Origin of the sequence: Aeromonas sp. 30P (genome assembly GCF_051919805.1) — a bacterium.
Taxonomy (GTDB): domain Bacteria; phylum Pseudomonadota; class Gammaproteobacteria; order Enterobacterales; family Aeromonadaceae; genus Aeromonas; species Aeromonas veronii.
In genome coordinates this window covers 4,207,501-4,321,709 of record NZ_JBQBEA010000001.1, presented here as the reverse complement: position 1 = coordinate 4,321,709, position 114,209 = coordinate 4,207,501, and the positions used below count along the sequence as shown (strand labels likewise).

Below are 114,209 nucleotides of genomic sequence, written 5' to 3'. Positions count from 1 at the left end.
TGCGTGGTGGACATCGGTGGCGGTACCATGGACATGTCGCTGTTTACCGGCGGTGCCCTGCGCCACACCAAGGTGATCCCGTACGCTGGCAGCACTGTGACCAGCGACATCGCCTACGCCTTCGGCACGCCGCCGCTCGACGCGGAAGCGATCAAGGTGCGCTACGGTTGCGCCCTCGGTCGTCTGGTCAGCAAGGAAGACAATATTGAAGTACCCAGTGTCGGCGGTCGCCCGGCGCGCAGCCTGCAACGGCAGACACTGGCTGAAGTGATTGAGCCCCGTTACACCGAGTTGCTCTCCATGGTGAATGATGAGCTGGTGCGGGTACAAAGCGAGTTGAAAGCGCAGGGGGTCAAGCATCAGCTGGCAGCCGGTGTGGTCTTGACCGGCGGCGCTGCCCAGATTGAAGGCATTGTGGAGTGTGCAGAGCAGATCTTCCAGAGCCAGGTCCGGGTGGGAGAGCCCATGAACATACGTGGTTTGAGTGATTACGTGCAGGCACCGGTGTACTCGACTGCGGTCGGGTTGCTGCAATATGGCCGCACCCATCAAGCCACAGGTAGCAACAAAGAATATGCCGCCAAGGCAAGCGTCGGTGGCCTGGTCAAACGGGTTAGCAACTGGCTGCGTGGCGAGTTCTAAGAATTTTGCTGAGTCAGGCAAATAAAGCGGAGAGACAACATGTTTGAATTTATGGATAGCCACACTGACGAAGCCGTCATTAAAGTGATCGGTGTAGGTGGCGGCGGCGGTAACGCTGTCGAGCACATGGTTCGTCAAAATATTGAGGGTGTTGAGTTCATTACCGTCAACACCGACGCCCAGGCACTGCGTAACTCCAGCGCCAACACTACCCTGCAGATCGGCGGTGGCATCACCAAGGGTCTGGGTGCCGGAGCCAATCCGGAAGTGGGTCGTGATGCGGCCATGGAAGATCGCGAAGCGCTGCGTGAGCTGCTGACCGGTTCCGACATGGTGTTCATCGCCGCTGGTATGGGTGGTGGTACCGGTACCGGTGCTGCGCCGATCGTGGCTGAAGTGGCCCGCGAGATGGGCATCCTGACCGTTGCTGTGGTGACCAAGCCGTTCTCCTTTGAAGGGAAGAAGCGGATGGGCTTTGCCGCCCACGGTATCGAAGAGCTCTCCAAGAACGTCGACTCCCTGATCACCATCCCCAACGACAAGTTGCTGAAGGTGCTGGGTCGCGGTATCTCCCTGCTGGATGCCTTCAAGGCGGCCAACGATGTACTGCTTGGCGCGGTACAGGGCATTGCTGAGCTGATCACCCGTCCGGGCTTGATCAACGTCGACTTCGCGGACGTGCGTACCGTAATGCGCGAAATGGGTACCGCCATGATGGGTACCGGTTCCGCCTCTGGTGATGACCGTGCTGAAGAAGCGGCCGAGAAAGCCATCTCCAGCCCGCTGCTGGAAGACGTGGATCTGGCTGGTGCCCGTGGCATCCTGGTCAACATCACCGCCGGTATGGACATGACCATCGAAGAGTTCGAAACCGTGGGTAACGCGGTCAAGGCCTTCGCTTCCGAGAACGCCACTGTAGTTGTGGGTACCGTAATCGATCCGGAAATGCACGACGAACTGCGTGTGACCGTGGTTGCTACCGGTATCGGTGCCGAGCGCAAGCCGGACATCACTTTGGTCAAGAGCAGCCAGGTGCAAGAGCGCCCGGTGCGTCAGCCGCTGGTCAGCGACATGATGCAAGGCCGCGTGATGGACGAAGCCCCGGCCAAGGTGGTCAACGCCGAGCCGCAAGCTCGTCGTGAACCGGATTACCTGGATATTCCGGCGTTCCTGCGCAAGCAAGCTGACTAAGCCTCTTATGGCTCTCGTTTGTTTGTTGTTCAAGGAATGTGCTAAGATGGCCTGCCAACGACCATCTGGTCCGGATTTTAAGCTGTTTAGGGTACACCCATGATTAGACAAAGAACCTTGAAAACGAGTGTACAGGCGACTGGTGTCGGCCTGCATTCGGGCCGGAAAGTCACCATGACGTTCCGTCCGGCGCCTGTGAACACAGGGATCGTTTACTTGCGTACCGACCTGAATCCTGTGGTGGAGCTGCCAGCCAATGCCGATCAGGTGCGCGATACCGTGCTCTGTACCGCTCTGGTCAACGAAGCCGGTGTCCGTGTCTCTACCATTGAGCACCTCTCTGCCGCGCTGGCCGGGATGGGGATCGACAACCTCTACGTTGAGGTTGACGCACCCGAGATCCCGGTAATGGACGGTAGTGCGCATCCCTTTATCTACCTGCTGCAGGAAGTCGGGATCCGTGAGCAGAATGCTGCCAAGCAGTTTGTGCGGATCAAGAAGAGCATCCGGGTTGAAGACGGCGACAAGTGGGCGGAATTCCACCCCTATCGCAACGGCTTCAAGATGGATCTTGAGATCGATTTCCAGCATCCGGTCTTTGAAGGGCGCAATCAGCGTTGCGTACTGGATTTCTCCGGTGCCTCCTTCGTGAAAGAGATCAGCCGTGCCCGTACCTTCGGGTTCATGCGCGATATCGAGTACCTGCGTTCCCAGAACCTGGCGCTGGGCGGAAGCCTGGAAAACGCCGTGGTACTGGACGACTATCGGGTGCTGAACGAAGACGGTTTGCGTTATGAGGACGAGTTCGTCAAGCACAAGATGCTGGACGCGATCGGTGACCTCTATATGTGTAACCGCAGCATCATCGGTGAGTTCCGTGCCTACAAGACCGGACATGCCCTGAACAACAAGCTGCTGCGTGCCTTGCTGGCCGAGCAGGAGGCTTGGGAACTGGTGACCTTCGAGGGTGAGGGCGACAAAGCGCCTATCACTTACTACGATAACGGTCTGGTTCTGGCCTGATAGCTGTGCAACGGAACGTCGGTCCTCTCTCCGCACCGACGTTCCGTCATTTGTTTACTCCATCCTTTAATACCGATTATCTCCCGGTTTTATTTCCCGTGCAGGCTCCTGGCCGCACCTGACCGAGCAGACTGATTTCTATGAGCATTACCCTGATCCTCCACGGCAAGCAGCGACGCAAGTTGCACCTGCCCAAACAACGTCTGGCCTGGGTCGGCGGTATTCTCTTCTCCCTGTTGGCCCTTGGTGGTGGTTGGCTCTGGCAGAGCTGGCACCAGAAAATGGAGGCGCTGGAAGTGGCGCTTGCCGTTGCCGAGCAACAGTCCGTTGACCAGAGTGGCGACGAAGCCCGTGAACAGTTGGCGATGCTGGCAGCTCAGGTGGGCACCATGCAGGGCCAGCTTGGCCGTCTCAATGCCCTCGGCGAACGATTGACCGAGCAGGCCGATCTCGATCCCGACGAGTTCAATTTCAAAGAGCTGCCCCCCATGGGCGGCCCTTCTTATGATGAAGAGCTGGAAGTGAGCCTCAACGAGCTGCAAGCCTCGATGAAGCACCTCAGCCAGCAGCTCAGCAGCCGTGAAGAGCAGCTGTCGGTACTTGAATCTTTCATCATGAATCACCATATCACCGATGCCGGTTTTATTTCCGGCACGCCAGTCAAACAGGAGCGAGTTTGGGTCTCGTCCGGGTTTGGTGGACGGGTCGATCCGTTCAACGGGCGTGCCAAGATGCACAAAGGGGTCGATTTCCGTGGCAAACCCGGAACCCCGATTCTGGCCACCGGGCCCGGCATTGTCAGCTGGGCGGGCCGTCATCCGGAATTTGGCAATATGGTGGAGATTAATCACGGCAATGGCCTGGTCACCCGCTATGCCCACAACTCCAAGTTGCTGGTCGAGGTGGGCACCCTGGTTGATCAGGGTCAGAAGATTGCCTTGATGGGACGCACCGGTCGCGCGACCGGGGTCCATCTGCATTACGAAGTGTTGAAAGATGGTCGTCAGGTCAACCCCGCACGCTTTCTCAGTGCCAGACGGGGTTAGGTTTTTTTCTTCAGGTTCCAGTGACGGAACGCTTTTATAACCAGAAATAGTTGGTACCCATGATTAGCACACTGCTTACCAAGATTATCGGCAGCCGGAACGACAGAACGCTCAAGGCTTTGCGCAAAATTGTAAAACAGATCAATGCCATGGAGCCGCAGTTCGAGGCTCTGTCCGATGCCGAGTTGCAGGCCAAAACGGCCGAGTATCGTCAGCGTATCGAGCAGGGTGAGACCCTGGAGCAGTTGCTGCCGGAAGCGTTCGCGACCGTGCGTGAAGCCTCCAAGCGGGTGTTCGGCATGCGTCACTTCGACGTGCAGCTGATCGGCGGCATGGTGCTGAACTCCAACCGTATCGCGGAAATGAAGACTGGTGAAGGTAAGACTCTTACTGCGACTCTGCCAGCTTACCTGAACGCACTAAGTGGCCGTGGTGTGCACGTGGTAACGGTGAACGACTATCTGGCCAAGCGTGATGCGGAGGCGAACCGCCCGCTGTTCGCCTTCCTCGGCATGACCGTCGATTGCAACGTGCCTGGTATGGATGCGTCCCAGAAGCGTGACGCCTACGCCGCCGACATCACCTACGGTACCAACAACGAATTCGGTTTTGACTACCTGCGCGACAACATGGCGTTCTCGCCGGAGCAGCGCGTACAGCGTCCGCTCAACTACGCGCTGGTGGATGAGGTGGACTCGGTGCTTATCGATGAAGCCCGTACTCCGCTCATCATCTCCGGCCCGGCTGAAGACAGCTCAGAGCTCTATATCCGCGTCAACAAGCTGATCCCGCTGCTGGTCAAGCAGGACAAGGAAGACACCGAAGAGTACACCGGCGACGGTCACTACACGGTGGACGAGAAGAACCGTCAGGCCCTGCTGACCGAAAACGGTCAGATCTTCGTGGAAGAGCTGCTCAAGAAAGAGGGGCTGCTGGATGAGAACGACTCTCTGTTCTCCGCCTCCAACATTAGCCTGCTGCACCACGTCAATGCCGGTCTGCGTGCTCACACCCTGTTCGAGCGCAACGTGGACTACATCGTCCAGAAAGACGAGATCGTCATCGTCGACGAGCACACCGGCCGTACCATGCCGGGTCGTCGCTGGTCCGATGGCCTGCATCAGGCCGTTGAAGCGAAGGAAGGGGTGAAGATCCAGAACGAGAACCAGACGCTGGCATCCATCACCTTCCAGAACTACTTCCGCCTCTACAACAAGCTGGCGGGGATGACAGGTACTGCAGATACAGAAGCCTTTGAATTCCAGCAGATTTATGGCCTGGATACCGTGGTTATCCCGACCAACAAGCCGATGGTGCGCAAGGACATGGGCGATCTGGTCTACCTGACAGCCAATGAGAAGTATGCCGCCATCATCGAAGATATCCGTCAGTGCGTGGCCAAGGGCCAGCCTGTACTGGTTGGTACCGTCTCTATCGAGAACTCCGAGCTGCTCTCCGGCATCCTGACCAAGGAGAAGATCCCGCACAAGGTGCTGAACGCCAAGTTCCACGCCATGGAAGCGGAGATCGTCGCCCAGGCCGGTCAGACTGGCGCGGTCACCATCGCGACCAACATGGCCGGTCGTGGTACCGACATCGTGTTGGGCGGCAACTGGCAGGCAGAGATTGCCAAGCTGGAGAACCCGACCAGCGAGCAGATTGCCGAGCTGAAAGCCGCCTGGCAGGTGCGTCACGATGCGGTGCTGGCCGCCGGTGGTCTGCACATTATCGGTACCGAGCGTCACGAGTCCCGCCGTATCGATAACCAGCTGCGCGGCCGTTCCGGTCGTCAGGGTGACCCGGGCTCATCCCGTTTCTACCTCTCCATGGAAGATACCCTGATGCGGATCTTCGCCTCCGATCGCGTGACCGGCATGATGAAGAAGCTGGGCATGGAAGAGGGCGAAGCCATCGAGCACCCATGGGTCACCAAGGCGATCGAAAATGCCCAGCGCAAGGTGGAAGGTCGCAACTTCGACATCCGCAAGAGCTTGCTGGAGTTTGATGACGTTGCCAACGACCAGCGCAAGGTGGTCTACGAGCAGCGCAACGAGCTGCTGGATACCAACGACATCTCCGAGACCATCCACGTTATCCGTGACGATGTCTACGGCGCGGTGATCGACGAGTACATCCCGCCCCAGTCTCTGGAGGAGATGTGGGATGTGCCGGGTCTGGAAGCACGCCTGAAGGCCGACTTCGCGCTGGATCTGCCGCTGCAGCAGTGGCTGGCGGAAGATGACAAGCTGTACGAAGAGAAGCTGCGCGAGCGCATTCTGGACGAAGCCACCAAGCTCTATGCCCACAAGGAAGAGCTGGTCGGCAAAGAGGTGCTGCGCAACTTCGAGAAAGCGGTGATGTTGCAAACTCTGGATGGCCTCTGGAAAGAGCATCTGGCGGCCATGGATCACCTGCGTCAGGGCATCCATCTGCGCGGCTACGCCCAGAAGAACCCCAAGCAGGAGTACAAGCGCGAATCCTTTGATCTGTTCACCCAGATGCTGGAAACTCTCAAGCGCGACGTGGTCAGCATCCTGAGCCGTGTTCAGGTGCAGGAGCGCGATGTGGAAGCGATGGAAGAGCAGCAGCGCCAGCAGGCGGAAGCCGCTCCCCGTACCTATACCCACGCCGCTGCCGAAAGCCAGCTGGCCGATGAACAGGCCGCAGGCGAAGAGGGCCACACCACCTTCGTGCGCGACGAGCAGAAGGTTGGTCGCAACGATCCCTGCCCGTGCGGCTCCGGCAAGAAGTACAAGCACTGTCACGGTCAGTTGACCTGATCGACGCTATGCCATAACAGGCGGGCCAAGTGCCCGCCTTGTTATTGGTGGCAACAAGCGAACAGAGGTAATTGATGGAACAGAAAAAACGGATCTGGGTGGCGGTTGGCGTCATCGAGAATGAACGGGGCGATATCTTCATCGCCAGACGCTCCTCCGATCGCCATCAGGGGGATCGCTGGGAGTTTCCCGGTGGCAAGGTGGAGTCCGGTGAGGATCTGCTGACTGCGCTGGATCGGGAGCTGTGGGAAGAGATCGGCATCCGGGTATTGGATTGTGCCCCCTTCATGGAACTGCAGTACGACTACCCCGAGAAGCAGGTATTGCTGGATATCTGGAAGGTGACCCGTTTCAGCGGCGAGCCGTTCGGCAAGGAGGGGCAGGAGTGTCTGTGGGTGCCGGTGGCCGAGCTGCACAACTACCACTTCCCCGATGCCAATGGCCCGATTGTAGCGCGGCTACAGGGTCTGCTGGCGTGAGCCGGTAGCAATCAACAAGCATCAAAAAAGGGCCAATCGGCCCTTTTTCATATTGCAGAGGTGAGTGACCGGAGGCTTATAGCCACTGGTCACCCTCTTCCGGCTCCGGCAGCAGATCCGGGTTGATCTCCCCCGGGATCCGCTTCTCTTCATCGGCCCACTCGCCGAGATCGATCAGCTGGCAGCGCTTGCTGCAGAAGGGGCGGAACGGACTCTGCGGGCCCCACTCCACTTCGCTCTGACAGGTCGGACACTTTACCTTGGTGACCATAAGCCCTCCTTAGCAGCAGGCGAGCTGGAATGGCACGTCGCCAATCGGCTGTTCTGCGGTGGGCAGAAAGCGCAGGGCGAAGCGGTTCTTGTGGCCGCTCAGGGTCGGGTAGCAGAACAGATTGCCCGGCAGCTTGATGCGGATCAGCTCGGCGCTCTCGGCGGTATCCTGGAAGAAACCGTTGCTGGCAACCTGCTCGCTGAAGCTGCCTGATTCACGCCACAGGCGCAGCAGCAGAGTGATGGCATTCATCAGCAGGTTGATATCGCTCAGCCAGCCCTGCATCTGCTGGTGACGGGTGATGGCCGGGGTACCGAGCCAGTGGTGCAGCTGGGGCACGTCGAAGGCACACAGGCCACCCGGGATGGAGAAACGCTGTCGGATGGAGCCGAGCAGACGATCCTCTTTCAGGCGGGCACCCGGGCGTGGCGAGTTGAGCAGGTTGCGGGAGAGCTGGCTGCTCTCTTGCTGCATCAGTTTGATCTGCTCCAGATCGACATCGGGCAGGCTGGCCCAGTGGCTCAGACGCTGGCCGAGACGCTCCAGATCCTTGATGAGGTCGGCGCGCAGGTCACCACGCTCCAGCAACTCTTGCAGATCGAACAGCCCCTTGAAGAAGGCGATATGTGCCCAGGATTGTTCACTCTCCAGATTGTCGCGGATCTGGGAAAACAGGGACTCCAGACGAAGATAGGTCCGGCTTTTTTCATTGAGGGGGAAATCGTAAATCATGCCTAATCCTGGCCAGCCATAAACCGGCCTAGTGTACTCACACTTGGCGGCCTTGTTGAGAGGCAATTGCCAGATATGTCTCGTGCAGCGCCAAAATCCGCGTTTTAATCGCCATTTCGCTGCCATTGTGGTTTTCGATGACATCATCCGCCGCGGCGAGGCGCTCTGTCCGGCTCGCCTGGGCGGCGATGATGGCCTTGGCCTGCTCGGCCGATACCCCATCCCGGCGGCAGGTGCGCTCAATCTGGGTGGCTTCGTCCACATCGATCACCAGCACCCGGTCGGCGAGGCCGGTGAGTTTGTTCTCCACCAGCAGCGGCACCACCAGCAGGCAATAAGGAGAACTGGCTGCGGCACACTGGCGCAGCATTTCACTGCGAATAAGCGGGTGAAGCAGGGCATTGAGCCACTCCTTGGCCTGCGGGTCGCTGAAGACCCGCTCACGCAGGGCACGACGGTCGAGTTGACCGCTCGGAGCAATCACATCAGGGCCAAAATGGTCGGCGATGGCAGCAAGGGCCGGGGTGCCCGGCTCGACCACTTCACGGGCGATCACATCGGCATCCACCACCTCGATACCCAGTGCGGCAAACTGATTGGCGATAGTGGTCTTGCCGCTGCCGATACCACCTGTGATAGCAACTACATACATGGGGGCCTCTTGCTCAAAGCAGGGTAGAGAGATACCAGCGGGTGATGGTATCGCCCCATAGCAGGGCGATCCAGCCCGCGATGGCGAGGTAGGGGCCGAAGGGGATGGGCTTGCCCTGATGATGTTTGTGCAAGGCGATCAGGCTGATGCCGATCACGGCGCCGACCAGGGATGAGAGCAGTAAAATAATGGGCAGCGCCTGCCAACCGAGCCAGGCGCCCAGAGCTGCTAGCAGCTTGAAGTCGCCATAGCCCATCCCCTCCTTGCCAGTGAGCAACTTGAAAGCCCAGTAAAGGCTCCAGAGCACCAGATAGCCCGCCATGACACCGATCACGGCATCCGCCAGCGGCACGAAGCCGCCTGCCAGGTTGAACAGCAGCCCGCCCCACAGCAGTGGCAGGGTGAGCTGGTCGGGCAGCAACATCTTGTCGAGATCGATGAAGGTGAGGGCGACCAGCACCCAGGTCAGCAGTAGGGCAGCCAGTGTGCCCCAGCCCGGTGTTATGACCATGGCTACGGCCACCGATAGCAGGGCGGTCAGCAGCTCTACCAGCGGATAGCGGGCCGAGATGGGGGCCTGGCAGTCGCGGCAACGCCCTTTGAGCCAGAGCCAGCTCAGCAGCGGGATGTTCTCCAGCGCAGTGATGGCGTGGCCACAGTGAGGGCATGCGGATCGCGGCACCATCAGGTTGTAGCGCTCTGGCGCAGTGGCCTCCTCATCAGGGGCGAAGTAGCTGCGATACTCGACCTGCCACTCCCGCTCCAGCATGATGGGCAAGCGGTGGATGACAACGTTAAGGAAGCTGCCGATCATCAGGGAGAAAAGAAAAACCAGCGAAAAATAGAGCCAGGGCAAGCTGTGAGCCAGCTCGAGAAGAAGTGTCATAACCAACCGTCAGTTATTGAATTGGGGGGTGGGCATGGCGGTGGTGCCATGCCCTGATAAATCAGCCTACCACGTCGCCAAGCTTGAAGATGGGCAGGTACATGGCGATAACCATGCCGCCGACCAGCACCCCGAGCACCACCATGATGAGGGGTTCCAGCAGGCTGGTGAGGCCATCGACCAGATCATCCACCTCCTGCTCGAAGATGGTGGCGACCTTGGAGAGCATATCATCGATGGCGCCGGACTCCTCACCGATCATCACCATCTGGATCACCATGTCGGGGAAGAGATCGACGGTGCGCATCGCCACGTTGATCTGCATACCGGCCACCACCTCGTTGCGGATCGCCATGACCGCGGTGCGATAGACATAGTTACCAGAGGCCCCAGCCGCCGAAATCAGCGCATCTACCAGCGGGATACCGGCGGAGAAGGTGGTCGACAGGGTGCGGGCAAAGCGAGCCATGGCCGCCTTGTGCAGGATCATCCCGACCACCGGAATGGTCAGGACGAACTTGTCGGTATTGTCTTTCACCTTCTGGGAGGCCCGCCAGGCCCGCACGTAAAGGAAGATACCAAGGGCGGTGCCACCAAAGAAGACATACCACCAGTTCTGCATAAAGCGGGAGATGCCGATAACAAACTGGGTGAACACCGGCAGCTCGGCGCCGAAGCTCTTGAAGATATCCTCGAACTGCGGAATGACGAACAGCAGCAGGATTGAGGTGACCACGATGGCGACCAGAATGACCATGGTGGGGTAGAACATCGCCTTCTTGATCTTCGACTTGAGCGCTTCCGACTTTTCCCGGTAAGTGGCGATACGGTCGTAGATGGTCTCCAGTGCCCCGGATTGCTCACCGGCTTCCACCAGATCGCAGTAGAGATCGTCAAAGTAGAGGGGATGGCGGCGCAGCGCTTCCGACATGGGGGTGCCGGTCTCCACATCGGCGGCAATCTGCCCCATCAGCTCGCGCATCGAGGCTTTCTCGTGACTGCGGGCGATGATCTGCAGGCTCTGCACTAGCGGTACGCCGGCGGAGAGCATGGTAGTTATTTGGCGGGAGACGATGGCGATATCCATCGGTTTGATCTTGGCGCCGCCCTTGGAGAAGAGCCCTTGGGATTTTTTGGCCACCTTGGTGACGTTGACCCCCTGCTTGCGCAGTTCGGTCTTGACGCTGTTGATGCTGTCGGCCTGTAGCTCGCCGGAGACCTTCTGCCCCTTGCGGTTTACCCCGTGCCAGCGGAAGGCGAAGACTTTCTTGGGGGCATTGTTCTTTTTCGTTAGGGTTGCCATCTTTGCATCCTGCAATAGGGTTGGTTGTCAGAGCCGGGCTCTGCGTGTCACCAACCTGGTCAAGGTGCCCGACTGGCTTGATGCCTGCGGGGTACTGATAGGGGGGGCCTTCTTGGCGCCAGCCCGGTCACTTGAATATCTGATTACTCTGTCGTTCGGACTATCATCCGTTCCGTGTTCGTGAACGACGAATTCGCTCTGCCAGCCAAACCGTCGGGTCGTTCCGTCATACGGATCAGTTGGTGGTGACCCTGTTGACCTCGGCCAGACTGGTGACCCCGAGCCGGGCCTTCTCCAGCCCCGAGGTGCGCAGGGTGCGCATCCCCTCCTTCTGCGCGATAGCGGCGATTTGCAGGGAGTTTGCCCCCTGCATAATCAATTTGGCGATGTTCTCCGACATCAGCATGATTTCGTATATGCCGACTCGCCCCTTGTAGCCGCCGGAACACTCCTTGCAACCGACCGGTTTGAACAGTCGCAGTCCGGCAGCCAGCTGCTGCGGAGTAAAGCCCAGCTCCAGCAGTTCTGCTTCCGGCACAACTTCCGGTGCCTTGCAGTGGTCGCACAGTTTACGGGCCAGCCGCTGGGCCATGATCAGGGTCACCGAGGAGGCGATGTTGAAAGCCGGAACCCCCATGTTCATCATCCGGGTCAGGGTCTCGGCGGCGGAGTTGGTATGCAGGGTGGAGAGCACCAGGTGGCCGGTCTGTGCTGCCTTGATGGCGATTTCGGCAGTTTCCAGATCGCGAATTTCCCCCACCATCACCACATCCGGGTCTTGCCGCAAGAAGGAGCGCAGGGCGCTGGCAAAGGTGAGCCCCGCCTTGGGATTGACCTGCACCTGATTGACGCCGGGCAGGTTGATCTCCACCGGATCTTCAGCGGTGGAGATGTTTACCTCGGTGGTGTTGAGAATATTGAGGCCGGTATAGAGCGAGACTGTTTTGCCCGAGCCGGTGGGGCCGGTCACCAGGATCATCCCCTGTGGTTTGGAGAGGGCGCGCAGGTACTGCGCCTTCTGTCGGTCATCAAAGCCGAGTTGCTCGATATTGAGGCGTGCCGCCGAGGAGTCGAGCAGACGGATAACGATCTTCTCCCCCCACATGGTGGGCAGGGTATTAACCCGCATATCCATCGACTTGTTGCGCGACAACTTCAACTTGATGCGGCCATCCTGTGGCAGCCGCCGCTCGGCAATATCGAGACGTGCCATGACCTTGAGGCGGGCGGAGAAGCGGTTGGAGAGGTTGACCGGCGGTGTGGCGATTTCATGCAGAATGCCATCGATACGAAAGCGCACCCGATACTTGAACTCATAAGGCTCGAAGTGCAGGTCTGAGGCGCCGCGCTTGATGGCATCCATCAGGATCTTGTTGATGTACTTGACGATGGGAGCATCGTCATCGGCGGTATTAACGCTTTCGTCGAGGCGGCTGTTATCGTCGGAAACCTCGAGATCCGAAATTTCGGATTCATCGATATCCTCCATGCCGAGGGCGTCATTTTCGCTCTCCAGCAGCTTGCCGATGGCGGCGGTGAGCTTGTTCTCCTCCACCAGCAGCGCTTCGGTATGAAGGCCGAAGCTGAAGCCAAAGTCCTCCAACGCCGAGACATTGGTCGGATCCGACATGGCGATATAGAGGGTGTGGCCCTGGGTGTAGATGGGCAGGACGTGGTGTTTCTCAATCAGCTTCTGATTGAGGTACTTCTGCGGGATCTCGGCCAAATCGAAGGCGGCAAGATCCAGCAGAGGTACCCCATACTCCAGCTCGCAAAAGTCAGCGAGCGCCTTGCTGTCGAGGATCTCGTTCTCTATCAGAAATGTCACAAAGGGTTTGCGCTGGGCCTTGGCCTGGCTCAGATAGCGCTGGGAGTCCTCTTCACTGATCAGTGAAGAGGCGGCCAGGCTCAACGCCAGGCCGCTATTGGGGCTCGAGGTCATTAATTACAGAGAGTGGTTGGGGAGCAGGTTGCAGTCCATGTCACGGCTCCATTCGCAGAACTAGCGGCCAGCTGATATGCTCCAGATGGATTTGTCATTGTGCTGGTGATAGTTAGGCTTGTTGCTGTGCTTGATGCCCCTGTGATTGTTAGACTAACGCCTGTGGGTGCTGCTGCGCTGGCAAGTAAGGCTGGGCATCCAAATGCGCCAGTGGTTTGGAAACAGACTTCGGCTTCAGTCTTGAGCCCACCAGCAGCGGACACTGCCTGCGTGAAACGAGCCTTATTTGTGTAGTTTTGATAAGCCGGCAGCGCCACCGCGGCCAGAATGGCGACGATCGCGACCACGATCATCAGTTCAATAAGGGTAAAACCCGATTGTTTCTTCATTTCGCTCTTCATTGAAAATATCCTTTTATCCTTGGTTCCTGGGAAGTGTCGGTAGAAAATCGTCCGAACGTCAGTATCTTATCCGAGCTGTCAGGGGTGGCAACAGAGATTGCTGCCTTTGTTAACCACTTTCATGTCATTTACCAAAAACTTGATGCGAGTCATAAAATAAGTGGCTTCTTATGACTCTTTGTTACGGGTGAAAGCGGGTCCGTCATTACACTCCTTTGCTGAGGGATCCTGCATAAAGAAAAGGCGCCCGTGGCGCCTTTTGCAAGTTGTTTGTCCGGTTAGGTCGAGTAATTGCTCAGGCCAGCGGGGTGAATCTCACTGCTGGATAAAGCGCATGGAGAGATCGAGCGCCCGTACATGCTTGGTGAGCGCCCCGACCGAGATAAAATCGACACCGGTGGCGGCAAACTCGGCCAGGGTATCCAGCGTCACATTGCCGGAGACTTCCAGCTTGGCGCGGCCCTGATTGATGGCGACCGCTTCCCGCATCATGGCAACATCGAAGTTGTCGAGCATCACGATATCGGCGTTGGCCGCCAGCGCCTGTTCCAGCTCTGCCAGTGATTCCACTTCCACCTCCACCGGTTTGCCCGGATTGAGATGACGAGCCTCATTAATCGCCTCGGCAATGCCGCCGCAGGCGAGGATATGGTTCTCCTTGATGAGGTAAGCGTCGTAGAGGCCGATGCGGTGATTCTTGCCGCCGCCGCAGGTAACCGCGTACTTCTGGGCAGTGCGCAGCCCGGGGATGGTCTTGCGGGTGTCGAGCAAGCGGCAGTCGGTGCCTTCCAGTTCAGCCACATAGCGAGCAGTGAGGGTGGCGACGCCGGAGAGGGTCTGGACAAAGTTCAGGGCATTGCGCTCGCCGGTCAGCAGCAGGCGGGCAGGGCCATGGAGGCGGAACAGCTCCTGATTGGGGGAGAGCACTTCGCCATCCTGCACCAGCCACTCCACCTTCACTTCGCCACCGAGCTGGGCCTTCAGTTGCAGGAAGACTTCATCCACCCAGGGCTGGCCGCAGAACACTCCGGCCTCACGGGTGATGACCCGGGCGCTGGCCATCCGATCGGCCGGGATCAGCTGTGCGGTGATATCGGCGCTGGTGTCCGGTTGGTCTAGCGTGGTGAGGGCATCGCCCAGATCTTCGAGTAGTGCGGCGCGCACGGCGCGGCTGACATCCTGTTGAAACATGCCTTATTCCTGCAAGGGTCTGAGCAGCAGTTGCCGCTCTTTTTGAACCAGCTCCAGCCGACCGAGGGCGTTCATGCCAACCAGCACTTCGTCACCGTCTGCCGCCGGATTGATAAAGATGGCCAGATCGTACAAGGTCAATGGCCCCATCGCCAGCGTTTCGATGGTGCCGTTGCCGACCCGGATCTGCCCCGCGGCGGTATTGACCTGGCTGCTGCCATGAGCGATCAGGCCGAGCCGCTCGGCAACCTGCTGCGGGATGGTGATACGGGTGGCGCCGGTATCGAGCAGCAGTTGCACCGGCTGGCCGTTGATGGCACCCTCCAGACGATAGTGGCCGCTCTGGTCGGCTCGCAGCAACAGCTCGCCGCTGGCGGTGACGCTTGGTTGGTTGCGGGAGTGAAAATAGAGGGTCAGCAGGCCCATCAAAGAGAGCCAGGCCAGTAACCACATCCAGCGTGCCGTGTGCTGCATACCCCATCCATATCGAGCGGAAGATGACTCAGCCTAACATACCATTTCCCGTTGATTCAGTGAGTTGGTGCCGGGTTGCCTATCGCGTATCTTCGTTTTTTCGCCATTTATCAGCCAACTCGAGTAGCCGATGACTCAACTCGCTTCGCAACCTTGTTTCTCTATCGATGCCGCTGGCTGGTGCCAGCAGGCGCGCCGGGTGCCTTCTCCCCATCACAACGAACGGGCCGCGCCGGATGATATCTCCCTGCTGGTGGTGCATGGCATCAGCCTGCCGCCTGGGGAGTTTGGCGGTCCCTTTATCGACGATCTCTTTATGGGACGACTTGACCCGGAGGCTCACCCCTATTTTGCCGGTATCCATCAGCTGCGGGTCTCGGCTCATTGCCTGATCCGCCGTGATGGCGAGCTGGTGCAGTATGTGCCGTTCGGCGAGCGCGCCTGGCATGCGGGAGTATCGAGCTGGCAGGGGAGGGAGGCGTGCAATGACTTCTCCATCGGCATCGAACTGGAAGGGACTGACGAAATCCCCTACACCGAGGCTCAATACCGGGCATTGGCAGTGCTCACCCGAGCTATCTCGGAGCGCTATCCGGCCATCACCCACGAAAAAATTGTTGGCCATTGCGATATCGCACCAGGGCGCAAGACGGATCCCGGAGCCAGTTTCCAGTGGGATTACTACCGGCAATTACTAAACAGCTAAAGTAAATATTCAAATTTAGTTTGGATTTTAAAATCAATGGCTTGCCTATCTGGCAGGCCATTTTTGTCTCTGGTTGCGCAAATGTTATTTGTGAGCGTGGTCAAGAATATTGGTCAGACCATTTTCTATGAGCTAAATCATGTTTCCCCTGCTTTACCCCTTAAGTGGTGGGGTTGATTCTTGACTCAGATCATCTTTTGAGTGGACTTTTCAAAAGGCCTCTGCTAATTTTCGCCCCATCCATAAAATTGGTAATACCAATTTAACAAAGTAGCCTCATGCCCTATCGCAAGATTACGCAACCCAAGTTGGCCGACTCCATTGTCGCCGAGCTGGAACAGATGATTCTGGAAGGCAGCCTGCAGCCGGGGCAGAAATTGCCTCCCGAGCGGGAACTCGCCATCCAGTTTCAGGTATCGCGCCCCTCCTTGCGCGAAGCCATCCAGCGACTGGAAGCGCGCGGATTGCTTTATCGCCGTCAGGGCGGCGGCACTTATGTGCAGAATGCCCTGAGCAAGGGGATCGCCGATCCTCTGTTCGAACTGCTCAGTACCCACCCGGAAGCCCAGTATGACCTGCTGGAGTTTCGCCACGCGCTGGAAGGCATCTGTGCCTACTACGCGGCCTTGCGGGGAACCGGGTCTGATTTCGAGCGTATTCGTCAGGTGCAAACCACCATCGAAGAGGCGGGCCAGCTGGGCTCGCTGGTGGCCGAATCGGCAGCCGTGACCCAGTTCTATCTGGCGGTGGCCGAGGCGTCCCACAACGTGGTGCTGCTGCACCTGCTGCGGGCCATGAGCCCGATGCTCGAACAGAACATTCTGCAGAATAACGAGATTTTGAATCGCCGCCCGGGAGTGGTAGCCAAGATACGTCGCCATCGCGCGAATCTGATCGAGGCTATTCTTTCGGGGGCTCCGGAGCGGGCCAGAACAGCTTGTCATGAGCATCTGGCCTTTATCGAGGACACCTTGTTGGATATGCAGAGGGAAGACAGCCGGATCCAGCGATCCATGCGTCGGATCCGTCAGCAGGAAAACTAATCCCACAAGGCTTTATTGTCGAATGCTTGCGCCCTTCGCCGTGCAATGCCGTGCAATCACAACAACATAGGAACCAGCCATGTCTGATATCCTGAAGAACGATGTGGACCCGATAGAAACGCTGGAGTGGCTTGCCTCTCTGGAATCCCTGCTGCGTGAAGAGGGTCCGCAACGCGCTCAGTTCATCCTTGAACAGTTGGCCGAGAAAGCCCGCGTAAGCGGTGTGGACGTGGCTGCCAAGGCAAATCGCGATTACATCAACACCATCCCGTCCAGCGACGAGCCGGACTACCCGGGTGACTTGGAGATGGAACGCCGCATTCGCGCCATCATCCGCTGGAACGCCATGATGATCGTGCTGCGCGCGTCCAAGAAAGACCTGGACCTGGGTGGTCACATGTCTTCCTTCGCTTCTTCTGCGACCATCTATGATGTCTGCTTCAACCACTTCTTCCGTGCTCGCAACGAGAAGGATGGTGGCGATCTGGTTTACTTCCAGGGTCACATCTCCCCGGGTATCTATGCTCGCGCCTTTGCCGAAGGTCGTCTGACCGAAGAGCAGCTGGACAACTTCCGTCAGGAAGTGGACGGTAAGGGTATCCCTTCCTATCCGCACCCGAAACTGATGCCGGACTTCTGGCAGTTCCCGACCGTCTCCATGGGTCTGGGCCCCATCGCCGCCATCTATCAGGCTCGCTTCCTGAAGTACCTGACCGACCGTGGTATCAAGGATTGCTCCGAGCAGACCGTTTACGCCTTCCTGGGTGACGGCGAGATGGACGAGCCGGAAGCCAAAGGTGCCCTGACCGTTGCCGTGCGTGAAAAGCTCGACAACCTGGTGTTTGTGGTCAACTGCAACCTGCAGCGTCTGGATGGTCCGGTTGTCGGTAACGGCAAGGTTATCAACGAGCTGGAAGGCCTGTTCGCTGGCGCCGGTTGGGATGTCACCAAGGTTATCTGGGGTCGCAAGTGGGATGAGCTGCTGAAGAAAGACACTTCCGGCAAGCTGATCCAGCTGATGAACGAGACCGTGGACGGTGACTACCAGACCATGAAGTCCCGCGACGGTGGCTACATCCGCGAGCACTTCTTCAACCGTTATCCGGAAACTGCCGCGCTGGTCAAAGACATGACCGACGAGGAGATCTTCGCTCTGAACCGCGGTGGTCACGATCCTCGCAAACTGTTCGCCGCGTTCAACAAGGCGACCCAGACCAAGGGCAATCCGACCGTTATTCTGGCCAAGACCATCAAGGGTTACGGCATGGGTGAAGCGGCCGAAGGCAAGAACATCGCTCACCAGGTCAAGAAGATGGAGCTGGACTCCGTGCGTCACCTGCGTGACCGCTTCAACCTGCCGGTGGCCGACGAGCAACTGGCCGATCTGCCGTACCTGAAGATCGAAGCCGGTTCTGCCGAGCACAAATACCTGCACGACCGTCGCACCGCCCTGAAAGGCTATGTGCCGACCCGTCTGCGCGAAAGCACCACCAAGCTGGAAATCCCGGCACTGGATGCCTTCGGTCCGCTGCTGGGTGAGCAGGCGCGCGAAATCTCCACCACCATGGCGTTCGTGCGTTCCCTGAACGTGATGCTGAAAGACAAGTCCATCGGCAAGCGCATCGTCCCGATCCTCGCTGACGAAGCCCGTACCTTCGGTATGGAAGGTCTGTTCCGCCAGATCGGTATCTACAGCCCGCACGGTCAGCAGTACACCCCGCAAGACCGCGACATCGTCTCCTACTACAAGGAAGACAAGCAGGGTCAGGTTCTGCAAGACGGTATCAACGAGCTGGGCGCCATGTCCTCCTGGCTGGCTGCTGCGACCTCTTACAGCACCAACGACTGCCCGATGATCCCGTTCTACATCTACTACTCCATGTTCGGCTTCCAGCGGATCGGCGACATGGCGTGGGCAGCCGGTGACCAGCAAGCCCGTGGCTTCCTGCTGGGTGCAACCTCCGGTCGTACTACCCTGAACGGCGAAGGTCTGCAGCACGAAGATGGTCACAGCCACATCCTGGCGAACACCATCCCGAACTGCATCTCCTACGACCCGTCCTACGCCTATGAAGTGGCGGTGATCGTACAGGACGGCCTGCGCCGCATGTACGGTGAGAACCCGGAGAACGTGTTCTACTACATCACCACCCTGAACGAGAACTATGCCATGCCGGCCATGCCGGAAGGCGCCGAGGAAGGCATCCGCAAGGGTATCTACAAGCTGGAATCCGTCGCCGGTGCCAAGGCGAAAGTTCAGCTGCTGGGTTGTGGTTCCATCCTGGGTCACGTGCGCAAGGCTGCCCAGATCCTGGCCAGCGAGTACGGCATCGGTTCCGATGTGTTCAGCGTCACCTCCTTCAACGAGCTGGCTCGTGACGGTCAGGACGCGGATCGCTGGAACATGCTGCACCCGACCTCTGAAGCGCGTGTTCCCTACATCGCTCAGGTACTGGGTTCCGAAGCCACCATCGCTGCGACCGACTACATGAAGTCCTTCGCCGATCAGGTTCGCGCCTTTGTTCCGACCGAGAACTACCGCGTGCTGGGTACCGACGGTTACGGCCGTTCCGACAGCCGTGCCAACCTGCGTCGTCACTTCGAAGTGAACGAGTTCTACGTGGTGGTTGCTGCTCTGACCGAACTGGCCAAGCGCGGCGAGGTAGACAAGCAGGTTGTGGCCGACGCCATCGCCAAGTACGGCATCGATGCCGACAAGGTCAACCCGCTGTACGCGTAAGTGGATCAAGGGTCGCGCCGTCATACGGCGCGACCCTGCCAGGATTTAAAACGGTTAACGCGAGATGTGCGTGGCGGCATCAGCCAGCCACGCGGATCGACGCAAGAGGATAAAGCACAATGTCCAAACAGATTATGGTGCCGGATATCGGCGCCGATGAGGTTGAAGTCACCGAGATCATGGTGGCCGTGGGTGACAAGGTCGAGCTGGACCAGTCCATCATCGCGGTAGAAGGCGACAAGGCCTCCATGGAAGTACCGGCTCCATCTGCCGGTATCGTTAAAGAGATCCTGATCAAGGTGGGCGACAAGGTTGCCACCGGTTCCCAGATCATGATCTTCGAAGCCGAAGGCGCTGCCGCCCGCCCCTGCTGAAGTGGTTGCACCGGTTGCTGCTGCTCCGGCCGCCGCACCTGCCGCTGCCGTGCGCAAAGATGTGCACGTGCCGGACATCGGTGACGACGAAGTGGACGTGACTGAAATCATGGTTGCCGTCGGCGACATGGTAGAAGCTGACCAGTCCATCATTGCCGTGGAAGGTGACAAGGCCTCCATGGAAGTACCGGCTCCGTTCGCAGGTCGCGTGGTCGAGATCAAGGTTGCCGCTGGCGCCAAGGTCTCTACCGGTTCTCTGGTGATGGTATTTGAAGTGGCTGGCGCTGCGCCTGCTGCCGTTGCTGCTCCGGCTCAAGCTGCCGCGCCCGTGGCTGCTGCCCCGGTTGCCGCCGCTGCCAAAGAGGTCAACGTACCGGATATCGGTGGCGACGAAGTGGAAGTCACCGAGATCATGGTTGCCGTAGGTGACAAGGTTGAAGCCGACCAGTCCCTGATCGCCGTGGAAGGTGACAAGGCCTCCATGGAAGTGCCTGCGCCGTTCGCCGGTGTGGTCAAAGAGATCAAGGTGAAGGCGGGTGACAAGGTCTCCACCGGTTCCCTGATCATGGTCTTCGAAGTGGCTGGCGCAGCTCCTGCCGCCGCGCCGGTTGCTCAAGCTGCCGCACCGGTCGCCGCTGCCCCTGTTGCCGCAGCTCCGGCTCCGGTTGCCCAGGCGGCTGCCGCTGCGACTGATTTTGTTGCCAATGATGCTTATGTACACGCCTCTCCGGCGGTACGCCGTCTGGCACGCGAGTTCGGTGTCAACCTGGCCAAGGTGAAAGCCTCCGGTCGCAAGGGCCGCATCGTCAAAGAAGACGTGCAAGCCTACGTGAAGGATGCCATCAAGCGTGCCGAGTCCGCTCCTGCCTCTGCTGGCGTAGCCGGTGGTAACGGTCTGGGCGTACTGCCGTGGCCGAAGGTAGACTTCAGCAAGTTCGGTGATGTGGAAGAGGTCGAGCTGACCCGCATCCAGAAGATCTCCGGTCCGAACCTGCACCGTAACTGGGTCATGATCCCTCATGTCACCCAGTTCGACGAAGCCGATACCACCGAGCTGGAAGCGTTCCGCAAAGAGCAGAATGCGATGCTCGAGAAGCAGAAGGCAGACGTGAAGATCACCCCGCTGGTGTTCATCCTGAAAGCCGCCGCCAAGGCGCTGGAAGCTCACCCGCGCTTCTGCAGCTCCCTGTCCGAAGATGGCAGCAAGCTGATCATGAAGAAGTACATCCACATCGGTGTGGCGGTAGATACCCCCAACGGTCTGGTTGTGCCCGTGGTGCGCGATGTTAACAAGAAGGGCATCATGGAGCTGTCTCGCGATCTGGCCGAGATCTCCAAGAAGGCCCGTGCCGGCAAGCTGACCGCTGCCGACATACAGGGCGGTTGCTTCACCATCTCTAGCCTGGGTGGCATCGGCGGTACCAGCTTTACCCCGATCGTCAACGCGCCGGAAGTGGCCATCCTCGGTGTTTCCAAGTCCGAGATGAAGCCGAAGTGGAACGGCAAAGAGTTCGTGCCGCGCCTGATGCTGCCGCTGGCTCTGAGCTACGACCACCGCGTGATCGATGGTGCCGATGGGGCTCGCTTCATCACCACCATGAACGGCGTGCTGTCCGACATTCGTCGACTGGTCCTGTAAGTGAGAGGGCGGGCCCAGAGCCTGCCCTTTTTACTTCTCATTTCATTAACATGATCGTAAACTTGCCCCGTTTTTTTCACGGCTGCAGCCACCCGTTTCGGTATAAGACTGCGCTGTCCGGGGATATAAGAACGACAAAGAGGTCATGATGAGTAAAGAAATCAAAACCCAGGTCGTAGTACTGGGTGCTGGCCCTGCCGGTTATTCCGCTGCTTTCCGTGCAGCCGATCTGGGTCTGGATACCATTATCGTCGAGCGTTACTCCACCCTGGGTGGCGTCTGCCTGAACGTGGGCTGCATCCCCTCCAAGGCGCTGCTGCACGTTGCCAAAGTGATTGAAGAAGCCAAGGCGCTGGCCGAGCACGGCATTGTCTTCGGTGCCCCGCAGACCGACATCGACAAGATCCGTCTGTGGAAAGAGAAGGTTATCAACCAGCTGACCGGCGGTCTGGCTGGCATGGCCAAGATGCGTAAAGTTCAGGTTGTGAACGGTTTTGGCAAGTTCACCGGCCCGAACACCATCGAAGTTGAAGGCGCCGATGGCAAGACCACCGTGACCTTCGACAACGCCATCATCGCGGCCGGTTCCCGTCCGGTGAAGCTGCCGTTCATTCCGCACGACGATCCCCGCGTATGGGACTCTACCGATGCGCTGGAGCTGAAAACCGTTCCTGGCAAACTGCTGGTTATCGGTGGCGGCATCATCGGTCTGGAGATGGGTACCGTTTACTCCTCTCTGGGTTCCGAGATCGACGTGGTGGAATTTGCCGACCAGCTGGTTCCGGCTGCCGACAAAGATATCGTCAAGATCTACACCAAGCGCGTTGCCAAGAAGTTCAACATCATGCTGGAGACCAAGGTCACCGCAGTTGAAGCCCGTGAAGACGGCCTGTACGTCTCCTACGAAGGCAAGCACGCGCCGGCCGAGCCGGTTCGCTACGACAACGTGCTGGTTGCCGTAGGCCGTGTGCCGAACGGCAAGATGCTGGATGCCGAGAAGGCTGGCGTTGCCGTCAACGAGCGCGGTTTCATCGAGGTGGACAAGCAGCTGCGTACCAACGTGGCCCACATCCACGCCATCGGTGACATCGTTGGTCAGCCGATGCTGGCGCACAAAGGTGTTCACGAAGGTCACGTTGCCGCCGAAGTGATCGCAGGCAAGAAGCACTACTTCGACCCGAAAGTGATCCCGTCCATCGCCTACACCGAGCCAGAGATGGCATGGGTTGGTCTGACCGAGAAGGAAGCCAAGCAACAGGGCCTGAACTTCGAAGTCGCCACCTTCCCGTGGGCTGCTTCCGGCCGCGCCATTGCGTCCGACTGCTCCGACGGTATGACCAAGCTGATCTTCGACAAGGAGAGCGGCCGCGTCATCGGTGGTGCCATCGTGGGTACCAACGGTGGTGAACTGCTGGGTGAAATCGGTCTGGCCATCGAGATGGGTGCTGACGCCGAAGATATCGCGCTGACCATCCACGCTCACCCGACTCTGCACGAGTCCGTGGGTCTGGCTGCCGAAGTGTTCGAAGGCTCCATCACCGATCTACCGAACGCCAAGGCCAAGAAGAAAAAGTAATTTTCTTCCCCGCTTGTCTAAAAAGCCGCTCGAATGAGCGGCTTTTTGTTTTCTCCTTGCTGCCCCGACTTCGACAAAGCCCAATATGCTAAAGATAGGTTTTGGCACTGACGAGAGAGGCACGATGCTAGAAGCACCCATTCCACCCGATGAGGCATTGCGGTTGGAGACCCTGCGGCGGCTATCTTTGCTGGATTCCGAGGCCGAGGAGCGGTTTGACCGGCTGACCCGCATGGCCCGACGGGTGTTCAATGTCCCCATCGCGCTGGTGAGTCTGGTGGATGAAGATCGCCAGTGGTTCAAATCCTGTATCGGACTGGAGGTCCGCGAGACCGCGCGTGACATTTCGTTCTGTGGCCACGCCATCATGGGCAATGAGACCTTTATCGTGCCGGATGCTTCGCAGGATCCCCGCTTTGCCGACAATCCGCTGGTGGTAGGCGGGCCCGGCATCCGCTTCTATGCCGGACAGCCACTGCGGATCGCCAACGGCTGCAAACTGGGGACACTCTGCATCATCGATACGGTGCCGCGGGAATTGAGCGATGAGGATGTGGGGCTGCTCAAGGATCTGGCGGCGATGGTGGTGCGGGAGCTTGAAGCGGTGCAGCTGGCCACCATTGATGAGTTGACCCTGATCTCCAATCGGCGCGGGTTCGTGATGCTGGCGGAGAAGAGCCTCTCGCTGGCCGGCCGCTTGCAGATGCCACTGGCGCTGCTCTATCTGGATCTCAATGGCTTCAAGGGGATCAACGATCGGTGGGGACATGCAGAAGGGGATCGGGCCCTGATCGCCTTTGCCACTCTGCTCAAGCAGGCTTTTCGGGGCGCAGACGTGTTTGCCCGCATGGGCGGCGATGAGTTCGCCGTCCTGCTGCCCAATGTGGTAGAGGTGCAGGCGCAACTGGCCTATGAGCGTTTCAATGCCATGTTGGCCGAGCACAATCAGCACAGTGGTTGCGGTTATGCGCTGACCTGCAGCACCGGGATTGTCTGCTATGACGGGCACGGCTGTGTCTCCCTGGCCGAGCTGCTCACCCGCGCGGATGAGCTGATGTATCAACGCAAACGGGATGGCAAGGGCTGACTGCTATGCCGGATTAGTCGCCACCAAAACAACAGAGAGCGCCACGGCGCTCTCTGTTGTTGATGGCTTAGGTCAACCAAGGTCGGGGTCAGAGCCGGAAGTTGCCAACCAGCTTGTCCAGCTGACCGGAGAGCTGCTGCAGGCTGCGGCTGGACTCGGTCAGCTGGTGGGCTATATCGGCGGTCTCCATGGTGAGCTGGTTGATATCTTCCACGTTGCGGTTGATCTCACCGACCACGCTCGACTGCTCCTCGGTGGCGGTGGCGACCTGGATATTCATGTCGTTGATCTGGGTGATGTGGGCGGTGATCTGGCCGAGGGCGGCGTTGGCCTCATCGGCCTGGCTCACCACCTCCAGACTCTGGTTGCGCCCCTGCGCCATGGCGCTGACGGCGCGGGCACTCTGCTCCTGCAAGCGGTTGATCATCCCCTGGATCTCGGCGGTCGAGGCGGCGGAGCGGTTGGCGAGGTTACGCACTTCATCTGCCACCACGGCGAAACCGCGACCCTGTTCACCGGCGCGAGCGGCCTCGATAGCAGCGTTCAATGCCAGCAGGTTGGTCTGCTCCGAGATGCTGCGGATGGTTTCGAGGATGCTGCCGATGGAGTCGGTCTGGCTCGCCAGCGATTCGATAACCCCTGCCACCTGCTCAATCTCGCCGGAGAGGTCGACGATGCCGTGGCGCGCCTGCGCTACCACTACTGCCCCTGCATCGGCCTGATCGTTGGCCTGTCTGGCTACTTCGGCTGCCAGAGAAGAGTTACCGGCGATCTCGCTCACCGTGGCCCCCATTTCGTGGATGGCGGTGGCCACCTGCACAGTACGGTCACGCTGGGCAGTACAGTTGTGCTGGGTCAGCTGCGCCTTGTTGGCCACCTCGTTGGCGGTGGCCGCGAGCTGGCGGGAGTTCTCTGCCACCTGCTCGATGGAGCCGTGGATCTTGGCGACGAAGTTGTTGAAGCCGGTGGCGACCTGACTCAGCTCGTCGCGTCCTTCCACTTTCAGGCGCTGGGTAAGATCCCCATCGCCGCTGCCCAGCTCCTTGAACAGGCGGGCCAGTTCGTTGAGCGGGCGGCTGACCGAGCCTGCCAGCAGCATCCCCATCAGCCCCATGGCCAGCGCAATCACCAGCGAGATCATCAGGATCTCGTTGCGGGTCTGATCCAGCTCGGCATAGATCTCGGCTTCTGGCACCTGGGCCACCAGATACCAGTCGAGCAGCGGGATATAGCTGCTGGCCAGTACCATGGGCTCGCCATTGACTTCGGCGTTGATGACGGCAAAGGGGCGTTTGGCCAGCAGGCTGCCGGTATCTCCGCTGGCAATGTTGCCAAGCGTGTCACGCTCGATGCGGTTGGCCTCGGGGTGCAGCTTCACCTTGCCGCTGCCATCGACCATAAAGACGATGCCGCTCTCTTCCAGCCGGAAGTTGGAGACCATGGTCACCATGGTGTCGAGGGATTTGGCAAAGCCGGCCAGCCCGCGCCCGTTGAGCTGCTGGAAGTTGACGAACAGCTTCACCTCGCCGTTGCTCTCGCGGAAGATGCTGAGGGTCATCTCCTTCTGGCTCTTGGTGTAGTCATAGAACCAGGCGTCTTGCGTGGGGGTCAGGTTGCGCAGAAAGCCATCCTGGTTGTAGTAGGCTGCACTCTGGCGATCGGCGAAGGAGGCGGTCACCAGACCATACTGGTTGGCCACATCCTTGAGCTGGTTGATGAGGATCGGCTCCTGCTCTTTGGGCATGCCCCGATCCACCCAGTCGAGGATGAAGCGGTCGGTGGCCAGTTGGCGGGCGGCCTGGGCGATGCCGTGGAGATCCTGTTCAATCTCCTTGCTGATCCGCTGGGTCAGGTTGGGGAGCTCCTGCTCGAACATCCGGTTTTCGATCAGTTGCTGGGCCGAGCGTTGGCTGAAGTAGCCTACCAGCAGGCAGGAGACGACCACGGCCAGGGTGACCGTGGCCAGTATTTTCTGTTTAAGAGTGAGGGTTGCCAGCATAAAGGTGCTCAAAAGGTTGAGATTGACGACGCTCATATTAGCGGCAGCGCGGCGCTACCCATGAGGCTTGCAGCCCTTTATTTGCGGATTACGTTTGCGCTCACAGGGGCGGCGGCGTGCCCCTTCGCCATGCAGCACAGGCGGGATGCGGATTGACGGTTGCGCTAACTGCCGGGCCCCTTATAGTAGAGGCCATCCTTGGTGACTGACCCTCTGAATAATATGGAAAATATGATGCGCAGCTTAGGTGCGGGATGGACCCGTCTGCTTTTGGTGATGCTGGCGGCCTGCCCGCTGCTGGCTGTGGCGGCACAGGGGGATCGCCCGAAAATTGCGGTGGTGCTCAGCGGCGGCGGCGCCAAGGGGTCGGCCCATATCGGCATCCTCAAGGTGCTGGAGCAGAAACGGATTCCGGTCGACATCATAGTCGGCACCAGCATGGGCTCTTATGTGGCGGGGATGTATGCCATGGGGCTCAGTGCCGAGGAGGTGGAGCGCACCACCTTGGCCATCGACTGGAACAAGGGGTATCAGGACAAGGTTGGCCGCGACGAGCTGTCGTTGCGCAAAAAGCAGCAGAACGAGCAGTACCAACTGCGCACCGACATAGGGGTGAATGGCGACACCACCCAGCTGCCGGACGGTTTCTTCCAAGGCCAATCCATGGCCAGCCTGCTGCGGGGGGCCACCTCAACCTGCCGGTGCAGGAGAGCTTCGATGATCTCCCCATTCCCTACCGCGCCATGGCGACCGACATGGAGACGGTCACCCCCTTTGTGCTGGATCACGGCAGCCTTGCCAAGGCGATGCAGGCCTCAATGTCCATTCCCGGCGCCCTCAAGCCGGTGGAGTGGGAGGGGCACATCCTGGCGGACGGCGGCAGCGTCAACAACATGCCGGTGGATGTCGCCAAGGCGATGGGGGCCGATGTGGTGATCGCGGTGGATATCGGTGCCAAGCTGCGTACCCGGGAGTCCCTCAAGTCAGGGTTGGCGATGATCGACCAGCTCACCACCTACATGACCCAGGTGGGCACCGACAAGCAGAAGGCGCTGATGGGGCCCAGGGATATACTGATCGCCCCCGAGTTTGGCGATATGGGGATCGCCGACTTTGCCCGGATGCCGGAGGGGATCAAGATCGGTGAGACGGCGGCTGATAAGGTGTCGCTGCAACTCGATAAACTGTCGCTCACCAAGGCGCAGTACAACGCCTATCGCAACCAGAAGCTGAGCCGCCGTGCCGAGCGTAGCGGTCAGCCCGCCTACTTCATCGACAAGGTGGAGATCATCAACAAGTCGCGCCTCTCCGACGAGACGGTGCGCGCCATGCTGAAAGTGCGGCCTGACAAGGTGCAGACCAACGAGAGTCTGGAAGCGGGCATTCGCCGCCTCTATGCCCTTGAGTCGTTTGATCGCATCACCTACGAGGTGGAGGAGCGTGATGGTGAGAACGTGCTGCTGGTGGATGCCAGCGAGAAGAACTGGGGGCCGGGCTACCTCAACTTCCAGTTCGGTTTCACCGATGACTTCGAGAACACCTCCAACTACAACGTCGGCATGTCCTATACCCTCACCAACGTCAACGAGTGGGGTGCCGAGTGGCTGACCGAGGCGTCGCTGGGTACGGCCAAACATATCAAGACCGACTTCTATACCCCGCTCGAACCCTCCCAGACCTTCTATGGTGAGGCGAGTCTGGCCTATGACCAGACCCTGCGCCGCCTGTTTTTCCCCAATCCGGATCCCGAGATGGTTTCGATAAGCTATCTCGACTCCGAATACTCCTTCTTCAGCGGTGATCTGGCGGTGGGCTGGAACCGCCAGCCCTGGAGCCGGTTGTCGATGGGGCTGGAGGGACAACTGGGCACGATTGATGTGAAGAACTTCAAGGGGCTGGAGATGGATGCCACGGCGTGGGGCCCCTATGTCCGCTTTGAACACGACAATCTGGATAGCCTCTATTTCCCCTATCAGGGGATGAAATGGGACATGAAACTGGGCCACTCCCACGTCAGTGTGGATGGACTCGAGTCGGCAGATGGCCGCAGTGAAGGCTGGAATTATCAGCTCTCGATGATCAAGCCCTGGTCATGGGACAGGCACAGCCTCAACCTGATCCTCGAAGGGGGTGGCTCGGGCAGTGAAGAGGTGGTGCCACTGCATATTCAGGATCTGGGCGGGCTGTTCCGCCTCTCCGGTTTCCAGCGCTACCAGCTGAGCGGTCGCTACAGCCTGTTTGGTGGCCTGCGTTACATCTATCGGGTGGCAGACAATGACTTTGGTGCCCTCAAGATGCCGCTCTATCTGGGTGGATCTCTGGAGCAGGGCGGGGTCTGGAACAAGGGTGAGGATATCAGTCTGGAGAGCTCCTTCACCGCCGGTTCGCTTTATGTCGGGGTGGAGAGCTTCCTCGGCCCCGTGTTCCTCGGCTACGGCATGGCGGAGGGGGGCAATGACGTCTTCTATCTGCAATTGGGCAGTACGTTCGAATAATGCTGAAATGATGCCAATTTGTTAACTCTGGTTGATGGCGTTCAATTAATTTTCAAAAAATACCAGTCTGTTTAATTGGTTACGATTTTGTGGTGAATAAGTAAACAGGGTTTGGATTTTAATTAGTCGTTAAAACTTATATAGTGGGGAGCACCCTACGGGGTGTCCCGCAAGGACGATCGCCGCGAGCGTGGGCGAACCCCAAAAAAAGACCAAAGAGGAATTAGTCGTGCTTGAAACATACCGTAAACACGTCGCAGAACGTGCCGCCGAGGGCGTGGTTGCCAAACCTCTGGATGCAGAGCAGGTCGCCGCCCTGGTTGAGCTGCTCAAGAACCCGCCCGCTGGCGAAGAAGACTTTCTGAAAGAGCTGTTGTCCTCCCGTATTCCCCCCGGTGTTGATGAAGCGGCCTATGTCAAAGCCGGTTTCCTCACCGCCGTCGCCAAGGGCGAAGCCCACTCTCCCATCCTGACTGCCGCCGAAGCTGTCGAGCTGCTGGGCACTATGCAGGGTGGTTACAACATTCAACCGCTGATCGACCTGCTGGATCATGCCACTCTGGCGCCGCTTGCCGCCAAGGGGCTCTCCCACACCCTGCTGATGTTTGACTCCTTCCACGACGTGGAAGAGAAGGCTAAGGCGGGCAATGTCCACGCCAAACAGGTGATGCAGTCCTGGGCTGATGCCGAGTGGTTCCTCTCCCGCCCGGAGCTGGCCGAGAAGATCACTGTCACCGTGTTCAAGGTGACCGGCGAAACCAACACCGACGACCTCTCTCCGGCACCGGACGCCTGGTCCCGCCCGGACATTCCGCTGCACGCGCTGGCGATGCTGAAAAACGCCCGTCCCGGCATTACCCCGGACAAGGATGGCGCCGTCGGCCCCATCAAGACCATCGATGCCCTGAAAGAGAAAGGCTTCCCGCTGGCCTATGTGGGTGACGTGGTCGGTACCGGTTCTTCCCGTAAATCCGCCACCAACTCGGTGCTCTGGTTTATGGGCGACGACATTCCGTTCGTGCCGAATAAGCGCGCTGGCGGTGTCTGTCTGGGTGGCAAGATTGCCCCGATCTTCTTCAACACCATGGAAGATGCCGGCGCTCTGCCCATCGAAGTGGACGTCTCCAAGCTGGAAATGGGTGACGTCATCGACATCTACCCGTTTGCCGGCAAGATCTGCAAGCACGGCACCGAGCAGGTGCTGGCGCAGTTTGAACTGAAAACCGACGTGCTGATCGACGAAGTGCGCGCTGGTGGCCGTATTCCGCTGATCATCGGTCGCGGCCTGACCGACAAGGCCCGCGAAGCGCTGGGTCTGCCGTTCTCCACCGTATTCCGTCGCCCGCAGCCGGTGGCCGATACCGGTAAAGGCTTCACCCTGGCCCAGAAGATGGTGGGCAAGGCGTGCGGCGTGAAGGGCATTCGCCCGGGCACTTACTGCGAGCCCAAGATGACCACGGTCGGCTCTCAGGACACCACGGGCCCGATGACCCGCGACGAGCTCAAAGATCTGGCCTGTCTCGGCTTCTCCGCCGATCTGACCATGCAGTCCTTCTGCCACACCGCGGCCTATCCGAAGCCCATCGACGTACAGACCCACCACACCCTGCCGGACTTCATCATGAACCGCGGTGGTGTGAGCTTGCGTCCGGGTGACGGCGTCATCCACTCCTGGCTGAACCGCATGCTGCTGCCGGATACCGTGGGTACCGGTGGTGACTCCCACACCCGTTTCCCCATCGGCATCTCCTTCCCGGCGGGCTCCGGTCTGGTGGCCTTCGCCGCCGCCACTGGCGTGATGCCGCTGGACATGCCGGAGTCCGTGCTGGTGCGCTTCAAGGGCGAGCTGCAACCGGGCATCACCCTGCGTGATCTGGTCCATGCCATCCCCTACGCCGCCATCCAGAAGGGGTTGCTGACCGTCGAGAAAGCGGGCAAGAAGAACATCTTCTCCGGCCGCATCCTCGAGATCGAAGGTCTGCCGACCCTGAAAGTGGAGCAAGCCTTCGAGCTGGCGGACGCCAGCGCCGAGCGTTCCGCTGCCGGTTGCACCATCAAGCTGGATAAAGAGCCGATCATCGAGTATCTGAAGTCCAACATCGTGATGCTGAAATGGATGCTCTCCGAAGGCTACGGCGACGTACGTACCATCACCCGTCGCATCAAGGGGATGGAAGAGTGGCTGGCCAACCCGACCCTGATGGAAGCGGACAAGGATGCCGAGTACGCCGAAATCATCGAGATCGATCTGGCCACCATCAAGGAGCCGATCCTCTGTGCGCCGAACGATCCGGATGATGCCCGTCTGCTGAGCGACGTGGCTGGCGACAAGATCGACGAGGTGTTCATCGGTTCGTGCATGACCAACATCGGTCACTTCCGTGCCGCCGGCAAACTGCTCGAGAAGTATCAGGGCGAGCTGCCTACCCGCATGTGGATCGCGCCGCCCACCAAGATGGACAAGGATCAGCTGACCGAAGAGGGCTACTACGGCATCTTTGGTCGCGTCGGTGCCCGCATCGAGATCCCTGGCTGCTCCCTGTGCATGGGTAACCAGGCGCGGGTAGCGGAAGGGGCCTCCGTGGTCTCCACCTCAACCCGTAACTTCCCGAACCGTTTGGGTAAAGGTGCCAACGTCTATCTGGCCTCTGCTGAGCTGGCCGCCGTTGCCGCCATCCTCGGCAAGATCCCGACCGTGGCGGAGTACCTGCAGTACGCCAAGGCGCTCGATGCCACTGCGGCAGATACTTACCGCTACCTCAACTTCAACGAGATCGCCTCTTACACCAAGAAGGCCGATGCGGTGATCCTGCAGCAAGCCGTTTAACGGAGTTCTTGCGCGATTTGCGCGATAAGAAGCCAATAATGCCGCGTATTTACGCGGCATTATTTATTTGTGTGTTATTCACCGTCTTTTTTGAAGATTGTTTGCACGATCCTTGCTAGAGAGATCCAACCACCTGTTTGGTGGTTCGTTTTATAAACGCTTTGGGTTATGTTGTTCGGTTATGTGCGGTAATGATGAGGCATCGTTATCGAGGGAAAGTGGATATCTGTTCACTGGGTGCTTGCGTTGGCAGGCCTGACGAATTGCGGCGTGGTTCTTTATGTTTCTGTTCAGGATCGATCTCTCCCGAACCGGGTTACGCTTCGGCGGTGCCTTGCTGGTCTTTACCCTGCCGCTGCTGGTGGGAGCTTGGCTCATCCACAGCAATTATGTGCAGGAGCTGAAAGCGGAATCCAGCGCCTCGGCCCACAAGGCCAGAACCCTGATGGAGTCGATGCTGGATCATGCGGAGCAGGCCAACCGCTCCGTGCTGCCTCTGGTGAATGCTCCCTGTCGCGACAACCTGCTGGTGCTGCGCAAGAAGGTCGCCATCGAGCCCTTCCTGCGTTCGGTCAATCTGGTGCGAAACGGCATCATCAATTGCACCTCGCTGTTTGGTGAGGCCAATGATGCCGATGACGGCTCCATTTACACCGGCCGCAAGCTGTTGCTGATGAGTGGCAACCGGGTGCGGCAAAATCACCCTCTGCTGGTGGTGCGCACCGAACAGGGCAAGGATGCCGCCTTGAGTGCCATCGACAGTACCCAGCTCAGCTTCATGCTCTCCATGAGCGGAAAATCCAGTGCGCTGTATCTGCAGGTGGGGTCGGCCTGGCTCAATGAGTCTGGCCGCTATCTGAGCGAGGTGCCCACCCTCCATCGCGGGATCAGCCAGGCCCTCACCTCATCCCATTATCCTTTCACCATCCATGCCGGTTATGCCATGCCGGTCTACTGGAAGTCGCTGTGGGCCGCGCGGCACGTGGCGCTGTCGTGGCTGGCGGTTTCCTCGCTTTTGCTGGCCTGGTTGGTGTGGTGGGTGCTGGGGCGCCCCGGCTCGCCAACAGATGAGTTGCGACGAGCCCTGCGAGCCAGGGAGTTTGTTCCCTACTTGCAGCCGCTGATTGCCAGCCACGACGGCAAGATGATGGGCGCCGAGGTGCTGATGCGCTGGGAGCATGTCAATGAAGGGGTGATCCGGCCCGATCTCTTTATTCCGCAAGCGGAGGAGTCGGGACTGATCGTCCCCATGACCACCCATATCATGAAGCAGGTGGCGACACGGTTGAACCGCTCTCAGGAGCAGTTGCCCGATGGGTTTCATATCAGCTTCAACATCAGCGCCGCCCATTGCCACGATTTTGCCCTGCTGGCCGAGTGTCGCGCCTTCCTCGGTCACTTTGTTCCCGGCAAGGTGGTACTGGTGCTGGAACTGACCGAGCGGGAGCTGCTGATGTCAGATCCCCAGACCCTCTCCCTGTTCCGCCAGCTGGACGAGATGGGGGTCAAACTCGCCATCGACGATTTTGGCACCGGCCACTCCAGCCTGGCTTACCTGCAGCAGTTTCATGTGGATTACCTCAAGATCGACAAATCCTTTATCGCCCGCATCGGTACCGAGTCGCTCTCGGAGCATATCGTGGATAACGTGATCGATCTGGCGACCCGGCTCGGTCTGGCGCTGGTGGCGGAAGGGGTGGAGAGCGAGCGTCAGGCTGACTACCTCAGGGCCAAGGGGGTCGACTATCTGCAGGGGTATCTGTTTGCCCGCCCCATGCCGCTGCGCCAGTTCTGCGAGGAGCTGCTGCCGGAAGAGGCACAGACCCGGCAGCCAGATGGGGTACGAGGCATCCCGAACGCCACCTGATCTATCGGTGACTGACGGGCGGACACGCTCCTGTCTGGCAGGGTAGGGAAGTGCTATCTCCCTATCCCCCCTCGAGTGCAGGGGCTTGTTTTCCATGCCTTGTGGCTCGCTTTTCGGTAGAATCGGCGCTCATTTTGACGTCAGTAAAAGATGAGGCGCGGTATGACGGTTCAGTTCCAGGCATTTCACAGCATCAAGGCGATCGGTAATCGGGAGGTGCTGTTCAACTGGTCGAGAACCAATCCCCTCGGGGCGCTGGATCAGGTGTGGCGCCCGAAAACCCGCGACGAGCTGCAAGCGCTGCTGCGGGAACACCCCGAGCGCAAGTTACGCCTTATCGGCTCCGGCCTCTCTTTTGAACCCATCCACAGCGTCTATGCCGAGGGCAGTCAGGCGCTGCTGGTGGACTTGCACCACCTGCGCGGCCAGCTGGCGAAAACCGCCGATACCGTGACCTATCAGGCGGGGACGCCGCTCGATACCGTCTATGCCGAGCTGATCGCCATGGAGCGGATGCTGCCCGCATCCCCCGGCGTTATCGGTATCCAGACCTTGGGCGGCGCCCTCAGCACCGGCACCCACGGTCAGGGGCTGCACCAGTCTGCCCTCTGCGATGCGGTGGAGGCCATGACGGTGATGCTGGCCAGCGGCGATATTATCCGGGTCGATCGCAGTGACCCGCGCTTCGGCGCCTTCGTGATGGGAATGGGGATGCTCGGCATCCTGCTCGACGTCACTCTGCGCACCGTGCCCAACCGCATCATGCGCTGCACCAAGTTCACCACCGATTACTCCTTCCTGCTGGAACACAACGAGCGGCTCAACCGCGAGCACGGCTTTGTGAAGAGCTGGTGGTTTGCCTGGACCGGCGAGAGTCACATCTGGTTGGTGGATCCCGCCTCCGATGACGAGGTGGCCCGCTACCGCGCCGGTGGCAGCGAGCCGCTGCTGCTGGATGGCGATATCGACGCCCGCATGAATGCCACCATAGATGCCACCCTGCAGAAGATGGCGAAAGACACCAAGGATGAGGCGTTGGCCGGTGAGCACTTCGAGACGGTGCGCCGTTTCAAGGATGCCTCCGATTTGGTGGGCAACGTCTACCAAATTCTCTGCAAGGGGATCCCTGCGCCCCAGATCAACTGCGAGGTGGCGGTGCCGCTGCATCGCATGAACGAGGCGCTGGAGACTCTGCAAGCGTGGCAGCAGGCCAATCCGGGTGTGCTGCACTACCCCTTTATCCTGCGCTGCACAGGGGCGTCCGAGGCTTGGCTCAGCGCCGCCCATGGCCAGCCGGTCTGCTGGATCGGGTTCCTGGTCTATCTGGCGGCGGATGGTACCTTCGTCAACGGCTCCATGGAGCAGATGCGCGAGCTGCAGCAACTGCTGGTACCGCTCGGCGGCATTCCCCATTTCGGCAAACATCTGGCGATGGATCTCTACGACTTCCCGGCCCTGCTGCCGCGCTGGAACGACTTCGTAGCGTTAAAAGCCGAGCTCGATCCCCATGGCCGTTTTGAAAACCGCTGGCTCAGCGACCTGTTTGCCAACCGGTAAGGATCTGACATGATCGATATGCAAGACACCCGTATTCCCGTGACCCTGCTGACCGGCTTTCTCGGCAGCGGCAAGACCACCTTGCTCAACCACTGGGTCAAGCAGCCGGAGCTCGGCGAGTGCGCCGTGCTGATCAACGAGTTCGGCTCGGTAGGGCTGGATCACCATCTGGTGCAGCAGGTAGACGAGCAGGTGATGCTGCTCGACTCCGGCTGCATCTGCTGCTCGGTACAGGGCTCTCTGGTGGAGGCGCTGCAGGGGCTCTTTATGAAGGCGATCCAGCGCAAGATCAAACCGTTCAAGCGGCTGATTATCGAGACCACAGGTCTGGCGGATCCTGCTCCCGTGCTATTTACCCTGCGCGAAGAGGGCTTTATCGCCCAGCGCTACCGCTTCGATGGCACAGTCACCGTGGTGGATGCTGGTCATATCGAGCAGCAGCTGGCAGCCCAGTATGAGGCGGTAAAGCAGGTGGCGCTGGCGGATCTGCTGGTGGTGAGCAAGGGGGATTTGGTTGATAGCGAACAGCTGGCCAGGGTCGAAGCCCAGCTGGCGGCCCTCAACCCGGCGGCCCCTATCCAGCAGGTGACCAATGGCGAACTGTCGCCAGCGGTGCTGGAGAAGCTCGGCGCCTACAACGAAGCGGCCGGGCGCGATGTGCGCCAGCTGCTGGCCTGGCTGCGCACCGAATCCCCCAAGCAGGGGCTGGCCTCGCCGATGCAACCGAAGATGCAGCCGTTCGCCGCCAAGGTGGGCACGGCGGCGCCCACCCATTTCGAGCACGGCAACATCGAGAGTTTCTCTTTGCGTATCGGTGAGCCGCTCAAGCCCTCTCGCCTGTTGGCCGCCATCGATGCGGTGCAGGCGCAGTATGGCGATGCTCTGTTGCGGCTCAAGGGGATATTGCAGCTGGAAGGGGAGAGCCAGCCGGTGGTGATCCACGGTGTCCACGGCCAGCTCTATCCGCTGCAGGCGCTGGGCGACTGGCCGGAGGGCAAGGCCCAGTCCCGACTGGTGTTTATCGTGAAAAGTCAGGACAAGGCCGGTATCGAGCAGCTCTTTATGGCGACCCTCAAGGCCCCCGAGCCCACTCTGGAAGAGCGGCTCAAAGCCATGCTGGGTCAGCCCGACAACTGATCTTGCGCGTTGCGGCTCTCCTGCATCGGGTCAGGACGGCGACGGTTGAACAGCACAAACGCCACCGGCACAAAGTAGAACGAGAGCAGGGTCGCCAGCGCTGTGCCACCGGCGATGGCGATGGCAAAGGGGGGCCAGAAGCCGCCGCCCCCCAGCAATAGCGGGATGAAGCCGCCCACCGTGGTGATGGTGGTCGAGACGATGTGGCGGCTGCAACCGGCCACCAGGTCACGGATCTGCGGCAGATTGCCCTGTTGTGCCAGCGGGTCTGCCTTCAGCTCGGCCAGAATGACGATGGCGGCGTTGATGGCCAGCCCCATCAGTCCCAGCAGGGCGATGATCACCGTAAACCCGAAGGGGTACCCCAGCAGCCAGACCCACAGCAGGCCGAGCCCCGCCGACTGGATCGCCACCAGGGTGACGATGCCTGCCAGCCGGAACGAGTTGAAGCTGAGCACCAGCACGGCCACCAGCAGCACTGCGACCAGGCTGACGTGAGCCATCAGATTGCCCACCGATTCATCCCGCTTGGCGGCTTCCCCGCCAAACTCCAGTCGATAGCCCGGCGGCAACGCCAGCGCCTTGGCGGCCAGCCGCTCTTTGACCTGCTCCAGCACGGTTTGCGGCAGTACGCCGACCGCCAGATAGGCCTCCAGCACATTGACCCGCTCACCATCCCGACGGCTGATCTCCCCCCAGCTTGGCAGCAGCTCGGGAGTGGCCAGTGCCCGCAAGGTGAGATTGGCTACCCCTTGCTGGCCAGTGCCGGTGAGCGACAGCGGCACATTGAGCAGCGCATCCGGATCCTGACGCAAGGGCTCGGCCAGTCGCACCCGAACCGGAATTGACTCGGTGCCTTCCAGCACAGTGCCGCCCAACCTGCCATCCAGTGCACCCGCCAGCCGGGAGGCAACATCGGTCAGGCTCATGCCTGCCAGTCGGGCGGCCTCCTCATCGACCTGCAACCAGAGTTTGGGTGCCCCGGCCTGCAAGGTGGCGCGGGTCTGCACCACGGCCGGGGTATTGGCGAGCAGACTGCGAAGCTCCTCTCCCAAACGATGTAGTTGTTCAAGATCGGGGCCAAACAGCCGCAGCTCGACCGGGGCATTGAAGGGCGGCCCCTGTTCCAGCTTGCGCACCAGGATCTGCGCTTCGGGAAATGTTGCATCGAGCCGCTGCTGCAGTTGTGGAATGAGCCGCTCGGCGGCATCGGCATCCTGCAGAGTGATCATCCCCTGGGCGTAATCGGCCCGCCCCTGTTTTCTGGGCACCAGGTTGTAGTAGAAGCTGGGTGCGTTGTCGCCCACCACCCAATCCTGGCGAACCAGCTCGGGGAGGCTGGCCAACTCCGCGGAGATCCCCAGTGCCAGCTCGCGGGTGCGCGCCAGGCTCGCCTGTGGGGATAGGCTGGCCTCGATGTGGATCATGTCCCGGTCGGCAGGGGGAAAGAACTGTTCGGTGAGGCGGCCCGCCACCCAGAAACCGAGCAGGGGCAGCAGACTGACCAGCAGCAGGGTTCGCCAGGGGTGAGCCAGCGCCATGGCGATGCTCTGCTGGAAACGGGCACTCACCCGGGGCAGGTGCAAGCCATCCTGATACCAGCGTCCCCCCTGGTCACTGCCAATCCAGCGGGCGGCGAGGCCAGCCACCAGGGTGTGGGCGATGAGGTAGGATCCCAGCAGCGAGCAGATCACCGCCCAGGCGATACCGCCGACAAACTCGCCCGCCGGACCCGGCATCAGAATGATCGGCATAAAGGCGAGCATGGTGGTGAGGGTGGAACCCAGCAGTGGCAGCCAGAGGTGGCCGATGGCTTCCAGTGCGGCGGCACTCATGGCCATGCCGTGGCGGCGCTGATACTGCACCCGATCCGCCATGACGATGGCGTTGTCCACCATGATCCCGAGCGCCACCACCAGACCGGTGACCGACATCTGGTGAATGGGCAGATTGATCAGGTTCATGCAGGCGAATGAGAACGCCACGGTAAGTGGCAGCGACAGGGCCACGATAATGGCAGCCTTGACCCCCAAGGTCACCAGCAGCACGGCCACTATGATGAGGAAGCCCTGCACAATGTTGATGAGCAGGGTGTCGAGCCGCTGATCGGTATAACGCTGCTGATCGAAGCTGGTGACGAGGCCGATATTATCCGGCAAGTCCTGTTGCAGCTGGGCCAGCATGGTATCGACCCGTGCCGACCAGAGGTCGATGCGGTGATCCTGTGCCATGCGCAGGCCGACCACCACGGCCCGTTCACCATTGGCAAAGGCCAGCTGGCTCTCCGGCTGGTGCAGGGTACGCCGTACCTCGGCCAGATCGCCAAGGCGCAGGGTCTGGCCCTGCTCGCCGGTGCGCAGCGGGATCTGGCGGATCCGCTCCAGGGTATCGAGGGCGCCGCGGATCTCCACCTGAAAGCGATTGTGGCTGCCCTGCAACTCCCCGGCGGCTACTTTGGCATCGGCACCGCTCAGCGCCTGGGCAAGCTGTTCGCCACTCATGCCGCTGGCACTGAGGGCGAGGGGATCGAACCGTACCTCGATCTCCTCCTGCGGTGCCCCGACCCGCTCGACGTATTCGGTGCCCGGCAGCTGGCGAGCCCGGCGTTCCAGCTCGGCGCTGTAGCGAGCGAGGCGATCCAGCTGCGGCTGGCCCGGCCCGCGCCAGACCACATTGACCAGCCGGGTGAAGGGGTAGCCCTTCTCGTCATCCAGCTTGGGGGCACTGGCGCCGGCTGGCAGTCCGGCGGCAAGATCTGCCAGCCGGTCACGGACTCTGGACCAGACGGGCTCGACATCGCTGACCTCATCCTTGAGCTCCAGATTGATGATGGAGAGACCGGGGCGAGAGCTCGACTCGATCAGCTTGATCTCGCTCTGGGCCCGCAGCCGGTTCTCGATGGGCTCGCTTACCAGCGCTTCCACCCGCTCGGCGCTGGCCCCGGGGAAGTGGGTAACCACGCTGGCAAAGCGGCTGGTGAGCTGGGGATCTTCGGTTCTGGGCAGGGTCTGCAATGCCGCAAGGGCGGCCGTCAGCAGCAGCGCGACCGTCAACAGCAGCAGGCGGCCATTCTCGATAAACGGGCGGATCATGACTGTGGCTCCGGATGCGCTGCTTGATGCTCAACGTGAGTTGTCAGGGTGACCTGCTGGCCCGGCACCAGTTTATGCAGGCCATCGGTCACCAGCTGTTCTTGTCCGTTCAGGGCACCACTTATCCAGGCTCGTTCGCCATCTTGCTGCAGCAGGGTGACGTCCCGACTGACCACTCGGGGTGGCGTTTCGTCATTGAGCAGATAGAGGGTCCAGCTGCCGCGCAATCCCTGGGTCAGCGCGGTGAGCGGCACCTCGTAAGCACGGGTGGGCTCGCGGGTCTGATGCAACAGGGTGATCAGTTGCCCCTCTGCCAGCTGTTCGCCGCCCCGGGTCAGCTGGAAGCGGGCGGTGCGGGTGTGGGTCTGCCCGTCCACTTGTACCCCCAGATTAAGCAGGCGCCCCTCCAGTGATTGCGCACCGCTTTGCAGGGGGTAGTGTTGGCCGACGCTCAGGGTCTCGGCCTGTTTCACCGGCACGCCGATATCGGCCTCCCACTGGCCGCTGCGGGTCAGGGAGAAGAGAGGCTGGCCTGCGGCCACCACGGCCCCCAATGCCTGCTCGCGGCTGACCACAATCCCGTTGAAGGGGGCGCGCAGCTGTGATTTCTCCTGTTTGACCCGGTTGGCTTCGAGGGCGGCGGCCAGCTGGTTGGCGCTTGCCTCCAGCATGCGGACTTTGCCTTGTTGTTCATCCAGCGCCTGACGGGAGCTGAACTGCTGCTGGCGCAAGGCGGTGAGCCGGTCGAGCGTCTGCCGGGCAAGGGTCAGCTCGGCCTCGTTCTGGGCAGCCCGGGCGGCCAGCTCTTTGGCTTCCACTGCCAGCAGCCGGGTATCCAGTGTGGCGAGCAGTTCGCCAGCCGTGACCGGCTCTCCGCGTCCCTTGTGCAGGGTGGCGATCCGCCCTGCCAGCTCGAAACCTATCTGGCTGTGCTCAGGGGCGATCACCCGGCCATTGAAGCGGTGCAGCACCGGGTAGTGATCGCTGGCTTGCAGCGGCTGGGCGATCACCCGGGTCAGGGCGGGTGTTTCTTCTGACTCTGTGACCGGGCTGCAGCCACTCAGTAACAGTGCCAGCAGGATTAAGCAAAGTGTCATGACATCATCCTCTGGTTGACATAACATCAAATCACACCGGTGAGTCTAGTTTTTCGAAACTAGACTGTCCAGTTTGATTGTGGAGGAAAAATGAACATTTCACCCCGTAGTCAGCAGAAGCGGGCTGCGATCCTCGATGCTGCCGGGCGGCTCTTCTGTCAGCACGGTCTGCATCTGGTCAGCATGGACATGGTGGCCAGTGAAGCGGGCGTCTCCAAGCAGACGGTCTACAGCCATTTTGCCAACAAGGAGTCGCTATTTGCCGAAGCGGTGGGCAGCAAGTGCGTCAGCAGTGAGCTGATGCCGGAGGTATTGTTGCGTGGCAACAATGTGCGGGAGAGCCTGATTGCCTTTGGTCGCAGCTTTCGCAAGTTGATCCTGAGCGATGATGCCATCAATATCTTTCGCACCTGCATCAGCTGCAACGATGCCCAGCTGGCCACCCTTTTTTTCGAGGCGGGCCCGCTCTATGTGACCGAGATGCTGTCCAACTGGCTGGAGCAGCAAAAGCAGCAAGGCCTGCTGTGCCATCAAGACAGCGAACAGGCCGCCTTGCAGCTGTTGCTGATGTGGCAGGGCAAGGAGCGGATGCTCCGTGAGCTGGGTCTGCCGTTGACCCAAAGCGCTGCCGAGCAGGATGCCTGGACCCTGAGTTGTGTCGATCTCTTCCTGACCGCCGCCGCTCCCCCGCAAAAATAATGGAGGTGGCAATGAGCCACACAGTGACAGATGCCCAGCGCAAGTGGCTGCCCCTGCTGGCGGCGGTCGGTTTCTTTATGCAGGCGCTGGATGGCACCATTCTCAACACCGCCCTGCCCAGCATGGCCGAGACCTTGGGAGAGAGCCCGCTGCAGATGCAGTCGGTGATCATCGCCTACATGTTGACGGTGGCGTTGCTGATCCCGGCCTCCGGCTGGCTGGCTGACAGATTCGGCACCCGCCGCATCTATTTGGCTGCCATCTCGCTCTTTACCCTCGGCTCGCTCGCCTGCGCCGCCTCCAATTCGCTCTCCATGCTGGTGGCCGCCCGGGTACTTCAGGGGATTGGCGGTGCGCTGCTGATGCCGGTAGGACGGTTGGCGGTGCTGCGGGTCTATGACAAGCACGAGCTGCTGCGGGTGATGTCGTTTGTCACCATCCCGGGGCTGCTCGGCCCGTTGATGGGGCCGGCGCTTGGTGGCTGGCTGGTGGAAGTGGCGAGCTGGCACTGGGTATTTCTCATCAACCTGCCGGTGGGGTTGCTCGGCTTTATCGCCAGTTGGCACTTTATGCCGGAGCTGCGGCAGCAGACCGCCCGGTTCGACTGGCAGGGCTTTGTGATGTTCAGCGTCGGCATGGTGCTGGTGTCGGTGGGCTTGCAGGGGCTGGGGGAGCACAGCATCTCCACCGGTTGGGCGCTGTTTGCGCTGATCTTCGGCTTGGCGGCGATGGCGAGCTACTGGCTCTATGCCGCCAATGCACCGCAGCCGCTCTTTAGCCTGAACCTGTTCAAGACCACCACCTTTGCCATCGGCATCTGGGGCAACCTGTTTGCCCGCCTCGGCAGCGGCGCCATGCCTTTCCTCACCCCGCTGTTTCTGCAGCTGGGGCTCGGTTTCTCCCCGAGCAAGGCGGGGATGACCATGATCCCCACCGTGATTGGCGCCATGCTGACCAAGACGCTGGTGAACAAGCTTATTCCGAAGGTGGGCTATCGCCGCATTCTGATCGGCAACACCCTGTTGCTGGGGGCGATGATCGCCAGCTTCTACTTTATCGACAACCAGCTTCCCTACGGGGTCTTGCTGGGCTGGCTGGCGATCTTCGGCGCCATCAACTCGCTGCAGTTCTCCGCCATGAACACTCTCACGCTGCAAGATCTCAGCCCGACCCTGGCCAGCAGTGGCAACGGCCTGCTCTCGGTGGTGATGCAGCTCTCCATGAGTTTGGGGGTGGCGATTGCTGCCAGCCTGCTCGGGCTCTTCTCGGCGGGCACCTCAGCGGGCACCTTAGTGGCCGAGGGTCAGTGGCTGGCCGGGTTCCACCTTACCTACCTCTGTGTCGGGTTGCTCTCCATGCTGGCGGCGCTGATCTTCGCCCAGCTGGCGCGCGATGGGGCTACGCCGTCGGGGCGGGCAGATAGCTGACCTCGCAGGGGAGCTGCGCCAGTACCTCGGCCAGATGCTCGGTCGCCAGCAGAAAGGTCTGCTCCGGGTGGCCCGGAGTCCAGGTGAAGGCGGTGTGGTTGAGCAGTTGCGGATCCACCAGTAGCGGAATATCGGCGCGGGGCAGGAAGGGGCAGACCGCCCCCGGCAGGCAGCCAATCTCCGCCTGCATCTCTTCGGCGGTGCAGATGGAGGGCTTGGCACCGAGCGCAGCCTTGACCGCCTTGTTGTCGAGCCGTCCGTCCCTGTGGGTCAGCAGCAGGGCGAAGCGGCCATCCTTGAACTTGAGAAACAGGGTCTTGCTGAATTCCGCCTGCCAGCCGAGGCGGGCCTTGACCTTTTCATCGGTGGCGTAGTCGAGGATGGGTTCATGCTCATAGCGCTGGTGGGGCAGTTCTGCCAGCAGTTGGCAGTTGAAATGGTGAATAGTATCGAGTGGCATGGGGTTCTCCTGTAGTGGGCGCTATCCTGCCAGCCTCGCAGGGTCAGGCCCAATGACACTTTCTTATCCGTGATAAGCAACCCTGTCTGTGCAAACAACAAGGGCGCCGTGAGGCGCCCTTGTTGATCAGTGATGCTGCAATTCGCACGCTTCCCAGTGAAAGGGAATGGGGCACAGCTGCTGGGAGGCCTTGTCATAGGCTTGCCACAGCTCGCCCATGGTGCGGCCATCGACGGGGTGGCGCAGTTTGGGGGCCAGTTCGGCCAGCGGCCAGAGCACGAAGGCGTTGGTGAGCACTTCACCGCGCGGCAGCACCAGTGGCGTCTCGCAGACCAGCTTGCCGTAGAGCAGCAGGTCGAGATCCAGAGTGCGAGGGGCGAACTTCTTGGCATCCGGCTCGCGGCCGTGGGCGAACTCCATGGCCCGCAGTCGCTGGCAGACGGTGGTCAGCGGCAGATCGGTCTCGGCAGCCGCTACCAGGTTGTAGAAGGGGCGGCCGTTGAAGCCGACTGCCTCGCTCTCGAATACCCGGGAGACCCGCAGCTCGCCAAATTCGGCGTGCAGGGCATCGAGCCCGGCACGGATATGGCGATCCCGCTCGATGTTGGAGCCGAGGCTGATATAGATGGTGGTCATCAGTTGCTGCTCGCGGCCGGCGTGCGATGGCGCAGGATCTCGACGCCGACCCCGGCGGCATTGGGCACGGCGCTCGGCTTGGTGAGGGTCACCTTGACCCACTGTACCCGCTCGTCGGTCAGAACCAGCATGGCAACCTGCTCGGCCATGGTCTCGACCAGTTCGACGACTTTGCCGGTGACATGCTCGCAAATCTTGTTGGAGAGGTCGGCATAATCCAGTGCCAGATTGATGTCGTCGGTTGCTGCCGCGGGGCGGTTGTCGAACCCCATCTCGAGGTCAAAACGGAGCTTTTGGCGAATGCCCTTCTCCCACTCATATACACCGATGGTGGTCAAAACTTCGAGTCCGCGAATAAACACCTTGTCCATGACTGTACTTCTTCTTTACTCTTGAGGGGCTGTGATGACAGCGCAGGGATGCTGGCCGGGCAACATGCTTGCCGAGGCGCTCTGGGTGGGCATGGGCCCATGCCAGCGTATGTGGCCCGCATCATACCCCATTCATATCGTGGTAAAAACGACCAAGATGACGGCCCTGACTATTTTGATGATTATTCTGGCCTACCTGGGTGGTTCACTATCCAGTGCTGTGCTGGTTTCCCGCTGCACCGGTCTGCCCGACCCGCGGGATCATGGCTCCCACAATCCGGGGGCAACCAATGTGCTGCGCCTCGGTGGCAGGATGGCGGCGCTGGTGGTGTTGTTGCTCGATGTGCTCAAGGGTACTGTGCCCGTCTATCTTGCCTGGTATCTGCAGATCAAACCCGTCTACCTCGGCTTTATCGGGGTCGCCGCCTGCCTCGGCCATATGTACCCCATCTTCTTTCATTTTCGCGGTGGCAAAGGGGTGGCGACGGCGCTCGGTACCATGATGCCCATCGGCTTTACCATGGGGGGCGCCGTGATTGGCTCCTGGCTGCTGGTGTTGCTGGTGAGCGGCTACTCCTCGCTGGCCTCCATCATTACCGTGCTGCTGACGCCGCTCTTTACCTACCTGCTCAAACCCGAATACACCCTGCCAGTCTCGCTGCTCTCCTGCCTTATCCTGATCCGCCATCACGAGAACATCTCCCGCCTGCTCAAGGGTGAGGAACCCAGAGTCTGGGGGCGAAAAGGCGCGGCCTGTGCCGAAGAAGTGGCAGAAATGGACGATGTTGCGCAAAAAAGAGACGAACGAGACAAAAAGTGAAATTTCCCGTTGACCATCCGCCTTAAAATCCGTTTAATAGCGCCCACGCCCAGATAGCTCAGTCGGTAGAGCAGGGGATTGAAAATCCCCGTGTCGGCGGTTCGATTCCGTCTCTGGGCACCAATTTTGGTGCCATGAAATAAAAAATTTGTTCATGCACAATGGTTTAAAGTGTGCCGGCTTAGCTCAGTAGGTAGAGCAACTGACTTGTAATCAGTAGGTCACCAGTTCGATTCCGGTAGCCGGCACCATTTGCCCAGATAGCTCAGTCGGTAGAGCAGGGGATTGAAAATCCCCGTGTCGGCGGTTCGATTCCGTCTCTGGGCACCAATTACAATTCCTCCTTAGTTCAGTCGGTAGAACGGCGGACTGTTAATCCGTATGTCACTGGTTCAAGTCCAGTAGGAGGAGCCAATTCAAAAAGCCCTTGTCGCAAGACAAGGGCTTTTTTCTATTTGGCGCAGCCATTTTTTAACCATAAAAACAACCATACACGCACAGATGAACCGCAGGATAGATATGGAAAATCATGTAGTTATAGAGTCAAAGAGGCGACTTGCCGCCATTCGGAACTGGATGGAACCCGTGCTGGTGCTGCTTATTCTCGGCAGCCTGTTCGGTTACCTCGGCAGCCAGATGGGCCTCTCTGCCATGGTCAACACCCTGTTCAATACCGCCCACCAGCTGCTGCTCAATACCGTGCTCTTTATCATGGGGATCACGGTGCTCTCCGGTGCCCTGAGCCAGCTCTTGAGCGAGTTCGGGGTGATCCGCCTGCTGGAGGTGCTGCTGGCCCCGCTGATGAAGCCGGTGTTTCGCCTGCCCGGTCGCACCGCCCTGGCGGCGCTGATGACCTTCTTCTCCGACAACCCGGCCGTGATCAGCCTCGCCAAGGACAGCCGCTTTCGCAAGGGCTTCACTCCGTGGCAACTGGTGTCGCTCACCAACTTCGGCACCGCCTTCGGCATGGGGCTTATCGTGGTGACCTTTATGGCCACCTTGCAGCTGCCGAGCGGTGAATCCACTGCCAGCGCGGCGCTGATTGGGTTGCTGGGTGCTCTGGTGGGCTCGGTGGTCTCTACCCGGCTGATGCAGCGGATGATCCGCCCCTTGGTGGGGGAAGTGCTGAACGATGACCAGCCTGTGGGCAACGGCCCCAAGGTGGGAGTGACCAAAGAGGCGGCTCCCGGCTGGCTGCGGATCCTCAACTCTCTGCTTGATGGTGGCAAATCCGGTGTGGAGCTGGGGATGGCGGTGATCCCAGGGGTGCTGATCATCAGTACCTTCGTGATGCTGCTCACCTTTGGCCCGGGCGACAAGGGCTATACCGGCGAAGCGTTTCAGGGGGTAGCCCTGCTGCCGGTGCTGGCCGCCAAGGTGAGCTGGCTGTTTGACCTGCTGTTTGGCTTCCAGCAGCCGGAGCTGGTTGCCTTCCCGGCTACCTCGCTCGGTGCGGTCGGTGCCGCCATGTCGCTGGTGCCCCCTTTTATCGCCAAGGGGTGGATCACCGGTAACGAGGTTGCAGTGTTTACCGCCATGGGGATGTGCTGGAGTGGCTTCCTGAGTACCCACACCGCCATGCTCGATGCCCTCGGCTATCGCCACCTCACCTCCCGCGCCATTGTCGCCCATACCATCGGCGGCCTGTGCGCCGGTGTGGCGGCGCACCAGCTTTATATGCTGCTGGGCTGAGTCAGGTTCAGATACGGATACAAAAAGAGGCTCTTCGGAGCCTCTTTGCATTTCTCGTGGTGAGTAAGTTGGGTTGTGTGTGTTTTTTATTCAGTTTATGTGAGTTTGCCCCCGGTATTGAGAGCTGAAAAGAGATTAATCTGAGTGTTCCAAATGGTGACTGGAGGCATTTTCATGGGTTGGTATGAGTTAAAACTTTCTAGCAGTAAGCAACATTACTTTGTACTAAAAGCGGGAAATGGTGAGGTAATCCTGACTAGCGAGATGTACAACAGTCGTGCTTCAGCGGAGAACGGTATCGCATCAGTGCAGACCAATTCACCTGAACGAGCCAATTATGACCTGAAACCGGCTGTAAACGGGAAGTGGCACTTTAACCTGAAGGCCAAGAACCATCAGATCATTGGTGTGAGCCAGATGTACGCTAGCGAGTCATCAGCCGAGAACGGCATTGCCTCTGTGCAAACTAACGGCCCATCCAAGACAGTTAAGGATTTGACCCAGTCATAATTGGATTAATGTGAGATTCATATGCAGCTCAGTTAAGCCGAGAGCATGTATTTCCGAAGGGGGGCATAGTGCCCCCCTTCTACGTTTGTGGTTGCTGGTTTCTGTTCCATAACCTGGCCCGGTCTATATCTGGTCTGGGTGGTCAAGGTATGTACGTGGAGCACTTCGTCACAAAGATGAGTAGATAGGCGAGTGCGTCGTCAGGTCATTTCTCCGGTCGTCAGCTCCGGTCTTTGCCGCTGAGTGTATTGGCTATGGTAAGACCGGAGACAAGACCGGAGAGACGCAATCAGAGAGGATGGCGGGCAAGAATGAGAACGGGTGACAACCCTGATGCCAAAAGTCACCGAAGCAGAGTTGACCGGATATGTTCAGCGTGAGTCTGGGGGATATCCGGTCTGTACGGCAATTAGAAGTCTAAGATGCCGCTTGATGGCTTGAGTTTAAGCCAAACACAAAGCAGTTGATCGGGTTCATCAAGCGGCGCAGGATTGTAGCACGCGAAAAATGGGCTGCAATAATCACTTCTGTAAGATTTTGCTCATCCATACCGCGAGAGTTTCGAGTGAGGCTAAAGCACTCGTTTTATCGATGTGACAAGCGATATAGTTGATTTCCAGCGTGTTTTTTGTGATTTTTATTTCACTATCAGCATTCATCATATCTTCCAGTTCTGGATAGCGTTTACCCTGCGTTATTGATGTATGTAATTCAGTGGTCAAAGGGTAATCACTTTTACATATCCAAGCGTTTATATAATAGGACAAACCATTCCCAACAATCGATGGGTAATATACAAAGCTCACCCCGCTATCACCCCATTTAGACGGGGTTAGGTGTGTTGCCTTATAGTTTTCGGCCCAGTTGTTATTTGATATTTTGATGTTGCTATCTGAAATCACTTTTCTTAAAACAGATGTTACGTCATCGATTGTTTGTTTTTTAAATAGAGTGAGAGCCTCCTCAACCTTCACTAATGCATGAAAGTTATCCTCAACGAACTTAATGTCTTCTTTCTTCATAACAACCTCTTCAACCAAACCGCTTAATGATAACAAGTGCTCTAAAAATTCACGGTAGAACACAGTCCATTTGTTAAACTCATCCTTCAATATCTCTAGGCCAAAGTTCTCCAGAGCCGACTGTACCAACTTAGAGTAGGTAATCGTTTCCCAACCTTCGATACTCGCTGCCTTATTTGAGTCGGGCTTTAATATGCAACGATAAACAATTTGATTGTTGTCAATTTGTTGGTCTAAATAGTCATTGTAATCAGAGAATGGATTATATGTATCAGCAAATACTTTGTTTTCTATACCGATTACAAAGTCATCATGCTTGATAAATATATCCAAGCGAGATTTTTGGCTTGTGCTAGCTTCTCTGTAAACGACAGCGGATGATAAATCAATGTAATCAATATCATGCCCGAGAATCTTGAGAAGGGATGTTAACAACCAAGGTTTGGTATGGTTATCCTTACCCATAAATAGGGCCATAAGGTCACTTGTTGGGTTTTCAAAGTAGCCCGCGCCACTCATAGCAAAGAAATTTGATACGGTGGAGTCTTCAGGTTGAAATGCTAATAGATACTCTATTACATTCTTCCCAATAGCTTCACTTAATAATTTATCGCCCATAAAAGTTTATCCTATTAATATAGTAAGTATTTTTACACCTGAGCAAACGAGTAATAGCGATCGGTTCCAAGCGATTTATGTCCGCTTTTTAGGATTCTTTGGTCGGTAAGCGATGATGTTAACTCGCCCTTTACCTTTAAACTTTGCAAGGTCAAATAGCCCCGTTTTTTCTATTAGCTCTGGTAATTTTGTCACCCCATAAGTTCTGGAGTCATAGTCAGGTTTTATCCTTTTCAAAAGATTCCCCACGCCAGCAATGTTGGCCCAATCGCTGTCATCTTTCTCAAACTCCACGAGACCTGAAATTAGCTCATCATCTTTAAACTGTTGCCAGCCAGAAAACAAAATATCTATTATTTCTTGGGGTATAACGCCAGCTGATTTTCGGACCTCATCATTGGATGGTGATGAAATAGCCGTATCGCCGAGGTTCTCAGTAAGAATGAAATTGTCACATGAATTTCTAAAGGCTATCGGGGTTTTGTTTTCTCCAACACCAAAAACATACATTTCTGCTTCTCTCAAGCGAGAGGCTAGCTTGGTGAAATCACTGTCAGAGGATATTATAACGAATGCATCGTAGCGGTTTGTATATAGCAAGTCCATTGCATCAATTATCAGCGATGCATCAGTTGAATTTTTCCCAGTTGTATACGCGAACTGCTGTATTGGCTGGATCGCCAATTCGTTTAGCGTAGTTTTCCAGTTTTTAAGATGTTCGCTAGACCAATCACCATAGGCTCGCTTTGTGATAATATGCCCATGAGTTGATATCTCGTTGAGAATGAATTTTATTTTCGAGTGTTGCGCATTATCTGCATCAATCAGAACTACAATTTTCTTATGCTCATTTAAATCTAGCATCCATATCCTCCCTCGCCATCCTTGATATATATGTGATTAACCATGGTATGGTGCGTGAAATATATATTATGCGCAACCGCTTACATCACATTTTGAAACACATATTAAAACCATGTTCATCCAGAACATCAGGCCCTGAGCTAACCGCTCAGGGCCTTTTTCATATCCACGATTTAAAGGACAGGACATGTTTATCCATCAAATTTTGCGCAAACAAGTAGCTGCGATCAGCATCAAGCCAATGAGAGACGGCAGTATTGATTTCACGGTAAAGGGCAGTACCAAGGGAGCAATTAAGGGGGCTATCACCGGAGCTGGCGTCGGTGCCAGAGGCGGTATCCCAGGAGCCGTCGCAGGCACCATCATCGGCGGCACTATCGGCTACATCACTGGGCCAGCGGACTGAGGGAGGTTAGCCATGGATGAGTTCATTCAAGAAGGGAAATACGCCTCCCACGAGACGCTAAAGGGTTATGCCTACAGCTGGCAGACGTTGAGCTTGCTGATGCAGGAGGTCATTACATGCGGCATGTATGTTCCTGAGATCCTGCCTGATGAAAATCAGCCTGTGCTGCTGGTCGTGGTCAAAGAGGCGACCGTGCTTAAGGCCAAGTCCCTGCACAGCGAAGCGCCTGAAGTATTGATTTCGATAGCATCCCATACCGGCGAGTCAGTCAGGGATGACGACAATGGTTACTACGCTGACTACTGGCGGTTAGCTGCGGGCACTATCAAGCTGATCGACTGTGCCGAAGATGCCGTGTTCTGGCTGCCTCTCCCAGAAGTGGAAGCATGGGAGCCCTATCGCTTCACTGGCTACGGCACTCCGTTCGATGCCCTGTCGGCGCCACTCCCGGTATTCCAGCATCTTGCCTTCCTTCCCAAACCTGAACAGGCACAGCCCGACTTGGGCACCACCATCTACCTGAAATCCATTATCTGATTTACCCGAGGATCCCAATATGAACAGCAAGACCAACAAGCAAGCCGCCAGCCAGCAGACCAATATCCAGCCCGAGAACAAGGCCAGCGATAAACCCGCGCTGCCTGCCAAGGTTATCTTGACCAGTGGTGTCGCTACCTTGCTCTCGCCAGGCTCAACTACCACAGTGGGTTATGAGATTGGCCATGAGCCCGAGCAGGCTGAGCTGCTGATCCGTCTGACCGGCAGCAGCGGCGGGGGCCTGTGTTCCAAAGAGTGGTTCGGCTTGGCGCAAGTCATCGACCTACTTAGCGAGCAACAGCCGGACAAGGCATTTACTTCCGGCCTGTTCAAGGTGATCTGGCACTTCAAAGGCAGTAGCAATAACGCGGGGTTCCTGGCTGCCGTGCTGCGCCATCTGGAATTGACCAAGGCAGCACCGGAAGTACGGTTCGGCCATCTGATCACGGGCAAACATACCGAGTGGTTTGACAGCCTCAAGGCCAAGCTGCCAGAGGTCAGCACCACCAACTAACCCACATCGTCAGCCCGATCTATTCCATCACTCGAATCCCCACCTTTCAGTTAAAGAGAATCCAATATGAAACCGACCCTCGTTATCACGGGCTTGCCTGTGAGGATAAGTCACGACCTGAAAACGCTACTGGAGCAGGCCATCAGCTCAGCGTTCGAGGATTTCCCTGATGAGATCCCGGATGGCACAACACCAGCAGCACTGACCCTCAACTATCGAGATCCTGACTACAGCGCAACAACCGGAGGCTATCACCCTGTCGAGATCCGTCTTGAACGCTGGGATGACGGCTGGCATCTGCGCTACGTCACTGACTTTGCCTATGTGGGCCAAGGCTGGTGCACTGAGTTGGCCAAAGAGTTGGATTTTGATTTCAGCATCGAAGAGTACACCCATTCGATGATGGGGAAAATGTCACTGCCAGAGGTGCATGAGTGGTTTGAGCTCTGGCAGCTTAACTTTTGCTGCTACGTGCAGATGGACGTATTCACCCTGACAGTGACGCCAGACTGACGCCCAGACCAGATATCGACCGGAAAGCCGTTGGCCGCGAGTTGGGAAACCATCAGCGGTCAACATCACCACCAACAGATAAATCAGTACAACCAGACCGGCACAGGGATCCGACCTCCCTGTGCTGTTTTTTCTTGGGGCAATGCCTGGCCCCCGTTCACACCAGTTAACAGGAGTTCCACTATGTCAGTTCTCCCATCTCGTTTCCGCTTTACCCAAAAAGCGATTGAAGCGCTGCCACCCAACCCCGCAAATGCAAAATCCACGGAGGCCGAATACAGCGACACCCAGATCTCGGGACTCAAATGCTTGGTGGGAAAAGGGGAGGGCAACAAGAAGTTCCTGATGCGGTATCTGTGGCATGGTCGCAAGCGGGCTATTGCCATAGGGCGCTTTCCAGACGTAGACCTGAACACGGCCAGAGAGATTGCCACAGACTATAAACGACTGCTGTCACAAGGCATCGACCCCAAGCAATTGAAGGAGGATAAACGGCAAGAACTCACGTTACATGAGCTGTTCCAACTGCACTACCTGCCTTATGCCAAGCATCATAAGCGTTCTTGGCAGAACGACGAGCAGCGGTTCCGGGATCACCTGCAACCGGCGCTTGGCTCTCGGTTGTTATCGGAAATCAATCTGGAGCAAGGGCAAGCATTGCAAACCAGCCTGATGAGCCAGTGCAAGCCAGCGACCAACAACCGGATCACCACCTTGCTCAAGGCTATCCTGACATGGAGTGTACGGATGGGGTATCTGGATCAACATCCATTGGTCTACCTGAAGACACTCCCCGAGAACAACCAGCGAACCCGATTCCTCGATAAGGCTGAGATCCGGCGTTTGTTCATGGCGGCAGATGCTGACGAGAACCGCTATGCAGGGCAGTACGTCAAACTGCTTTTGCTGACGGGGCTGCGCAAAGATGAGTTGAGGCTCGCCAAGTGGGAACATATCGATAAGGTGCATCAGACGCTGTTTATCCCGCACACCAAGAACGGCAAGAGCCGGATCCTGCATATGAATCATATGGCGATGCAGGTTTTACAGGATACGCCGGTGATAGCGGGAAACCCCTACCTGTTCCCAGGACAGAAGCCGGGGCAGCCGTTGAACAACGTCACCAAGCCATTTAACCGGATGCTGAAACGAGCACAAATCGAAGGGCAAGTATGTATTCATACCTGTCGTCATTCGGTGGCTGCGTTGATCGTGTCCAGCGGTGGCACCTTGTATGACGTACAGGCACAGCTGGGGCATTCAAGCAGCCAATCCAGTCAGCGATATGCCCACCTACACGCCAGCAGATTGCGCCATACCAGCGCACAGGTGGCGAACTGCGTGGAGCAAGCGTTAATCGCTCCCAGCTCAGTCAAAGCGGAGTCGATCGCCTTGCAACGAGCAGGATAAGCAAGTAAATGCAGGGAGTATCCCGAAGGTGTCGTTGCCTAACTCGCCAGCCCTTTACCTCGGGGGCTGGCGAGTTTTTCCGGCGTGATGGATTTGGCTGTCTCTCTTGGGGGGCTGGAGTTTATGCGCGGCTGAGGAGAGTGGTATGCCGTGGTATACGGGCTGTGCCCGTAGGGCATCAACAGATGGTAGATATATATGTCTGAATAGGGAGTGTGGTGTATTAAGCACTCTAGCGAGTTTAATAAGAAAGGGAACAGGTAAATATGACAGATTTATCAATTTTTGAGTGGGTTTGGTGGGTTGCGTAAATATAATAACAGCCAACAGTTCACGTTGGCTGTTATTTTGTGGTTTGTTAAATCAACAATGAGGGTGATAGTGGCTTCCAATTTACTAAGGCCGCAGGCTTGAATGTCACCGTCATAGCTTTCAGCTCGGAGTTATACCGCACGAGCATCATTACAGATTTTGCACCTTTAGATAACTCGTAGTAATCGACACCTCCAAACACCCTATTTATTATTTTGTGCGGAGGATGTGAGTGTAAAGGTTCGCCAAAGCGTTCGCGTACAGACGGTTTAGACATATCAAGCCACAGAGGAGCTGGCATCTCATTTGGAAATGTATATTTATCATTACGTTCATCGATCAATCGCAATGTCATTTCTATTAGCTTTTGATCTGCTTTGTCAAACGTCAGAAGAACTCCTTCCTTCGCCATATCAAGAGTTATGACAGAGCTGCCAGAATCACCCTTTGGCTTTGTTTTGTATGGAATGAAACCACTATCAAATAATTCTTGATATGTTTCCCCAAAGCCATTAATTAAAGTTTTTACATCGACAGTCATTAATACCACCCCTGAGACTTATTTATTTTGTGCATTTTTTCACGAGCCTGCTCAAGCTCACTGTCGCTAAATCCCTCATCACGAAGGTAAGGTTTTATCGCGTCGAAGTTATTATCCACGGCTTTTCGTAAATCACTGGAATCTTTTATGATCTGAGCTCTATCATTGCGAGTGTTTCGTCTGCCATATGTCTCACTATACTTCTGATGAACTGAAGCTGGAATAATAATAGATGCAACGTCCTTTTTGTATGACTTAATTAAGTCTTGGTCCATGTCTGAATCAAGGCTTTTTAAGTACGCCTCTATAGCTGCTTGTGAAGGCATATGGTCAGCATGAGTACCATTTCGGGGTCTCCCCTCAAAATTGCGGAAAAGATCCACTTCCAGCAACTTAACCGGCGGCTTACTAAATACCAAATAAAGTGGAGGAATACCCAAGGACGCAGGGAAGGTAATGATGCAATCTTCAAGGTCATCACCAGTAGCGGGGAACGTCTCAAGTTCCGCATCCGGCGCATCCGGGATGGGGCGTACCAGAATATTCGACACCTCCAGACCATCCCGCTCAGGGTAGTAGCTGCTGGCATCGGGCACTTCACCACTGCTATCAGGGTACCAAGTGAGCGTAGGCCCACCTGGGATCGCCGCGACAATGGCACTGCCCTCTTGCCGGGCCTGCACGATTGGCACTGAATCCATCCCAGATGCGGCGCTAGTGTGGATCCCATAGACCTGCATTCGGCCCTGCTCATCTTCGATAAACCGGAAGCGGACTCGGGTAGCTGCACGGCTCATCGCTTTCAACTGCTCATCGCTGTAGAGGGTGCCATCACCAAGGTCAGATGGCCAAAATGCCATCAGAAATGCTCCTGATGCAGCTCCACTGGTACGCAAGGCCCAGGCACCCAACTCGGTGGGCAAGCTACCAGATATCCTCCCAAGAGCGACTTCACTCGCCGTACTTGTGGCAACAGCACTGGTCATTTAGTGCCTCCTTGTTTGGCATTCGTGGGGATTGGTGCGAGTACTACGGCTTTGCCAAACATGGCTAGCGGTTCGGGTCCAGCAGCGGCCTCAATAGTTGTCAAAGGCACAGAGCTGGACTTGGCGAAAATGAAGGGAGTCGCTTTCTTGATCACTGGAGCAATAACGCTGGACTCAACTTGTTTGAACTCGTCACCGACTATCACAGTGCCCGAACCAATGATCACACCACCACAATCAACAGCGCCGCCAGTAATCGCCAAGGGCTTACCATTAACAAGAACCGTGGAAGAGCCAGCGGCGATTTTACGCGGATGGGGTGGATTGTTTGGCTTATCGTGAGGGGCCAGCGCATCCCCTACCCGTGCGGCTGGAATGCCATCAATAAAGACATCTGGTGAGCCTTCGATAATGGGCGTAGGAGGAAAGCCATCATGGTCAGTGCCAATATCACCAATCTTGGCAGCGTGCTTAGACATATCTGCTCCATTGATTCAAATGAATAGCACTTTATTACAGCTTTGCTCGTTTTTGAAGCAATACAACGGTTGCGCACAGCTCGTTACGCCAAATTGAGACCGACTTGGCATTGTGGTTGAGGTGCCAAAGCATAAGCATTTCCTAACAAAAACCTAACACTGACTGCCCGGAGGGAGACCCACGCTACTAACCAGACAAGGGCCGCTGAACGAGGTCTAGCTAGGCAGGCAAGAGGAGATAGCCAAGCCCGTTTCTGAAGCAAAAGAAGCAGGAGCCACAGCCAGGGGCATCGCCATCGAGCCCAAAACACCATGGACCAGATAAGCAATGGTACAAAGACCATCTCACAGGGGGTAAGAGGGGGGCAATAGTTACTCTTCCCCAATGCGGATAGGACACCATCCCAGCACTTCATGCGGGGCATGGCCTCCGAAAATTGGAGTCTGCGCGAGTGCCCCATTTTTGCGCATTTTGGGGCAGCCTCTGGCCTCGAACGGTGATCTCCCTCGGTTAAGTCTCAGACAGGAAGAGAGGCCGGAGAACCTCCGTTATTAGCAATCGTCACTGAACCTTGCGCACGCAGAGCCGCCCGTTTATCAATCTAAAGCAGGATCCTGCTCGCATTATTGGCGTCGTTGTCCTCATCCAAGCGGGTTGGGCCAAATGCCAAACTCCGGCTACCAATGCCAACTCTGCTTATCCAAATACCACCCTGTCGTGAAAATCCAAGTCGACACGCCCTGTCGGGCAATACAGCGACACTTGGATACCTTTGACTACGATGATCCCTTGGATGGCAGAGCACGACACCCTAGCCCAACGCCTCGGCGTGATCCTGACCAAGCTCAACAACGGGCAGCGGTTGGTGATCTCAGAATTGGCCACTGAGTTCAACGTATCGGCTCGTACTATCCAGCGAGACCTGAATGTCAGACTGGCTTATCTGCCACTGGAGCGTGAGGGACAAACCTATTGGCTCGACCCATCCTATTTCGGCAGAGCATCGACTCCTGCCATCCTTCGTCTGTGCGAGCAAGTTGGGGCCAAAGCACTGTTCCCAGATGATCACGACGCTCTGCTCAAGCAATGGCTCAACCCTAATGCTTCCCCTGTATTCGTCCTTGCAGGCTTTCAACTCGATGAAGACGACAGCCACCACCAATGGCTAAAGCCACTTGCCAAGGCAATCAGCCAACAGCTCAACGTCAGGCTGTCATGGGTAGGTGAGCAAGCAGAGCAGGAGCTTGAGCCATATCGTCTGGTCAATAAGCGGGGGCGCTGGTACTTGGCGGGAGTGATGGCAGATGCGCCATTTATAGAGCCTTTGTCGAGTATTGCCAGCCTCAAGCAGATAGAAACGCCAGCAGCGATCAGCGAGTCACAGCAGCACCTTCTACATCGACTCATCGAGCAAGAGGCTATCCCCACTCACGAGGTAGTGCTCAAGGCAGCTTCGCCTATCGCCCACGAGTTCAAGCTCAGGAACATCCTCCCCGAGCAGACACTGATCCGAGAGCTGGAGGACGGCAGCGTCTTGCTGGCAAGCCGCGTTTTCGATGGTGCACAGCTGCTGCCCGTGATCAAAACGTATCTGCCGCATCTTGAGGTGATCAGCCCTGTGGGGATCCAAGCGTTGGTCAAGCGTGACCTCAAGTCCCTGCTTAGCCGGATGTAAGCCACATTTTCACGCCACTTATTTCAACCCCCGACACCACCTGTCGGGGCCAATCACCACTATCTGTAATTCAACCAACAAGGAGCAAAACCATGGGATCTCCCACGATTACCAAGCTATCTGATTCGTTCTAAGCAGTCATGCCGACTATGAGGTTGTCTTCGAGCACGTAGCCGCTCACCTGCAAGCAGAGGGGGGCACTATCAAGGTTGCTGACCGAGCCAAGGGTGCGCTGGAAGCGTCCTGGAAGTACGGTATCAATCCATTCGGGTTGCGCGTGACCGTGCATTTCAGCTCGCCGGAAGAAGGGGTTGTTGAGCTATCGCTGACAGGATCCTTCGTTGATGCGATCGACACATGGGGCACAGCCAAGAAGAAGGCTAAAGCGATTGCAGAAGTAATCCCCACACCTATCGATGTAGCCGCATGGCCTATCAGTGAGCCAGCGTCGGTTCCAGCTCCCGCTCAATCTGCGCCAACGGGAGGCACCGTTCACCATAGGGGCAAGCGGAAGGTCTTGATGGCCATCTTGATGTTCTTTGGTGGCGCAGTTGGTTTGCATAAGTTTTACGCAGGAAACTGGGGCTGGGGCCTGATCTACCTTGCGACATGTATGACGGGAATATCGTCTGTGCTGGCTCTGATCGAATTCATCCGTGTGCTCTGTCTGACCCAAGAAGAGTTCGATAAGCGCTACAACTACCAAACCGTGGGGGCCTTTCAATGGGTATGGTAATGATGAAGAGGCTCGTTCTGGCGGCCAGTGTTTCACCGCTGATGGCACCAGCGGCTCAAGCCGGATTGCTCAGTAAATGGGACGAACTGACCGTGAAAGGGGGAGAACTGGAAAGCTGTCCAGGCGTGACCTTGGAGCAGCAGGCCGATAGCTTCTTTAAGGATCCCGAGTGGTCGGCAGGCAAAGCTGCTGATGGCCGCAAGCTGGTCAACGTGAGTGGCACATTCACATATGGAGATAGGCCTGTCCGTGGCCTGCTCCAGATGTGGGTTCAAGGTGAGGAGTTCAGCGTTGAAGCGCTGGAGATAAACGGCCAGCCACAACCGGATGTCATGATAGATGCCCTGTTGAGCAAGATGTGTGAGGCAGCACGGAGCCAGCACACCAAAGAGGTGAAGGGGAAAAACCAAACCCGCACTGATCTACCATTTGTGGGCAAGCGGCGTTTCAACTTTTCGGGCGGTAGCGGTACAGCTGAGTTCATCACGATCCAGAGCAACGGGCATACCGTTGTGGAGAGTTGCGGCTCGGAATGCAGCATTGATTTTGAGGGGCCATTCACTAACCCGCTCAAGACGCAGTACGGGGTCTATCGAGTCGAGGCCAAGCGGATTTTCGAGCTCGATGATAAGGGCAGGGGCAAGACCTGCCAGAAGGAGCTGGGAGAGCCAAGAGATACAAGGTGCAGCGTCGAGCTGTATGTCGCTCAGTAAGAAGATCAGGCGGGAGCAATCCCGCCTTACTTTTTTCCGGCGTCAGGGCAGCAGTGAGGGGGAATAAACAGGGGCATGTGCGCGGGATGACAGCAGGAGTAAGAGGCCAGAGCAGATTGTCACAGCTCAGATGCCCAAATAGAGAAGAAGGATTGGACCGCGAGTAAAGCCAAAAAAAGATAAACATATTAGTAACATTGGTGCCCGGAGGGTACGGGTCTCAGCTAGGCAGGAAGGCAAGGCCAGACAGAGCCAAGTCAGGCTGTAAGATAGGAAACCAAGTGAGTTTTTGGCAATTGTGGGAACCAGCAGGCAACGCTGATAGAGAAGGCTGGAAGAGGGAATATTGCGATAGCCCAGTTGCAATAGGTACTCAGAGTTAGCATCAGGTGGGCCAAGGCCCTGGTGTGAGAGGGTGGGGCTCTCTCACACCCCCCACGGTCATATAACACCATCCAGTCAACCCATGACCCGCATGAACTCCCGAAATGCGCACCTGCGCGTTGCACCATTTTCGCGCCATTTCAGAGCAATTTATGGCTCCGATCGGAGCAAATTGGGCCGTTTTGCCCTCTCTACGAGGGGAGCGGCAGAGCTATGAACATTTGGTGTCATTACTCAATTTTTTTCAGCGAGGGGGAGCGACCTTGTTATCACCATCATGCGAGTCGTTGCCGTTATTGAGGTGGTGAGACCGGGGTACCACTCAAGGCCAAACTAATGGAGCAGATTCAGGGATGTGCGCAAGAGACGGTGAGAAAATTCAAATTCAATCAATAGATTATAAAGGGGGTAGGAGTTCAGTGGGGGTGGGTGAGCGGATCACACGCTACATCGACGCGATCACCCACCCCTTCCATGAGGCAGTTGACCCTATCTGGCTTATTGGTATCAGTCGTGAGCAGTCATGGCGGTAACACTGATACCAATGCTGTTATCTGGATAATTGCATTCAGGATTGACGGGTATATGAGCATCCTTGGGTGCCGCTGTCTGCATCCGGCGTTTGCTATCAGGGTGTACTGGTTGAACATGCTCCTCGCGAATGAAGAGATACTCATCAGTTGCTCATGGTGGGGATGGGGCGGTGGATCTGCCCCATCCCATATTCAGTTGCTACCCCTTGGCTGCCCGCGCGGGGTTCAGCCCCTATGAAACTGCTCAGAACATGTTTTTTGCGCATGGCTAGCTCATAAATTTTTTGATGTGTGGCTTGACGACCCAGCCGTCATCACTTACCTTGAGCCCCGTAACCGCGTAGAGGCGCTACAACACAGCAGTAATCCTCTTTTCTTGCGTACTCTTCGCAATCAGGGTTCTCCGTGTCACAGCTTACATCGAACACCAAGTTTTTTTGGTAACACTGCGCTCAGTCGTGGTGTTGTATGTAAATTGTGCACACACAGGAGGGCCTCAAATGTCCCCAAGCACAAAAAACTCCAGCCGTCTTAAATCGGCTAAAATAACATCCCAAAGTTCAGATACTCGCCACATGGCGATGATCGGCGAGAAGATAATCGACCTCTGCCTCATCGCATATGTGCGTAGGTTCAGGCCTTTGAGTTTTGACAGTCAATCTCCGTATAGCGTCGGGCTCTATAGTATTGACCATCGAAGGCTCAGTTACTTGGAGTTTCCAGATGAAGAACAGCAGCAACTGTTTCTTGATAACTTCCGGTCTGACCTCCATGAACGTGGTTTGCTGGAACGGTTCGTCGATTTGACGGAGGGAACCTTGATGCTACCCAGCCTGATCGAGTGGGCGGATCATGGGCCTGTTGACTTAGGCCATGTTGTGCGACTTCACGTCGCTGATCCAAATACGCCCCCAGTGACTGGCCTATTTGCCTCCAAGGAGGCAAGTATGGAAATGCTCAAAACTTTGGCTCGTTTGCTGAGTCCCGCAGCTAAGTAACTCTCTCTCCTCTTTCCCCCCTCTGATGATTATCACGCGTGTCGTGAGGGGGGACTTCGTCTTGCAAATAGGGGTAAACCATGTTTGAAATCAAAGAGATTGAGGGGACTGTGTTCGACGAGCCAATGCCTACGAACCCTCAATTTAATGTTATAGATCGCGATTCATTACCCAAACGAAGTAAGGTCTCAATAGCCGTCGCCGGTGGAGATGACTTGTGGATTGGCTTGGATTCGGAATGGGTGCGCCAAGGCGACTGTAACACCGTCCTGAGTTATCAGGTCCATTGCATCAACTCGTCTGGGCAAGAGCTGAGCCTGATCTATTACCCTGCACCCGGTAAACGTGACAGCTTCGAGGGCCTGATCTCTCGTGCTGTTCAAGATTGTCGCGCAAAAAAACTGCTCAAGGAATGGCCCGGGCGGATCATCATTTGTGCCCATTTCCTGCGTGCCGACTTGAGTACGTTCAAAGACTTTTGGGCCATGAAGGGTCGGCTGGAAGGCCAAGGTGGGAGCGTGGTCGGTCGAATTATCTCAGATAGCGGCTATGGCGTTGATGAAACCGCTGAACGTAAGCGCCGTGCACCGCTAAAGCCTGTCATTCTGCGTGATCGTAATCGTAAGCCCCAGAAATCGATTATCCAATTTGTCGACACGCTCTTCTTATCACCAGACAAATCGCCGTTGTCTGCGCTGGGCGTAATGCTCGGTTTGTCTAAAGTGGGAATCCCTGATGGCTACAGTATCGAGCGCATGGATGAGCTGTTGGCAGGTAACAGAGAGGCGTTTGAACAGTATGCTCTGCGGGATGCTGAGATTGCTGTGCGCTATGCCTTGAAGGTACGCGATTTTCTCGGCGGACAGTTTGGCTTGCAGAAGCTTCCCAGGTCATTGGGGGCTGTCGGTGTTTCTGTATTTCGGCGATTACTCAAAGACGCAGACATCGACTACATGACGGCCTTCGGGCTTGAGAACGCCAAGTTGGAGCGGTGGAATGCGGGTACAGGGAAGGTCACGACGACGGCGGTGAAACGCCCTTCTCCTGATCGTTGGCTGTATGAGGCTCTCGCCATCTGCTGTTACCTCGGGGGCTGCAATGTGTCATTCATGATCGGACCTACCCCGATAGGGGATTGGTATGACTGGGACTTGAAAGGTGCTTACACCACGGGGCTTTGTGATCTGTTGGAGCCAGACTACGCCAACATGTATACGAGCACTGACCCTCAAGATTTTATCGGTCATGTCATGGGCTTTGCCTATGTCGAGTTCGTTTTCCCAAAGGGTACACGCTTTCCTTGTTTGCCTGTCCGCTCTGAACAATATGGGCTGCGCTTTCCTTTATCAGGGTTGGCGTATGTCACCGCGCCTGAGATCGAGTTGGCGTTATCCATGGGGGCTACCATCGGGATCAAGCACGGTGTCATTGTGCCGTGGGTCGCAGGTAGTCGGCCCTTGTTTGAGGACTTCACCCGGATGATCCAGCGGTTACGTCGAGAGTATCCCAAAAAGAGCCTTGAAGAGGTGATGGTTAAGGAGGTGGGGAACTCGCTTTATGGGAAGCTGGCCCAAGGGCTGAGGGATAAACGTGTATTTGATACCGGCTCCGGCTTGAGCACGAAGATTGGGCCCTCGGCTGTGACCAATCCATACATGGCGGCTCATACAACGGGCCTGATCCGGGCTGTGTGTGGCGAGCTGCTTCACCGGATCCCCTCACATCGCACGGTGGTATCGGTCACTACCGATGGTTTCCTCACTGATGCCTCGTTGGAGGAGCTCGACCAGACGGGCCCCCTGTGTCGTCGTTATCAGGCGCTGTGTCAGCAGTTGCATGGTGATGAGAGTGGTGAACCTGTGCCGATGCTGGAATTGAAGCACCATGCTCGCCAGATTGTGTCTATCAAAACGCGGGGGCAATGCACCGCTATCCAAGGTGATACGCCCCCTGTGCTGGCTAAAGCTGGCGTTAAGTGTGCGGGAACGACAGAGGAGCAGAACGCATGGATCATGCGGCTCTACCTTGATCGTGAGCCGGGCCAGAAGATCGATGCTAGTCACCTGATCTCGCTTCGGGAGCAGTGGCTGACGGAAAGCGACCTGATCGAAATCAAGAAGCAGATCAGGCTGAGTTATGAGTTCGACCAGAAGCGGCAGCTGGTGAACCCACGGATGGTTGAGGTTGCCGGTGAAACGCATATTGCTTGCGATACGGTGCCTTGGGACGATGCTGGCATGGCGGATCATTGCCGTGCCCGTTTCGATGGATGGCGAGAGGACAACTGCCTCAAGACCATGGAGGACTGGGCCAGTTGGGAGGACTACTACGAATCTGCGCTGGCCCTGCAAGGTTCCACGATGCGGATCCGGGAGGATGGCTCGCTGGGTATCTTGGCCCGGATCCTGACCCGCTCACTGGCGCAGAAAGCGTGGTTCGACCACACGATGACTTACGGCGAGATTTCGGCGTTGCTGACCTCGGTGGGCTTGCCTGTCACAGTCGATACCTGCAAGAACAGCAAGCGGGCCGCGCTGCCGGAGAATGTCGTGCCTGTTACTGGCGAGGTGCTGCGGGTGCTGGCTCTGCTGCTGCGTCAGCTCCCAGGCTACCCTCTTGAGCCTCTGTTTAAGCCCGAGCGGCTGGCAGAGGTTAAACGTCGTTTGGCTGAAGTGGAGATTACCCATGACTGATTTTCTTGAACTTGATGATTGCGACTTTCACATGGAGCCCAGTGGTGAACAGTTCTTGTTGGAAGCTGGCCGGTTGTGGGACGAGTTGAAGCGAGAGAAACCTAAATATGGTGCTGATCCCCTCCGCGAGAAGGTTGAGCGGCACTTGGAGACGCTGCCTTACGATCCCATCCTCAAGGCACAGGTTGATGCCTTGCTCGCTACAAAGCGCGGCTGGGGGCGCAATGAGTTCATCAACGGGTTGTACCGGCTGATTGGTGAGCGGTATGAGATTGACGTGCCGTACATAGAGGCCAAAACCCGGCGAGCGTGATCCGTTACTTGCCTACGTGGCGGTGATTCCTCATTAGCTGGGTCACCTTGACCCTCTGATAAACGCCGTAGCCAAGTGCTACGGCGTTCTTTTTACGAGGTATTCGCTGCCTTTGGCTTTCCTGCTCTCTCTTGCGATCCTTCTGGCATCTGCGCCACTCCACTATCTAGAATGGTTATCAGGATCAATGCGTTATGGGTAGGGGTGATAGCTCCGATGGGGAAGGAATGCGAGACTCCCATCACCCGAGAGCGCATTCCTTCCCTAACATGATATTCGTTGATTGCTCAGTGCTTTCCTCTTACCCTTTCGGTTTCTGCCTGTAATAGCTGTGTTTACTGGTTAAGATTACACAACGTCTGAATAAGTTTGATGATTCATCGCACTTGTTTTACTGGTCTAAATAGTGACTATCTTTCGGGATTTTTGTTACGATTGTCGTCTCTGCTATTTTTATACTTACAAGCGTATCTTTGTGAACGCCATCAAATACAGCATATCCTCTATCTCCTAGTCGAAGAATTAATTTTCCGTTACGAGATGTACAATAGTCTTTTGTTTTTTTATCTATTATTGAATCGGGCCAATTGATGCACCTACTTATGGGGTCTTTCATTGCAAAATCAATTCCTCCTCCGATGTTCAAAAATTTTAGTGGAATTTCTCCTACATAATAAGGAACTCCCGGGATAAACGAACAAAATATCAACGCTATAATAATCATATACGTGGGTTTGGTATGCGTTTGCATGACAATCCGCTCTGCTGTTATATTTTTATTGGATGTGTTTATTTCTGCGAATTTGGCTTTTGAAAAGCTGGGGAGAGTGCATGCTGAGTTTACTATTACATAACCTAAAGTTATGAGGATTAGGTCAATTGTTTCAATGTTTTTTGCTCTTGGCAGGACAATGCTCAAGAATACTACAAATGATATGATAGATAAAAGCTGCATTAAGGATACATAGGTAGTTATTTTTAATTGCAGTTTAAATTTCTCGATCCCTTTAGATACTTCTTTTCTAGTTATTACTATTGAATAAATAAAAGCCCAAGCTATGTATCCCATTATAATCAATAGGGTTTTTATAGGGGTGCTGGACATGTCATACTCAGTAAATAGTACAAGTGACAGGGTGAACGGTAATATGTAGCTAACCAGTGTGTGCTTTATATAGTTAACATTTTTTGGTGCGTATATTCCGGTATCACACGTACTAATTATACGCTGTAAACCTATGCCAAATGGGTCTTCGTTCATTATTCCAATTAACAGTGTGTAAACTGTTGCTAGTGCCAGGAAAAATGCTGATAAGATGCCAACAACCAAAAGAGTTGTGGGGAGTAGATTTATGTCTAGCGGGAAAGGGATGCCAAATCCACTTAAATATGAGTTTAAATAAATTGCACCAACAACCATGCTAGCATAAAAAAGACCTTTATTAAAACACTGATATTTATTTAGTATCTCATTTAGTTTGTCTACAAATGCTAACATTAATATTACCTATAAGTGAAAGTGGTGCTTAGTGTTAATTGGTATCTAATGGTAGGGCGACAACCTATCGTCCTACCACTAATAAAAACTTTTATAATTATGGTTGTTTATGACTAGCGATGATTAGGTAATTCTAAGCCATCACCCCATTGAATTATCTCATTGGTCCAAGCTATAACAAGACACAGACCTAGTCTTTCCACCCCCCACTTACGTCGTTCACTTCCAGCATAACCGCCATAAATTTGATATATTTTCTCTTCATAGTAATTTTCAAAGTCACCATAGGCTGTGCTTTCAAGATGAATGCTCAAATCTATATCAGGGCCACATCTTTCTTTTATGAATCGTAGAAGCCTTTTTGATTCAATTGCTTGATGTACATCATAGATTGTGATGTCGTTATATTTCCCTGAGTCGACTAAGCTGTTTATTTGTAGGATAAGTGATGTCAATGCTGTGACCTTCATATTTTCTCCTTCGGTTGCGTCATTGTTTTCAGAATATATATAACAGTATGTTATTACCTTCTTGATTAGATGTATTTTGAGTCCGCTGGATGGCTTGTTATATGTTTTCGATGTGTTTGCGCACAGTCGCTTGGGGTAAAAATGGGATGGTCATCACATAAATTAAATTGAATGATATAGGTGAGTTAATTAATATGCAGATATGCTGGAGAGAATTGGTTGTGGTGCGGCTACGCCTTGTCAGTGTATCATCGATACAGGCGATCATTTTCCTGTACAATACAAGCGATCATCAAGCTGTGATGTCTGACGGTTTCGATGGGCTAGCGGTGAATAACATACAGTCGTTGGGGGCCTCACAACGTGACGACCGAATACGACCTGTATGTAAATCCTCTCATTATCTATGGCAGCTTATAGTGAACTTCTAGGTTGAATTTTTATGGGCGTATCAGGGGAAAGATTAAGTGATAGGACCTATGGCTCCTAAAACGGTGTCTGGAATGGCTAGTCCCTAACCCTTTCCTTTCTTGCAGAAATAGATTAGTGGTATGATATTCATCATTGCAGTTAAATGGCTTAAATATTGGAGGTAGGATTATAGATAAATTACGATTAAGTGAGCTTCTTTTGAGCCTTTCTGCTAGGCGGCCTGATGATTTTGTTGGCTTAGGGCTTATTGTTTATAGCGCTATCGAAAATTTGCCTGTAGTACCTTTAGGAGCTCGCTTGGATGCAGGTCGAGATTTACCGATTACTGGTGCTAATAATGTAATAAGCACGCTTGCCTTATTGGCTACTCGAGGAAGCAGTATGCATGATGGATTTCACCTCATAGACGCAAAAAGTGGAAATCTTACTCATATTGCGCAATTCGTCTCTCCTCCTTTAGATGCTGCTCTTGCTAACCCACTTGCTATTTGGCCTCAAGGTGCTCGTCAGATGACAGCCTTATTAATCTCCATCTTACCGCAAGTGGAAGTCGCTGCAGTGATATCTGCAGCTGGAGATATACATATTTATAAAAACGGTGTGGAAGGAAAAGTTGGTGTGTGCCAATGAATAATCTTAGCCTGACAACAGCAGAGTTTGAACGCCTACTCAAGGTGTTTGGTTGGTTATTAGGGGGGGTATGCTTAATCGTGTTTCTGATTCAGTGGCGCTTCTTACATATATCGATATCTTCTGCTCTTTGGAAAGCGTTTAGCATATCACTGGGGCTGTGCATCTGTTTGTTTGGAGTATTCACAAGGCTAGCTTGGCGGTGGAGGCGACTTGCTAAATGGATGAATAGACCACTTGTTCACGGTACTTGGCAGGGGGAATTAAAATCTGATTTTGGTGCCGTTGATGGTGAACGATTGGTTGTACCTATCTTCTTTGTAATAAAGCAGACATACCTAACTCTATCTATTCAATCCTTTACTGAGCGACAGGAGGGGGAATCACGACTGGAAGCTCTTTTGAGAAGTTCGAAGACAGACGTAACGCGGCTGTGTTATGTGTTTGAACTGCGGAAAATTTTTTCAGGAGCTCATTCTATAACCAGTGGAGCTGGTGAGTTAAAACTTGCTGGTGACCAATTATCTTTGACTGGGACATATTGGACAAATACACCTACACATGGAGATATAGCCTTGACGCTGGTTAGTCGCGACTGCGAAGGGATATCATCTTACCAAGAGGCGAAAAAACAACTAGATAAAAAATCATCACATGAGGCTTGTTGAAAAAAACGGCCAATGCATCAATAAGTGAAAGGAGGTAAACTACCTCCTTCTCAATGGTGATTAAAGTACCTGAGTCGATTTCAATAATGCACTTTTATCAATTGTGTCTTGTTGGTCAAAATCACCAAAAACTTCACGTATAACATCATTAACAATGCCATTAACTATGTGGGTCAGTTTGGCTAATTCATCTAATGAAGAATCATTTTCTAAGATTCTTCTAGTGCCGTTAGGCACATCCAATTTTTTAGCCTCATCCGGATGTGTGCAAAGGTAATTTAGCCATCTATGAGTTTCTGTCAATACTGCCAACTCATAATATGTGTTATGGCGAAGGTTGTTTTCATCGGCGTGATACATGAGTGATGCTATATCATAACTGCTAAGATTTATTTCGATACCTTCATCCTGATTATCTGCTTTTATAGTTTTAAGCAATCGAATACTTTTACGTAACCCCCCATTAGTGCGGTTACATTTATCTTCAATTCTTTTTATATGTACAAATGGTGCGTTGTAAATATATTCACGAGTGTCTCTGTGGAGAATCATTACTCCGCGTTCATTTTCTATTTGGCTCAACTGATAGTCACAATTATCCCACCAGATTGCCGGTACTACATCTACTTCCCGTTGTAACGAACCGCCTGTGACTCTGAGGGATTTATTATTTTCATCATCTACGTTCGCTTCTGGAAATGCTTTTTTGAGCTCGTCACGCGCGGTATTACGCAATGTGAGTATTACATCATCTGCTTTCTTTGATGTAGGAGTATAGAAGTTCTTTCTAACCCCGTCTCGGTCATACATTAGCATCTGCTTATCAATAATTAGTAAGTCAACATCGCTGAAGCCTTTAATGTGAATATCTAAAGCAACAGAGCCTTGCAAACGAAAGTCAAGCTGATGTTTGATTAGTCTTTTTTCAAGTTGATTTTCGATACGTTCTGCTGTTTGGAGTGAGACCTTAGTATACTGGGATTCAACTGGTTGCATGGCGCCGATGACGTAACGAGTTGCATTATCCTCTTTACCACGGAGTTCCCATTCCTCCTTAGAGGAAATTACGTTTTCTAAGAGCCCATAATTCTCGAGGCCGTCCATCGCAATGCCACTGTAAGACTCTTGGGCAACACCTATCTGTTCTGTGGAACCTTTACGGCGTTTTTTCATCCGCTCTATGCGATCACTAAAAGTTGATTTATACATTATCAATTCTCTCCATAGTCATTGTTCCATAGGTTGCTCGGCCTTGAGCGTTAAAGTAATGGCCATCAGCTTTGAGTAGATCCTCAGCAAACCAGAATTCAGCGAATCCTATATGTGCATGGAGATGCTCTTCACCCATCTTGGGTTGGTTTTTGTAATGATATAGAAGTTGGTAGCCTATGCATTCATCGTAAATAATCGATGCTGTAACACTGTCTGACTGCGATTGAGTAGTTTTTAGTACAATTCTAACCTTATCCCAAGATTGCACAATCGTCAGTATACCCTCCCATTGTCCTCCTCCTTCTGATTTTGTGAGTCCTTTAACCCGCCATTTTCCTGAGAGATTCGGAACGCGGAGAGCTTTTCCAATTAATGAATTTCGCCAGAGATATTTGTCCAGTAATGTATATAGAGCCCAGTATATTGTTCCGGCTCCACCAAGTGACAAAAGAGAGGGGGGAATATGACTGTCGAAGTTGAAATATTTCAGTACTTCGGCCAATTTTAGTATCGAAAAAATGATAAAAGCAGATAGGATAGAGGCGGCGATAGCCAGTAATCTACCGACCTGACTGCGGTTTAATCCGCATATTACTATATATTCATGACTTTTCATTCTGCTCCATTCCTATCGGATACAGTTTATTAATCGAGAGCCCCAAAAGACTACATCTGATTTAAAATACATACTAAGTGATTAACCGCCGTAGTTAAATTAGTAAAAAAGTCAAGAGCGTTAGCATTTCATTATTAACGATATGATAAATAAAAAGTAGTTCATGTACAATGGGTTAAAGAGTTCCGTCTGAGGTTAGTCGGTAGAACGGCATTCTGTGAATCCCCATTTCTTGATGCTTATGATGGGGTTTTGTGGCTAGGAAGTGAGCGATTCGCTCTCGGTTTTGCCCCGGATTGGGCTCATGAGTTTGTTGAAGGCCGCATCGCTTGAAGTGAGCCCTCAGATTGGGTGCCTTTGGCTGATTTGAAGCGGTACATGGACTGTTAATCCTCATTTCTTGATGCTTATGATGGGGTTTCGTGGCTAGTAAGTGAGCGATTTTCTCTTGGTTTTGCCCCGGATTGGGCTCATGAGGTTGCTGAACTCAGCATCGCTTGAAGTGAGCAACCAGATTGGATGCTTTTGGCTGATTTGAAGCGGTACATGGACTGTTAATCCGTATGTCACTGGTTCAAGTCCAGTAGGAGGAGCCAATTCAAAAAGCCCTTGTCGCAAGACAAGGGCTTTTTTCTATTTGGCGCAGCCATTTTTTAACCATAAAAACAACCACACACGCACAGATGAACCGCAGGATAGATATGGAAAATCATGTAGTTATAGAGTCAAAGGGGCGACTTGCCGCCATTCGGAACTGGATGGAACCCGTGCTGGTACTGCTTATTCTTGGCAGCCTGTTCGGTTACCTCGGCAGCCAGATGGGCCTCTCTGCCATGGTCAACACCCTGTTCAATACCGCCCACCAGCTGCTGCTCAATACCGTGCTCTTTATCATGGGGATCACGGTGCTCTCCGGTGCCCTGAGCCAGCTCTTGAGCGAGTTCGGGGTGATCCGCCTGCTGGAGGTGCTGCTGGCCCCCCTGATGAAGCCGGTGTTTCGTCTGCCTGGCCGCACCGCGCTGGCGGCCCTGATGACTTTCTTCTCCGACAACCCGGCGGTGATCAGCCTCGCCAAGGACAGCCGCTTTCGCAAAGGCTTCACCCCCTGGCAGCTGGTGTCGCTCACCAACTTCGGCACCGCCTTCGGCATGGGGCTGATCGTGGTCACCTTTATGGCCACCCTGCAACTGCCGAGCGGTGAATCCACCGCCAGCGCGGCGCTGATTGGGTTGCTGGGTGCTCTGGTGGGCTCGGTGGTCTCTACCCGATTGATGCAGCGGATGATCCGCCCCTTGGTGGGGGAAGTGCTGAACGATGACGCTATATCGTCCGACGGCCGCAAGGTAGGGGTGACCAAAGAGGCGGCTCCCGGCTGGCTGCGGATCCTCAACTCTCTGCTCGATGGCGGCAAATCTGGCGTGGAGCTGGGGATGGCGGTGATCCCCGGGGTGCTGATCATCAGTACCTTCGTGATGCTGCTCACCTTCGGCCCCGGCGACAAGGGCTATACCGGCGAAGCGTTTCAAGGGGTTGCCCTGCTGCCGGTGCTGGCCGCCAAGGTGAGCTGGCTGTTTGACCTGCTGTTTGGCTTCCAGCAGCCGGAGCTGGTTGCCTTCCCGGCTACCTCCCTCGGTGCGGTTGGTGCCGCCATGTCGCTGGTGCCGCCCTTTATTGCCAAGGGGTGGATCACCGGTAACGAGGTCGCGGTGTTTACCGCCATGGGGATGTGCTGGAGCGGCTTCCTGAGCACCCACACCGCCATGCTCGATGCCCTCGGCTATCGCCACCTCACCTCCCGCGCCATCGTCGCCCACACCATCGGCGGCCTGTGCGCCGGTGTGGCGGCGCATCAGCTCTATCTACTGCTGGGCTGAGTCGGGTTCAGACACGGAAACAAAAAGAGGCTCTTTGGAGCCTCTTTTCATTTCTATTGGTCACGCCTTGTGGGCGGATCACCGCTCGATTAGTAAGCCCGCAGGTCGTTATTCGGTGCCTGATCGCTGCGGTGCTTTTGTCAGGTTTTACTCTGTTGGTGCCATCAGCAGCGCAAGTGGCTCAAAGAGTTGGCGAGCAGGGTGTGAAAGGAAGGGATCGCGGCTCGGGTGGGCGGCAAAACGCTTTGCCACCATATTGCCACTACCGCCCGCGGCGGCAGCTACTGGCCGCCTGACTCCCCTTTGCGCTCGGCCATCTCCTGCGTGCTGGTTGAATAAATAGATCAGCCATTCAAGGGATTAGCCGGTGCAGTGCGTTTTATCGCCGTGCTGGCCCCGCTTATGCACATCTCTTGGCAACACCATCAAGGGTCGTTGTCGCGGAGAGATATCATGATCAGCAACCTGCTTCCCCTTGCCTCTATCGCCCTCAAGCTGGGCAGTCAGCTGCTCGGCAGCAGTGCCAAACCTGAGCCTGTGCAGCAAACAGTGCAGGAAGATCGCCTCGCCCCGACCGTCCAGAGTTTGTTCCAGCGACTCGGCATCAAGGATGCCGACAGCGAGCAAAATCGCGCTGCCATCAACCACTTTATGGGGGAGCTGATGCAGACTCTGGGGCAGGAGAATGGCGGTCAATCCCTCCCTGCCGCCATCGATAGCGCCCGCAGCCAGCTGGCGAGCGGCACCCAGAGTACCCGCCTCGATGCCCTGCAAAGCGAGCTTGATACTCTCAAGGATTCCCTCGGTGCCAGCCATCTCAACCTCGACCAGCTGCTCGGTGCCTTTAAACAGACCCTGCCTAATGGCAAGGGGGAAGGGGTTGGCAAACTGCTCAATGCTCGCGCCTGAACCGCGGTGAGCAATAAAAAACGGCAACCTTGGGTTGCCGTTTCTGTTTGTGGTTTAACACGTCATGAGCGAGGTGATGGTGGGGTCTCCATATCGCTGGCTACTTCTAGCCGCCCTCTTGCATGCAAGGCGTGAGCTGCTCCTTGCCGATCCGCTTCATCCTTGTTCTGGCCCAGTTTGAATTTGCCAACCAGCCGTTCTATCTCGATTTCAATACCGACAACGGTCTGCACCATGGTTTCCATATATTCTCTCGGCGCATCCGCCATTTTCCATGGGGTCGGTTCTCCGGCCTCATGATGACGAGTCAGATTTGCCAGCAGGCGGCGTACGAAACGGGCATCGTCGCGAATCTGAATGCGACCGTGAGCATGCACCACGCTGTAGTTCCAGGTCGGCACCTGCTTGTGATGATCATGCTTGCTCGGATACCAGCTGGGGGAGATGTAGGCATCTTCAGCCTTGAAGATCACCAGTACTTCGTCCCCATCCTGCACCTCTTGCCAGAGCGGATTGTTGCGTGCGACATGGGCGCGCAAGACTCCCTGCCCTCCGGTTTCCTTTGCAAACTCAAATGGCAGATGGTTGGCATCCAGCCCCTGTGAGCCATGGGTGATCAGAGCACCTAGCGGATGTGCCTGCATCAGTTGATGCAGAGCTTCGGGATCATCGGTGGTGAAATGAGGTGGCAGATACATGCAGATTCCTTCTATCGAGCGCTGACATCCATTCAACAACTACAGGCATCCAGTCAGCGGGACAAGCCATTTCGGGCGCAAAAAAAGAGGGCTGGAGCCCTCTCTCTGCGTTAACGGTAATTAGCCGCGCTTTGCCAGCCAGGTTTCGGCTGTGGTCAGGGCCGCTTCTACCTGCTCGCGGGCGACACCGCCTTTGGCAACCCGTTTGGCCAGGGTCGCTTCCAGTTCCAGATTGGGGTAAACGTCAACTCGATCACCGGGCTGAAGCGCTGGAACTCGCCGATGGAGAGCTCCTCCAGCGGTTTGCCCACGCTGATGGCGAATACCACGGTTTCACCGACGATATGGTGCGCTTCACGGAATGGAATCCCCTTGGCCACCAGATAGTCCGCCAGCTCGGTGGCGTTGGCATAGCCGCCCTGCGCCGCCGCCATGGTGCGCTCGCCATTCACTTTCAGATCGATCAGCACCAGCGCGGCCATATCGAGGCAGTCGTGCCAGGTGTCGAGGGCATCGAACAGCCCCTCTTTGTCTTCCTGCATGTCCTTGTTGTAGGCCAGCGGCAGCGCCTTGAGGCTCATCAGCATGCCCATCTGGGCGCCGACCACCCGGCCGGTCTTGCCACGAATAAGCTCCAGCGCATCCGGGTTCTTCTTCTGCGGCATCAGCGACGACCCTGAGGTCACCGCATCGGATAGCTCGACAAAGCCCGCCTCACCGGTGTTGTAGAAGATAAGGTCTTCGGCAAAGCGCGACAGGTGGGTCATGGAGAGGGACGCCACATGCATCAGTTCCACTACGTGATCCCGATCGGAGACCGAATCCAGACTGTTGCGGGTGGCGCCGGCAAAGCCCATGTCGAGCGCCAGCGCTTCGCGGTCGATAGCATAGGCGGTGCCCGCAAGCGCGCCGCAGCCGAGCGGGCTGGTGTCGAGCCGTTTGAGGGCATCTTGCAGACGGGAGTAGTCCCGCTCCAGCATCTCCACATAGGCCAGCGCCCAGTGGGCGTAGGTGACCGGCTGGGCCCGCTGCAGGTGGGTGTAACCGGGCAGCACCGCAGCCTGATTGGCGCGAGCGGAGGCGACCAGCCCCTGCTGCAGGGCGGTGATGGAGCCGAGCAGCAGCTCGCCCTGCGCCTTGCACCAGAGTTTCAGGTCGGTGGCGACCTGATCGTTGCGCGAGCGACCGGTGTGCAACTTCTTGCCGAGATCGCCGACGGCGGCAATCAGTTGGCTCTCGACCCAGGAGTGGATATCTTCGGCATCCGAGCTCAGGATCTGCTGGGGATCCTGCTGCACCGAGGCGAGCAGCACCTCCATCGCCTGCTGCAACTTGCCCTGCTCATCGGCGGTCAATACGCCCACCTTGACCAGCGCTTTGGCCCAGGCCATGGAGCCTTGAATATCCTGCTCCGCCAGCCGGTAATCGAACCGCAGCGAATCGTTGAACTGCTTGAACCGGCTATCGGCTCCCTGACTGAAGCGTCCACCCCAAAGTGCCATACTGCTCTCCTTGAATGCGTTGTCGGCGGCGCCCTGGCCACCGAGCTTGAAATCGTGCCCTGTTTTTCTGCGAGTCTGTTATCTCACAGAAGCGGCCGGGGCGCTGCCGCTCTTGTCACACCCGCTGATGATGGCTCAGGGGCTATGCCCTCTGCCTGTAGAAGAGGGGGCCATGCCCCCTCAACGGAATCAACGGGTTATCGCGCTTGCTTAGCCGTGGGTGTGATCGCCACCGATAGCCTGATGTTGCTCCTTCATGGCGCGGATCCGGCTGGCCAGGGTGTAGAGACGGATAAAGCCTTCGGCATGGCTCTGGTCATACACTTCATCGGCGCCGAAGGTGGCGAAGTCTTCGGAGTAGAGGCTGTTCGGCGACTTCTTCTGCACCGCGGTGACCTGACCCTTGTACATCTTCAGCACCACTTCACCGTCCAGATCTTCGGCGATGGCGTTGGCAGAGGCGAGGATCGCCTTGCACAGCGGAGTGAACCAGCGACCGTCATAGACCAGATGGGAGAACTCGGCTCCCAGCTTCTCCCGCCAGGCGCGGGTCGGGCGATCCAGTACCAGCTCTTCCACCGCGCGCAGCGCGGCGACCATCACGGTACCGCCCGGGGTCTCGTAGCAGCCGCGGGACTTCATCCCCACCATCCGGTTTTCGGTGATGTCGATGCGGCCCACGCCGTGCTTGCCGGCACGCTCGTTCAGGGTCATCAGGATCTGGTGCGGGCTGAGCGGCTGATCGTCAACGGCCACCACTTCACCCTGCGCCACGGTCAGTTTGACGTACTCCGGCTGATCCGGTGCCTGTTCGGCCGGTACGGTCCACTGCCAGACTGCTTCGGAGGGCTCATTCCAGGTGCTCTCCAGCTCGCCACCCTCGGTGGAGATGTGCCAGGCGTTAGCGTCGCGGCTGTAGATCTTCTTCAGGGTCGCCTTGCAGGGGATGTTGCGGGTCTCCAGATAGGAGAGCAGATCTTCCCGGGAGCGCATGTCCCAGATCCGCCACGGGGCGATCACTTTCAGCTGGGGCGCCAGCGCGGCGACCGCGCCTTCGAAACGCACCTGATCGTTACCCTTGCCGGTGCAACCGTGGGAGATGGCATCAGCCCCTTCCGCCAGTGCCGCTTCGACCATCGCCTTGGCGATCACCGGACGGGCCATGGAGGTGCCCAGCAGATAGGTGCCCTCATAGACGGCGCCGGTCTTCAGGGTCGGGTAGACGTACTCTTTGACGAACTCTTCCCGCAGATCCTTGATGATGCACTTGGTGGCGCCGGAGGCGATCGCCTTCTGCTCGATCCCTTCCAGATCGTCGCGCTCCTGACCGACGTCGGCCACGAAGGCAATGATTTCGGCGTCATAGTGCTCTTTCAGCCAGGGAATGATGGCCGAGGTATCCAGTCCACCCGAGTAAGCCAGTACGATCTTGTTGATTCCGCTCATTTTACTTCTCTCCATGATGATTCGATAAAGGGTCGTGATTCAGGTTGATTGCCGCGTTACTTGTTGCCCTGACTATTTATGCCCAAGCAGGGTCAGCAACACGGCGTTCTGGATATGCATCCGGTTTTCGGCCTCGTCCATGATGAGGGAGGCGGGGCCATCCATCACCTGCGAGGTGATCTCCAGCTCCCGGTGCGCCGGCTGGCAATGCAGCACATGCTGAATGCCGGTGCGGTCGAGCAGGGCCTGATTGATCTGGTAAGGCATAAAGAGGTCTTTGACCTGCTCCATCGGGGTGTTGTCGCCCATGGAGACCCAGGTATCGGTGTAGGCCACGTCGAACCCTTCGATATCTGCCACGTCATCGCTGATGTGGATGGTCGCCCCCGACTTGGCCGCCAGTGCCTGCGCCTGCAGGAAGATCTGGGTATCCGGGCCGTGGCCTTTCGGGCAGATGAGGGTGACGTCGGTGCCCAGGGTCGCCCCCAGCAGCAGCAGAGAGTGGCTGACGTTGTTGCCATCACCGAGGTAGGCAAGCTTCACCTTCGACAGGTCGTCGTAGTGCTCAGCAATGGTCATAAAGTCGGCCAGCCCCTGACAGGGGTGGTAGAGGTTGCACAGGCTGTTCACTACCGGCACTGTGCCGTGCTCTGCCAGCTCGACCAGGGTCTGGTGATCGAACACCCGGGCGACGATGGCATCACACCAGCGCGACAGGTTGGCGGCGAAATCCTTCACCGACTCCCGCTTGCCCAGCGCGCCGTTCTGCTGATCCAGATAGACGCTGTGGCCGCCCAGTTTGGCGATGCCGATGTCGAAAGTGACCCGGGTGCGCAGGGAGGGTTTCTCGAACAGGGTGACCACGCTCTTGCCGGCCAGCGCCTGACTGTACTTCTTCGGGTCGGCCTTGACCGCTTTACCCAGCGCAATCAGCGCTTCAATCTGGGCTTTGTTCAGATCACTGTCTTTCAGAAGATGTTGCATCGGATGTTCCTTGTTCCGGTGGAGATCAAATAGCGACTTGGGTGCCGACCGCGCCGCCAGCCAACAGCTTGAGCAGCTGATCCGGGTAGCGCCAGCTGGCGACACAGACCGGTTTGCCGAGGGTCTCGGCGGCGTGCAGGGCCGCTTCTACCTTGACCGCCATGCCGTCCGTGATCACCCCTTTCTCCATCAGGTCCAGCGCGGTCAGCTTGTCGAGCTGGGGCACCAGCTTGCCCTTGCCATCGAGGATGCCGCTCACATCGGAGAGCATTACCAGATCGGCACCGAGCGCCTCGGCAATGGCGGTGGCTGCCTGATCCGCATTGACGTTCATCAGCTGCCCCTCGGCGGTGATGCCGATGGAGCTCACCACCGGCAGGAAGCCCTGACCGAGGATGCCTGCTACCAGCGCCGGGTTGCCCGGCTTGCACTCGCCGACCGCGCCGAGATCCGGGTCGAGCTGGGTCACCTGACAGAGGCCGCCGTCGGCGAGGCAGAGCCCCACCGCCGGAATGCCGGTGGCGATTGCCTTGGCCATCATCTGCTTGTTGGCCGTCCCTGCCAGCGCCCCGGCAATAAAGGGGATCTGCTCGAACGGGGTTACCCGCAGGCCATTCTTCTTGGTGGAGGTGAGACCCAGCCCCTTGAGCAGGTCATCCACCAGACAGCCACCGCCGTGCACCAGCACCAGAGGACGGTGCTGATCGTCGAGAAAGGTTTTGAGGGTGGCGAACAGGGCGGTCAGCGCCTCGTCGTTCTCGATAAGGGCACCGCCCAGCTTGATTACCAACGTCTGTTTGTCCATGTTCGAGATCCTTCCTAAGTCCTTAAATCAGGCCGGTGGCCGGTTCAAAACCAAATTTGATATTTATGCACTGCATGGCTTGCGAGGCGGCGCCCTTGAGCAGGTTGTCGATGGCCGAGACCACCACCAGCATGTTGCCCTGCTGTTGCCAGGCAATGTCGCAGTAAGGGGTGCCCGCGACGCCACGGATGGAGGGCATCTGGCCGGTGAGGCGCACCAGCGGCTTGCCTTCGTAAGCCTTGAGGAAGGCCTGATCCACCTGGGTGGGGGTGACGCCGTCCGCCAGCTGCACATAGATGGTGGCCAGAATGCCGCGCACATAGTTGCCAAGGTGGGGCTGGAACAGCACCTCCTTGCCGAGGTGGTGGCTGATCTCCGGCTGGTGTCTGTGATTGAAGGTTCCGTAGGGATTGAGGCTCACTTCGCAGAAGCTGGTGTTGATGGCCGCCTTGCGTCCTGCGCCGGAGACCCCGGAGACGGCGTTGATGATGGGCTGCCACCCCTTGGCAATCAGACCATCCTGCTGCAGCGGCTTGAGAGCGCACAGCGATGCGGTCGGGTAGCAACCAGGCACCGCAATCAGCTGGGCGGTTGCGATGGCATCGGCATTCCACTCCGCCAGGCCATAGATGGCCTGATCCAGCCACTGCTCGCTGTCGTGGGTGAAACCGTAAAAGCTGTCGTAAAAGCCCTGATCCTTGACCCGGAAGGCGCCGGAGAGATCGAACACCGGCAGCCCCTTAGCGAGAAACTTGGGTGCGAGCTCGGCGCTCACCTCGTGGGCGGTGGCCAGCAGCACCAGATCGGCCTGGGTCAGGATCCGGGTCATGCCGTCGTCGTCCAGCGGTAGCAGCGGTTGATCGAGAGCACCGACCCACTGGGGATGCAGGGAAGAGAAGCGCTTGTGGGCATCCTGACTGCCGGCGGAGACATAGAGGCCGAACAGTTTAAGTTGTGGATGGTTCTGTACCAGTGCGGCCAGTTCGGCTCCCGCGTAGCCACTGGCACCGACGATAACGGTGTTAAGCATGTTGAATATTCCAAGTCAGAGTTCGAGATTCACAGCATGACGCTGCAGTGCACAAGGGTGTTCGATCGCCCCTTTGCACAAGTGCGGAGGGGCAATTCAGGCGGGTGTGTGTCGTCGGTTATAGATCAGGTGACAGAACATTAACTTTCCCTTACAACTAGAAGCCTTTGTTGATGAGCCAGATATTCAGGTAAAATTACAGAATATTCATGCACTCACTTTGCATTTGTATTTTCTAACAGAAACATTCCGGGGACGCAAGGAGGAGCTGATGGCCAATCTGGATTTTTTTTCACTTTATAAGAATATTATTGCGATTCCATCTATCAGCAGCACGGATCCCAAGTGGGATCAGAGCAATGAGGCGGTGATCCGGCTGCTGGCCGACTGGTTCGGCCAGCTCGGTTTTCAGTGCGAGGTAACGGCGCTCCCCGACCTGCCGGGCAAGTTCAATCTGGTGGCGACGATTGGTCAGGGGGAGGGCGGTCTGCTGCTGGCAGGCCACACCGATACGGTGCCGTTTGATGAAGGAGGGTGGAGCAAGGACCCCTTCAAGGTGACCGAAGAGGGCAATCGCCTCTATGGCCTCGGCACCATCGATATGAAGGGCTTCTTCGCCTTTATCGTCGAGGCGCTCAAGGAGATTGACCTCACCAAGCTGACCAAGCCGCTGCGTATTCTCGCCACTGCCGATGAAGAGACCACCATGGCGGGGGCTCGCGCCATCGCCGCCGCTGCCGAGCTGAAACCCGACTACGCCGTGATTGGCGAACCGACCGGGCTGGTGCCGGTGGTGGCCCACAAGGGGCATATGTCTGAGGCGATCCGCATTACCGGCAAGAGCGGTCACAGCTCGGATCCCGCCAACGGCGTCAACGCCATGGAGATCATGCACAAGGCGATGGGGCAGGTGCTGCGCTTGCAGCAGGATCTGAAAGATCGCTACGCCGACCACCGCTTTGCCGTGCCGCAGCCGACCCTTAACCTGGGTTACATTCAGGGCGGCGACAGCCCGAACCGCATCTGCGGCTGCTGCGAGCTGCATATCGACCTGCGACCCACTCCGCAGGTGGGGCCGAATGAGTTGATGGGGATGCTGAAAGAGGCGCTGTCACCCATCGAGATCCACCAGCCGGGCTGCCTGCATCTGCAACATCTGCACGAGCCTATTCCCGCCTACGCCTGCGCCGACGACTCTGTGCTGGTGCGCGAAGCGGAGAAGGCGAGCGGCCGCGCCGCCGAGTCGGTCAACTACTGCACCGAGGCGCCGTTTATCCAGCAGCTTGGCTGCGAGACCATAGTGATGGGCCCCGGTCATATCACCCAGGCGCACCAGCCGGATGAGTATCTCGACCTCTCCTTCGTCAAGCCGACCACCTCGGTGTTGCAGCACCTGATCAGACGTTTTTGCCTGTAGCGGCGGCGGTGAAAGGGGCGTAAAAACTGTAAGTAAGTTACATAACAAGCCGGTTGTGGAGTGGTGATGGAAATACATGTTCTGAATCGGCCTGTTATTTGACCTTGCGCAGACAATCTGGGTAGATTGTCACCCTAAGATGACGGAGCATATGTTGTAATCGCACAACAATAAGTGAGGTCGTCTAGCACCCCGGATGGGTGTCAGGCACCAACAAGATAAGGATGTGGAATGAACGAAAAGTACGCCGCACTACGCGCCAACGTAGGTATGCTGGGTCAGCTGCTGGGTAAATCCATCAAGGATCATCAGGGTCAGGCCTTTCTCGACAAGATCGAAACCATTCGCCAATTGGCCAAGTCCTCCCGCAAGGGCAATGAATCAGACCGGGAACGTCTGCTCGATACCCTGCGAACCCTGAGCGATGACGAACTGCTGCCGGTGGCCCGCGCCTTCAGCCAGTTCCTCAATCTGGCCAACGTGGCGGAACAGTTCCACACCATCTCCCGTCGCTGTGAAGAGCAGGTCTGCACCCCGGACCCGCTGGAGCAGATGTTCGACAAGCTGAAAGCGTCCAACCTGTCGCAAGAGGCCATCATTCAGGCCGTGCGCGAGCTGGATATCGATCTGGTGCTGACTGCTCACCCCACCGAGGTGACCCGTCGCACCCTGATCCACAAGCACGTACAGCTCAACGACTGCCTCGAGGCGCTGGAGCTCTCCGACCTGCTGCCCCGTGAGCGGGACAAGATCCTCAACCGCATCGAACAGCTGATCAATCAGGCGTGGCACACCAACGAGATCCGCGAACAGCGCCCGACGCCGGTCGACGAGGCCAAGTGGGGCTTCGCCGTGGTGGAGAACAGCCTGTGGCCTGCCATTCCCGAATTCATGCGCAATCTGGACGAGCGTCTGCAACACCATCTGGGTGTGCGGCTGCCGCTGGATGCCGCGCCGGTCAAGTTCACCTCCTGGATGGGCGGTGACCGCGACGGCAACCCCTTCGTCACCGCCAAGGTGACTGCCGAAGTGCTGGAGCTGGGCCGCTGGATGGCGGTGAGCCTCTTCTACAAAGACATCAAGGAGCTCACCTCCGAGCTCTCCATGTCCGACTGTACCGACGCCGTGCGCGCTCGCGTTGGCGATCACCCCGAGCCCTACCGTGCGCTGGTGCGCGAGCTGCGTGAAGCGCTGCGCGAAACCAAGGAGCATCTCACCGCCAAGGTGCAGGGCCAGGCGAGCGAGAGCCAGGATCTGGTCAAAACCACCGCCCAGCTGCGCGAGCCGCTGGAGCTCTGCTACCACTCATTGCACGCTTGCGGCATGGGCAACATCGCCGATGGCATGCTGCTGGACGTGCTGCGCAAGGTCGCCTGTTTCGGCATCCATCTGGTCAAGCTCGATATCCGTCAGGATGGCGAGCGTCACGGGCTGGTCTTCTCCGAGCTGACCCGCTATCTGGGTCTGGGTGACTACGCCGAGTGGAGCGAAGATGACAAGCAGGCTTTCCTGCTCAACGAACTGAACTCTCGCCGCCCGCTCATTCCTCACGACTGGGAGCCGAGCGCCGAGGTGCGCGAGACGCTGGATACCTGTCAGGTCATCGCCGAGCACGACCCCGATGCGTTCGGTATCTACATCATCTCCATGGCCGGTGCGCCGTCCGATGTGCTGTCGGTGCAACTGCTGCTCAAAGAGGCGGGCTGCAAGTTCCGCATGCCGGTCGCCCCGCTGTTTGAAACCCAGGATGACCTGATGGCAGGCACCGCCGTGATGGAGCGCCTGCTCTCGGTGGACTGGTATCGCGGCTACATTCAGGGCCGTCAGTACGTGATGATCGGTTACTCCGACTCTGCCAAGGATGCGGGCATGATGGCCGCCGGCTGGGCCCAGTACGCCGCCATGGAATCCCTGGTGGGACTTGCCGAAGCCAACAATATTCGCCTCACCCTGTTCCATGGCCGTGGCGGTACCGTCGGTCGTGGTGGTGCGCCAGCCCATCAAGCCATCCTCTCCCAGCCGCCGGGATCCCTGCGCGGTGGTCTGCGTACCACCGAACAGGGGGATGATCCGCTTCAAGTTCGGTCTGCCGAAAGTGGCGATCAAGAGTCTGGAGCTCTACACCAGCGCCGTGCTGGAAGGGAACCTGCTGCCACCGCCCAAGCCGAAAGAGTGCTGGCGCGAGGTGATGGAACAGCTGGCCGCCGACTCCTGCGATCACTACCGCAGTATCGTGCGCGGTCATCCGGACTTCGTCCCTTACTTCCGTGCCGCCACCCCGGAGATGGAGCTCGGCAAGCTGCCGCTCGGCTCCCGTCCCTCCAAACGCAAGCCCAACGGCGGCGTCGAGAGCCTGCGCGCCATTCCGTGGATCTTCGCCTGGACCCAGAACCGCCTGATGCTGCCGGCCTGGCTCGGTGCCCACAAGGCGCTGCAACAGGCGATCGACGGCGGCAAGCTGGCCGTGCTGGAAGAGATGAGCGCCCAGTGGCCCTTCTTCCGCACTCGTCTTGAGATGCTGGAGATGGTGTTCCTCAAGGCGGACGTCTGGCTCGCCGAGTACTACGACACCCGTCTGGTGCCGCAGGAGCTGTGGGGCCTTGGCAAACAGCTGCGTCAGGAGCTCGCCGAATCCATCGAGGTGGTGCTGAAACTGAGCCCGCGCGGGGATCTGCTGGAGGATCAGCCCTGGATCAAGGAGTCCATCAAGCTGCGCAATCCCTACACAGACCCGCTCAACGTGCTGCAGGCCGAGCTGCTCAACCGCTCCCGCAACCACCCGGAGACCCTGCACCCCGAGCTGGACAAGGCGCTGATGGTCACCATCGCCGGTATTGCTGCAGGTATGCGCAATACGGGTTGATTACCAGTCCAGGCCAACAGGCTTCAGCGATATCTATCAAGCCAAAGGGCGCCGACAAGGCGCCCTTTCTGTTGCTCGGTTAAATTTTTAAAAAATGTGAACTCAATCTTGGTGTAGGGTTGTATCTCTTGGGAGAAAGAAACGGAATCTATTACACAGCTATTTTACATATAGATGTGCCCTTCACATTCTTCATTGCACCATACTGCACTAAGATAATATTCTAGTTTAACAACGGAAATCCATTAGCTGAAATATATGCAACAGCTCCTGTTGCAGCTGTCGCAACAGTAACAACATTAGCTAGATCGCCGATAAATTCACGAACAGTTTTTCCAAAGCCATTTTCTTTGAGATGACCTTTGAAATTAGGGTCTAAAACAGCATGACCTAGGGTCGCTTCCAGTGCATCTAGTATTGGCTGTGCACCAGAGATTAAGTAATCATTGAGAGCCGTAAGGATTTTCTGCAAATAATGGACAATGAATTTTTTAAAATCCTTATCCAGTTCGATGTTTAAAGCATCACTGATTAAGGCTTGCACTCTAATTCTAAATGAGTCAATACTATCTTTGTCGATAATTCTTGTTTCTAATTTGTTGTCTAATAAACTTGCTGTCAAAGATAGCGTGGAAATACAATGAATATCAATATGGTTTATAAATGAAGACCATGTGCCTGATAAGTTCTGCCTAGTGAATGCATCTTGTAGTTTTGACATGGCGTGAATCAAATCGCGTGATAGCTCTGGGTAGTATCGAGATACAAGAATTTGAGTCTCATGTGGTAATAACATGACTTGTCCAAGCTTAGCCATGAGCAAGGATTCAGCAGCCACAACATCATCGTCTGCAATAGAAAGGATAGAGCTCCAAACTATTTTGGTGTTAAAGTCACCATTTTGTTCTTTTCCCTGTTTCAAAATCGCCAATAATCTTGCCGCTGGATTATCACTTCTCATGTAAGCCTCTACTAAACGTATTATTCTGAGTATGTTATCTTGAGTGATAAGATAATGACAATCTCATTGGTAGTGATATGCCGCGAGAAACATGCTTTTTATCTCTAGTAAAGTTAATTATCCATCCTTGCTTGTATACCTAACCTGTAGTTGTTTGATTGTTATGTCGGTATTGCATCCCTCGCCACGCAGGCGCAGACTGTTTGGCCTTGTTTTTATGCGATTCGATTCAAGGCAACCATCATGACTCCTGCCATCAACCTGCTGAAGAAGCTCAAAATCCCCCACAAGCTCTACCCCTACGAGTGCGAAGCCCACGACGATTTCGGCAAGCATGCCGCGACCCAGCTCGGGCTGCCGGAGGCGCAGGTGTTCAAGACCCTGGTCGCCCATCACGACAAGCAGGCGGTGGTGGCCATCGTTCCCTCATCCGGCATGTGCAGTCTGAAGCAGCTGGCCAAGGCGACTGGCCTCAAGAAGGTGGAGATGATGAAACCGGCGGAAGCGGAGAAGCTGACCGGTTACAAGGTGGGTGGCATCAGCCCGCTGGCCCAGAAGAAACTGCTGCCCACCGTGCTCGATGAGTCGGCGCTGCAGTTTGACGAGATCCTGGTGAGCGGCGGCAAGCGCGGCCTCTCGGTCGGCGTGGCGCCGCAGGATATGCTGACGCTGATGAAGTGGATCGCCGCTCCCATCGGCGAAGAGTAGTGCCGGGCACAGTGTGAACCTGCCCTCCGGGCCTGTGGTGGCCCGGATCTATCCTTGTTGGCTCACTCCTGGCTGATATAGTGGAGATGGAATAATTGCCGCCAAGGATATGGCCCATGCGCGCATCTGCCTGCTCCCTGCTCTTTATCGCGTTGCTGCTGCCCGCCACCGGCAGCGCGGCTCCGGCCTTTACGCTGCGTACCTGCTTTGAAAACAGTGATTCCTACCCTTGGCTGCTGCAATCGGGGGAGGGGGTTGTGCAATATCACCTCAAGGCGGTTGCTACCGCTCTTGATGCCGAGATCGTGCTGACGCCGCTACCGTGGAAGCGCTGCCTTTCTAGGGTGAGCAGTGGCCAGATGGATGCCGCCATCAAGATGAGTTACAGCGTCGAGCGGGCGACCAAGGTGGGGGTCTATCCCATGCGTGAGGGTAAACCCGACCCCGCCAAGCGGCTGCTGACCGAGAGCTACAGTCTCTACCAGCTCAAGGGGGGCAAGAGCCAGTGGGATGGCACCACCCTCAGGGTCAAGGGCATGGTGGCGGCCCAGTCGGGATTTTCCATCGTAGACTTGTTGCAGGCTGCGGGAGCCGAGGTGGATGACTCCAGCCGTGACCCGCTGATCATTTTGAAAAAGCTAGTGATGGATCGGGCGCAGGCGACCGCCATCCAGACCGAGGTGGCTGACAGTATTCTGGCGGCCCATCCCGCGTTGCAGGCTCGCATAGAGCGGCTGTCGCCGGTGCTGGTGGAGAAGCCCTACTATCTGGTCTTCTCTCACCGTTTCTATCAGGCCCATCCCCGACAAAGCCGGCAGGTGTGGGATGCTATCGAGCAGGTGCGCGACTCTACTGCCTATCAGCGTTATGCCACATCGCTCAGAAGCACACCTCCGGTGGGGGAGTAGGCTGATGGACACGGTGAGTCAAGACGGGAATGAACCCGTGGGGCAGGGCCGAGCACCCACGCTCAGGGCTACACTGAAAGTACCCCTTCAGCCAAGGCGCGGTTTATGTCACCCCTGCATCTGCTGGCTGCCGCTCTGTTCTGCATGTTGTCGCTGACCGGGCAGGCGGCCACCCGGTTTACCTATATCAGCCCGGAGAGCGAGCGGGATCCGCGCACCACTTATGATCGGGAGCTGCTGCGGCTCGCCCTCGACAAGACCCGCGACCAGTTTGGCGACTATCTGCTGGAGCCTGCGCCGCCCATGACCAAGGCGCGCGAGCGGCTCAGCATGCAACTCGACAGCTATCCCAACCTCTTTGTAATGGACAGCTACAGCAGCACCCGCGAGGATCTGGGGCTCGCCTATGTCCGTTTTCCCATCCATCTGGGGATCGTCAGCTACCGCATCTGTTTTGTCAGCCCGCAGCGCCAAGGGGTGGTGAGCAAAGTGACCGACCTCAAGGGGCTGCGCCAGTTCACCTTCGGTCAGGGCAAGGGGTGGCTGGATGTGGATATCCTGCGTTACGCCGGGATGGAGGTGGTGGAAGTGGAGGGGTACGAGAAGTTGTTCAAAATGGTGTCGCGGGGCCGCTTCGATCTCTTCTGCCGCGGGGTGAGCGAGCTGCGCAGCGAGCAGCTTACCCATAAGGAGATGACGGATCTGCTGGTGGATGACGCGCTGTTGATCTACTACCCGCTGCCCCGGGTTTTCTACACCAATCCCAACAATCGCGAGGCGCTGCAGCGGGTCGAGCGGGGGTTGCAGCTGGCATGGCAGGATGGCTCGCTACAGGCGCTGTGGCGCAAGAGCTTTGGCCCGGCCATCGCCTTTGCCAAGCTCTCCCAGCGCCGACTGTTGCGACTGGATAACCCCTTCCTCGACGGCATCAGCTTCGATTACCGCCCCTACTTCTACAATCCGCAAACCGATCGCTTTGGCGATTACTGAGGTGCCTGCCGCTGGCGGCAGAGGGTCAGCCAGGCCTCTGCGGTGCGCGACAGATAGCGCTCGCTCGGCCAGATCACCCCGAGTCGCCAGCTCAGTTCGGGCTCCAGCGGCCGCAGCACCAGACCATCCGGGGTCAGCCGGTTGCAGACCGGCTCCGGCAAGAAGGCAACCCCCATGCCGCTGCGCACCATGGCGGTGAGAAAATCCCACTGGCTGCTGCGCGCCGCCACCTGCGGCACAAAGCCCGCCTCCTGACACGCCTGCTCCAGCCGCTCGCTCAGGGTAAACGCCTGGGTATAGAGCAGGAAGGGCTCCTCCTGCAGGGACTCCAGCCGCAGCGGCGCTTCGCCATGCCAGCGCGGTTGATCCGGCAGCACCACCCGGATCGGGTATTGATCCAGCTCCAGCGCGCTGAGGGCGCCTCCCTCTTTGGTCGGCAGCATGGTGATGGCGAGATCCAGCTCCCCCTCCAGCACCGCCTGTTCAATGCGGCGACCACCGTACTCCACCAAGGTCAGTTCCACCTTGGGATAGCGGGTGCGGTAGGCGCGGATCAGGTCCGCATAGACGTGACCCACCATGGGGGGAATGCCGAGGGTGAGGCGACCATGTTGCAGGCTCTGCAGATCCGCCAGTTCGGCCTCCAGCTGCTGCATCTCCGCCAAGATGGTCTGGGCACGGTTGAACAGCACCTGGCCGCAGTCGGTCAGGGTGAAGCGGCGCCCTTCCCGGTTGAGCAGGGGCTGGCCCAGCTCCTCTTCGATATTGCGGATCATCTTGCTGATGGTGGGCTGGGTGACGAACAGCTTTTCAGAGGCGCGGGTGAAGCTCTTTTCCCGCACCAGTTCGACAAAATAGCGCAGGGCGCGAATATCCATGGACTCTCTCGACTCGTGTTGGCGGGTACGGGATGAAGTATGCCTATGCGGCATGAATTTGATAATTTTAATTCATTTCTGGCAGGTTTTGCTCAACTCTATACTGTGAGCCGGTTCACAGAAAGACGATGATCATGAAAGCCCTCTGCTTGCGCTGGTTACAGACTCCCTTCCAGATTGTGTTGCTGGCAGCCATCTGGCTGCTGGCCGATACCGCGGTGCGTACCCTCCATCTGCCGCTGCCCGCCAACCTCACCGGCATGCTGTTGCTGCTGGCCTGCATCCTGCTCGGGGTGGTTAAGGCCGAGTGGTTCAGCGCGGGGGCTCGCTGGCTGCTGGCCGAGATGCTGCTCTTCTTCGTGCCCGCCGTGGTTGCGGTGGTCAACTATCAGGATCTGCTGCTGCAAGAGGGGTGGCGCATCATGGTGGTGTTGCTGGTGAGCACCACGCTGGTACTCGGCACTACCGCGCTGGTGGTGGACCGGGTTTACCGCCTCGAACTGAAACTGGCCCGCCGGAGTCGCCGTCATGTCTGATACCCTGCTCGGGCTGATCTGTTTCGCCCTTACCCTGCTCTTCTACTACGCCAGCAAATGGCTCTACGGCAAGAAGCGCATTCTGCCGCTGATGCCGCTGCTGCTGGCGCCGACCCTGCTGGTGGCCGTGGTGCTGCTGTTCCACATCCCCTATCAGGATTACATGGCGGAATCCCACTGGCTGCTCTGGCTGCTGGGCCCCGCCACCGTCGCCTTCGCGGTGCCGGTCTACGAGAACCGCCAGCTCATTCGTCGCCACTGGCTGTCGCTGTCGGTGGGGGTGGTTGCTTCCGTAATCATGGCGGTGGGGAGTACTGTGCTGCTGGCCCGCTGGCTGGATCTCTCCGACATGCTGCAGCGCAGTCTGGCGATGCGTTCCATCACCACGCCGTTTGCGGTGGAGGCGACCCGCGCCATCGGCGGTCAGAGCGATCTTACCGCGCTGTTTGTGGTGCTGACCGGTGTCATCGGCATGGCGGTAGGGGAGAGCGTGCTCACCGTGCTGGCCATTCGCAGCCGTCTCGGCAAGGGGGCGGGGTTTGGTGCCTCGGCCCACGGCGCCGGCACTGCCAGGGCTTATCAGATGGGTAATGAGGAGGGGGTGGTCTCCAGCATGGTGATGATGATCGCCGGTATGGTGACCGTGCTGCTGGCACCCCTGCTGGGCTGGATGTTCTGGTAGGCCTGGCTTCCCTTTAGAAGGCTGCTTGTCCCGGCGCTACACTCTAGTGAGCCTGTATTTCCGGGATGAGCAGTATGACCTTTCATCGCCTCGCTTCCTGCTTGCTGCTGTGCAGCCTTTCCCTCCTTGCCACTCCCCTAAGGGCGAGCGACGTCATCACTCATATCAGCCCCGAGAGCGATCGGGACTTGCGTACCCTCTATTTTCGCGATCTGTTGCAGTTGGCGCTGGAGAAGACCCGCGATAGCTTCGGTGACTACGAGCTGCGAACCGCGCCGCCGATGAACCGTATCCGGATGCGACAGATTGTGCAGACTCAGCAATACCCCAATCTGTTTGTGGCCGACAGTCTGCGTCCGGCCGCAGAGAGCGGAGCGCTGGATTACGTCCGTTTTCCGGTGGAGCTGGGCATCCTCGGTTATCGCATCTGTTTTGTCAGTCCGCAGCAGGCCGATGCGGTGGCAAGGGTCAATACCCTGACCGAGCTGCAGCAATTTCTGCATGGGCAGGGGCGTGGCTGGCAGGATGCGGAGATCCTGCGTCAGGCCGGTTTCAAGGTGCAGGAGATCGACGGTTACGAGCGGCTGTTCAAGCTGGTGGCGCGCGGTCGCATCGACCTCTTCTGCCGCGGGGCCAACGAGCTCTTTATCGAGCAGGAGCAGCACAGTGATCTGCCCGGCCTCACCGTGGACCGGCGAGTGGCGCTGCACTATCCCTTCCTCCACCTCTTCTACACCCACAAGGATAATCAGGCCGCCATCCGCCGCCTCTCGGTCGGGCTCAAGCTAGCGTGGCGGGATGGCTCGTTGCAACAGCTCTGGCTGCGCCACTTCAAACCTTCCCTCGAGCAGGCGCAGCTTCCCAAGCGCCTGTTGTTCGAGTTGGCCAATCCGCGCCTTGATAAGGTGGACTTTGACTATCGGGCGTACCACTACAACCCCGTCGACGGGACGTTCGGGCCCGGGCTGCCTTGATCCTGATGGTGCTGTTTCCGGATAAAGGGCCGTCTCTTCTGATGTGCTAAATTATGCCCAAAAGGCATGTTTTTTATTATTTAAATTCATTTTTTGAAGGTTGGTGCGCTGCATATACTGGGGGTCGCTTCACGGTTCAGGTTTGCTCCTGCCGCCTCTGGCTTGCGCGAGTGAGCCTGAATCGTCCTGCTGCGGCGTCTTGATGTTCTGCATGAAGGCGTCCATCACTGGGCCGGGATCGATCCCGGCAGGTATTACAGCTGACGGAGCCTTGTTATGTTTAATCCCCACTCTTGTGCCCTGATTGTCGAAGGGGGCGCGATGCGCGGCATCTTTGCCAGCGGCGTGCTCGATGCCTTTGTCGAAAGTCACCACTACCCGTTCGATTTCGTCATGGGCGTCTCGGCCGGTGCCACCAATCTGGTCTCTTATCTGAGCGAGCAGCCGCGCCGCAGTCACCACATCATCACCGATCTGGCTTGCAGCTCCCGTTTTCTCGATCCCCTGCGTTTCGTCAAAGGGGGCGATCTGGTGGACATCGGCTGGCTGTGGCAGGCCAGTCGCCATCGCTTCCCGCTCGATCTCGACACCTTCTGCGCCCGCGACATTCCCTTCTACGCGGTGGCGACCGATGTGGCGAGCGGCAAGGCCATCTATCTGCCGGTGCGGCCCGATAACATGGATGAGGTGCTGACCGCTACCTGCGCCCTGCCGGTGGTGCAGCACGATACCCCCTGCGTCGATGGTCGCCCCATGGCCGATGGCGGGATCAGCGACTCCATTCCGGTGATAGAGGCCTATCGGCGCGGGGCGCGGCGGATGACAGTGGTGCTGTCGGAACCCTGGGGATATCGCAAGAAGCCGGCCCGTTTTTGCTGGATGGTCAAAGCCTTGCTGAAAACCCAGCCTGCACTGGCGCAAGCTATGCTGGAGCGGGATCGCGCCTACAACCGGGCACTCGATTTCATTGCCAATCCCCCTGCCGATTGCGAGATCGAAGTGATCGCGCCACCGGCCGATTTCATGGTTTCCCGTTTTACCCAGGATCCGGTCAAGCTGGAGTCCGGCTATCTGCAGGGTTACTGGCAGGGGCGCCAGAGTCTGTTGCGGGCCCGTGGAGAGGTGCGGGCGGTGGCCTGACTGGTTTGCCGGGTGCTGAATATAAAAAGGGGAACCTCGCGGTTCCCCTTTTGCATGCTTGTGCGGTAGTCGATGATTACAGCATCTGCTTGAGGCGATAGAGCAGATCCAGCGCCTGACGGGGGGTGAGCTCGTCCGGGCGCACTGCTTCCAGCTCTTCAACCACCGGATGAGGCTGCGGGGCGAGGGCCACCGGGGCAGGGCGGCTTTCACCGGCGGCGACCGGAGTGGCGCTCTCCAGCTCGTGCAGCTTGTGGCGGGCCTGCTGGATCACCGATTTCGGCACCCCGGCCAACGCCGCCACTTGCAGGCCGTAGGAGCGGCTGGCCGCCCCTTCCTGCACTGCGTGCATAAAGGCGATGGTGTCGCCGTGCTCCACCGCATCGAGGTGGACGTTGGCCAGCCCGCTCATCAGCTCGGGCAAGCGGGTCAGCTCGAAGTAGTGGGTGGCGAACAGGGTGTAAGCGCCAATCTTGCTCGCCAGCTGTTCGGCACAGGCCCACGCCAGCGAGAGGCCGTCGTAGGTGCTGGTGCCTCGGCCAATCTCGTCCATCAGCACCAGACTGCGGGCGGTGGCGTTGTTGAGGATGTTGGCGGTCTCGGTCATCTCCACCATAAAGGTGGAGCGGCCGGAGGCGAGATCGTCCGATGCCCCGATGCGGGTGAAGATGCGGTCGATGGGGCCGATGCGGGCGCTGTCGGCGGGGACGAAGGCGCCGATATGGGCCAGCAGCACGATCAGTGCAGTCTGGCGCATGTAAGTGGATTTACCGCCCATGTTGGGACCCGTGATAATCAGCATCCGTCGCTCCCGCTCCAGCCGGATAGGGTTGGCGATAAAGGGATCTGTCATCACCTGCTCAACCACCGGATGGCGGCCCGCTTCGATCAGGATCTGATCCTCATCGATAAGCGTCGGGCAGCGGTAGTCGAGGGTCTCGGCCCGCTCGGCCAGGTTGGCCAGCACGTCCAGCTCCGCCAGTGCGGCGGCGGAATCCTGCAGATCGCCGAGGTGGGGCAGCAGAGTATCGAGCAGCTCTTCGTAGAGCCGTTTCTCCAGCGCCAGCGCCTGGGACTGGGCGGTGAGTACCTTGTCCTCGTATTTTTTAAGCTCATCGATGATGTAGCGTTCGTTGTTCTTGAGGGTCTGGCGGCGGATGTAGTGGGCCGGCACCAGATGGCTGTTGGCGCGGCTCACCTCGATATAGAAGCCGTGCACCTTGTTGTAACCCACCTTGAGGGTGTTGATGCCGGTCAGCAGCTTCTCCCGCTCCTCGATGCGGGCGAGGCTGGCGGTGGCGCCGTTGGCGAGATCCCGCAGCTCGTCCAGCTCCTGATTGAAGCCGTCACGGATAACGCCACCATCGCGGATCAGCACCGGCGGCACCTCCATCACCGCACGTTCCAGCAGGTCGAGCAGCTCGGGGAAGGTGCTGGCCCGCTCGGCCAGCTGTTGCACCGCTTCGTGCTCGTTGTCCGCCAGCAGGCGCTGCAACTCTGGCAACTGGGCGAAGGCCTGACGCAGGCGGGTGAGGTCGCGCGGGCGGGCCGAGCGCAGGGCGAGACGGGCCAGCACCCGCTCCACATCACCCACCTGACGCAGCAGGTTGCCCAACTCGTCGTAGAGGTTCTGCTCAATGAGCTCCTTGATGGTGCTCTGGCGACCTTTCAGGATCACCCGATCGCGGATCGGCTGGTGGATCCAGCGCTTGAGCAGGCGGCTGCCCATGGGGGTGGCGGTGCGATCCAGCACCTCGGCCAGGGTATTTTCATAGCCACCGGCCAGATTCTGGGTCAGCTCCAGATTGCGGCGGGTGGCGGCATCCATGATGACCGCATGATCTGGCTGTTCAAGGCGTACGTTGCGGATGTGGGGCAGGGCGGTGCGCTGGGTGTCCTTGACGTACTGCATCAGGCAACCAGCGGCGCACAGGGCGGTCTCGCTCTTGTCGACGCCAAAGCCCACCAGATCCTGGGTGCCGAATTGCTGGCAGAGCAGCTTGCGGGCGGTGCCCAGCTCAAACTCCCACTCCGGGCGGCGGCGCAGGCCGCGGCGACCCTCGATATGGTGCAGAAACTCGAACGATTCGGGGTAGAGCAGCTCCGCCGGATTGGTGCGCTGCAGCTCCGCCAGCAGGGTCTCTTCTTTCTCGAACTGGTTGATGAAGAAGCGGCCGGAGCCGATGTCCATGGTGCCATAGCCGAAGCGGCGGCCATCGTGGTAGACGGCTGCGATCAGGTTGTCTTGGCGCTCGCTGAGCAGCGCCTCGTCGGAGACGGTACCCGGGGTGATGATGCGAATAACCTTGCGCTCCACCGGCCCCTTGCTGGTGGCGGGATCCCCGACTTGTTCGCAGATGGCGGCCGACTCGCCGAGCTGCACCAGCTTGGCCAGATACCCTTCGATAGCGTGATAGGGCACCCCCGCCATCGGGATGGGGCTGCCAGCCGACTGGCCGCGCTTGGTCAGGGAGATATCGAGCAGTTGGGAGGCCTTGCGGGCATCGTCATAGAACAGCTCGTAGAAGTCGCCCATCCGGTAGAACAGCAGGATCTCCGGGTTCTCGGCCTTGAGGCCAAGGTACTGCTGCATCATGGGGGTGTGGGCGCTCAGATTGGCGCCGGGAGCGGAGCTTGTGGCGCCGCTGGCTTGGTGTTGTGCGGTCATGTTCTGTTCCAGAAGGGGCCTCTGCGGGCCAGTGTCTGCGGTGATGAGCCTTGAGCTTGATGGCGCCATTCTACACATAAGCGCCGCGACGGGGGAGCGGGTGTTCCGGGCGCGGTTGTTCTGCACTATTGAAGGCATGACGCCGGTGCGGCACCTCACATTGCGGCAGGCAAGGGCGGTCTGCCGTGGTTGCGAGCGGCGCTAGCGGGATCGCATAATGTGCCTCTTGAGCGGATCAGAAGGAGTCGTGATGAAACTGGATGCAGAGATAGAGCACCTTGCCATCGAGCTGGGACGGGCCCTTGGCCAGCGGGGCTGGCTGGCGGCGACCGCCGAATCCTGTACCGGCGGCGGGGTGGCCAGCGCCATCACCGACATAGCGGGCAGCTCCGGCTGGTTCGATCGCGGATTTGTCACCTACACCAACGAGGCCAAGCAGCAGATGTTGGGGGTGAGCAGCGATAGCCTTGAACAGCACGGTGCCGTGAGCGAAGCCGTGGTGCTGGAGATGGCCCGCGGCGCGCTGGCGCACTCGTCTGCCTCCATCAGCGTTGCCATCAGTGGTATCGCCGGCCCCGGCGGCGCCACCGAAGGCAAGCCGGTCGGCACCGTCTGGTTCGCCTGGGCCGACCGCAACGGCCGTCACCACTCCCTGCTGGCCCGCTTCGACGGGGATCGCCGGCAGGTGCGCCAGCAGGCGGTGAGACAGGCCTTGTCGGGTCTGTTGGCCCTGCTCAGATAAATTGGGCTTGATACTGTATGAATAGACAGTATACTTAGCCCAACTTCATTTTTTACTCACGATTTCCAGCGGAGATTGGCATGGATCAGAACAAACAGAAGGCACTGGCGGCTGCGCTGGGTCAGATTGAAAAGCAGTTCGGCAAAGGCTCCATCATGCGTCTGGGCGACAGCAAGACCATGGATATTGAAGCCATCTCCACCGGCTCCCTCTCTCTGGACGTGGCGCTGGGGATCGGTGGTCTGCCGTGCGGTCGTATCGTCGAGATCTACGGCCCGGAATCTTCCGGTAAAACCACGCTGACCCTGCAGGTGATCGCCGAAGCCCAGAAGAAGGGCAAGACCTGTGCCTTCGTCGATGCGGAACACGCCCTCGACCCTATCTATGCTGCCAAGCTGGGCGTCAACGTCGACGACCTGCTCATCTCTCAGCCGGATACCGGTGAACAGGCGCTGGAGATCTGCGACATGCTGGTTCGCTCCAACGCGGTTGACGTCATCATCGTCGACTCCGTGGCGGCCCTGACGCCGAAAGCAGAAATCGAAGGGGAGATGGGTGACTCCCACGTTGGTCTGCAGGCCCGTCTGATGTCCCAGGCGCTGCGCAAGCTGACCGCCAACATCAAGAACGCCAACTGCCTGTGCATCTTCATCAACCAGATCCGGATGAAGATCGGCGTCATGTTCGGTAGCCCGGAGACCACTACCGGTGGTAACGCGCTCAAGTTCTACGCCTCCGTGCGTCTGGATATCCGTCGTATCGGCGCAATCAAGGAAGGCGACGAAGTGGTCGGTAACGAGACCCGCGTCAAAGTGGTCAAGAACAAGGTGGCCCCGCCCTTCAAGCAGGCTGAATTCCAGATCTTCTACGGTGCCGGTATCTCCAAAGAGGGTGAGCTGGTGGATCTCGGCGTCAAGCACAAGCTGATCGACAAGGCGGGTGCCTGGTACAGCTACAACGGTGAGAAGATCGGTCAGGGCAAGGCCAACGTGATGAAGCTGTTCGCCGAGAACAAGGTGATGGCTGGTGAAGTGGAGGCTCGTCTGCGCGAGCTGCTGCTCTCCGGCGCAGTGCCTGTCGATGACAAGGCTGCACCGGTTGAGGCAGAAGAGTTCGATGCCGAAAGCGAACAAGAGTTCGAATAAGGAACAAAGGAAGGCCGGGTAGATACCCGGCCTTGTTATTTATGATGGTTGATGAATCCGTTACCGAACCGGTCGAACCTGCCGAGCCGACCTTTGAAGAGCAGCTTACCGCCGCCCGCGCCTTTGCCATGCGCAGTCTGACCCGTCGCGAGAGTGCCGAGTCGGAGCTGGCCAACCGGCTGCGCCAGCAGGGTTTCAATGAAGAGGTGATCGAGGTGGTGGTCGACTACTGCCGTGGTTACAACTGGGTCAATGACGAACGTTACGGCGGTATGGCTGTACGTGCCGGTGCCGCCAAGGGCCATGGCCCCATCAAGATCCGCTTCGATCTGCGCCGCAAGGGGCTCGACGATATGCAGATTGATGCCGCATTCGATCAGCCGGAGTTGGACTGGTTCGAACTGGCGTTTGCCCTGCTCGAACGGCGCGCCCGAGTGGCCGATCTGGCGGATTTCAAGCTGCGGATGAAGTGGCTCAAGTATCTGCTGGGGCGCGGCTTTACCCAGGATCAGGCACGTTACGCTATCTCTGCCCTGCAGGAGCGGGAGGAGTAACGCCACTGCGTGGCAAACGTCGTTTTACCTCTCCTTGTTGCAGGTTTTTCCTGCCGGCTCAGTAGGTTGCGAGTGCAATTCCGAAAGAGCCACCTTTTGTTCATCTCATCCCTCTTTCTGCGCTGCTTTTTTACCTCTCGACAGTGGAAAAAGCCACTGTGAGCAGTGGCGCTCTTTTCTGGCCCGTTTATGCGCGCTTTTTCGCCCGTGGCGGCCCTGTCCGTTTTACTTTACCCCGCAGAAAACTTACATTAATGCGGTTAAAAGTCCGTATTCGAATCAAGCAGGATTTTCCATGTATATGTCCACGTCAGAGATTCGCGCTGCGTTTCTCGAGTATTTCCGTTCCCAGGGGCACCAGGTTGTCTCCTCCAGCTCGCTGGTACCGCATAACGACCCGACCCTGTTGTTTACCAACGCGGGTATGAACCAGTTCAAGGATGTGTTCCTTGGCGCAGACAAGCGTGCCTACAATCGCGCGACGACTTCCCAGCGTTGCGTGCGTGCCGGTGGTAAGCACAACGATCTGGAAAACGTCGGCTATACCGCTCGTCACCACACCTTCTTCGAAATGCTGGGTAACTTCAGCTTCGGTGACTACTTCAAGCAGGATGCCATCAAGTTTGCATGGGGCTTCCTGACCGAGGTGCTGCAGCTGCCGAAAGATCGCCTGCTGGTGACCGTCTACGCGACTGACGATGAAGCTTTCGACATCTGGGAAAAAGAGGTCGGTGTCCCGGCCGATCGCATCGTGCGCATCGGTGACAACAAGGGTGCCCCTTACGCTTCCGACAACTTCTGGGCGATGGGCGATACCGGCCCGTGCGGTCCCTGCACCGAGATCTTCTATGACCACGGCGATCACATCTGGGGTGGCCGTCCCGGCTCACCGGAAGAGGATGGCGACCGTTTCATCGAGATCTGGAACGTGGTCTTCATGCAGTTCAACCGTCAGGCTGACGGCACCATGGAGCCGCTGCCGCGTCCGTCCGTGGATACCGGCATGGGTCTGGAGCGTATCTCCGCCATCATGCAGGGTGTCCACTCCAACTACGAAATCGACATCTTCCAGGCGCTGATCAAGAAAGCGGCCGAGATTGTCGGTACCACCGATCTGAGCAACCAGTCCCTGCGCGTCATCGCTGACCACATCCGCTCCTGCGCCTTCCTGGTGGCAGATGGCGTGATGCCGTCCAACGAAGGTCGTGGCTATGTGTTGCGTCGCATCATCCGCCGCGCCGTACGTCACGGTCGCAAGCTGGGCGCGACCGATGTCTTCTTCTACAAACTGGCTGCCGAGCTGGCAGTGCAGATGAAGGATGTCGCTGCCGAGCTGATCGCCCAGCTGCCGCTGGTCGAGCGCGTGCTGCGTATCGAAGAGGAGCAGTTCGTCCGCACTCTGGATCGCGGTCTGCTGCTGCTGGAAGACGCTCTGGCCAACCTGGGTGACGCCAAGGTTATTCCGGGCGAGGTGGTCTTCAAGCTCTATGACACTTACGGCTTCCCGGCCGACCTGACTGCCGACGTGGTGCGCGAGCGCGAGATCGGCATCGATGAAGAGGGCTTCAAGGCCGAGATGGAGAAGCAGCGTGCTCGCGCCAAAGAGGCCTCCAGCTTCGGCGTGAACTACAACGAGATGCTCAAGCTCGACTTCGAGACCCCTTTCACCGGTTACAAGACCTTGACCGAGCGTACCCGCGTGGTTGGCATCTACAAGGGTGTGGAAGAGGTGAGCGGTCTTATCGCCGGTGACGAAGCGGTCATCGTGCTGGAGGAGACCCCCTTCTACGCCGAATCCGGCGGCCAGATTGGCGACAGCGGTACCCTGAAAGTGGACGACGGCATCTTTGCCGTGACCGACACCCTGAAAGCGGGCAAGGCGATCATCCACAAGGGCTACATGGAGCTGGGCACCCTGGAGAAGGGCGCCGAAGTGGAAGCCGTGGTTGATGGCGATCGTCGTCAGGCCATCGCCCTGAACCACTCCGTGACTCACCTGCTGCACGCTGCCCTGCGTCAGGCACTGGGCGAGCATGTCACCCAGAAAGGTTCTCTGGTTGGGGCCGAGCGCATGCGTTTCGACTTCTCCCACTTCGAGGGGCTGACCATGGCGACCATTCGCCGGGTCGAGGAGCTGGTCAACAACCAGATCCGCGCCAACCACGAAATCACCACCCAGCTGATGGATCTGGAAGCGGCCAAGTCTGCCGGTGCCATGGCGCTGTTTGGTGAGAAATATGAAGACGACGTGCGCGTTGTGCGCATGGGCGACTACTCCACCGAACTGTGCGGCGGTACTCACGCCAAGCGTACTGGTGATATCGGCTTCTTCAAGATCATCGCCGAGAGCGGTATCGCTGCTGGTGTGCGCCGTATCGAAGCGGTGACCGGCAAAGCGGCCATCGACTTCATGCATCAGGTTGGCGAGCAGATCGAAGAGGCTGCTGCACTGGTGAAAGGTGACCAGTTCTGCATCGCCGACAAGGTTCGCCAGATGCTGGACAAGGCCAAGATGATGGAGCGCGAGCTGGAGCAGCTCAAGGCCAAGCTGGCTGCTCAGGCCGGTAACGACCTGCTGGGTCAGGTGATCGAGATCAACGGTCAGAAGGTGCTGGTTGCAGCGCTGGAAGGGGCCGATCCGAAATCCCTACGCGGCATGCTGGACGAACTGAAGAACCAGATGAAGTCCGGTGTTGTACTGCTGGCAACCTGTGCCGATGGCAAGGTCAACCTGATCGCGGGCGTCACCAACGACCTGACCGGCAAGGTCAAGGCCGGTGAGCTGGTCAATCTGGTTGCCCAGCAGGTGGGTGGCAAGGGCGGTGGCCGTCCGGACATGGCACAGGCGGGTGGTACCCAGCCTGAGGCGGTGCCGGCAGCGCTGCAATCCGTTCACTCCTGGCTGGAAGAGCGCCTGTAATCGGGCGAGGTGATCTGTGGCACTCTATGTACAGAAGTACGGCGGCACCTCGGTCGGCACACTGGAGCGGATCGAGGCGGTAGCTGAGCGGGTCGAGCAGACCCGCGCCCAGGGACACGACGTGGTGGTGGTTGTCTCCGCCATGTCGGGCGAAACCAACCGGTTGCTGGGCATGGCCCAGCAACTGGATCCTGATGCCAACCGGCGGGAGATGGATGTACTGGTCTCCACCGGTGAGCAGGTCACCATAGCGCTGCTGGCCATCGCGTTGAACAAACGCGGTTGTCCTGCGGTCTCAATGACCGGTGATCAGGTACGGATTCACACCGATTCCGCCTATGGCAAGGCGCGCATCACCCACATCGACACCGAGCTGGTTCATGCCGAACTGGCTGCGGGCAAGGTGGTGGTGATCGCCGGTTTCCAGGGCCGTGACGAGCATAACGCCATCACGACGCTGGGCCGCGGCGGTTCGGATACCACGGCGGTTGCCGTGGCGGCGGCCATCAAGGCTGATGAGTGCCAGATCTTTACCGATGTGGATGGGGTATACACCACGGATCCGCGAATCGAGCCCAAGGCGCGTCGTCTCGACACCATCACCTTCGAGGAGATGCTGGAGATGGCAAGTCTCGGCGCCAAGGTGCTGCAGATCCGCTCGGTGGAGTTTGCGGGCAAGTACCGCGTCCCGCTGCGGGTGCTGTCGAGCTTTATCGATGGAGAGGGAACCTTAATCACATATGGAGGTGATAGGATGGAAGCTCCCTTGGTATCCGGGATCGCTTTTAACCGCAACGAGGCCAGCCTGACCATTCTGGGCGTGCCGGACAGACCAACCGTTGCCGCGCAGATCCTGAATCCGATCAGCGACGCCAACATTGATGTCGACATGATGTGTGCAGAACACCCTGGGAGATGGCACCGCCGACTTCACCTTCACGGTGAATCGTGATGACTATCGCCGTGCCCGGGCACTGCTGGAGGAGACCGCCACCGAACTTGGCGCCTCCTGCGTGCAGGGAAATGGCGAAATAGCCAAGGTTTCTATTGTCGGTGTCGGCATGTGGAACCATCCCGGTGTTGCGCGCACCATGTTCAAGGTATTGGGCGAGGAGGGGATCAACATGCAGTTGATCTCGACCTCTGAAATCAAAATCTCTGTGGTGATTGACGAGAAGTATCTGGAGCTGGCGGTGCGAGCCCTGCACGCGGCTTTCGGGTTGGATCAGGCACCGCAAGAGCAGCCCTTGGGCTAACAATCTCTGATTGATTTAGTTTCAACCATTTACCATATCGGTATCTTTGTTAGATAATGTCGCATATCGATATAAAAACAAAACAGGATACAGGAGCAAGCGAATGCTTATTTTGACTCGTCGTGTTGGGGAAACCCTGATGATTGGTGATGAAGTGACTGTCACCGTACTGGGCGTTAAAGGCAACCAGGTCCGTATCGGTGTTAACGCGCCGAAAGAGGTCTCCGTACACCGCGAAGAGATCTACCAGCGCATCCAGGCCGAGAAAGTTCCGGGCCAACCGGGCTTCTAAGCCACTTTCATGGCTGTGACAAGGCGACACCTCATGTGTCGCCTTTTGTTTTTCCGGCCCCCTGAAATCGCCCTGCAGGGCGCGAAACTGCGGGATAAGTGCCGATATTGTTTGAATATTCCACGCTTTGACCAAATGCTGAGCGAACGCACTTTTTTCTCCAAAAAAGTGTTTGACTAAAAATCCCTGTGAAGTATTATCAGCCCCGCAAACGGAGAGGTGGCCGAGAGGCTGAAGGCGCTCCCCTGCTAAGGGAGTATGCGGCTTATACCCGCATCGGGGGTTCGAATCCCCCCTTCTCCGCCATTTGCGCCCGTAGCTCAGCTGGATAGAGTACCTGGCTACGAACCAGGTGGTCAGAGGTTCGAATCCTCTCGGGCGCACCATATTACGACTCAAGCAAGAGTCATGTGTTGACCATCAGCAAGTCGACACTTTGGAAAAGGCTTACTGATAAGTAAGCTTTTTTTATCGTTTTAAAACAGGGCGCCCGTAGCTCAGCTGGATAGAGTACCTGGCTACGAACCAGGTGGTCAGAGGTTCGAATCCTCTCGGGCGCACCATTTAAAACGACTCAATGATTTATGAGCGCCCGTAGCTCAGCTGGATAGAGTACCTGGCTACGAACCAGGTGGTCAGAGGTTCGAATCCTCTCGGGCGCACCATTTTTCAAGCAGTACACAAAAGTTTGTGAGCGCCCGTAGCTCAGCTGGATAGAGTACCTGGCTACGAACCAGGTGGTCAGAGGTTCGAATCCTCTCGGGCGCACCATATTTCAAGCAGTACCAAAAGTTTATGAGCGCCCGTAGCTCAGCTGGATAGAGTACCTGGCTACGAACCAGGTGGTCAGAGGTTCGAATCCTCTCGGGCGCACCATACAGACAGCCTCGACTTCGGTCGGGGCTGTTTTTTATGGGTGATATTTAGCTTTTTGGTGCGGATCCACGTGCGCTGTTGCGGGTAGATCGCCCGTTTACCTGGCTGTTCTTGTCCTTATTTCTTCCCCTTTCTGTGATTGCGCACAGTTCTTCTGATCGTTGCACCGCCTCACCACCCTTTGCCTCATCTATAGGCGCGCTGTATGCCTGCTGTTGCAACGGCAGATGCCGGGCCACTCATCACTAAAGGTTCGCTCATCAACATCCTGCAAGGCCTGCTGAGGCGTTCTGCGGGCAATAAAAAAGGATGCCGCAGCATCCTTTTGTGTTGAAATATTTACTCAGCTTTTCAGCCATTTGCGAATGCGGTTGGCATCGCCGATAGGGGTGCGTTTGCCCACCGAGTTGAGCAGCACGATGGCGAGCTCGCGGCTGTCCGGTTTGGCGCGCATCACCAGACAGCGACCCGCTTCGTCAGTGAAGCCGGTCTTGGAGAGGCGCACGTCCCAATCCGGGTTTTTCACCAGCGGGTTGGTGTTGTTGAACATCAGGCTGTAGGCGGGGGCGCTGAAGCGCATCTCCCGGTTCTCATCCTGAGTGAACTGACGGATCAGCGGCTGACGATAGGCGGCGGCGGCCAGCTTGCCAAGATCCTGGGCGGTAGAGACGTTGCGGGTGGAGAGGCCGGTGGAGTCATAGAAGTGGGTATTGCGCATACCCAGCTGTCTGGCCTTGTTGTTCATGGCCCGCACGAAGGCGCTGCGACCGCCCGGATAGTGACGCGCCAGTGCCGAGGCCATCCGGTTTTCGGAGGACATCAGCGCCAGATGCAGGGCGTCACGGCGGGTCACCTTGGTGCCCATGCGGATGCGGGAGTGAGTGTGTTTGACCCGATCCAGATCGTTCTTGTCGACCGTGATGGTCTGGTTGAGATTCTGTTTGGCATCCAGCACCACCAGCGCTGTCATCAGCTTGGTGAGGGAGGCGATGGGACGCACCTTGGTGGCATTCTTCTGGTAGAGCGTCTTGCCCGTTTTTACATCCACGACCAGGGCGCTGCTCGAGCGTACTTCCAGTTTGGCAGGGTTAGGTGCCGCGCTGACCGCAGGCAATCCCAGCATTCCCATCAACCCGACAACCAGCGCTGCTGCGCGAATCCGACACCACATACAACCGACTCCATTCCCATCCAAAAAAAGGCGCTAGATTCACTCATTTTTACCCCGGCTTTACAAGGGCCGAGCGGGACTATTTCTGCTATTTGCGCAAAATTGGCGATCAAAAAAGCCCTCTGGCGAGGGCTTTCGGGTCGGGCGTTGGGCGAGGGGTCAATCCCGCGGCTGCGCGGCCCTGCGTTTGCTGATCCAGCGCCAGACCAGCGCCACCATGCCACCCACCAGCAGGGCCACCGGCAGATAGATGATGATGTTGAAGAACTGGGTCTGGTATTCGGCGGCCAGCTTGGTGTGGCTCAGGTAGTAGCCAAACCCTACCAGCGGGCAGATCCACATGATGGAGCTGATCAGATTGACGATGAGAAAGCGCCCCTGGGGCAGCTCGGTGGCACCGACGATGTAGGGGTAGGCGGTGCGTACGAAGGCGATATAGCGCGCGGTGATCAGGGTGATGATCCCGTACTTGTCCAGCAGGTGGTAGACCTTCTGTTGGTGCCGCTCTTCCACGTGGGACATCAGCCGATGGTAGAGCTGGGTGTGGCCGAGAAAGCGCCCCTGCATGTAACCGAGCCAGGTGCCGACAAAGGTAGCCATGATCAACAGCGGGATCACCCCGAGAGACAATACATCCTGATAGATGAGCACGCCGGTGAGGATCAGCAGGCTGTCACCGGGCAGAAAGGCGGTAGGGATGAATCCGTTTTCCAGTACCAGAAACGTCAGAATCACACCACAGATCATGAAGGCCATCTTGGGATCGGAAAGTGTGTTCAGATCGTGATTCATAAAGGCGTGAGCCAGTTGGTAAAACTGCTCCATACTTGCAAACTCCGCAGGTTAGCTGGGTTGATCGGTCAAGGGCATGGCGAGCACCTTGTCGATGCGCAGGCCATCCATGTCAACAATTTCCAGTTGCCACTGTTCCAGTGTCACCAGGTCTCCGGTTTGTGGAACACGACCAAGGAGCAGCATGATAAGCCCTCCGAGGGTGTGATAGTGATGTTTTTCTTCTTCTGGCAGACGAACCAACTCCAGACAGTCCTTCAACTCCGGCAGCGGGATCAGGCCATCGAGCAGCCAGCTGCCGTCGGCGCGCCGGAATGCCCAGTTGTCCTCGCCATCCTCCTGCTGGAAATCCCCCGCCAGCGCCTCCAGCAGATCCTGCTGGGTGACCAGTCCCTGCAACTCGCCATATTCGTCCACCACCAGCGCCATCTGTTCGCTGTGGGTGCGGAAGTGGTTGAGCAGCTCGACGCCGTTGAGGGTCTCGGGCAGCAAGCTGCCCTCCTGGGCAGGGCTGCCAGATCGATGGGCTCCCCCTTGATATAGGCGTGCAGCACCTTGCTGACATTGATGATACCCACCAATTCTGACAGGTTGCCGTCGCAGACCGGAAAATAGCTGTGGCGATACTCCACCAGCCGCTGCAGGTTGGTCTCCAGCGGCAGTGCCAGATCCAGATAGCGGATATCGCTGCGCGGCACCATCAGGGAGGAGAGGCTGCGCTCGTCGAGACGGAAGACGTTGCGCAGCATGGTGTGCTCATGATCCTCGATCACCCCGGCTTCCGATCCTTCCACCAGCATGGCGTGGATCTCCTCCTCGGTAACGTTGGCGCTGCCGTTCTGGTTGACCCGCAGCAGCCGCAGGCTGGCATTGGTAGAGGCCGACAGCAGCCAGACGAAGGGGCGGGTCAGGGTGGCGAGCCAGTGCATGGGGCGGGCCACCAGACAGGCGATGCGCTCGGCATTGAGCTGGCCGAGGCGCTTGGGCACCAGCTCCCCTACCACGATGGAGAGATAAGTAACCACCACCACCACGATGACGGTGGCGATCAGGCCACTGCTCTTGGCGGGGAGCCCCCACTCCTGCAACCAGAGGGAGAAGGGCTGGGCCAGCAGGGATTCGCCGTAGATACCGTTGAGCAGGCCGATGCTGGTAATGCCGATTTGGACGGCAGAGAGAAAATGGGTCGGGTCTTCGCCCAGTTTGAGGGCAATGGCGGCGGAGCGGTTGCCTTCAGAGGCAAGCTTGCCGAGGCGAGCCTTGCGTGCGGTGACGATGGCGATTTCTGACATGGCGAAGACGCCATTAAGCAAAATCAATCCCAGCAGGATCAATATTTCCATACAGCAACAGCACTCCTTGAGTGGATAAGATCGCTGGCAGTGTAATGAATTTGGCGGCGATGCGCTTGTGAAAGCGGGTGATCCGGCTCGCTAATTTGATGACAGCGCTCTGGGATGGCTGAAAAAGATGGCCGGAAAAGGGAGGGGGGGCCCGCCAAACGGCGTAATGGGCGAGGGAGCATTGCAGGAGGGAAAAGGGCGGGAAGTCCCGCCCTTGCTTATCACTTGTCAGACAACCGTTATCAGAACTGTTGGAACCAGCGCTGGATCTGGGCCGGATCCTTGCTCTGGGTCAGGGAGAGCATCAGCAGCACCCGCGCTTTCTGCGGGTTGAGAGTGCCGGAGGCCACGAAGCCGTACTTGGCATCATCGATCTCGGCATCCAGGGTGGTGGCGCCGGTCGGCACGCGGGCGGAGCGCACGACGCGGATGCCGTCTTTGCTCGCCTTGGCCAGGGTGTCGAACAGGGTGTGGTAGAGGTTGCCGTTGCCCACCCCGGCGCTGACGATGCCGTCGAACTTGGCATCCACCATCGCCTTGGCTGGCAAGTCGGTGGCGTTGGCGTAGCTGTAGACGATGCCCACTTGCGGCAGCTTGTCGAGCTTACTCACGTCAAACGGCGTCTTGCTGGTGTGCAGACGGGCCGGGCTGCGCTGATAGTCGATCTTGCCGTTGTGGATGTAACCGAGCGGGCCGAAGTTGGGGGAGGCGAAGGTCTGCACCCCGGTGGTGTTGGTCTTGGTGACGTCGCGGGCATCGAGCACGGTGTCGTTCATCGCTACCATCACGCCACGGCCCTTGGAGGCGGGGTCGGAGGCGGTCACCACGGCGTTGTAGAGGTTGAGCGGGCCATCGGCACTCATGGCGGTGGAGGGGCGCATGGCGCCGACCAGCACCACCGGCTTGTCGCTCTTGACGGTCAGATTGAGGAAGTAGGCGGTCTCTTCCATGGTGTCGGTGCCGTGGGTGATGACGATGCCATCCACGTCATCCTTGGCCAACAGCTCGTTGACCCGCTTGGCCAGCTTGAGCCACACCTCGTCGTTCATGTCCTGGGAGCCGATCTTCACCACCTGCTCACCCTGCACATCGGCCACGTTCTTCATCTCGGGCACGGCGGCGATCAGGGTTTCGATGGCCACCTTGCCAGCCTCGTAGTTGGACTGGGTAGCCGACTGGCCAGCTCCGGCAATGGTGCCGCCGGTTGCCAGAATATGGACGTTGGGCAGGGCCATTGCCATGGGGGAGAGGGTCAGGCCAATGACGGCGGCGAGCAGGGTCTTGCGGATCGGTAGGGTCATGCTGCAAATCCTTATGGTTGGAATAATCGCAGCCAGTTTGCCCAGATAACCATCAATATCTGTGATAAAACTCACCAAAAGACAGGTGAGTACAGATTTTTAACCTGTTTTATACCTCTATGGAGATAATTTAACTCGCAGAGAAACCCTTGGCTTCGATCAGGGCGATCAGCTCGGCCTTGCTCAGCTCGCTCTCGATGAAGGCCTTGCTGCTGGCGAAATCGACGGTTGCGGTGGTGACCGCAGGCTGGGCCAGCAGCGCTTTTTGCAGACTGGCGGCGCAGCCACCACAGGACATGCCGGACACAGTGAGTTCGATGGTCATGGAATATCTCCTCTGTTGATGGGCGCCAGCCTAAAGCTGCCGCCTCCGGCAAGGTCAAGCCGTTAGTACATCAACCCTAGGTAGTTCATCAGAGTCGCCCCGAGGCTGGTAGTGACCAGCGAACCTAGGGTGGTGGTGGCGATGATGTTTGCGGCCAGCACGCTGTCGCCCCCCATGGCGCGGGTCATCACATAGCTGGCGGCGGCAGTCGGGGTGGCGCTGATGAGAAACAGAATACCCAGCTCCAGATGGCTGAAGCCGAGCAGGGCGGCCCCAAGAGTGAACGCAGCCGGAATGAGACAGAGCCGCATGATACTGGCCCAGCCCGCAATGGCTGCACCACCGCGCAGGGCGTCGAGGCTGAGGGAGGCGCCGGTGCAGAGCAGCGCCAGCGGCAACGTCATGTTGGCGAAGTAGCTGCCGGTGGTGAGCAGCAGTTGCGGCATCTTGATACCGAGCAGGGTAAACGGCAGCGCCGCCACAATGGCGATGATCAGGGGGTTCTTGATGATGCCGAGCAGGATGGGGCGAATGCCGGTGGCGCCGCCGAGACTGCGGGTGAGGGTGATCACCGCGAGAATGTTGTAGAGCACGGTCACGGCACCGACATAGAAGGCCGCCGCCCCCAACCCTTCGTGGCCATAGGCGTTTTGCACATAGGCGAGCCCGATAATGGCGCTGTTGCCGCGAAAGCTCCCCTGTACGAAGATGCCGCGCAGCCGCTGCTCCCCGATAAAACGTCCGGCCAGCAGCTCCAGCACCAGATAGCTGATAACGGTGGCGAGCAGGCCATAGCCGATAAACCAGAGGCTCGGCATGGTGGCGAAGTTGGTACCCAGAATACTGAGAAAGAGCAGAGCGGGCAGGGTGACCTGAAACACCAGTCGCGAGGCGGATTCGGTAAAGGGATCCGGCAGCAGCCCCAACCGCTTGAGCAAGATGCCGAGCAGCAGCACCACGCAGATGGGGCCTGTGATGGAGAGGGAGAAGAGCAGACTGGCCAGCAGATCCATGATGGGCATCCTGTGCTGTGCCCACACACCGCTGACGGCGGGGCAAAAAGGGCATTCTAACGCCATGGGCTTGTATTCACAGGGGTTAATCACAACAATGTGGGCAATTCCACCGCCTAGCCTCCTGTGAGCCAATTCATGGACAAGAAACTGACCATCCTCGATATCGCCAGACTGAGTGGCGTCGGCAAGTCGACCGTCTCCCGGGTGCTCAACCAGGATCCCAAGGTGAAGCAGGAGACCCGCGAGCGGGTGGAGCAGATCATCGCCGAACATGGCTTCGTGCCGAGCAAATCGGCGCGGGCCATGCGCAGCCAGAGCCAGCAGGTGGTGGGGATCATCGTCTCGCGGCTCGACTCCAGCTCGGAGAATCAGGCGGTGCGCGGCATGCTGGAGACCCTCTATCAGCGCGGCTACGATGCTGTGCTGATGGAGAGCAAGTTCTCCCCCGCCAAGGTACAGGAGCATCTGGCGGTGCTGGAGCGGCGCGGGGTGGATGGCATTATCCTTTTTGCTTTCAATGACTTGGACTATGCCGCCATGGCGCCGCTGCAAGAGAAGCTGGTGCTGGTCGCCCGTGAATATCCCGGTTTCTCCTCTGTCTGCTTTGACGACGCCGGTGCGGTGCGCACCATGCTGGCGCAGCTGGCAAGCCGTGGCGCCCGCGACATCGCCTATCTGGGGGTGGATACCTCGGATCTCACCACCGGCCAGCGCCGCCTAGATGCTTATCTCGCTTACTGCGCAGAGCAGGGGTTGCGCCCGCGCAGCGCCCTCGGCGATCTCAGCCTGCAGAGCGGCTACCGGCTGGCGGCCGAGCTGCTTACCCCCTCCACCCAAGCGTTGGTCTGCGCCAGCGACACCCTCGCCATCGGTGCGGCAAAATATCTGCAAGAACAAGGGCGTAGCGAGGTGCTGGTGACCGGCCTTGGCAACAACCCCATGCTCAGTTTCCTCTTCCCCAATGCCCTCAGTCTCGATCTTGGCTACAAGGGGGCAGGGGAGCAGGCGGCGCGTCAGCTACTCGGCCAGATTGAGCAGGATCAGCCTCCGCTGGTGACTATCGCCCCCTGTCGAACCCTGTGAGCCCCATCACTTCTGACTGAACAAAAAGTGCGCTTTTTGTGATGCTGGCCACGAATTGGGAACGTTCCCATTTCGATCTGGCCAGATTGTCGGCATGCTAAATGGGAACGATACCAAAAACGCTCCGGCCGACAGACTGGCTCAAAAGGGCGATACAGACCACTATTCAATGGCGTCACAGAGGGAAGACCCATGTCCAAGATCAACGCACAGCAGCTTGCCACCCTGATCGACAAGATCGGCGGCAAGGAGAACATCGCCACCGTCAGCCACTGCCTGACCCGGTTGCGTTTCGTCCTGAACGATCCGGCCAAGGCCGACAGCAAGGCCATCGAAACCATTCCGGCAGTGAAGGGAAGCTTCACCCAGGGCGGTCAGTTCCAGGTGGTGATCGGTAACGAGGTAGAGCAGTGGTACAAGGCGCTGACCGAACAGCTCGGCGTCAGCGGTGGCAGCAAGGAGACCGCCAAGCAGGCGGCTCGCCAGAACATGAATCCGCTGGAGCGGGGCATCTCCCATCTGGCGGAGATCTTCGTACCGTTGCTGCCCGCCATCATCACCGGCGGTCTGATCCTGGGCTTTCGCAACGTCATCGGCGACATCAAGATGTTCGACGATGGCACTCACACCCTCACCGAGATCAGCCAGTTCTGGGCTCAGGTACACGCCTTCCTCTGGCTGCTGGGCGAGGCGATTTTCCACTTCCTGCCGGTCGGCGTCTGCTGGTCTGCAGTGAAGAAGATGGGCGGCTCCGAGATCTTGGGTATCGTGCTGGGGGTGACGCTGGTGTCACCGCAGTTGATGAACGCCTACGGCATTGGTCAGCAGACTCCCGAGGTGTGGGACTTCGGCCTGTTTGTGATCCAGAAGGTGGGTTATCAGGCCCAGGTCATTCCGGCGCTGCTGGCGGGTGTCTTCCTTGCCTGGGTGGAAACCAACCTCAAGCGGATCATTCCGGCCTATCTCTATCTGGTGATTGTGCCGTTTGTCTCGCTGCTGCTGGCGGTGATCGTGGCCCACGCCTTTATCGGCCCGTTCGGTCGCTGGATTGGTGATGGCGTTGGCTTCGCTGCCAAGGCCGCCATGACCGGCTCCTTCGCTCCCATCGGTGCTGCCCTGTTCGGTTTCCTCTATGCACCGCTGGTCATTACCGGTATCCACCACACCACCAACGCGGTGGATCTGCAGCTGATGCAGAGCATGGGGGGCACCCCGATTTGGCCGCTGATCGCGCTCTCCAACATCGCCCAGGCGTCTGCGGTTGTCGGCATCATTCTGATTAGCCGCAAGGAGAACGAGCGGGAGATCTCGGTACCTGCCGCCATTTCCGCCTACCTCGGGGTGACCGAACCGGCCATGTACGGTATCAACCTCAAGTACAAGTTCCCCATGTTGTGCGCCATGGTGGGGTCCAGCCTTGCCGCCCTCATCTGCGGTTTCGCCGGGGTGATGGCCAACGGCATCGGGGTAGGCGGCCTGCCGGGCATCCTCTCCATCCAGCCGCAATACTGGGCGGTATTTGCCATCGCCATGCTGGTCGCCATCGTGGTGCCGGTGGTGCTGACCCTGCTGGTCTACAAGCGCCAGCAAGCCGCTGGCAAGTTGGCCCAAGCCAGCGCCTGACACTGATTATCAGGGCGACCCGCGGGTCGCCCTCTCCATTTCATATTCGAGACAAGAGAAAGACCCATGAGCCAAACACCCTGGTGGCAGAGTGCCGTGATTTACCAGATTTACCCCAAGAGCTTTCAGGATTCCGCGGCCCGTGGCACCGGCGACCTCAAGGGGATCATGGCGCGCCTCGACTATCTCAAAACCCTGGGGGTCGATGCCCTTTGGCTGACCCCTGTCTACGTCTCCCCGCAGGTGGACAACGGCTACGACATCGCCGACTACCTTGCCATCGACCCCGCCTACGGCACCATGGCTGACTTCGAGGCGCTGCTGGCCGCCGCCCACGCGCGCGATATCCGCATCGTGATGGATATCGTGGTCAACCACACCTCCACCGAGCACGCCTGGTTCAAGTCGGCGCTGGGGGATAAAAACAGCCCCTACCGCGACTACTACATCTGGCGCGATCCGGTGGATGGCGGCGTGCCCAACAACTGGCAATCCAAGTTTGGTGGCAGCGCCTGGGAGCTGGATCCCGCCACCGGTCAGTATTACCTGCACCTGTTTGCCTGCGAGCAGGCGGATCTCAACTGGGAAAATCCTGCAGTGCGCGCCGAGGTGAAAAAGATCATCCACTTCTGGGCCAAGAAGGGGGTGGACGGTTTCCGCCTCGACGTCATCAACCTTATTTCCAAGGATCAGGCGTTCCCCAACGACGAGATAGGCGATGGCCGCCGTTTCTACACCGACGGGCCGCGCATCCACGAATACCTGCAGGATGTGAGCCGCGACGTGTTTGCTCCTGTCGGCGCCATGACGGTGGGGGAGATGTCCTCTACTTCGCTGGAGCACTGCCAGCGCTATGGCGCCCTCGATGGCTCCGAGCTCTCCATGGTGTTCAACTTCCACCATCTGAAGGTGGATTACCCCAACGGCGACAAGTGGACCAAGGCGCCGTTCGACTTCCTCGAACTCAAGCGCATCTTCAACCACTGGCAGAGCGGTATGCACGGCAAGGGGTGGTCGGCGCTGTTCTGGTGCAATCACGACCAACCGCGCATTGTCTCCCGCTTCGGCGATGAGGGTGAGCATAGGGTGGTCGCCGCCAAGATGCTGGCCAGCACGCTGCATGGCCTGCAAGGCACCCCCTACATCTATCAGGGGGAGGAGATCGGCATGACCAACCCCGGCTATCAGCACATCAACGACTATCAGGATGTGGAAAGTCGCAACATCTTCGCCATCAAGCAGGCGGAAGGGATGAGCGAGGCCGAGATCCTCGCCATTCTCGGTGCCAAGTCCCGGGATAACTCCCGTACTCCGATGCAGTGGAGCGCCGCCCCGAACGCCGGTTTCACCAGCGGGACGCCCTGGCTCAAGCCAGCCGCCAACTATTCCGAGATCAATGCCGAGGCGGCGCTGGCCGACCAGCACTCGGTGTTCTGGCACTATCGGGATCTCATCGCCCTTCGCAAGATGCACCCCATCTTCACCAAGGGGGATTATCAGGAACTGCTGACCGGGCACCCGCAGATCTGGGCCTATGCCCGTCGCGCCAACGGTCAGACCCTGCTGGTGGTGAGCAACTTCTATGGCGAGCCGGTGGAGTTTGCCTTGCCTGCCGAGATGCAAAGCGGGCAAGGTCGGCTGCTGCTCGGCAATTACCCCGATAGCCCGGCCCAACCGCAATCGGGTATGCTGCGCCCTTATGAATCCCTGATCTGGCTGATGGAGTAGGTAATGGAGAAGGTGGTGCGCGGTACAGAGTGGCAGAAGATGGTGGCGGGGGAGCCTTATGATGCGGCTGACCCTGAGCTCAAAGCTGCGCGCGAGCGCTGCCGCCGGCTCTATCACACCTTCAACACCAGCTGGCAGGAGAAACCAGTGCGGGATGCTTTGCTGCACGAGCTGCTCGGTGGCCGCGGCCAGGAGTGTGCCATCAATCCGCCATTCTTCTGCGACTATGGTGCCAACATCTTCGTCGGCGAGAACTTCTACGCCAACGTCAATTGCACCATCCTCGACGTCTGCGAGGTGCACATCGGCGACAACGTGCTGCTGGCGCCCGGGGTGCAGATCTACACCGCCGCTCACCCGGTGGCGGTGGTGCCACGTATCAAGGGTGTCGAGTTCGGCAAGCCGGTGCGGATCGGTCACAACGTCTGGATTGGCGGCAGCGTCGTCATCTGCCCCGGCGTCATCATCGGTGACAACAGCGTCATCGGTGCCGGCTCGGTGGTGACCAAAGATGTGCCAGCCAATGTGGTGGCGGCTGGCAACCCCTGCAAGGTGCTTCGGCCGATGACGGCACAGGAGCTTGAAGGCGTCATCCAGCGGTGAACAGGGACCATGAATGCTATTGCTATCTGATTGATAGAAAAGCGACTTTCAGATTGTTTTGCATTCAGTGCTTATGTTCGGGGCCGCTTGGTCGATACTGTTGAGTGCAGGAGGAACCCTATGGATATATCAAGTTCTGCAAATGCGTCGTTTGGTTCTGCTCTGATGACGGCCAGTCTGGCCAAGAAACAGCAGACCCAAGAGGGCGAAGCTGCGCTGAAGCTGCTGCAAAACGCAGCGCAATCAGCGCCGGTTGCACCGACATCGGCCAGCGCTTCTCTGGGAAGCAAGATCGATATTCGCGTCTGACCCTAATGAAAAAGCCCCCATCTCGCGATGGGGGCTTTTTTATCTCTGCGATTTGCGGGATCAGACCGGGAAAGGAGCTGGCGCCTCGAAGGTCATCCGCTCGCCGCTACGGGGGTGACTGATGGTCAACATGGCCGCATGCAGGTAGAGATGGGGCGCAGCCGCCAGCGCATCCGGATGAGCATAGAGGTTGTCACCCAGGATCGGGTGCCCCAGCTCCAGCATATGGACGCGCAGCTGGTGGGAGCGACCTGTGATGGGGGTCAGCTTGATCAGGCTGTTGCCGTTCTCCACTTTCAGTTTCTGCCACAGGGTCAGGGCGTGACGCCCCTCCTCGTGATCCACCTTTTGCTTCGGGCGGTTGGGCCAGTCGACGCAGAGCGGCAGGTCAACCTGTCCCGACTCTGCCTCCGGCTCACCCCACACCCAGGCGAGGTAGTGCTTCTCGGTCTCCCGCTCGCGAAATTGCCGACTCAGCTCCCGATGAGAGTTGGGATTGAGGGGAATGACAATGACGCCTGTGGTGGACATGTCGAGGCGATGAGCTGCCGCCGCCTTAGGGTGCTGCTGTTTCACCCGATGCAGGACGCTGTCTTCATTCTCGGGGCCGCGCCCGGGGACGCTTAGCAGGCCAGTGGGCTTGTTGACCACCATGATGTCCTTGTCCTTGAACAGGATATCGAGCCAGGGTTCCAGAGGCGGTGAGTATTCAAACATAAATGTCTCGCATCAGAAGGTGGGGGCAAGCCCCCATCAGTTATGGGTAACCACGACAAAGCGGCCTTGGGTATCCAGTTTGAGCTGGGTCTGGCCGCTGTCGGTCGGTACCTTGTCAGTTATGGGTGACCACGATAAAGCGGATGGCATCCAGCTTGAGTTGGGTCTGATCGATCAGGTGGTGCAATTCTGCCTGCAGATTGCGCAGATAATCCAGCTCGCTGTCGCGCACGTTCGGGTTGACTGCCTTGAGCGCTTCCAGACGATCCAGATCCTGCTGCAGGGTCTGCGCCATCTGGGCGCGGGCCTTGTCGACAATCCCGGCTTTCAGCTCTTCGGCAATTGCCTGGCCCTGGCCAATCAGACCGTGGATCACCGGCTGGGATGCAGTCACGAGCTTGCTGCCGAGGTGGCGATTGACCGGCGTCAGCTGACGGTTGAAGGCATCAAACGCCACTTTCTCACCCAGATTCTGGCCGTTCTTGTCCATCAGCAGACGGATCGGCGTCGGCGGCATGAAGCGGTAGAGCTGGGGATGGGCCGCAGACTCGGCAACGAAGATCAGCTCAAGCAGGATGGAGCCGATGGGCAGCGCCTTGTTCTTGAGCAGTGCGACCGAGGTGGCACCGATCTCGGAGCCCAGGATCAGGTCGATACCGCCGCGCATCATGGGGTGATCCCAGGAGAGCAGCGCCATGTCATCACGCGACAGGGCAGTGTTGCGATCGAAGGTGATGGTCATGCCGTCTTGCGGCAAGCCCGGGAAGCTGGAGACCAGCATGTGATCCCCGGGGGTCAGCACCAGCGCGTTCTCGCCACGGTCATCCTGATTGACGCCGATCTCGTCGAACATCTTGAGGGCGAAGGAGATCATGCCGGTGTCGTCATCTTCGGCGGCCAGCTTGTCGACCAGCTGCTGGGCGGCGGCGCCACCGCTGGAGTGGATCTCCAGCAGGCGATCGCGACCCTGCTCCAGTCGAGCCTTGAGCGGCTCGTGCAGTTCGCGGGTCTTGATCAGCAGGGCGTCGAGGGCTGCCTGATCGCCGGTGTTGGCTGCCAGCAGCTCGAACAGCTCTTCACGTACCGCTTCGAATACCGGGCGGGCAGTCGGGCAGGTCTGCTCGAACGCGTCCAGACCATCGTGATACCAGAGCTGCAGGGCGCGCTGGGCAGTCCCTTCCAGATAGGGAACGTGGATCTCGACGGTATTCTGCTGACCGATACGATCCAGTCGGCCGATACGCTGTTCCAGCAGATCCGGGTTGAGGGGCAGATCGAACAGCACCAGATGACTGGCAAACTGGAAGTTGCGGCCCTCTGAGCCGATCTCGGAGCAGAGCAGCACCTGGGCGCCACCCTCTTGTTGGGCGAAATAGGCGGAGGCCTTGTCCCGCTCGAGGATCGACATCCCTTCGTGGAACACGGCACCACGGATCCCTTCACGGGTGCGTAGCGCCTCTTCTAGCGCGATGGCGGTGGCCGCTTCGGAGCAGATCACCAGCACCTTCTGCTGACGGGCTGAGAGCAGCAGCTCCAGCAACCATTCGACGCGCGGGTCAAACTGGGTCCAGGTGGCGTTGTCGCCTTCGAACTGCTGGAAGATCTTCTCGGGGTAGAGGTAGCGCAAGGCGCGGGTCTGCAGATCGCCACCGTTGCCACCCATCATACCCATCACCTTGATGGCAGTCTTGTACTGCTCCGGCAGCGGCATGGGGTAGACGTTGAGGTGACGCTCGGGGAAGCCCTGAATATTGGCGCGGCTGTTGCGGAACAGTACCCGGCCGGTGCCATGCTGATCCAGC

The 114,209-nt window shown here is 57.7% G+C and carries 92 protein-coding genes, 11 tRNA genes and 7 pseudogenes (2 of these 110 only partly in view); 68 read left to right on the top strand and 42 right to left on the bottom strand.

Features of this window, described 5'->3' with window-relative positions; genetic code table 11:
- The 6 genes from ftsA to mutT form a co-directional block, all read left to right on the top strand.
- A protein-coding gene (gene ftsA / locus ACTG2B_RS20385) for a cell division protein FtsA (RefSeq protein ID WP_005336148.1) crosses the window boundary here: on the top strand, positions 1–642 show its 3' portion. 618 nt of this gene lie to the left of the window's left edge; the window shows 642 of its 1,260 coding nt (coding positions 619–1,260); its start codon lies beyond the left edge, outside the window; the stop codon is at positions 640–642.
- Positions 643–681: 39 nt separating this feature from the next.
- Positions 682–1,833, top strand: coding sequence for a cell division protein FtsZ (ftsZ, locus tag ACTG2B_RS20380; protein WP_005336147.1), 1,152 nt, complete (start codon positions 682–684; stop codon positions 1,831–1,833).
- A 99-nt stretch (positions 1,834–1,932) separates the two neighbouring features.
- Complete coding sequence (lpxC, locus tag ACTG2B_RS20375) at positions 1,933–2,856, top strand: UDP-3-O-acyl-N-acetylglucosamine deacetylase (protein WP_439996748.1); 924 nt, start codon at positions 1,933–1,935, stop codon at positions 2,854–2,856.
- Between the two features lie 140 nt (positions 2,857–2,996).
- Entirely contained in the window at positions 2,997–3,902 is a 906-nt protein-coding gene (locus ACTG2B_RS20370) for a M23 family metallopeptidase (RefSeq protein ID WP_005355107.1), read from the top strand.
- Positions 3,903–3,961: 59 nt separating this feature from the next.
- The gene (secA, locus tag ACTG2B_RS20365) at positions 3,962–6,682 is read left to right on the top strand and encodes a preprotein translocase subunit SecA (RefSeq protein ID WP_005336144.1); all 2,721 of its coding nucleotides are present in this window, start codon (positions 3,962–3,964) and stop codon (positions 6,680–6,682) included.
- 74 nt (positions 6,683–6,756) lie between these two features.
- Entirely contained in the window at positions 6,757–7,161 is a 405-nt protein-coding gene (mutT, locus tag ACTG2B_RS20360; protein ID WP_421351507.1) for an 8-oxo-dGTP diphosphatase MutT, read from the top strand.
- Positions 7,162–7,237: 76 nt separating this feature from the next.
- Here the strand turns inward: mutT and yacG are convergent, their stop codons facing one another.
- The 9 genes from yacG to ACTG2B_RS20315 all read right to left on the bottom strand — a co-directional run bounded on the left by yacG (position 7,238) and on the right by ACTG2B_RS20315 (position 15,013).
- Positions 7,238–7,432, bottom strand: a complete 195-nt coding sequence (yacG, locus tag ACTG2B_RS20355; RefSeq protein ID WP_005336142.1) for a DNA gyrase inhibitor YacG — start codon at positions 7,430–7,432, stop codon at positions 7,238–7,240.
- Between the two features lie 9 nt (positions 7,433–7,441).
- Positions 7,442–8,164 (bottom strand): cell division protein ZapD, encoded by a 723-nt coding sequence (gene zapD / locus ACTG2B_RS20350; RefSeq protein WP_005336141.1) that lies wholly within the window; start codon positions 8,162–8,164, stop codon positions 7,442–7,444.
- Positions 8,165–8,201: 37 nt separating this feature from the next.
- Positions 8,202–8,816 (bottom strand): dephospho-CoA kinase, encoded by a 615-nt coding sequence (coaE, locus tag ACTG2B_RS20345; RefSeq protein ID WP_236341160.1) that lies wholly within the window; start codon positions 8,814–8,816, stop codon positions 8,202–8,204.
- A 13-nt stretch (positions 8,817–8,829) separates the two neighbouring features.
- Complete coding sequence (locus ACTG2B_RS20340) at positions 8,830–9,702, bottom strand: prepilin peptidase (protein ID WP_429201148.1); 873 nt, start codon at positions 9,700–9,702, stop codon at positions 8,830–8,832.
- 61 nt (positions 9,703–9,763) lie between these two features.
- Positions 9,764–11,005: a type II secretion system F family protein gene (locus tag ACTG2B_RS20335; RefSeq protein WP_101530010.1), complete on the bottom strand. Its 1,242-nt coding sequence runs from the start codon at positions 11,003–11,005 to the stop codon at positions 9,764–9,766.
- A 235-nt stretch (positions 11,006–11,240) separates the two neighbouring features.
- Positions 11,241–12,947, bottom strand: coding sequence for a PilB family type IVa pilus assembly ATPase TapB (gene tapB / locus ACTG2B_RS20330; protein ID WP_139463613.1), 1,707 nt, complete (start codon positions 12,945–12,947; stop codon positions 11,241–11,243).
- Positions 12,947–13,348 (bottom strand): pilin, encoded by a 402-nt coding sequence (locus ACTG2B_RS20325; protein ID WP_272939925.1) that lies wholly within the window; start codon positions 13,346–13,348, stop codon positions 12,947–12,949. The genes tapB and ACTG2B_RS20325 overlap by 1 nt, the downstream gene beginning before the upstream one ends.
- A 315-nt stretch (positions 13,349–13,663) precedes the next feature.
- Positions 13,664–14,539, bottom strand: coding sequence for a carboxylating nicotinate-nucleotide diphosphorylase (gene nadC / locus ACTG2B_RS20320; RefSeq protein ID WP_439996747.1), 876 nt, complete (start codon positions 14,537–14,539; stop codon positions 13,664–13,666).
- Positions 14,540–14,542: 3 nt separating this feature from the next.
- Positions 14,543–15,013: a retropepsin-like aspartic protease family protein gene (locus tag ACTG2B_RS20315; RefSeq protein WP_439996746.1), complete on the bottom strand. Its 471-nt coding sequence runs from the start codon at positions 15,011–15,013 to the stop codon at positions 14,543–14,545.
- 130 nt (positions 15,014–15,143) lie between these two features.
- Here ACTG2B_RS20315 and ampD point away from each other — a divergent pair, with 130 nt between their 5' ends.
- The 6 genes and pseudogenes from ampD (at position 15,144) to ACTG2B_RS20285 (ending at position 24,178) form a co-directional block, all read left to right on the top strand.
- A complete protein-coding gene (gene ampD, locus ACTG2B_RS20310; protein WP_439996745.1) occupies positions 15,144–15,719 on the top strand; it encodes a 1,6-anhydro-N-acetylmuramyl-L-alanine amidase AmpD in 576 nt (191 codons plus the stop codon).
- A gap of 278 nt (positions 15,720–15,997) precedes the next feature.
- A complete protein-coding gene (pdhR, locus tag ACTG2B_RS20305) occupies positions 15,998–16,762 on the top strand; it encodes a pyruvate dehydrogenase complex transcriptional repressor PdhR (protein WP_005336127.1) in 765 nt (254 codons plus the stop codon).
- Positions 16,763–16,841: 79 nt separating this feature from the next.
- Positions 16,842–19,502 carry a pyruvate dehydrogenase (acetyl-transferring), homodimeric type gene (aceE, locus tag ACTG2B_RS20300; protein ID WP_439996744.1) on the top strand — a complete coding sequence of 887 codons (2,661 nt, stop codon included), beginning with the start codon at positions 16,842–16,844 and terminating at the stop codon, positions 19,500–19,502.
- Positions 19,503–19,621: 119 nt separating this feature from the next.
- Positions 19,622–21,515: pseudogene (aceF, locus tag ACTG2B_RS20295) on the top strand (pyruvate dehydrogenase complex dihydrolipoyllysine-residue acetyltransferase).
- Positions 21,516–21,663: 148 nt separating this feature from the next.
- Positions 21,664–23,091: a dihydrolipoyl dehydrogenase gene (lpdA, locus tag ACTG2B_RS20290; RefSeq protein WP_033115370.1), complete on the top strand. Its 1,428-nt coding sequence runs from the start codon at positions 21,664–21,666 to the stop codon at positions 23,089–23,091.
- A 124-nt stretch (positions 23,092–23,215) separates the two neighbouring features.
- Positions 23,216–24,178 (top strand): sensor domain-containing diguanylate cyclase, encoded by a 963-nt coding sequence (locus tag ACTG2B_RS20285; RefSeq protein WP_439996743.1) that lies wholly within the window; start codon positions 23,216–23,218, stop codon positions 24,176–24,178.
- Between the two features lie 88 nt (positions 24,179–24,266).
- Here ACTG2B_RS20285 and ACTG2B_RS20280 read toward each other — a convergent pair whose 3' ends face one another.
- Positions 24,267–26,177: a methyl-accepting chemotaxis protein gene (locus tag ACTG2B_RS20280; RefSeq protein WP_439996742.1), complete on the bottom strand. Its 1,911-nt coding sequence runs from the start codon at positions 26,175–26,177 to the stop codon at positions 24,267–24,269.
- A 234-nt stretch (positions 26,178–26,411) separates the two neighbouring features.
- On the opposite strand from ACTG2B_RS20280, the pseudogene ACTG2B_RS20275 reads away from it, so the two are divergent.
- The 5 genes and pseudogenes from ACTG2B_RS20275 (at position 26,412) to ACTG2B_RS20255 (ending at position 36,060) form a co-directional block, all read left to right on the top strand.
- A pseudogene (locus tag ACTG2B_RS20275) lies at positions 26,412–28,672 on the top strand (patatin-like phospholipase family protein).
- A gap of 229 nt (positions 28,673–28,901) precedes the next feature.
- Complete coding sequence (acnB, locus tag ACTG2B_RS20270) at positions 28,902–31,499, top strand: bifunctional aconitate hydratase 2/2-methylisocitrate dehydratase (RefSeq protein ID WP_064339268.1); 2,598 nt, start codon at positions 28,902–28,904, stop codon at positions 31,497–31,499.
- Between the two features lie 280 nt (positions 31,500–31,779).
- The gene (locus ACTG2B_RS20265; RefSeq protein ID WP_439996741.1) at positions 31,780–33,366 is read left to right on the top strand and encodes an EAL domain-containing protein; all 1,587 of its coding nucleotides are present in this window, start codon (positions 31,780–31,782) and stop codon (positions 33,364–33,366) included.
- A 162-nt stretch (positions 33,367–33,528) separates the two neighbouring features.
- Positions 33,529–34,923: a D-arabinono-1,4-lactone oxidase gene (locus ACTG2B_RS20260; RefSeq protein WP_439996740.1), complete on the top strand. Its 1,395-nt coding sequence runs from the start codon at positions 33,529–33,531 to the stop codon at positions 34,921–34,923.
- Positions 34,924–34,932: 9 nt separating this feature from the next.
- The gene (locus ACTG2B_RS20255) at positions 34,933–36,060 is read left to right on the top strand and encodes a CobW family GTP-binding protein (RefSeq protein ID WP_439996739.1); all 1,128 of its coding nucleotides are present in this window, start codon (positions 34,933–34,935) and stop codon (positions 36,058–36,060) included.
- Here the strand turns inward: ACTG2B_RS20255 and ACTG2B_RS20250 are convergent.
- Both ACTG2B_RS20250 and ACTG2B_RS20245 read right to left on the bottom strand, forming a co-directional pair.
- Positions 36,045–39,152 carry an efflux RND transporter permease subunit gene (locus ACTG2B_RS20250; protein WP_439996738.1) on the bottom strand — a complete coding sequence of 1,036 codons (3,108 nt, stop codon included), beginning with the start codon at positions 39,150–39,152 and terminating at the stop codon, positions 36,045–36,047. The genes ACTG2B_RS20255 and ACTG2B_RS20250 overlap by 16 nt on opposite strands.
- On the bottom strand, positions 39,149–40,249 hold the full coding sequence (locus ACTG2B_RS20245) for an efflux RND transporter periplasmic adaptor subunit (protein ID WP_439996737.1): 1,101 nt from the start codon (positions 40,247–40,249) through the stop codon (positions 39,149–39,151). Before ACTG2B_RS20245 ends, ACTG2B_RS20250 begins: the two co-directional genes overlap by 4 nt.
- Before the next feature lie 90 nt (positions 40,250–40,339).
- On the opposite strand from ACTG2B_RS20245, the gene ACTG2B_RS20240 reads away from it, so the two are divergent.
- Together ACTG2B_RS20240 and mdtD are read left to right on the top strand one after the other, a co-directional pair.
- Positions 40,340–40,948 (top strand): TetR/AcrR family transcriptional regulator, encoded by a 609-nt coding sequence (locus ACTG2B_RS20240; protein ID WP_005355070.1) that lies wholly within the window; start codon positions 40,340–40,342, stop codon positions 40,946–40,948.
- A gap of 11 nt (positions 40,949–40,959) precedes the next feature.
- The gene (gene mdtD / locus ACTG2B_RS20235; RefSeq protein WP_368176171.1) at positions 40,960–42,375 is read left to right on the top strand and encodes a multidrug transporter subunit MdtD; all 1,416 of its coding nucleotides are present in this window, start codon (positions 40,960–40,962) and stop codon (positions 42,373–42,375) included.
- Here mdtD and ACTG2B_RS20230 read toward each other — a convergent pair.
- The 3 genes from ACTG2B_RS20230 to folB all read right to left on the bottom strand — a co-directional run bounded on the left by ACTG2B_RS20230 (position 42,347) and on the right by folB (position 43,842).
- Positions 42,347–42,835 carry a YbaK/EbsC family protein gene (locus ACTG2B_RS20230; RefSeq protein WP_005336108.1) on the bottom strand — a complete coding sequence of 163 codons (489 nt, stop codon included), beginning with the start codon at positions 42,833–42,835 and terminating at the stop codon, positions 42,347–42,349. The genes mdtD and ACTG2B_RS20230 overlap by 29 nt on opposite strands.
- 126 nt (positions 42,836–42,961) lie before the next feature.
- The gene (folK, locus tag ACTG2B_RS20225) at positions 42,962–43,471 is read right to left on the bottom strand and encodes a 2-amino-4-hydroxy-6-hydroxymethyldihydropteridine diphosphokinase (protein ID WP_439996736.1); all 510 of its coding nucleotides are present in this window, start codon (positions 43,469–43,471) and stop codon (positions 42,962–42,964) included.
- Positions 43,471–43,842, bottom strand: coding sequence for a dihydroneopterin aldolase (gene folB, locus ACTG2B_RS20220; protein WP_439996735.1), 372 nt, complete (start codon positions 43,840–43,842; stop codon positions 43,471–43,473). Before folB ends, folK begins: the two co-directional genes overlap by 1 nt.
- Positions 43,843–43,999: 157 nt before the next feature.
- Between folB and plsY the strand changes: the two genes are divergently transcribed.
- The 7 genes from plsY to ACTG2B_RS20185 all read left to right on the top strand — a co-directional run bounded on the left by plsY (position 44,000) and on the right by ACTG2B_RS20185 (position 46,864).
- Positions 44,000–44,662: a glycerol-3-phosphate 1-O-acyltransferase PlsY gene (gene plsY / locus ACTG2B_RS20215; RefSeq protein ID WP_439996966.1), complete on the top strand. Its 663-nt coding sequence runs from the start codon at positions 44,000–44,002 to the stop codon at positions 44,660–44,662.
- Positions 44,663–44,709: 47 nt separating this feature from the next.
- Positions 44,710–44,785, top strand: a tRNA-Phe gene (locus ACTG2B_RS20210).
- A gap of 52 nt (positions 44,786–44,837) precedes the next feature.
- Positions 44,838–44,913: transfer RNA gene (locus tag ACTG2B_RS20205), tRNA-Thr, on the top strand.
- A 3-nt stretch (positions 44,914–44,916) separates the two neighbouring features.
- A tRNA-Phe gene (locus tag ACTG2B_RS20200) sits at positions 44,917–44,992 on the top strand.
- 8 nt (positions 44,993–45,000) lie between these two features.
- Positions 45,001–45,076: transfer RNA gene (locus ACTG2B_RS20195), tRNA-Asn, on the top strand.
- Between the two features lie 105 nt (positions 45,077–45,181).
- Positions 45,182–46,354 (top strand): CD0519/CD1768 family membrane protein, encoded by a 1,173-nt coding sequence (locus tag ACTG2B_RS20190; protein WP_439996734.1) that lies wholly within the window; start codon positions 45,182–45,184, stop codon positions 46,352–46,354.
- A 174-nt stretch (positions 46,355–46,528) separates the two neighbouring features.
- Entirely contained in the window at positions 46,529–46,864 is a 336-nt protein-coding gene (locus ACTG2B_RS20185; RefSeq protein WP_042048757.1) for a YegP family protein, read from the top strand.
- A gap of 521 nt (positions 46,865–47,385) precedes the next feature.
- On the opposite strand, the gene ACTG2B_RS20180 is transcribed toward ACTG2B_RS20185, so the two are convergent.
- Entirely contained in the window at positions 47,386–48,504 is a 1,119-nt protein-coding gene (locus ACTG2B_RS20180; RefSeq protein ID WP_408811758.1) for a PD-(D/E)XK nuclease family protein, read from the bottom strand.
- Positions 48,505–48,579: 75 nt separating this feature from the next.
- Positions 48,580–49,368 (bottom strand): NYN domain-containing protein, encoded by a 789-nt coding sequence (locus ACTG2B_RS20175; RefSeq protein WP_378005644.1) that lies wholly within the window; start codon positions 49,366–49,368, stop codon positions 48,580–48,582.
- 187 nt (positions 49,369–49,555) lie between these two features.
- Between ACTG2B_RS20175 and ACTG2B_RS20170 the strand changes: the two genes are divergently transcribed.
- From ACTG2B_RS20170 to ACTG2B_RS20150, 5 genes are all read left to right on the top strand, one after another.
- A complete protein-coding gene (locus tag ACTG2B_RS20170) occupies positions 49,556–49,774 on the top strand; it encodes a hypothetical protein (RefSeq protein ID WP_076574930.1) in 219 nt (72 codons plus the stop codon).
- A gap of 12 nt (positions 49,775–49,786) precedes the next feature.
- Positions 49,787–50,311, top strand: a complete 525-nt coding sequence (locus ACTG2B_RS20165) for a hypothetical protein (RefSeq protein ID WP_128816782.1) — start codon at positions 49,787–49,789, stop codon at positions 50,309–50,311.
- A gap of 19 nt (positions 50,312–50,330) precedes the next feature.
- On the top strand, positions 50,331–50,825 hold the full coding sequence (locus tag ACTG2B_RS20160) for a hypothetical protein (protein ID WP_408811761.1): 495 nt from the start codon (positions 50,331–50,333) through the stop codon (positions 50,823–50,825).
- Positions 50,826–50,891: 66 nt separating this feature from the next.
- Positions 50,892–51,338 carry a DUF2787 domain-containing protein gene (locus ACTG2B_RS20155; protein ID WP_408811763.1) on the top strand — a complete coding sequence of 149 codons (447 nt, stop codon included), beginning with the start codon at positions 50,892–50,894 and terminating at the stop codon, positions 51,336–51,338.
- A gap of 183 nt (positions 51,339–51,521) precedes the next feature.
- The gene (locus ACTG2B_RS20150) at positions 51,522–52,748 is read left to right on the top strand and encodes a tyrosine-type recombinase/integrase (RefSeq protein ID WP_288030458.1); all 1,227 of its coding nucleotides are present in this window, start codon (positions 51,522–51,524) and stop codon (positions 52,746–52,748) included.
- A 358-nt stretch (positions 52,749–53,106) separates the two neighbouring features.
- Here the strand turns inward: ACTG2B_RS20150 and ACTG2B_RS20145 are convergent, their stop codons facing one another.
- The 3 genes and pseudogenes from ACTG2B_RS20145 to ACTG2B_RS20135 form a co-directional block, all read right to left on the bottom strand.
- Positions 53,107–53,601, bottom strand: coding sequence for a DUF6392 family protein (locus tag ACTG2B_RS20145; protein ID WP_408811765.1), 495 nt, complete (start codon positions 53,599–53,601; stop codon positions 53,107–53,109).
- The gene (locus ACTG2B_RS20140) at positions 53,601–54,587 is read right to left on the bottom strand and encodes an S-type pyocin domain-containing protein (RefSeq protein WP_408811766.1); all 987 of its coding nucleotides are present in this window, start codon (positions 54,585–54,587) and stop codon (positions 53,601–53,603) included. Before ACTG2B_RS20140 ends, ACTG2B_RS20145 begins: the two co-directional genes overlap by 1 nt.
- 206 nt (positions 54,588–54,793) lie before the next feature.
- Positions 54,794–55,066, bottom strand: a pseudogene (locus tag ACTG2B_RS20135) (type VI secretion system PAAR protein); the annotation flags it as partial.
- Between the two features lie 794 nt (positions 55,067–55,860).
- On the opposite strand from ACTG2B_RS20135, the gene ACTG2B_RS20130 reads away from it, so the two are divergent.
- Positions 55,861–56,742 carry a helix-turn-helix transcriptional regulator gene (locus tag ACTG2B_RS20130; RefSeq protein ID WP_408811767.1) on the top strand — a complete coding sequence of 294 codons (882 nt, stop codon included), beginning with the start codon at positions 55,861–55,863 and terminating at the stop codon, positions 56,740–56,742.
- A gap of 130 nt (positions 56,743–56,872) precedes the next feature.
- On the opposite strand, the gene ACTG2B_RS20125 is transcribed toward ACTG2B_RS20130, so the two are convergent.
- Positions 56,873–57,031 (bottom strand): hypothetical protein, encoded by a 159-nt coding sequence (locus ACTG2B_RS20125; protein ID WP_439996733.1) that lies wholly within the window; start codon positions 57,029–57,031, stop codon positions 56,873–56,875.
- On the opposite strand from ACTG2B_RS20125, the gene ACTG2B_RS20120 reads away from it, so the two are divergent.
- The 5 genes from ACTG2B_RS20120 (at position 57,020) to ACTG2B_RS20100 (ending at position 63,112) form a co-directional block, all read left to right on the top strand.
- Positions 57,020–57,478 carry a TM2 domain-containing protein gene (locus ACTG2B_RS20120; RefSeq protein ID WP_439996732.1) on the top strand — a complete coding sequence of 153 codons (459 nt, stop codon included), beginning with the start codon at positions 57,020–57,022 and terminating at the stop codon, positions 57,476–57,478. The genes ACTG2B_RS20125 and ACTG2B_RS20120 overlap by 12 nt on opposite strands.
- The gene (locus tag ACTG2B_RS20115) at positions 57,478–58,191 is read left to right on the top strand and encodes a hypothetical protein (RefSeq protein ID WP_408811769.1); all 714 of its coding nucleotides are present in this window, start codon (positions 57,478–57,480) and stop codon (positions 58,189–58,191) included. Before ACTG2B_RS20120 ends, ACTG2B_RS20115 begins: the two co-directional genes overlap by 1 nt.
- 1,417 nt (positions 58,192–59,608) lie before the next feature.
- Positions 59,609–60,106, top strand: a complete 498-nt coding sequence (locus ACTG2B_RS20110; RefSeq protein ID WP_128816776.1) for a hypothetical protein — start codon at positions 59,609–59,611, stop codon at positions 60,104–60,106.
- 80 nt (positions 60,107–60,186) lie between these two features.
- Complete coding sequence (locus tag ACTG2B_RS20105; protein WP_408811770.1) at positions 60,187–62,799, top strand: hypothetical protein; 2,613 nt, start codon at positions 60,187–60,189, stop codon at positions 62,797–62,799.
- Positions 62,792–63,112 (top strand): hypothetical protein, encoded by a 321-nt coding sequence (locus ACTG2B_RS20100; RefSeq protein WP_408811771.1) that lies wholly within the window; start codon positions 62,792–62,794, stop codon positions 63,110–63,112. The genes ACTG2B_RS20105 and ACTG2B_RS20100 overlap by 8 nt, the downstream gene beginning before the upstream one ends.
- 391 nt (positions 63,113–63,503) lie before the next feature.
- Here ACTG2B_RS20100 and ACTG2B_RS20095 read toward each other — a convergent pair whose 3' ends face one another.
- Together ACTG2B_RS20095 and ACTG2B_RS20090 are read right to left on the bottom strand one after the other, a co-directional pair.
- Positions 63,504–64,610 carry a hypothetical protein gene (locus tag ACTG2B_RS20095; protein WP_408811772.1) on the bottom strand — a complete coding sequence of 369 codons (1,107 nt, stop codon included), beginning with the start codon at positions 64,608–64,610 and terminating at the stop codon, positions 63,504–63,506.
- A 113-nt stretch (positions 64,611–64,723) separates the two neighbouring features.
- The gene (locus tag ACTG2B_RS20090; protein WP_408811774.1) at positions 64,724–65,080 is read right to left on the bottom strand and encodes a hypothetical protein; all 357 of its coding nucleotides are present in this window, start codon (positions 65,078–65,080) and stop codon (positions 64,724–64,726) included.
- Positions 65,081–65,644: 564 nt separating this feature from the next.
- On the opposite strand from ACTG2B_RS20090, the gene ACTG2B_RS20085 reads away from it, so the two are divergent.
- Together ACTG2B_RS20085 and ACTG2B_RS20080 are read left to right on the top strand one after the other, a co-directional pair.
- Positions 65,645–66,142, top strand: a complete 498-nt coding sequence (locus ACTG2B_RS20085) for a hypothetical protein (RefSeq protein WP_408811775.1) — start codon at positions 65,645–65,647, stop codon at positions 66,140–66,142.
- Entirely contained in the window at positions 66,139–66,810 is a 672-nt protein-coding gene (locus tag ACTG2B_RS20080; RefSeq protein ID WP_439996731.1) for a hypothetical protein, read from the top strand. The genes ACTG2B_RS20085 and ACTG2B_RS20080 overlap by 4 nt, the downstream gene beginning before the upstream one ends.
- Before the next feature lie 60 nt (positions 66,811–66,870).
- Here the strand turns inward: ACTG2B_RS20080 and ACTG2B_RS20075 are convergent, their stop codons facing one another.
- Both ACTG2B_RS20075 and ACTG2B_RS20070 read right to left on the bottom strand, forming a co-directional pair.
- Positions 66,871–68,019 (bottom strand): hypothetical protein, encoded by a 1,149-nt coding sequence (locus tag ACTG2B_RS20075; RefSeq protein WP_408811777.1) that lies wholly within the window; start codon positions 68,017–68,019, stop codon positions 66,871–66,873.
- Positions 68,012–68,638 (bottom strand): hypothetical protein, encoded by a 627-nt coding sequence (locus ACTG2B_RS20070; RefSeq protein ID WP_408811778.1) that lies wholly within the window; start codon positions 68,636–68,638, stop codon positions 68,012–68,014. The genes ACTG2B_RS20075 and ACTG2B_RS20070 overlap by 8 nt, the downstream gene beginning before the upstream one ends.
- 520 nt (positions 68,639–69,158) lie before the next feature.
- On the opposite strand from ACTG2B_RS20070, the gene ACTG2B_RS20065 reads away from it, so the two are divergent.
- From ACTG2B_RS20065 to ACTG2B_RS20055, 3 genes are all read left to right on the top strand, one after another.
- A tRNA-Leu gene (locus ACTG2B_RS20065) sits at positions 69,159–69,234 on the top strand.
- A 105-nt stretch (positions 69,235–69,339) separates the two neighbouring features.
- The gene (locus ACTG2B_RS20060) at positions 69,340–70,512 is read left to right on the top strand and encodes a CD0519/CD1768 family membrane protein (RefSeq protein WP_005336104.1); all 1,173 of its coding nucleotides are present in this window, start codon (positions 69,340–69,342) and stop codon (positions 70,510–70,512) included.
- A gap of 453 nt (positions 70,513–70,965) precedes the next feature.
- The gene (locus ACTG2B_RS20055) at positions 70,966–71,421 is read left to right on the top strand and encodes a hypothetical protein (protein WP_439996730.1); all 456 of its coding nucleotides are present in this window, start codon (positions 70,966–70,968) and stop codon (positions 71,419–71,421) included.
- A gap of 62 nt (positions 71,422–71,483) precedes the next feature.
- Here ACTG2B_RS20055 and ACTG2B_RS20050 read toward each other — a convergent pair whose 3' ends face one another.
- The 6 genes and pseudogenes from ACTG2B_RS20050 to argC all read right to left on the bottom strand — a co-directional run bounded on the left by ACTG2B_RS20050 (position 71,484) and on the right by argC (position 77,886).
- Entirely contained in the window at positions 71,484–72,119 is a 636-nt protein-coding gene (locus ACTG2B_RS20050; protein ID WP_244774538.1) for an FMN-binding negative transcriptional regulator, read from the bottom strand.
- A gap of 120 nt (positions 72,120–72,239) precedes the next feature.
- Positions 72,240–73,621 (bottom strand): annotated as a pseudogene (gene argH / locus ACTG2B_RS20045) (argininosuccinate lyase).
- 210 nt (positions 73,622–73,831) lie between these two features.
- Positions 73,832–75,067 carry an argininosuccinate synthase gene (locus ACTG2B_RS20040; RefSeq protein ID WP_033115910.1) on the bottom strand — a complete coding sequence of 412 codons (1,236 nt, stop codon included), beginning with the start codon at positions 75,065–75,067 and terminating at the stop codon, positions 73,832–73,834.
- 72 nt (positions 75,068–75,139) lie between these two features.
- Positions 75,140–76,051: an ornithine carbamoyltransferase gene (locus tag ACTG2B_RS20035; RefSeq protein WP_439996729.1), complete on the bottom strand. Its 912-nt coding sequence runs from the start codon at positions 76,049–76,051 to the stop codon at positions 75,140–75,142.
- 25 nt (positions 76,052–76,076) lie between these two features.
- The gene (argB, locus tag ACTG2B_RS20030) at positions 76,077–76,856 is read right to left on the bottom strand and encodes an acetylglutamate kinase (protein WP_040099221.1); all 780 of its coding nucleotides are present in this window, start codon (positions 76,854–76,856) and stop codon (positions 76,077–76,079) included.
- A 22-nt stretch (positions 76,857–76,878) separates the two neighbouring features.
- A complete protein-coding gene (gene argC, locus ACTG2B_RS20025; RefSeq protein WP_439996728.1) occupies positions 76,879–77,886 on the bottom strand; it encodes an N-acetyl-gamma-glutamyl-phosphate reductase in 1,008 nt (335 codons plus the stop codon).
- Between the two features lie 271 nt (positions 77,887–78,157).
- On the opposite strand from argC, the gene argE reads away from it, so the two are divergent.
- Together argE and ppc are read left to right on the top strand one after the other, a co-directional pair.
- Positions 78,158–79,303 carry an acetylornithine deacetylase gene (argE, locus tag ACTG2B_RS20020; protein ID WP_439996727.1) on the top strand — a complete coding sequence of 382 codons (1,146 nt, stop codon included), beginning with the start codon at positions 78,158–78,160 and terminating at the stop codon, positions 79,301–79,303.
- 231 nt (positions 79,304–79,534) lie between these two features.
- Positions 79,535–82,166, top strand: a pseudogene (gene ppc / locus ACTG2B_RS20015) (phosphoenolpyruvate carboxylase).
- 223 nt (positions 82,167–82,389) lie between these two features.
- Here ppc and ACTG2B_RS20010 read toward each other — a convergent pair.
- On the bottom strand, positions 82,390–83,127 hold the full coding sequence (locus ACTG2B_RS20010; RefSeq protein WP_374810614.1) for a hypothetical protein: 738 nt from the start codon (positions 83,125–83,127) through the stop codon (positions 82,390–82,392).
- Between the two features lie 243 nt (positions 83,128–83,370).
- Between ACTG2B_RS20010 and ybaK the strand changes: the two genes are divergently transcribed.
- From ybaK to ACTG2B_RS19995, 3 genes are all read left to right on the top strand, one after another.
- A complete protein-coding gene (gene ybaK, locus ACTG2B_RS20005) occupies positions 83,371–83,835 on the top strand; it encodes a Cys-tRNA(Pro) deacylase (RefSeq protein WP_005336092.1) in 465 nt (154 codons plus the stop codon).
- 116 nt (positions 83,836–83,951) lie between these two features.
- The gene (locus ACTG2B_RS20000; protein ID WP_439996726.1) at positions 83,952–84,743 is read left to right on the top strand and encodes a substrate-binding periplasmic protein; all 792 of its coding nucleotides are present in this window, start codon (positions 83,952–83,954) and stop codon (positions 84,741–84,743) included.
- A gap of 105 nt (positions 84,744–84,848) precedes the next feature.
- Positions 84,849–85,733, top strand: a complete 885-nt coding sequence (locus ACTG2B_RS19995; RefSeq protein WP_439996725.1) for a hypothetical protein — start codon at positions 84,849–84,851, stop codon at positions 85,731–85,733.
- On the opposite strand, the gene ACTG2B_RS19990 is transcribed toward ACTG2B_RS19995, so the two are convergent.
- On the bottom strand, positions 85,727–86,611 hold the full coding sequence (locus tag ACTG2B_RS19990; protein ID WP_439996724.1) for a LysR substrate-binding domain-containing protein: 885 nt from the start codon (positions 86,609–86,611) through the stop codon (positions 85,727–85,729). The two genes, ACTG2B_RS19995 and ACTG2B_RS19990, sit on opposite strands and share 7 nt — an antisense overlap.
- A 134-nt stretch (positions 86,612–86,745) precedes the next feature.
- Here ACTG2B_RS19990 and ACTG2B_RS19985 point away from each other — a divergent pair, with 134 nt between their 5' ends.
- The 4 genes from ACTG2B_RS19985 (at position 86,746) to ACTG2B_RS19970 (ending at position 89,943) form a co-directional block, all read left to right on the top strand.
- Entirely contained in the window at positions 86,746–87,147 is a 402-nt protein-coding gene (locus ACTG2B_RS19985) for a CidA/LrgA family protein (protein ID WP_040069042.1), read from the top strand.
- Positions 87,140–87,829 carry an LrgB family protein gene (locus tag ACTG2B_RS19980; RefSeq protein ID WP_439996723.1) on the top strand — a complete coding sequence of 230 codons (690 nt, stop codon included), beginning with the start codon at positions 87,140–87,142 and terminating at the stop codon, positions 87,827–87,829. The genes ACTG2B_RS19985 and ACTG2B_RS19980 overlap by 8 nt, the downstream gene beginning before the upstream one ends.
- A gap of 74 nt (positions 87,830–87,903) precedes the next feature.
- Positions 87,904–88,803 (top strand): hypothetical protein, encoded by a 900-nt coding sequence (locus ACTG2B_RS19975; RefSeq protein ID WP_439996722.1) that lies wholly within the window; start codon positions 87,904–87,906, stop codon positions 88,801–88,803.
- A 276-nt stretch (positions 88,804–89,079) separates the two neighbouring features.
- The gene (locus ACTG2B_RS19970) at positions 89,080–89,943 is read left to right on the top strand and encodes a patatin-like phospholipase family protein (protein ID WP_139433433.1); all 864 of its coding nucleotides are present in this window, start codon (positions 89,080–89,082) and stop codon (positions 89,941–89,943) included.
- Positions 89,944–90,019: 76 nt separating this feature from the next.
- Here the strand turns inward: ACTG2B_RS19970 and mutS are convergent, their stop codons facing one another.
- Complete coding sequence (mutS, locus tag ACTG2B_RS19965; protein ID WP_423250320.1) at positions 90,020–92,611, bottom strand: DNA mismatch repair protein MutS; 2,592 nt, start codon at positions 92,609–92,611, stop codon at positions 90,020–90,022.
- Positions 92,612–92,861: 250 nt separating this feature from the next.
- Here mutS and pncC point away from each other — a divergent pair, with 250 nt between their 5' ends.
- The 12 genes and pseudogenes from pncC (at position 92,862) to ACTG2B_RS19905 (ending at position 100,396) form a co-directional block, all read left to right on the top strand.
- Complete coding sequence (gene pncC, locus ACTG2B_RS19960; protein ID WP_005357800.1) at positions 92,862–93,353, top strand: nicotinamide-nucleotide amidase; 492 nt, start codon at positions 92,862–92,864, stop codon at positions 93,351–93,353.
- Between the two features lie 80 nt (positions 93,354–93,433).
- On the top strand, positions 93,434–94,498 hold the full coding sequence (gene recA, locus ACTG2B_RS19955; RefSeq protein ID WP_040068994.1) for a recombinase RecA: 1,065 nt from the start codon (positions 93,434–93,436) through the stop codon (positions 94,496–94,498).
- 44 nt (positions 94,499–94,542) lie between these two features.
- Positions 94,543–95,052, top strand: coding sequence for a regulatory protein RecX (locus tag ACTG2B_RS19950; protein ID WP_439996964.1), 510 nt, complete (start codon positions 94,543–94,545; stop codon positions 95,050–95,052).
- 295 nt (positions 95,053–95,347) lie between these two features.
- A complete protein-coding gene (gene alaS / locus ACTG2B_RS19945; RefSeq protein ID WP_005343004.1) occupies positions 95,348–97,972 on the top strand; it encodes an alanine--tRNA ligase in 2,625 nt (874 codons plus the stop codon).
- 16 nt (positions 97,973–97,988) lie between these two features.
- A pseudogene (locus ACTG2B_RS19940) lies at positions 97,989–99,228 on the top strand (aspartate kinase).
- A gap of 103 nt (positions 99,229–99,331) precedes the next feature.
- Complete coding sequence (gene csrA / locus ACTG2B_RS19935; RefSeq protein ID WP_005336053.1) at positions 99,332–99,520, top strand: carbon storage regulator CsrA; 189 nt, start codon at positions 99,332–99,334, stop codon at positions 99,518–99,520.
- A gap of 213 nt (positions 99,521–99,733) precedes the next feature.
- A tRNA-Ser gene (locus ACTG2B_RS19930) sits at positions 99,734–99,826 on the top strand.
- A gap of 3 nt (positions 99,827–99,829) precedes the next feature.
- A tRNA-Arg gene (locus ACTG2B_RS19925) sits at positions 99,830–99,906 on the top strand.
- Positions 99,907–100,006: 100 nt separating this feature from the next.
- Positions 100,007–100,083: transfer RNA gene (locus ACTG2B_RS19920), tRNA-Arg, on the top strand.
- A 25-nt stretch (positions 100,084–100,108) separates the two neighbouring features.
- Positions 100,109–100,185 (top strand) — tRNA-Arg (locus ACTG2B_RS19915).
- Positions 100,186–100,214: 29 nt separating this feature from the next.
- Positions 100,215–100,291, top strand: a tRNA-Arg gene (locus tag ACTG2B_RS19910).
- A 28-nt stretch (positions 100,292–100,319) separates the two neighbouring features.
- A tRNA-Arg gene (locus ACTG2B_RS19905) sits at positions 100,320–100,396 on the top strand.
- Positions 100,397–100,739: 343 nt separating this feature from the next.
- Here the strand turns inward: ACTG2B_RS19905 and pbpG are convergent.
- The 6 genes and pseudogenes from pbpG to ACTG2B_RS19875 all read right to left on the bottom strand — a co-directional run bounded on the left by pbpG (position 100,740) and on the right by ACTG2B_RS19875 (position 106,341).
- A complete protein-coding gene (gene pbpG, locus ACTG2B_RS19900) occupies positions 100,740–101,567 on the bottom strand; it encodes a D-alanyl-D-alanine endopeptidase (RefSeq protein WP_005348750.1) in 828 nt (275 codons plus the stop codon).
- A gap of 159 nt (positions 101,568–101,726) precedes the next feature.
- Complete coding sequence (locus ACTG2B_RS19895; RefSeq protein WP_005343012.1) at positions 101,727–102,392, bottom strand: DedA family protein; 666 nt, start codon at positions 102,390–102,392, stop codon at positions 101,727–101,729.
- 18 nt (positions 102,393–102,410) lie between these two features.
- Positions 102,411–103,702: pseudogene (locus tag ACTG2B_RS19890) on the bottom strand (hemolysin family protein).
- 242 nt (positions 103,703–103,944) lie between these two features.
- On the bottom strand, positions 103,945–105,003 hold the full coding sequence (gene ansB, locus ACTG2B_RS19885) for an L-asparaginase 2 (protein WP_069528718.1): 1,059 nt from the start codon (positions 105,001–105,003) through the stop codon (positions 103,945–103,947).
- Between the two features lie 130 nt (positions 105,004–105,133).
- Complete coding sequence (locus tag ACTG2B_RS19880; RefSeq protein WP_005348755.1) at positions 105,134–105,328, bottom strand: heavy-metal-associated domain-containing protein; 195 nt, start codon at positions 105,326–105,328, stop codon at positions 105,134–105,136.
- A 62-nt stretch (positions 105,329–105,390) separates the two neighbouring features.
- Complete coding sequence (locus tag ACTG2B_RS19875; protein WP_005336047.1) at positions 105,391–106,341, bottom strand: AEC family transporter; 951 nt, start codon at positions 106,339–106,341, stop codon at positions 105,391–105,393.
- A 138-nt stretch (positions 106,342–106,479) separates the two neighbouring features.
- Between ACTG2B_RS19875 and treR the strand changes: the two genes are divergently transcribed.
- The 5 genes from treR (at position 106,480) to ACTG2B_RS19850 (ending at position 111,690) form a co-directional block, all read left to right on the top strand.
- Complete coding sequence (gene treR, locus ACTG2B_RS19870; protein ID WP_100654639.1) at positions 106,480–107,427, top strand: trehalose operon repressor TreR; 948 nt, start codon at positions 106,480–106,482, stop codon at positions 107,425–107,427.
- A gap of 192 nt (positions 107,428–107,619) precedes the next feature.
- A complete protein-coding gene (gene treB / locus ACTG2B_RS19865) occupies positions 107,620–109,050 on the top strand; it encodes a PTS trehalose transporter subunit IIBC (RefSeq protein ID WP_005336043.1) in 1,431 nt (476 codons plus the stop codon).
- 66 nt (positions 109,051–109,116) lie between these two features.
- Complete coding sequence (gene treC, locus ACTG2B_RS19860; protein ID WP_439996721.1) at positions 109,117–110,778, top strand: alpha,alpha-phosphotrehalase; 1,662 nt, start codon at positions 109,117–109,119, stop codon at positions 110,776–110,778.
- A 3-nt stretch (positions 110,779–110,781) separates the two neighbouring features.
- Positions 110,782–111,381: a sugar O-acetyltransferase gene (locus ACTG2B_RS19855; RefSeq protein WP_439996720.1), complete on the top strand. Its 600-nt coding sequence runs from the start codon at positions 110,782–110,784 to the stop codon at positions 111,379–111,381.
- Positions 111,382–111,501: 120 nt separating this feature from the next.
- The gene (locus ACTG2B_RS19850) at positions 111,502–111,690 is read left to right on the top strand and encodes a hypothetical protein (RefSeq protein ID WP_005336040.1); all 189 of its coding nucleotides are present in this window, start codon (positions 111,502–111,504) and stop codon (positions 111,688–111,690) included.
- Between the two features lie 60 nt (positions 111,691–111,750).
- On the opposite strand, the gene rluA is transcribed toward ACTG2B_RS19850, so the two are convergent.
- Both rluA and rapA read right to left on the bottom strand, forming a co-directional pair.
- Positions 111,751–112,407, bottom strand: a complete 657-nt coding sequence (gene rluA, locus ACTG2B_RS19845; RefSeq protein WP_005343025.1) for a bifunctional tRNA pseudouridine(32) synthase/23S rRNA pseudouridine(746) synthase RluA — start codon at positions 112,405–112,407, stop codon at positions 111,751–111,753.
- A gap of 115 nt (positions 112,408–112,522) precedes the next feature.
- Positions 112,523–114,209, bottom strand: the 3' portion of a protein-coding gene (rapA, locus tag ACTG2B_RS19840; RefSeq protein WP_439996719.1) for an RNA polymerase-associated protein RapA. The gene runs 1,181 nt beyond the window's last position; only the last 1,687 of its 2,868 coding nucleotides appear in the window; its start codon lies beyond the right edge, outside the window; its stop codon occupies positions 112,523–112,525.

What these genes read in the sequence shown, in the direction of transcription:
- ftsZ (WP_005336147.1), top strand. Translation starts at nt 682, where the DNA reads ATGTTTGAATTTATGGATAGCCACACTGACGAAGCCGTCATTAAAGTG.
- lpxC (WP_439996748.1), top strand. Translation starts at nt 1,933, where the DNA reads ATGATTAGACAAAGAACCTTGAAAACGAGTGTACAGGCGACTGGTGTC.
- ACTG2B_RS20370 (WP_005355107.1), top strand. Translation starts at nt 2,997, where the DNA reads ATGAGCATTACCCTGATCCTCCACGGCAAGCAGCGACGCAAGTTGCAC.
- secA (WP_005336144.1), top strand. Translation starts at nt 3,962, where the DNA reads ATGATTAGCACACTGCTTACCAAGATTATCGGCAGCCGGAACGACAGA.
- mutT (WP_421351507.1), top strand. Translation starts at nt 6,757, where the DNA reads ATGGAACAGAAAAAACGGATCTGGGTGGCGGTTGGCGTCATCGAGAAT.
- yacG (WP_005336142.1), bottom strand. Translation starts at nt 7,432, where the DNA reads ATGGTCACCAAGGTAAAGTGTCCGACCTGTCAGAGCGAAGTGGAGTGG.
- zapD (WP_005336141.1), bottom strand. Translation starts at nt 8,164, where the DNA reads ATGATTTACGATTTCCCCCTCAATGAAAAAAGCCGGACCTATCTTCGT.
- coaE (WP_236341160.1), bottom strand. Translation starts at nt 8,816, where the DNA reads ATGTATGTAGTTGCTATCACAGGTGGTATCGGCAGCGGCAAGACCACT.
- ACTG2B_RS20340 (WP_429201148.1), bottom strand. Translation starts at nt 9,702, where the DNA reads ATGACACTTCTTCTCGAGCTGGCTCACAGCTTGCCCTGGCTCTATTTT.
- ACTG2B_RS20335 (WP_101530010.1), bottom strand. Translation starts at nt 11,005, where the DNA reads ATGGCAACCCTAACGAAAAAGAACAATGCCCCCAAGAAAGTCTTCGCC.
- tapB (WP_139463613.1), bottom strand. Translation starts at nt 12,947, where the DNA reads ATGACCTCGAGCCCCAATAGCGGCCTGGCGTTGAGCCTGGCCGCCTCT.
- ACTG2B_RS20325 (WP_272939925.1), bottom strand. Translation starts at nt 13,348, where the DNA reads ATGAAGAGCGAAATGAAGAAACAATCGGGTTTTACCCTTATTGAACTG.
- nadC (WP_439996747.1), bottom strand. Translation starts at nt 14,539, where the DNA reads ATGTTTCAACAGGATGTCAGCCGCGCCGTGCGCGCCGCACTACTCGAA.
- ACTG2B_RS20315 (WP_439996746.1), bottom strand. Translation starts at nt 15,013, where the DNA reads ATGCAGCACACGGCACGCTGGATGTGGTTACTGGCCTGGCTCTCTTTG.
- ampD (WP_439996745.1), top strand. Translation starts at nt 15,144, where the DNA reads ATGACTCAACTCGCTTCGCAACCTTGTTTCTCTATCGATGCCGCTGGC.
- pdhR (WP_005336127.1), top strand. Translation starts at nt 15,998, where the DNA reads ATGCCCTATCGCAAGATTACGCAACCCAAGTTGGCCGACTCCATTGTC.
- aceE (WP_439996744.1), top strand. Translation starts at nt 16,842, where the DNA reads ATGTCTGATATCCTGAAGAACGATGTGGACCCGATAGAAACGCTGGAG.
- lpdA (WP_033115370.1), top strand. Translation starts at nt 21,664, where the DNA reads ATGAGTAAAGAAATCAAAACCCAGGTCGTAGTACTGGGTGCTGGCCCT.
- ACTG2B_RS20285 (WP_439996743.1), top strand. Translation starts at nt 23,216, where the DNA reads ATGCTAGAAGCACCCATTCCACCCGATGAGGCATTGCGGTTGGAGACC.
- ACTG2B_RS20280 (WP_439996742.1), bottom strand. Translation starts at nt 26,177, where the DNA reads ATGCTGGCAACCCTCACTCTTAAACAGAAAATACTGGCCACGGTCACC.
- ACTG2B_RS20265 (WP_439996741.1), top strand. Translation starts at nt 31,780, where the DNA reads ATGTTTCTGTTCAGGATCGATCTCTCCCGAACCGGGTTACGCTTCGGC.
- ACTG2B_RS20260 (WP_439996740.1), top strand. Translation starts at nt 33,529, where the DNA reads ATGACGGTTCAGTTCCAGGCATTTCACAGCATCAAGGCGATCGGTAAT.
- ACTG2B_RS20255 (WP_439996739.1), top strand. Translation starts at nt 34,933, where the DNA reads ATGATCGATATGCAAGACACCCGTATTCCCGTGACCCTGCTGACCGGC.
- ACTG2B_RS20250 (WP_439996738.1), bottom strand. Translation starts at nt 39,152, where the DNA reads ATGATCCGCCCGTTTATCGAGAATGGCCGCCTGCTGCTGTTGACGGTC.
- ACTG2B_RS20245 (WP_439996737.1), bottom strand. Translation starts at nt 40,249, where the DNA reads ATGACACTTTGCTTAATCCTGCTGGCACTGTTACTGAGTGGCTGCAGC.
- ACTG2B_RS20240 (WP_005355070.1), top strand. Translation starts at nt 40,340, where the DNA reads ATGAACATTTCACCCCGTAGTCAGCAGAAGCGGGCTGCGATCCTCGAT.
- mdtD (WP_368176171.1), top strand. Translation starts at nt 40,960, where the DNA reads ATGAGCCACACAGTGACAGATGCCCAGCGCAAGTGGCTGCCCCTGCTG.
- ACTG2B_RS20230 (WP_005336108.1), bottom strand. Translation starts at nt 42,835, where the DNA reads ATGCCACTCGATACTATTCACCATTTCAACTGCCAACTGCTGGCAGAA.
- folK (WP_439996736.1), bottom strand. Translation starts at nt 43,471, where the DNA reads ATGACCACCATCTATATCAGCCTCGGCTCCAACATCGAGCGGGATCGC.
- folB (WP_439996735.1), bottom strand. Translation starts at nt 43,842, where the DNA reads ATGGACAAGGTGTTTATTCGCGGACTCGAAGTTTTGACCACCATCGGT.
- plsY (WP_439996966.1), top strand. Translation starts at nt 44,000, where the DNA reads ATGACGGCCCTGACTATTTTGATGATTATTCTGGCCTACCTGGGTGGT.
- ACTG2B_RS20190 (WP_439996734.1), top strand. Translation starts at nt 45,182, where the DNA reads ATGGAAAATCATGTAGTTATAGAGTCAAAGAGGCGACTTGCCGCCATT.
- ACTG2B_RS20185 (WP_042048757.1), top strand. Translation starts at nt 46,529, where the DNA reads ATGGGTTGGTATGAGTTAAAACTTTCTAGCAGTAAGCAACATTACTTT.
- ACTG2B_RS20180 (WP_408811758.1), bottom strand. Translation starts at nt 48,504, where the DNA reads ATGGGCGATAAATTATTAAGTGAAGCTATTGGGAAGAATGTAATAGAG.
- ACTG2B_RS20175 (WP_378005644.1), bottom strand. Translation starts at nt 49,368, where the DNA reads ATGCTAGATTTAAATGAGCATAAGAAAATTGTAGTTCTGATTGATGCA.
- ACTG2B_RS20170 (WP_076574930.1), top strand. Translation starts at nt 49,556, where the DNA reads ATGTTTATCCATCAAATTTTGCGCAAACAAGTAGCTGCGATCAGCATC.
- ACTG2B_RS20165 (WP_128816782.1), top strand. Translation starts at nt 49,787, where the DNA reads ATGGATGAGTTCATTCAAGAAGGGAAATACGCCTCCCACGAGACGCTA.
- ACTG2B_RS20160 (WP_408811761.1), top strand. Translation starts at nt 50,331, where the DNA reads ATGAACAGCAAGACCAACAAGCAAGCCGCCAGCCAGCAGACCAATATC.
- ACTG2B_RS20155 (WP_408811763.1), top strand. Translation starts at nt 50,892, where the DNA reads ATGAAACCGACCCTCGTTATCACGGGCTTGCCTGTGAGGATAAGTCAC.
- ACTG2B_RS20150 (WP_288030458.1), top strand. Translation starts at nt 51,522, where the DNA reads ATGTCAGTTCTCCCATCTCGTTTCCGCTTTACCCAAAAAGCGATTGAA.
- ACTG2B_RS20145 (WP_408811765.1), bottom strand. Translation starts at nt 53,601, where the DNA reads ATGACTGTCGATGTAAAAACTTTAATTAATGGCTTTGGGGAAACATAT.
- ACTG2B_RS20140 (WP_408811766.1), bottom strand. Translation starts at nt 54,587, where the DNA reads ATGACCAGTGCTGTTGCCACAAGTACGGCGAGTGAAGTCGCTCTTGGG.
- ACTG2B_RS20130 (WP_408811767.1), top strand. Translation starts at nt 55,861, where the DNA reads ATGGCAGAGCACGACACCCTAGCCCAACGCCTCGGCGTGATCCTGACC.
- ACTG2B_RS20125 (WP_439996733.1), bottom strand. Translation starts at nt 57,031, where the DNA reads ATGCACGGTCACGCGCAACCCGAATGGATTGATACCGTACTTCCAGGA.
- ACTG2B_RS20115 (WP_408811769.1), top strand. Translation starts at nt 57,478, where the DNA reads ATGATGAAGAGGCTCGTTCTGGCGGCCAGTGTTTCACCGCTGATGGCA.
- ACTG2B_RS20110 (WP_128816776.1), top strand. Translation starts at nt 59,609, where the DNA reads ATGTCCCCAAGCACAAAAAACTCCAGCCGTCTTAAATCGGCTAAAATA.
- ACTG2B_RS20105 (WP_408811770.1), top strand. Translation starts at nt 60,187, where the DNA reads ATGTTTGAAATCAAAGAGATTGAGGGGACTGTGTTCGACGAGCCAATG.
- ACTG2B_RS20100 (WP_408811771.1), top strand. Translation starts at nt 62,792, where the DNA reads ATGACTGATTTTCTTGAACTTGATGATTGCGACTTTCACATGGAGCCC.
- ACTG2B_RS20095 (WP_408811772.1), bottom strand. Translation starts at nt 64,610, where the DNA reads ATGTTAGCATTTGTAGACAAACTAAATGAGATACTAAATAAATATCAG.
- ACTG2B_RS20090 (WP_408811774.1), bottom strand. Translation starts at nt 65,080, where the DNA reads ATGAAGGTCACAGCATTGACATCACTTATCCTACAAATAAACAGCTTA.
- ACTG2B_RS20080 (WP_439996731.1), top strand. Translation starts at nt 66,139, where the DNA reads ATGAATAATCTTAGCCTGACAACAGCAGAGTTTGAACGCCTACTCAAG.
- ACTG2B_RS20075 (WP_408811777.1), bottom strand. Translation starts at nt 68,019, where the DNA reads ATGTATAAATCAACTTTTAGTGATCGCATAGAGCGGATGAAAAAACGC.
- ACTG2B_RS20070 (WP_408811778.1), bottom strand. Translation starts at nt 68,638, where the DNA reads ATGAAAAGTCATGAATATATAGTAATATGCGGATTAAACCGCAGTCAG.
- ACTG2B_RS20060 (WP_005336104.1), top strand. Translation starts at nt 69,340, where the DNA reads ATGGAAAATCATGTAGTTATAGAGTCAAAGGGGCGACTTGCCGCCATT.
- ACTG2B_RS20055 (WP_439996730.1), top strand. Translation starts at nt 70,966, where the DNA reads ATGATCAGCAACCTGCTTCCCCTTGCCTCTATCGCCCTCAAGCTGGGC.
- ACTG2B_RS20050 (WP_244774538.1), bottom strand. Translation starts at nt 72,119, where the DNA reads ATGTATCTGCCACCTCATTTCACCACCGATGATCCCGAAGCTCTGCAT.
- ACTG2B_RS20040 (WP_033115910.1), bottom strand. Translation starts at nt 75,067, where the DNA reads ATGAGCGGAATCAACAAGATCGTACTGGCTTACTCGGGTGGACTGGAT.
- ACTG2B_RS20035 (WP_439996729.1), bottom strand. Translation starts at nt 76,051, where the DNA reads ATGCAACATCTTCTGAAAGACAGTGATCTGAACAAAGCCCAGATTGAA.
- argB (WP_040099221.1), bottom strand. Translation starts at nt 76,856, where the DNA reads ATGGACAAACAGACGTTGGTAATCAAGCTGGGCGGTGCCCTTATCGAG.
- argC (WP_439996728.1), bottom strand. Translation starts at nt 77,886, where the DNA reads ATGCTTAACACCGTTATCGTCGGTGCCAGTGGCTACGCGGGAGCCGAA.
- argE (WP_439996727.1), top strand. Translation starts at nt 78,158, where the DNA reads ATGGCCAATCTGGATTTTTTTTCACTTTATAAGAATATTATTGCGATT.
- ACTG2B_RS20010 (WP_374810614.1), bottom strand. Translation starts at nt 83,127, where the DNA reads ATGAGAAGTGATAATCCAGCGGCAAGATTATTGGCGATTTTGAAACAG.
- ybaK (WP_005336092.1), top strand. Translation starts at nt 83,371, where the DNA reads ATGACTCCTGCCATCAACCTGCTGAAGAAGCTCAAAATCCCCCACAAG.
- ACTG2B_RS20000 (WP_439996726.1), top strand. Translation starts at nt 83,952, where the DNA reads ATGCGCGCATCTGCCTGCTCCCTGCTCTTTATCGCGTTGCTGCTGCCC.
- ACTG2B_RS19995 (WP_439996725.1), top strand. Translation starts at nt 84,849, where the DNA reads ATGTCACCCCTGCATCTGCTGGCTGCCGCTCTGTTCTGCATGTTGTCG.
- ACTG2B_RS19990 (WP_439996724.1), bottom strand. Translation starts at nt 86,611, where the DNA reads ATGGATATTCGCGCCCTGCGCTATTTTGTCGAACTGGTGCGGGAAAAG.
- ACTG2B_RS19985 (WP_040069042.1), top strand. Translation starts at nt 86,746, where the DNA reads ATGAAAGCCCTCTGCTTGCGCTGGTTACAGACTCCCTTCCAGATTGTG.
- ACTG2B_RS19980 (WP_439996723.1), top strand. Translation starts at nt 87,140, where the DNA reads ATGTCTGATACCCTGCTCGGGCTGATCTGTTTCGCCCTTACCCTGCTC.
- ACTG2B_RS19975 (WP_439996722.1), top strand. Translation starts at nt 87,904, where the DNA reads ATGACCTTTCATCGCCTCGCTTCCTGCTTGCTGCTGTGCAGCCTTTCC.
- ACTG2B_RS19970 (WP_139433433.1), top strand. Translation starts at nt 89,080, where the DNA reads ATGTTTAATCCCCACTCTTGTGCCCTGATTGTCGAAGGGGGCGCGATG.
- mutS (WP_423250320.1), bottom strand. Translation starts at nt 92,611, where the DNA reads ATGACCGCACAACACCAAGCCAGCGGCGCCACAAGCTCCGCTCCCGGC.
- pncC (WP_005357800.1), top strand. Translation starts at nt 92,862, where the DNA reads ATGAAACTGGATGCAGAGATAGAGCACCTTGCCATCGAGCTGGGACGG.
- recA (WP_040068994.1), top strand. Translation starts at nt 93,434, where the DNA reads ATGGATCAGAACAAACAGAAGGCACTGGCGGCTGCGCTGGGTCAGATT.
- ACTG2B_RS19950 (WP_439996964.1), top strand. Translation starts at nt 94,543, where the DNA reads ATGGTTGATGAATCCGTTACCGAACCGGTCGAACCTGCCGAGCCGACC.
- alaS (WP_005343004.1), top strand. Translation starts at nt 95,348, where the DNA reads ATGTATATGTCCACGTCAGAGATTCGCGCTGCGTTTCTCGAGTATTTC.
- csrA (WP_005336053.1), top strand. Translation starts at nt 99,332, where the DNA reads ATGCTTATTTTGACTCGTCGTGTTGGGGAAACCCTGATGATTGGTGAT.
- pbpG (WP_005348750.1), bottom strand. Translation starts at nt 101,567, where the DNA reads ATGTGGTGTCGGATTCGCGCAGCAGCGCTGGTTGTCGGGTTGATGGGA.
- ACTG2B_RS19895 (WP_005343012.1), bottom strand. Translation starts at nt 102,392, where the DNA reads ATGGAGCAGTTTTACCAACTGGCTCACGCCTTTATGAATCACGATCTG.
- ansB (WP_069528718.1), bottom strand. Translation starts at nt 105,003, where the DNA reads ATGACCCTACCGATCCGCAAGACCCTGCTCGCCGCCGTCATTGGCCTG.
- ACTG2B_RS19880 (WP_005348755.1), bottom strand. Translation starts at nt 105,328, where the DNA reads ATGACCATCGAACTCACTGTGTCCGGCATGTCCTGTGGTGGCTGCGCC.
- ACTG2B_RS19875 (WP_005336047.1), bottom strand. Translation starts at nt 106,341, where the DNA reads ATGGATCTGCTGGCCAGTCTGCTCTTCTCCCTCTCCATCACAGGCCCC.
- treR (WP_100654639.1), top strand. Translation starts at nt 106,480, where the DNA reads ATGGACAAGAAACTGACCATCCTCGATATCGCCAGACTGAGTGGCGTC.
- treB (WP_005336043.1), top strand. Translation starts at nt 107,620, where the DNA reads ATGTCCAAGATCAACGCACAGCAGCTTGCCACCCTGATCGACAAGATC.
- treC (WP_439996721.1), top strand. Translation starts at nt 109,117, where the DNA reads ATGAGCCAAACACCCTGGTGGCAGAGTGCCGTGATTTACCAGATTTAC.
- ACTG2B_RS19855 (WP_439996720.1), top strand. Translation starts at nt 110,782, where the DNA reads ATGGAGAAGGTGGTGCGCGGTACAGAGTGGCAGAAGATGGTGGCGGGG.
- ACTG2B_RS19850 (WP_005336040.1), top strand. Translation starts at nt 111,502, where the DNA reads ATGGATATATCAAGTTCTGCAAATGCGTCGTTTGGTTCTGCTCTGATG.
- rluA (WP_005343025.1), bottom strand. Translation starts at nt 112,407, where the DNA reads ATGTTTGAATACTCACCGCCTCTGGAACCCTGGCTCGATATCCTGTTC.